The following is a 115,343-nucleotide window of genomic DNA, read 5'->3' as shown; positions in this document are numbered from 1 at the left end:
CCGAACTTCGTCACGACGGCGTCGACCTGCTGCGGAAGCGCGCCTTCGAACAGCAGCTTCTCGGACTGCTTGCCGCGCTGGGCCAGCATGCGGTTGCCGACAAAGCCGTCGCAGACGCCGACCACGGCCGGCACCTTTGCGATTTTGCGCGCGATCGAGACCGCGGTCACAAGGGCATCCGGCGCGGTCTTGTCGGCGCGCACGATCTCGCACAATTTCATGACGTTGGCGGGCGAGAAGAAGTGCATGCCGAGCACGTCCTGCGGCCGCTTGGTCGACTTCGCGATCTCGTCGATGTTCAGGTACGAGGTGTTGGAGGCGAGCACGGCGCCAGGCTTGACGTACTGGTCGAGCTTGCCGAACACTTCCTTCTTCACCGCCATGGTCTCGAACACGGCTTCGATGACAAGGTCAGCATCACCGACGTTCTCGATGCCGACGACGCCGTTGATCAGCGCCATGCGCTTGGCGGGTGCATCCGCCGGGATGCCGCCGCGCGCCGCGGTCGCTTCCCAGTTCTTCTGCATGATGCCCATGCCGCGCTTGAGCTGCTCCTCGCCGGTCTCGATCAGGGTGACGGGAACGCCGGCATTGGCAAAGGACATCGCGATGCCGCCGCCCATCGTGCCGGCGCCGAGGATGGCGACGCGGTTCACGGGCCGCGGCTTGGTCCCCTCAGGAACGCCGGCGATCTTGCTGGCCTCGCGCTCGGCGAAGAAGGCATAACGCTGCGCCTTGGACTGATCGCTGGCGACGAGCTTCAGGAAACCTTCGCGCTCCTTCTTGAGGCCTTCGTCGAACGGCAGGTCGATGGCGTAGCCGACGGCGTCAGCCGCCGCGAACGGAGCTTCCAGACCGCGCGACTTCTTGGTCATGGCGGCGACCGCGTTGGTGAAGATCGAGCGATCGACCTTGGCCGCCGCGATCTTGGAGTCGTCGTCACGCAGACGGCGCAGCGGACGCTTTTCAGCCAGCAGCTTTCGTACGAAGGCTTCACCTCCGGCGGCCGGGCCCTCGACGATCTCCTCGATAAGGCCGTTCTTCAGAGCTTCCGCCGCACCGATCGGATCACCGCCGACGATCATCTTGACCGCGAGCTCCGGTCCGACTGCGCGCGGCAGGCGCTGGGTGCCGCCGGCGCCCGGCAGCAGGCCGAGCTTCACCTCGGGCAGGCCGAGCTTGGCTTCCTTCACCGCGACGCGGAAATGACAGGCGAGCGCGACCTCGAGGCCGCCACCGAGCGCGGTGCCGTGGATCGCGGCCACGACCGGCTTCGGTGAATTCTCGATCTCGGAAAGCACGTCGTTAAGGGCGGGCGGCTTCGGCGGCTTGCCGAATTCGGTGATGTCAGCGCCCGCAATGAAGGTGCGGCCGGCGCAGGTCAGCACGATGCCCTTGATGGCGGGATCGGCGATTGCGGCCTTGATGCACTCCAGAATTCCGCCGCGAACCGCGGCGCTCAGCGCGTTGACCGGAGGGCTGTCGACCGTGACGATCCCGACTTCGTCATGACGCTCAAGCTTGACCACTTCGCTCACGGTGTCCCTCCTTGGTGGGGTAACTTTTGTTCAATTTCGCACTGCGGAATTTAATTCCGCATCTTGACGGCAGGGTTATTTTGAAGCACGTGGCTTGTCAACGACTCCGCGCAAGAAGCAGATCTGGGATGAAGCGTACAGGAAAGAAGACCGCGACCGATCGGAATTTCGTCGTCGCGCTTTCCCGCGGACTAGACGTATTGCGCGCATTCCAGCCCAGCGACGGACTTCTTGGCAATCAGGAAATCGCGGCCCGTACCAACTTGCCCAAGCCGACCGTTTCGCGGCTGACCTATACCTTGACCAAGCTCGGCTATTTGACGCCGGTTCCCCGCTTCGAGAAATATCAGCTTGCGCCGGCCGCGATGGCGCTCGGCTACGCCGCCTTGTCCAATCTCGGCGTTCGGCATTTGTCCGAACCGTTCCGCGAGGAAATGATGCGCGCGACCGGCGGAGCCGTTGCCGTCGGCGGCCGCGACCGTCACAGCATGATCTATTTCGGGCAAAGCCGCGGCAGCGAGACGGTCGGCGTTCAACTTGACGTCGGCTCCCGCGTGCCGATTGCAACCAGCGCGATGGGCCGCGCCTATTTCTGGGCGCTCGAGGAGAACGATCGGGCGGAACTGTCTCGTGTCTTGCGCGAACATTACGGCAGCCGCTGGCCCAAGATGCGCGACGGGCTGGAACGTTCCGGCGAGACGGTCGCGAAATACGGATTTGCGATTTCGGTCGGCGACTGGCACGACGACATCGGCGCCGCCGGCGTCGCACTCAGGCTCAACGACGGAACCGGCCCCTACGCATTCAATTGCGGCGCGCCAGCATTCCGCTTCACGGAAGAGCGTTTGATCAACGACATTGGACCGCGTCTGCTTGCGATGGTAAGGAACATCGAAGCGGCACTTGGGGGTCTGATGCCGCATTCCAAAAAAGACGTCAGCAAAAAGCTGAAATCAGGAGGGAAAGTTGCGCGTGTGGCCGAGGGGATCAGATAGCCTTTGTTGTCATCGAGAGCGGTTCACATCGCTCCGTCGCTCACCGAACAGAGTGGGCGAGACGAGATGACGCAGGCACAGCTCGCGCAGGGGACATCGCCCCTGCTCGCGGTTCGCGACGTCAGCGTCGTGTTCGGCGGCATCGTCGCGCTCAACGGTGTGTCCTTTGACATGCACAAGGGCCAGATCCTCGGCTTGATCGGCCCTAACGGCGCCGGCAAGACCACGCTCTTCAACTGCCTCTCGCGGCTGTACCAGCCGTCGTCCGGCGACATTCTGATGGAGGGCGCGAGCATCCTGACGCGCCCGCCGCACCGGATCGCGGAGATCGGCATCGGCCGCACCTTCCAGAACGTGGCGCTGTTTCCGAATTTGTCGGTGATGGACAATGTCCGCGTCGGCACCCATGCCCGCACCTCCAGCGACATCATCAGCGACTCGCTGCGGCTGGCCTGGGTTCGCCGCAGCGAGAGCGACGTCAACAAGAAGGTGCACGAGATCCTCGCCTATCTCGACCTCGAGGATGTCGCCCACACCGTCGTGTCGGGCCTGCCGTTCGGCACGCAGAAGCGCGTCGAGCTGGCGCGCGCGCTCGCTGCCGATCCGAAGATCCTGCTGCTCGACGAGCCCGCCGGCGGCCTTAACCACGAGGAAGTCTACGTGCTCGGCGACCTCATCCGCCGCATCCGCGACGAACGCCACATGACCGTGCTGCTGGTCGAGCATCACATGGGCCTCGTGATGTCGATCGCCGACCACGTCGTCGCGCTGAATTTCGGCAAGAAGCTCGCGGAAGGCACGCCGGCCCAGGTGCAGGCGGATCCCGACGTCATCAAGGCCTATCTCGGGAGCAAGGACCAATGACGACACTGCTCAACGTCAAGGACCTGCGCGCCTATTACGGCCAGGTCCAGGCGCTCCACGGCCTCTCCTTCTCGCTCAGCGAGGGATCGCTGACCACGCTGCTCGGGGCCAACGGCGCCGGCAAGACCACCACGCTGCGCGCGATCTGCAACATGGTGCGCTCGACCGGCGGCATCGAGTTCGACGGCAAGCCGCTGAACAACCGCTCCACCGAAAGCATCGTACGGTTCGGCATCGCCCATGTGCCGCAGGGCCGCGGCACCTTCACCACCATGACGGTGGAGGAAAACCTCCAGCTCGGCGCAATCACCCGCAAGGACAGCGCCGGCATCGTCTCCGACATCGAGCGCATGTATGCGCATTTCCCGGTGCTCAAGCAGCGGCATACCCAGCAGGCCGGCACGCTCTCGGGCGGCGAGCAGCAGATGCTCGCGGTCGCCCGCGCGCTGATGCTGCGGCCGCGGCTGATGCTGCTGGACGAGCCTTCGTTCGGCCTGGCGCCGCTGGTGGTGCGCGACCTGTTCGGCATCCTCGGCAAGATCAATCGCGAGGACAAGGTGTCGATCCTGGTGGTCGAGCAGAACGCCCAGCTCGCGCTCGAGCTCGCCGACCAGGCCTATGTGATCGAGACCGGACGCATCGTGATGTCGGGCAACGCCAAGGACATCGCGAACAACGAAGAAATCCGCAAATCCTATCTGGGTTACTGAGGAGCCGGCACGATGGAGCTGTTCACCAACCAAGTGCTGGCCGGCATCGCCACGGGCGCCATCTACGCCTGCATGGCGCTCGCCGTGGTCATGATCTACCAGGCGATCGACCATCTCAACTTCGCGCAGGGCGAGATGGCGATGTTCTCGACCTTCATCTCCTGGCAGCTGATGCAATGGGGCATTCCCTATTGGGCCGCCTTCGTGATCACGCTGGCATTGTCCTTCGTCGGCGGCATCGCGATCGAGCGCATCCTGTTCAAGCCGCTCGCCAAGGCGCCGGTGCTGACCAACGTCGCCGGCTTCATCGCGCTATTCGCGATCATCAACTCCTCGGCCGGCCTGATCTGGGACTTCACCATCAAGCAGTATCCGACCCCGTTCGGCTCCTCGCCGTTCCTCGGCAGCCAGCTGATTTCGACCCACCAGGCCGGCATGATCGGCGTGACTGTGCTGCTGCTGCTCGGCCTCTACTTCTTCTTCCAGTACACCAAGATCGGCCTCGCCATGCGCGCGGCCGCCTCCGTACCTGAATCGGCACGGCTGGTCGGCATCAACACGAGCTGGATGATCGCGCTGGGCTGGGGCATGGCGTCCGCGATCGGTGCGATCGCCGGCATGCTGATCGCACCGGTCGTGTTCCTCGAGCCCAACATGATGGGCGGCGTGCTGATCTACGGCTTCGCCGCGGCGGTGCTCGGCGGACTGACGAGCCCGTTCGGCGCCGTGGTCGGCGGCTTCCTGGTCGGTGTCTTCGAAAACCTCGCCGGCACCTACATTCCCGGCGTCGGCAACGAGTTGAAGCTCCCGATCGCGCTCGCGCTGATCATTTCCGTCCTGGTCGTCAAACCCGCTGGCCTGTTCGGCCGGCAAATCGTCAAGCGAGTTTGATCATGAGCGCTGCAGAAGACGTCGTCACGGAAGCCCCGGCCGTCGAGGCGGTTCCGAAGCGGGCGATGACGCTGGGCACGGGCACCTCCCTGTTAGTGCTGGCGGTGCTGTTGATCGTGCCGGTGTTCGTCAAGAACTTCATCATCTTCCAGATGACGATGCTCCTGATCTACGGGCTCGCGGTGCTGGCCTTGAACATCCTGACGGGCGGCTCCGGCCAGTTCTCGCTCGGCCAGAGCGCCTTCTACGCCGTGGGCGCTTATACGTCGGCGGTGCTGATGGAGTACTTCAACGTAAACTATGCGCTGACAATTCCGATTTCCGCGGCGGTCTGCTTCGCCTTCGGCTACCTGTTCGGCAAGCCGGCGCTGCGGCTATCGGGCGTCTATCTCGCGCTCGCGACCTTTGCGCTTGCCACCGCGATGCCGCAGCTGCTGAAGCTAAACTTCCTCGAGCACTGGACGGGCGGCGTGCAGGGCCTCGTCGTCACCAAGCCCGACGCGCCGTTCGGGCTGCCGATGTCGCAGGACACCTGGCTCTACTACTTCTCGCTCGCCGTCGTGCTCGCGATCTACATCTTCTCGGTAAACCTGCTGCGCTCCCGCTCGGGCCGTGCCTTCATGGCGATCCGCGACAACGAGATCGCTGCCTCCTCGATGGGCGTCAACGTCGCACTGTACAAGACGCTGGCCTTCGGCGTGTCCGCCGGCATCACCGGCGTTGCCGGCTCGCTTGGCGCTATCGCCGTGCAGTTCGTCGCGCCCGACAGCTACACGATCACGCTGGCGATCTCGCTGTTCCTCGGCATGGTCGTCGGTGGCGTCGGCTGGCTGCCCGGCTCGTTCGTCGGCGCAGCTTTCATCATCTTCGTGCCGAACATGGCGGAGGGCATCTCCAAGGGCCTATCCGGCGCCGTATTCGGCGTACTCCTGTTCGCCGTCATCTACCTCGTGCCGCACGGCGCGAGGCAGATCGCGATCATGGGCCAGCAACTCGTCGGCCGGCTCAGAAAGAACTGACAACCCGTTGATTAAGCTAAGGAGACCCGAATTGTTTTTTGAAAGAACACTGCGAACCGCTGCGCTGGTGACGGCAACGGCGGTCATCACTCTCAGCTCCGGCGCCGCATTCGCCCAGAAAAAATACGACACCGGTGCGTCCGATACCGAGATCAAGATCGGCAACATCATGCCGTATAGCGGTCCGGCGTCGGCCTATGGCATCATCGGCAAGACCGAAGAGGCCTATTTCAAGATGATCAACGACAAGGGCGGCATCAACGGCCGCAAGATCAACTTCGTCACCTATGACGACGGCTATTCGCCGCCGAAGGCCGTCGAGCAGGTCCGTAAGCTGGTCGAGAGCGACGAAGTGATCGTCGTGTTCAACCCGCTCGGCACACCTTCGAACAGCGCGATCCAGAAGTATTTGAACGCCAAGAAGATCCCGCAGCTGTTCGTCGCCACGGGCGCCACCAAGTGGAACGACCCGAAGAACTTCCCCTGGACCATGGGCTGGCAGCCCTCCTACCAGAGCGAAGCGCAGATCTACGCGAAATGGCTGTTGAAGGAGAAGCCGGACGCCAAGATCGCGATCCTTTATCAGAACGACGATTTCGGCAAAGACTACCTCAAGGGCACCAAGGACGGCCTAGGCGCCAAGGGCGCGTCCATGATCATCATGGAAGAGAGCTACGAGGTGTCGGAGCCCTCGATCGACGGTCACATCGTCAAGATCAAGGCGGCCAATCCCGACGTCCTGCTGATCTACGCGACACCGAAGTTCGCGGCCCAGACCATCAAGAAGACCGCCGAGCTGAGCTGGAAGCCGCTGCAGATCCTCACCAACGTGTCGATCTCGGTCGGCAGCGTGATGAAGCCGGCCGGCTTCGAGTCCTCGCAGGGCGTGTTGTCGGCAGCCTATGCCAAGGACTCCACGGACCCGCAGTGGGCCAACGACCCCGGCATGAAGAAGTGGAACGAGTTCGTCGACAAGTACATGCCGGGTGCCGACAAGTCCGACACCAGCATGGTCTACGGCTACGGCGCGGCGTCGACGCTGACCAAGGTCCTGGAAATGTGCGGCGACGATCTGACCCGGGCCAACATCATGAAGCAGGCGGCCTCGTTGAAGGATTTTGCACCGGACACCCTGCTGCCCGGCGTCAAGATCAACACCGGCCCCACCGACTTCGCCCCGATCGCACAGCTCCAGATGCAGCGCTTCAAGGGCGAGAAGTGGGAACTCTTCGGCGAGATCATCAGCGGCGACATCGCCACCGAGTGACACTCTGACGCTATAGTCCGACACGTCGAGAAGCCCCCGCGAACGATCGCGGGGGCTTTTTGTTGACGTCGCGCATCAATCTTGTTCAATGCGGCGACGATCCGTTCCGGGTGGAGAAAGATGGCTGCCGTTCGATTTCAGGTTGCGGGCGTTCTGGCCGCATTCGCGTTGTGCACTGCGATGAGCGGCCCGGCCCTGGCGCAAAAGAAATACGACAGCGGCGCTTCCGATACCGAGATCAAGATCGGCAACATTATGCCCTATAGCGGCCCGGCCTCCGCCTATGCGGCGATCGGCAAGGCCGAGGAAGCCTATTTCAACAAGATCAATGCCGAGGGCGGCATCGGCGGCCGCAAGATCAAGTTCATCTCCTACGACGACGGCTATTCGCCGCCGAAGACGGTGGAGCAGGCCCGCAAGCTGGTCGAGAGCGACGGGGTGCTGCTGATCTTCGGCTCGCTCGGCACCTCCACCAACGGCGCCATTCGCAAATACATGAACGAGAAGAAGGTGCCGCAATTGTTCGTGGCGAGCGGCGCTTCGAAGTGGAACGATCCGAAGCAATATCCCTGGACCATGGGCTGGCAGCCGAGCTACGCCAGCGAGGCGCGCATCTACGCCAAGTACATCATGAAGGAGAAGCCGGACGGCAAGATCGGCGTGCTCTATCAGAACGACGATTTCGGCAAGGACTATCTGAAAGGACTGAAGGACGGCCTTGGGCCCAAGGCCTCGATGATCGTGCTGGAAGACAGCTACGACACTTCGGAGCCGGCAATCGACGAGCACGTCGTGAAATTGAAGGCCTCCGGCGCCGACATCTTCGTCAGCATCACCACTCCGAAATTTGCCGCACAGGCTATCAAGAAGGCGGCCGAGATCAACTGGCATCCGGTCCACATCATCTCCAACGTCTCGGCCTCGGTCGGCGGCGTGCTCGAGCCGGCGGGGCTCGAGATCTCGCAAGGGATCCTGTCGGCGAGCTACACCAAGGACGGGTCCGACCCGCAATGGAATGCCGACGACGGCATGAAGAAGTTCTACAACTTCCTCGCCAAATACGATCCCAAGGCCAACAAGCTCGATGCCGGCGTGGTGTTCGGCTACGCCGCAGCCCAAACCATGGTGAAGGTGCTGCAGATGTGCGGCGACGATCTCACCCGCGACAACGTCATGAAGCAGGCGGCTTCCTTGAAGGATTTCGAGCCCGACACCCTGTTGCCCGGCATCAAGATCAACACCGCAGCCGATAATTTCGCCCCGATCGAGCAGCTCCAGATGATGCGATTCAAGGGCCGGAAATGGGAGCTGTTCGGGGACGTCATCTCGAGCGAACTCGGCCACTGAAGCTGCGCAACTCAAACTCGCTCCTGACCGGCTCGTCAACTCAGACGGACGCACCTTCTCGCACTCGCACACGCGCGCGCGCCTGTGCCTGACTACTAAAGAAGCAGCCCCCGCAACCCCGCCGCAGGGGCTTTCTGTTGTAGGCATCAGGTAAATCGTATTGAATTGCGGCCGCGTCACCAAGAACAGGCAACACAAGAAAAGGGACGCACACACACCAAGAAAATAGGGAGATAGGAATGTCCGCTGTCACCGGCAAACTTGCGGCCGCGTCACTGGCGCTTGCACTCATTGCGGCCTCGGCCTCCACTGCATTGGCCCAGAAGAAATACGATACCGGCGCGACCGATACCGAGATCAAGATCGGCAACATCATGCCCTACAGCGGACCGGCCTCCGCCTACGGCATCATCGGGCGAACCGAAGCCGCCTATTTCAAGAAGATCAACGACGAAGGCGGCATCAACGGCCGCAAGATCAACTACATCAGCTACGATGACGCCTACTCGCCGCCGAAGACGGTGGAGCAGGCGCGCAAGCTGGTCGAGAGCGACGAGGTGCTGTTCATCTTCAACTCGCTCGGGACACCGCCGAACTCGGCGATCCACAAATACATGAACTCGAAGAAGGTGCCGCAGCTCTTCGTCGCCACCGGCGCCACCAAGTGGAACGATCCGCAGAACTTCCCCTGGACCATGGGCTGGCAGCCCAACTACCAGAGCGAGACGCAGATCTACGCGAAATGGCTGCTCAAGAACAAGCCGGATGCCAAGATTGCCGTGCTGTTCCAGAACGACGATTACGGCAAGGATTATCTCAAGGGCCTGAAGGACGGCCTCGGCGCCAAGGCTGCGTCGATGATCGTCATGGAAGAGAGCTACGAGACATCCGAGCCAACCATCGACAACCACATCGTCAAGCTGAAGTCGACCGGTGCCGACGTCTTCATGAACATCACGACGCCGAAATTCGCGGCGCAGGCGATCAAGAAGGTGGCCGAGATCGGCTGGAAGCCGCTGCACTTCCTCAACAACGTCTCGGCGTCCGTCGGCAGCGTGATGAAGCCGGCCGGCTTCGAGAACGGTCAGGACATCATCTCCGCCGACTATCTAAAGGACGTGTCCGATCCCGCGTGGAACAACGATCCCGGCATGAAGGAGTTTTTGGCGTTCATGACCAAATACTTCCCCGACGGCGACAAGCTCGATAAGGGCACCCTCGTCGGCTATGCCGTGGCCCAGACGCTGGTTCAGGTCTTGAAGCAGTGCGGCGACGATCTCACGCGCGAGAACGTCATAAAGCAGGCGGCGAGCCTGAAGGACTTCCGCACCGAGGCGCTGCTGCCGGGCATCAAGATCAACACCTCGCCGACCGATTTCGCGCCGATCAGCCAGCTTCAACTCGAGAAGTTCAAGGGCGAGAAGTTTGAGCTGTTCGGCGACGTGATCAGCGCCGACGTCGGCGGCTAGCCGCGCGAGCACCCGCGCCTATTGAAAACCCCCTGCGCTGACCGCGCAGGGGGTTTTTGCTTGCGCGTCGATTATGATCACGCGATTGCACAATCGAATGATGGCAAAGCCGGCTTACGCTTTGGCGCATGATGCGGTAGGCAGGTGAGCGGCGCGTTTGCCGCCAGTCTTTCCTGCCCGCTCAAGGCCCTTCGTCATGACCGACCGACGCCCCCTGCTCCGCGCGCTCTACGACGCAGCCGTTGCCGCCGCTCATCCGAGCACGATACTGGCGCCGCACCTGCGGCCCGCGCCAAGGGGACGCGTAATCTGTCTCGCCGCCGGCAAGGGCGCGGCCGCGATGGCCGCCGCCGCCGAGCGGCATTATCTCGACACGCTCGGGCTCGCACCGGAGCGCCTGGTCGGCATCGCCACCACGCGTCACGGCTACGGCGTGCCGACGCGCCGCATCCGCGTGGTCGAGGCCGGTCATCCCGTGCCTGACGAAGCCGGCCTGAAGGGCGCGGCCGATACGCTCGCGCTCGCAGCCGAGGCCGGGCCGGACGATTTGCTCCTGGTGCTGCTCACCGGCGGCGGCTCGGCGAACTGGATCGCGCCCGTCAACGGCATCAGCTTCGCGCAGAAGCAGGCGGTCAACAAGGCGCTGCTCCGCTCCGGCGCGCCGATCGGCGAGATGAATGTCGTGCGCAAGCATCTGTCGCGGATCAAGGGCGGGCGGCTGGCGCGCGCGGGCAAAAATGCCGCCGAGATCGTGACGCTTGCGATCTCCGACGTGCCGCATGACGATCCCTCCGCGATCGCCTCGGGTCCGACCGTGCCCGATCCGACCACGCTCAATGATGCGCGCGCCATCGTCGCCCGGTACAAGCTCGACATCGACGATGCCGTTCGCCGCGCGCTGGACGACCCCGCCAACGAGAGCTGCAAGCCGGGGGACGCCGCGTTCGCGCACGCGCATTTCGAATTGATCGCACGTCCGAAGCAATCGCTCGACGCTGCGGTGAGGCTCGCGCATGAGGCCGGTTACGAGACGATCGATCTCGGTGCCGACCTTGAGGGCGAGGCCCGCGACGTTGCCGCCGATCACGCCAGGCTGGCGCTTCAGGCCCGCGCGCAGGGCAAGCGCGTCGCGATCCTCTCCGGCGGCGAGCTCACGGTCACCGTGCGGGGCAATGGCCGCGGCGGCCCGAACCAGGAATACGCGCTGGCGCTCGCCGCCCTCTTGAAGGACACGCCTGACATCTCCGCGCTCGCCGGCGACACCGACGGCGCCGATGGCGGTGCCGGCAATCCCACCGACCCCGCCGGCGCGCTGATCGATGCGGCGACGTTCGCGAAGATGGCGGCGCAGGGGCTGCAACCCCAGGTCTATCTCGACAACAACGATGCGACGACGTTCTTCGAGGCGACGGGCGACCTGCTGCTGCCGGGTCCCACGCTGACCAATGTCAACGACATCAGGGTAATCCTGGTCGACTGACACGGCGGCATCGCCATCCCGCCGGCGCCGCGCGCGGTTCGGCGGGACGGCCTGGTTAACGATCTCTGAATTCTCGTCGGCGTCCTCTTTCCAGGGGGCGGGCATCGCCGCCTTTAACCTCGCATTCGCCGCAGTTTCAGGAACATGTCCCGAAACTGGGCGTATTGTTGGGCTGATTCACCACCGCCTGCTCTAATCGCGTCGTCCCGGGGGCAACGCACATGGCGCAAAGTGATCAGGAGGTCGCAAGCATTGATCCGCTCGTGCTCGGCGAGCTGCTCAAGTGCGCCGCCAATAATCTGTGGCTTGGGATCATCCTCTTTGGCAGCGACCGCAGGGTCATTTTCTGCAATCCGCGCTACCGCGAGATGTACGCGCTCTCGCCCGAGCAGGTGCGCCCGGGAACGCCGATCAAGGACCTGATCCAGCATCGGCTCAAACTGGGCCTGAACATCGGCGGAGAAGCCGGCGCCTATGTCCGCGCCCGCACGGAAGGCTCGGTCGTCAGCGAGCAGACGGTCCAGCAGTTCGCCGACGGAAGAATCATCGCCTACACCATCCATCCTCTGCCCGACGGCGGCGGCATGGCGACGCACGAGGACATTACAGAGCGCGAAGAGCTCAGTGCGCGACTACAGGAACGCAATTTTCAGTTCGACATCGCGATCAACAACATGTCGCAGGGACTTTGCTTCTTCAGCGCCGACCATCGGCTGCTGGTCTGCAACACGCACTATATCGAAATGTACGGCCTGCCGCCCGACCGCGTTCGTCCGGGCACGCCGCTCCAGGAGATCCTCGACCTGCGCTTCGAAGCCGGCAGCGTGCCGGCGATGACGCGGGAGGAATACGCCACATGGCGGACCGATGTCGCCACGTCGGCCGAGGCCATGGACAGCATCGTCGAGATGCGGAACGGGCGAACCTTCAAGATCAGGCACCGACCGATGCCCGATCTCGGATGGGTCGCGACGCACGAAGATATCACCGAGCAGCGCAAGGCGGAATTGCAGATCGCGCATATGGCGCACCACGACGCGCTGACGGACCTCGCCAATCGCGCCCTGCTCGGTCAGCGCCTCAAGCAGGCGCTCGAACAGGGCGGGATGTTCGCGATCCACCACATCGATCTCGACAAGTTCAAGGCCGTTAACGACACCCTGGGCCACCAGGCCGGCGACATCCTGCTGCAGGATGTCAGCCGCCGCCTCAAGCAGCTCGCGCGCGACAGCGATACGACCGCGCGCATGGGTGGCGATGAATTCGTCATCCTCCAGTCGCCGATTTCCGATTCGAGCGAAGCGGACACGCTGGCGCGTGATGTTGTCAGCACCCTGAGTGCTCCGTTCGGGCTCGACGGACATCAGGCTATTGTGGGCGCGAGCATCGGGATCGCCATTGCGCCCGGTGACGGCTCGACGCCCGAGCAACTCCTGCACAATGCCGATCTGGCCCTGTATCGCGCGAAAAGCGACGGCCGCGGCATGCACTGCTTCTTCGAGCCGGCCATGGGCGAAGAGGCGCAAAGCCGTCGCGCGCTGGAGCAGGACCTGCGCAACGGCCTTGCCGCCGGCGAGTTCGAACTGCACTACCAGCCGGTCGTGAAGACCGACGGCGGCGAGATCAGCGGCTTCGAAGCCTTGATCCGTTGGCGACATCCAGGGCGCGGACTGGTCGCGCCGAACAGCTTTATCCCGCTTGCGGAAGAGATCGGCCTGATCGTGCCGATCGGCGAATGGGTGATCCGGCAGGCCTGTGCCACTGCAAGCCGATGGTTGGACCATCTGCACGTCGCCGTCAACATCTCGGCGGTGCAATTCCGCCAGCCGGGCCTGACAGAGGTGATCGTCGGCGCGCTCGCGGCCTCCGGCCTCGATCCGCGGCGGCTGGAAATCGAAATCACGGAAAGCGTTCTGCTGCAGGACAGGCATGGGACGCTGACGACGCTGCACCAGCTCCGGGCGCTGGGCATCAAGGTCGCCATGGACGATTTCGGCACCGGCTATTCGTCACTGACCTATCTGCAATGCTTCCCCTTCGACAAGATCAAGATCGACCGGTCTTTCGTCAGCGGCGTGGAAAACAATGCGGCCTCCCTCAGCATCGTGCGGGCGGTGGCGGCACTGGCGCGCGGGATGGGCATGACGACGACGGCGGAGGGCGTGGAGACCGAGGAGCAACGGGACCGGATCGCAGCGGAAGGCTGCACGGAAATGCAGGGCTATCTGTTCAGCCCGCCCTTGCCCGCCGGGGAAATCGAGCGCCGTTTCCTGTCCGCGGAAGCACCTGCCATGCCCGACCGGTTCGCTGCGGCATAACCGCCGCCAGTCCGCCCGCGATTCCGGGTTTGATGCCCGGTCGCCGCGGCAATCAACCGTCAAAACTCGTTGGCGATCTTCGAGAGCATCCCGAGCAGGGCTTCGCGGTTGGACGGCCCGAGCAGCTCGTTCAGCCGGGCCTCGTGCTTGGTCGCGACGAGCTTCTTGGCGCGGGCCAGCACGGCCTTGCCCTTGTCGGTCAGCACCAGGATGTGCGAGCGGCGGTCGTTGGTGGAGCGGATCCGCGCGCAAAGGTCGCGGCTCTCGAGATTGTCGAGCATCGCCACGAAATTCGGCCGCAGGATGCCGAGGGTGGAGGCGATCTCGGTCTGGTTACGGCCGGGGTTTTTCTCGACCAGCAACAGCACGGAAAACTGCGCCGGCGTGAGCTGGAGCGAGGCCATGCAGCGCAGGAAGTTCTCGAACACCTTGAGCTGTGCCCGCTTCAGGACATAGCCGAGCTGCTCCGAGAGCTCGCCGAGCTGGAGGGCTTCGCCAGGCCCGTCGGCCGCATCCTTGCGGCCCTTGGCGGTCTCGGCGGGTTTTTCAGAGGACTTTTCAGCGCTTTTGGAAACGGTCATCGCCTCATGCTCGCAATCCCGTTAAGTTCGGGAGGATCGTTCGCCACCCTTGATGTTATATTTGATAATTGTTATGGACCATATCAAATATCGTCAGCGCTGTTCAATGGCTGTGAGCGGACCGTCCACCACAATCAGGGGACCGGTCCTGAATCTTTGAGGGGGAGCGTCCGGTCTTGAATACCACCATCATGCTGTTCCTGCTGCAGGACGGCATCACCAATGGCGCGATCTATGCGCTGCTCGGCCTGGCGCTGGTGCTGGTGTTCGCCGTCACCCGCGTCATCCTCATTCCCCAAGGCGAATTCGTCACCTATGGCGCGCTGACCTACGCCTCGCTGGCCGCGGGCCAGATGCCGGGCACGGCGAAACTCGCGCTCGCCCTCGGCGTTGGCGCCTTCGCGTTCGACCTGTTCGCCGCGCGCAAGGCGCTGCACGGACGCCTGGTGCTGCGCAGCGCCCTCACCAACATCGTGCTGCCGACCATCGTGCTGGCGCTGACCGTCTACTACGCCGCCCAGAAGCCGCCGGTTGCGGTCTGCATCGCGCTGTCGCTGGTGATCGTGGCGATGATCGGCCTGTTTCTCTACCGCATCGCATTCCAGCCGCTGGCGCACACCTCGGTGCTGGTGCTGCTGATCGCCTCGGTGGGCGTCCACCTCGCGCTTCAGGGTTTGGGCCTTTTGTTCTTCGGCGCCGAAGGCCAGCGCGGACCTGCCGTGCTGTCCGGATCTTTCACCACCGGCGCGCTGCGCTTCACGGGCCAGAGCATCACGGTCTACGGCATCACCATCGCCTTCATCGTCGGGCTGTGGCTGTTCTTCGGGCTGACACTTTACGGCAAGGCGCTGCGCGCGACCGCCGTGAACCGGCTGGGTGCCCGGCTCGTCGGCATCCGCACCACGCTGTCCGGGCAGATCGCCTTCCTGCTGGCGTCCGTCATCGGCGCACTGTCGGGCATCATGATCGTGCCGATCACGACGCTCTATTACGACTCGGGCTTCCTGATCGGCCTGAAGGGCTTTGTCGCCGCCATCATCGGCGGGCTTGTCAGCTATCCCCTCACCGCGGTCGCGGCGCTGGTCGTCGGCATCGTCGAGGCGTTCTCGTCCTTCTATGCCTCCAACTACAAGGAGGTGATCGTTTTCATGCTCTTGATTCCCGTGCTGCTGCTGCGCTCGCTCGCGGCGCCTGCGGTCGAGGAAGAGAAGGACTGACGCCAAGATGCAGAGCCGGCTCCCCATCCTCATCTTCGCGCTGATCATGGCGGCGATCCCGTTCGTTCCTGGCATGCCCCCGTTCTGGATCGTGCTGCTGGACAATGTCGGCCTCACCGCCCTGGTCGCGATGGGCCTCGTGCTGCTGACCGGCGTCGGCGGCCTCACCTCGTTTGGACAAGCGGCCTTCGTCGGCTTCGGCGCCTACACCACCGCGGTGCTGTCGACGACCTACGGCATGTCGCCCTGGCTGACGCTGCCGCTGTCGCTGGTGGTCAGCGGATTGTTAGCGGTGCTGCTCGGCCTCGTCACGGTCCGTCTGTCCGGCCATTATCTGCCGCTCGGCACGTTGGCCTGGGGACTCGGCTTGTTCTATCTCTTCAGCAAGCTGGAGTTTTTGGGAAGAAACGACGGCATCTCGGCGATCCCACCGCTGTCGATCGGCTCGTTCAAAATGCTCTCGCCCGGTTCGATCTACTACGCGATCTGGGTTGCCGTAATCCTCTCGGCGCTGCTCACGATGAACCTGCTGGACTCCCGTACCGGCCGCGCCATCCGCGCGCTCCGGCGCGGCCATGTCGCGGCCGAGGCGTTCGGCGTGCACACGCCGCGGGCGAAAATGCTGGTGTTCATCCATGCCGCCGTGCTTGCCGGCCTCTCCGGCTGGCTCTACGCCCATCTTCAACGCGCGGTGAATCCGACGCCGTTCGGCGCGCAGGCGGGCATCGAATATCTCTTCATCGCCGTGGTCGGCGGCGCCGGCTATGTCTGGGGCGGCGTCCTCGGTGCGGCGCTCGTCGTGGTCCTGAAGGAAGTGCTGCAGAGCTACCTGCCGCTGATCCTGCCCGGCTCCGGCCAGGTCGAGACCATCGTGTTCGGCATCATGCTGGTGGCGCTGCTCCAGCTCGCACCCGGCGGCGTCTGGCCCTGGCTGATGTCGTTCCTGCCCCAGCGTACCAGGGGCAAGAAGCCGGACACTTCGCTGAAACTGGAGCAGCGCGCCCGCTCGCCCGGCCAATCCAGCGTCCTGCTTCAGGTCGAGAAGGCGCGGAAGCAATTCGGCGGCGTGGTCGCGGTGAACAACGTCTCCTTCGACGTTCAGGCTCGCGAGATCGTCGCGCTGATCGGCCCCAACGGCGCAGGCAAGAGCACCACCTTCAACCTGATCACCGGCGTGCTGTCGGCCAGCTCGGGCTCGATCTCCGTGCTCGGCAACAAGGTGGACAGGGCTCCGCCGCAGGAGATCGTCAAGCTCGGCATCTCCCGCACCTTCCAGCACGTCAAGCTGGTGCCTGACATGACCGTGCTGGAAAACGTCGCAATCGGCGCGCATCTGCGCGGCCATTCGGGGCCGATCTCCTCGATGCTGCGGCTCGACCGCACTGATGAGGCAAAGCTGCTCGCCGAGGCCGCCCGCCAGATCGAGCGGGTCGGACTGGGCGAGCAGATGCATCAGCTCGCAGGCTCGCTCTCGCTGGGACAGCAACGGATCGTCGAGATCGCCCGCGCGCTGTGCGTCGATCCGATGCTGCTGCTGCTCGACGAGCCGGCCGCCGGCCTGCGCCACATGGAGAAGCAGCAGCTCGCGACGCTGCTGCGGGAGCTACGCGACGGCGGCATGAGCGTCTTGCTCGTCGAGCACGACATGGGCTTCGTCATGAACCTTGCCGACCGCATCGTGGTGCTCGATTTCGGCACCAAGATCGCGGAAGGAACGCCGGCCACGATCAAGACCAATCCCGAAGTGATCAAGGCCTATCTCGGAGTGGCGGCATGAGCGCGCTGTTGTCCGTCGCCGACGCCCATGTCGCCTATGGCAAGGTCGAGGCCGTGCGTTCGGTCTCGCTCGAAGTCGGCCAGAACCAGATCGTCACCATCGTCGGCGCCAACGGCGCAGGCAAGACCACGCTGCTGTCCGCCATCATCGGCATCTTGCCGCTGAAGGGGCGCGTTTCATTCGCAGGTCAGGACCTGTCGCGGCTCGACATCGAGGACCGCGTCGCCATGGGACTGGGCCTCGTTCCCGAGCACCGCGAATTGTTCGTGACCATGAATGTCGAGGACAATCTCGAGTTAGGGGCCTTCCGCATCGAGAGAAGCAAGGCGAAAGCCTCGATGGAGCGGGTCTACACGCTGTTTCCGCGGCTCAAGGAGCGGCGCAAGCAGCTCGCCGGCACGCTCTCCGGCGGCGAGCAGCAGATGCTCGCAATGGGCCGCGCGCTGATGGGCGAGCCCAAGCTCCTGATGCTGGACGAGCCGAGCCTCGGCCTCGCCCCGATCATCGTTGCCGACATTTTCCGCATCGTCACCGAGTTGCGTGCCGCCGGCGTCTCCGTGCTGCTGGTCGAGCAGAACGCGCAGGCCGCGCTCAAGATCGCGGATCAAGCCTACGTCATGGAGCTCAGCGAGTTCGTGCTCAGCGGCAAGGCCAGCGACATCGCGGCGAATGAACGCGTCGCCGCCAGCTATCTCGGCTTCCAGCACGAAGGCGCGAGTGTGTTGTAAGTGCGCCGTGAACTCCTCTTCCCTTCTCCCCTTGCGGGAGAAGGAGGCGCGAAGCGCCGGATGAGGGGTATCCATCCAAACGGAAAGCGCTTCATTCGCGGAGAGGGACCCCTCATCCCGCGCAAGTCGCTCTAGCTTTCATTGGATGGTGAGTTCGCCTCCCCCTTCAGCGCCGCGACCTCCGCCTCCAGCTCCGCTATCTTCGCATCCCTCGCCGCCAGCGCCGCTGCCACATCGCCAGCGTCGAACTTCTGCGGGATGTGCTGCGGGCAGTTCGTATCCCACGCTTCGATCTTGAACAGGATCACCTGCTCCGGGCGCGCCCGATAGCCTTTCGGCATCAGCGATGTCGTCAGCGCCTCGTCGTCCTCGACCACGCGGGCCTCGCCCCAGATCTTCACCCGGCGGCGATGGGCGTAGTCCATCAGGAAGATGTAAGCCTTGGGATTTTCGGACAGGTTTCCCTGCGTGATGTATTGCCGATTGCCGGCGTAGTCCGCGAACGCCAGCGTCTGCTTGTCCAGCACCTTCAAGAAGCCCTTCGGGCCGCCGCGATGCTGAATGTAGGGCTGGCCATCGGCCGAGGCGGTGGCAAGATAAAAGCTGTTGGCATCGGCCAGGAACGCCGCGAGGTTCTCATCGACCTCGGTGCGCCAGCCGCGCTGCTCGGCATGCGCATAGCCTTCGCGTGATCCCTTTCGGGTCTGGATCGACTTCACCGCCGGCGTGAATGCCACGTCGCTGGCGTAGGTGTGAGTTGCCGTCATCGGACCATCTCCTGAAATCCGACGCATCCCTGCGTCTTCGCCAGCTAAAGTGGACTTTTCGCAGGCTAAAACAATCGGTCCGCTTGACACTTCATCATTGCGGTATATGCAACAATGCCATGGATCGCCTCGAAGCCATGCATGTTTTCGTCGCCGTCGCCGATTTGCGCGGCTTCGCGCCGGCGGCACGAAAGCTGCGGCTGTCCCCCTCGGCGGTGACGCGGCTGATCGCGGCTCTGGAGGAGCATCTCGGGGCGCGGCTGTTGCAGCGGACCACCCGTCAAGTGACCCTGACCGACGTCGGCACGCGCTATCTGGAGCGTGCGCGTCGCATCCTCGCCGATGTCGAGGAGGCCGACGGCTCGGCACGGGAGGAGCGCAGCCGGCCGAGCGGGCGGCTGGTAGTGGCGGCGCCGGTCGGCTTCGGCCGGCTCCATGTCGGCCCTGTCATGATCGCCTACCTCAAGCGCTATCCCGAGGTCGCCTGCGAATTGCGGCTGTCGGACAACCTCGTCAACCTCGTGGAAGATGCCGTCGATGTTGCGGTGCGGATCGGCCATCTCACCGACTCCTCGCTCGTCGCGCGCCAGGTCGGCGAGATGCGGCGGATCGTGGTGGCGACGCCAGGCTATCTGAAGCGGCATGGCGAGCCGAAGACGCCGGAGGCATTGCTCGCGCACCAGACCATCGCCTTCGGTCCATCCGCGAACTGGCGCTTCGTGCAGGACGGCCGCGACATCGAGGTGGCGCCGAATCCACGCTTCGCCAGCAACAGCGCCGACGCCGCCCTGCAATATACCGAGGCCGGCGGCGGCGTGACCCGAGTGCTGGCCTATCAGGCCGACGAAGGCTTGCGGCGCGGGCGGCTCAAGATCGTATTGGCGAACTACGAGCAGCCGGCGCTGCCAATCCACATCGTCTACCCGACCTCGCGCCTGCTCTCCGCCAAGGTGCGCGCCTTCGTCGATCTCGTGGTGGAGACCGCGGAGTGGAAATTTGGGTGACGCCCTCACCCCTTCTTCGGCACGACGCGAAAGGTGCCGCTGGCGCGCGCGATCACGGCGCCGTCGGCCTTCGCGAGGCACTGCGCGAAGCAGATCGTGCTGCCGGTCTTGATCGCCTCACCCTCGACTGCCAGCCATTGGCCGATCTCGCCGGCGCCGACATAGTCGACCGACAGCGAGATCGTGACCAACGAGGTGGTCCAGCCCGTCGCCAGCGCGCAGCTGTAGCCCATGGCGGCATCGGCCAGCGCCGCGATCAGGCCGCCATGGATCAGCCCGCGCGCGTTGGTGTGCGGTGTTGCCAGCCGCAATCCCACGGTGACGCCGTTGTCGGTTTTCCTGGAGTAAAGCGGCTCCCAGGGATCGGTGAGCGGGGCTTTGCGAAAGTGCGGCTCGAAGCCGGCGGGGATGTCGGTGCTGGTCATGTCCATCTCGCGTTGGTGGCTGCCGCCATTGAACGCGAGGGACGTGACGGTTGCATCACCTACAAAGTTTTAAACGACATTTGCGCGGGCGTTTGAAATGGACGGCGCCGTGGCCTCACCAGGACTGTCATCACCCGCGAAAGCGGGTGATCCAGTATTCCAGAGACGGCGACGTGATACGGAGAGGCCGCGGCGTACTGGATGCCCCGCCTTCGCGGGGCATGACAGTGACCGTCCTAAAACGGCAGCCCCACGTAATTCTCCGACAGCGACGTCATCGCGGCCTGCGACTGCGTGACGTAGTCGAGCTCGGCGAGCTGGATGCGCGCGCCGATGGTGCCGGTGTCGGGGAATTTGTGCAGCATCGAGGTCATCCACCAGGAGAAGCGCACGGCCTTCCAGACCCGCGCCAGTGCCTTCGCCGAATAGGCATCAATGCCGGCGCTGGATTTTTCGTCGTAGAACTCGCGAAATGCGCTCGACAGATAATGCGCGTCGCTGGCCGCCAGGTTCAGCCCTTTGGCGCCGGTCGGCGGCACGATATGGGCGGCATCACCGCACAGGAACATCCTGCCGAAGCGCATCGGCTCGGCCACGAAGCTGCGCAGCGGCGCAATGCTCTTCTCGATCGAGGGGCCCGTGACCAGGCTGTCGGCGGCGTCCTGGTCGAGCCGGCGCTTGAGCTCGTCCCAGAAGCGGTCGTCGGGCCATTGGTCGACATGGTCATCGAGCGCGCACTGCACATAGTAGCGGCTGCGTCTGGTCGAACGCATGGTGCACAGCGCAAAGCCGCGGGCGTGGTTGGAATAGATCAGCTCGTGGCTGACCGGTGGCGTCTCGGAGAGGATACCGAGCCAGCCGAACGGGTAGATGCGCTCGAACTCCTCGATCGCCGAAGCCGGAACGCTGGCGCGGCTGACGCCATGAAAGCCGTCACAGCCGGCGATGAAATCGCAATCGATGATGTGGGTGACGCCATCCTTCACGTAGGTTACGCGCGGGTGACTGCCGTCGAAATCGTGCGGTTGCACGTCCCTGGCCTCGTAGACCGAGGTGAGACCGGCGGCCGCGCGCGCATTCATCAGGTCGAGCGTGACCTCGGTCTGGCCGTAGATCATGACCGTCTTGCCGGTCGAAGCCTTCATGTCGATGCGGTGCCGGCGCCCCGAAAAGGCGAGTTCGATCCCTTCATGCACCAGACCTTCGGCATGCGCCCGCGCGCCGGCGCCGATCTGGTCGAGCAGCGCGACGGTCCCCTCTTCCAGGAGACCTGCACGGATGCGGCCGAGCACATAGTCCGGGCTCTGCCGCTCGAGAATGACATTGTCGATGCCGTAACCGTGCAGCAGTTGCCCAAGCAACAATCCCGCCGGCCCTGCCCCGATGATTGCGACTTTTGTCCGCAATACTTGCTCCTCCCGATCCTGTAGGCTTTCGGCGCGGCTCGCTTGTCGCAGCCGTCCGCGCACGATAATTATATCATATAACGGTTGGGCAAAAGGGAGTGCGCGACGGCGCGTCGCGCCAGTTCCGGCTTGAACGCGCCGGCCAATTAGATAACATGTTAATTAACGAGACCGGGCCATCGAAGCCCGCCGTCAAAAGAGGGAGAGACACGTGATGAGGAAAGCCTGTCTGGCGTTGCTGCTGGCAGCAAGCGTGAGCCCTGCGTTCGCGCAGGACAAGACCTTCGATTTGAAGATCTCGCACTGGGTGCCGGCCTCGCATCCGCTGCAGAAATCGCTGGAGGACTGGGCCGCCGCGGTCGAGAAGGATTCCGGCGGCACCATCAAGGGCAAGGTGTTTCCGGCCCAGCAGATGGGCAAGGCCTTCGACCATTACGACATGGCGCGCGACGGCATCGCCGATGTCACTTACGTCAATCCCGGCTACCAGCCCGGCCGTTTCCCGATCATCGGCGCCGGCGAATTGCCGTTCCTGATCTCGGATGCCAAGGGCGGCTCGATGGGGCTCGACGCCTGGTACCGCAAATACGCCGAAAAGGAGATGAAGGACGTCAAATACTGCCTCGCCTTTGTCCACTCGCCCTCCTCGTTCCATTCCAAGACCAAGAAGATCGTGATGCCGGAGGACGTGAAGGGCCTGAAGATCCGGCCCGCCCACGCCACCATGGCGAACTTCGTCACCTCGCTCGGCGGCACCAATGTGCAGTCCTCCGCGCCCGAAGTGCGCGACATCATCGAGCGCGGCGTCGCCGACGGCGTCACCTTCCCCTGGGGCTCTCTCGTGCTGTTCGGCATCGACAAGGTGACAAAGTACGACATGGAGGCGCCGCTCTACACCACGACCTTCGTGTTCGTCATGAACAAGGACAAATACAATGCGATGTCCGACAAGCAGAAGGCCGCGATCGACAAGAATTGCACGGTCGAGATGGCCGGTGTGGTCGGCGAGCACTGGGGCAAGTTCGAGGATGCCGGGATCGACAAGGTCAAGGCGGAGAGCGGTCACGAGGTCTACAAGCTGACGCCCGAGCAGACCGCCGCCTGGAAGAAAGCCGCCGAGCCCCTGGTGAAAACCTGGAGCGACGGCGCGAAGAAGGCCGGCGCCGATCCGGACGCGGCGCTTAGCGAGCTGAAAGCCTCGCTGAAGAAGTACAACGCGCTGGCGGAGTAGCTCTTCGTCGAAACACATGCGGCGGCGGGATGCATCTCGCCGCCGTTATTCTGCAAGCGGGCCGAGAGGCGGGGAGCGCGTCCTCTCCCTCTCCCGCCTGAGGATGACATCTCCTAGGAAGCTCACATGAAGCGCAGCTGGATGGATCGCGTTATCGACTCGATCGAATGGATCGCAGCGGCTTTCGTCGGCATCGTCGCGCTCGACATCTTCCTGTCGGTGTTGCTGCGCAACACGCTGAACTATGCGATCCCCGACAGCTTCGACATCGGTCGCATGCTGCTCGGCATCCTGATCTTCTGGGGCATCGCCGCGACCTCCTATCGCGGCACCCACATCACGGTCGATTTGGTCTGGGGCAATGTCGGGCCGCGCTACCAGCGCTGGATCGACGTGTTCGCGACCCTGGTGCTGCTGTTCGTCGTGACGGTGCAGACCTGGACGCTGTTCGACAAGGTCCGCGGGACCTACAACGACAACGTCCAGACCTTCGACATGCATATGCCGACCTGGCCGTTCTTCGCGATCGCCTGGATCGGCGACGTCTCGGCAGTGCTGTTGATCGCGATCCGCACCTACCGGTTGATCTTTCATCCCGAAGAAATGCACGACCCCAAGCTGAAGGCGACGGAGTAATCATGAGCACCGATGCCGTCGCCGTAATCGGCTTCGTTTCCCTGTTCGCCCTGATGCTGCTGCGCGTGCCGGTCGGCATGGCCATGGGCCTCGTCGGCGTCTCCGGCTTCTCCTATCTCGTCGGCGCCACGCCGGCGCTGAAGCTGGTCGGCCAGACCTCGATGCGCACGGTGACCGACTACACCTTCGGCGTCATTCCGATGTTTTTGCTGATGGGCTCCTTCGTCAGCAATTCCGGCATGAGCCGCGAGCTGTTCCGCGCCGCCAACGGCTTTGTCGGCCATTTGCGCGGCGGGCTCGGCATCGCCACCGTCGGCGCCTGCGGCGGCTTTGCCGCGATCTGCGGCTCCTCGGTCGCGACCGCCGCGACCTTCTCCGCGGTCGCTTATCCCGAGATGCGCCGCTTCGGCTATCCGCAATCGTTTGCCACCGGCGTGATCGCGGCCGGCGGCACGCTGGGCGCGATGCTGCCGCCCTCCACCGTGCTCGCCGTCTACGGCATCATCACCGAGCAGGACATCGGCAAGCTCTTCATCGCCGGCATCATTCCGGGCATCCTGGCGATGACCATGTACATGATCACGATCTTCCTGATCGGCTATTTCCGGCCGGACTTTCTGCCCAAGGGCAAGGTGCTGCCGTGGCGCGAGCGCTTCGCCGGCCTGAAGGACATCTGGGCGCCGGTGCTGCTGTTCGTGTTCGTGATCGGCGGCCTCTACGGCCTGCCCTATTTGCCGCGCTTCACGCCGACGGAAGCCGGCGGCGTCGGCGCTGCCGGCGCCTTCATCATCGGCGTGGCGACCGGCCGGCTCGACCGCGAGAAGATTCTGGCCTCGCTGCTGCAGGCGACGCGCACGGCGGCCGCCGTGTTCACCGTGCTGATCGGCGCCTTGATCTTCGGGTACTTCCTCACGGTGACGCAGACCCCCCAGAAGGTGACGGAATTCCTCACCGGCCTAGGCCTCGGCCCCTACGGCGTGCTGGCGCTGATCATGGTGATGTATCTCGTGCTCGGCTGCCTGATGGACGCCATGGCGATGATCATCCTCACCGTGCCGATCATCTTCCCCGTGATCATGCATCTCGGTTTCGACCCGATCTGGTTCGGCGTCATCATCGTCATGACGGTCGAGCTCGGCCTGATCCATCCGCCGGTGGGCATGAACGTCTTTGTCATCAAAAGCGTGGTGAAGGACGTCTCCTTCTCCACGATCTTCAGGGGCGTGATCCCGTTCGTTGCAACAGACCTCGTGCGCCTGGTGATCCTGATCGCCTTCCCGCTGCTGGCGACGTGGCTGCCGACGCGGATGATGGCCCATTGAGGGGTGAATCGATGACCACGCCGACGCTGGAAACCAAATACGTCTTCACCGTCACCGCACGCATCGGCGACGTCGTCACCGCCGGCGAGACCGGCATCGGAATTCGCCGCATCATTCCGATCATCGGCGGCGAGGTGACGGGCGCGATCACCGGCAAGGTGCTGCCGTTCGGCGCGGACTTCCAGACCATCCGCCCGAATGAGCTGATCGATCTCGAAGCGAAGTATGCGTTTGAAACCGACGACGGCGCCATCGTCTATGTCGAGAACAAGGGCATGCGCTTCGGCCCGGTCGAGCTGTTGCAAAAGCTCAAGCGCGGCGAGCCGGTCGACCCGAAGCATATCTATTTCCGCACCGTGCCGAAGTTCGAGACCGGGCATGAGAAATACCGCTGGCTGATGGAGCACATTTTTGTCGGTTCAGCAGCGCGGCATGCGGATCGCGTGGTGATCGACGTGCATCAGGTGATGTGAACGCGTCGCGCCGCAAGGGCCGGCTAGTCCATTGACATGTCGGTATCTGTAGCGTATACGCTACAGATACCGACAATCAAGAGAACCGACGAATTCTCTGACTGGCTTAGAAACCAGCGAGACCGGAGAGCGAAGGCAAAAATCCTCGCCCGGATCGATCGGCTGGCGCTCGGCAATCCCGGAGACGTTGCTGCGGTCGGAGGCGGCATCAGCGAAATGAGAGTCCATGAGGGCGCCGGATACCGGATCTACTACGTTGCCCGAGGCGAGGAGATCATCGTCCTTCTTTGCGGTGGCGATAAAGGCTCTCAGCCGGGGGACATAGCGTTGGCAAAGAAGATCGCGAGCGAATTGGAGGTCTGAGCGATGGCAAAAGTGAAATCATTTGATGCTGCGGAGTACCTCGACAGCCCGGAGATGGTTGCGGCCTATCTCACCGAAGCCTTTGAATCGGACGATCCGTCCGCAATAACGATGGCAATCGGTGCCGTAGCCCGTTCTCAGGGCATGGGCGCCATTGCCGAAAAGGCCGGTCTATCCCGTGAGAACTTGTATCGCTCGCTTGGCGGCGAGGCCAAACCCGAATTCGGCACTGTGATAAAAGTTCTCCACGCCATGGGTATCAATCTTGTGGCGCAACCCCAAAGTGGAACGAAGGCGGCGTAGCGACCGGATCGCATCGGCGTCCGTAATATCGATCCCAATCTTGCGCATCGGGCATTCGGGTACGGGCGCTGCACCCGGACTGTCGTCCCTTTTCCGGACTATGCATCGGCTTCCGCGCTGTCAGCCGTATTGACTCCCCCTGAATTCGTTATACAACATAACTATTCTGACAAGGACGCAAATGACACAGGGAAACGCCGAGACCGCTGACGCGGGCGCCTCCGGGCTTTTGAGGATCGAGCGGGCAGACCGGGTTTTGACGGTCGGTCTGAATCGGCCGGCCAAGCGCAATGCGCTCAACGACGGCATCATCCTGGAAATCGGCGAGTGTTTTGCGTCCCTGCCCGAGGATATCGGCGCGGTCGTCATCCACGGCATCGGCGACCATTTCTCCAGCGGTCTCGACCTCTCCGAACTGACCGACCATGATGCCACCGGCGGCCTTCTTCATTCCCAGATGTGGCACCGGGTGTTCGACCGCATCCAGTACAGCCGGGTGCCCGTGATCGCGGCACTCAGGGGGGCCGTGATCGGCGGCGGGCTGGAGCTCGCATGTGCGGCGCATATCCGCGTCGCCGAACCCTCGACCTATTTCGCGCTGCCGGAGGGGCAGCGCGGCATCTTCGTCGGTGGCGGCGGTTCGGTGCGCCTGCCGCGCCTGATCGGCGTCGCCAGGATGATGGACATGATGCTGACCGGCCGCGTCTATTCCGCGACCGAAGGCACCTCCTACGGCTTTGCGCAATATGTCACGGAAGCCGGCAACGGGCTCGGCAAGGCGATGGAGCTTGCGACCAAGGTCGCCTCCAACGCGCCGCTGACCAACTTCGCCGTGCTCCAGGCACTCCCGATGATCGCGGAGGCCAATCCGCAGACCGGCCTGTTGATGGAATCGCTGATGGCGACGGTGGCGCAGAGCGACAAGGAAGCCAAGCGCAGGATCCGCGAGTTCCTCGAACACAAGACCGCAAAGGTGAAGCCGAAATCATGAGCGCGCAGCCGTCGTCCTCTTCCAGCATGGAGCGCGGCGCGAGCACTTCCCCGCTGCGGCCCATTTCGTTCGGCGATCCGGTCGTGAATATCGAGCGGCGCGACGACGGCACGATTTACCTGCGGCCCAAACAGCCGCTCGGAGACTATCCGGCCCGCATCACCGACCGCCTGCATCACTGGGCGAGCGCGACCCCCGATCGCGTGTTCATGGCCGAGCGCGAAGGCGGCCGCGGCTGGCGCAAGATCAGCTACGCCGAGTTGCTCGCCGCGAGCCGGCACATTGCCTCAGGACTCATTGCGCGCGGGTTGTCGGCGGAGCGGCCGGTCGTCATCCTCTCCGGCAATTCGATCGACCATGCATTGCTGGCGTTCGGAGCGTTCTATGCCGGCATTCCGTTCTGCCCGGTGTCGCCGGCCTATTCGCTGGTGTCGAAGGATTACGGCAAGCTCTCCTACTTGATGAAGCTGCTGACGCCCGGCCTCGTCTTCGCCGAGGACGCCGACAAGTTCGCCGGCGCCCTCGCAGCCAACGTCTCGCTCGGCACCGAGATCGCCGCGTCCTACGGCCATGTGCCGGGCCGCGACGTCACCTTGCTCGCCGACCTCATGGCAACGCCGATCCGCGGCGATCTGGACGAGGTCCACGGCAGGATCGGCCCCGACACCATCGCGAAATTCCTGCTGACGTCGGGCTCGACCGGCAACCCCAAGGCAGTCGTCAACACCCAGCGCATGATCTGCGCCAACCAGGTGATGCTGCGCGAGACGCTCGCCTTCCTCAAGGACGAGCCGCCCGTCATCATCGACTGGCTGCCCTGGAATCACACTTTTGGCGGCAACCACAATATCGGGTTGACGCTCTACAATGGCGGCTCGATGTATCTCGACGCCGGCAAGCCGGTGCCTGGAGGCATCGAGGAGACCGTGCGCAATCTCCAGGAGATATCGCCGACGGTCTATTTCAACGTCCCCAAGGGCTACGAGTCGCTGCTGCCTTATCTGCGCGACGACCAGGGCCTGCGCGCAAAATTCTTCGACCGGCTGCACGCAATGTTCTTCTCGGGCGCGGCCCTGTCGCCGTTCGTCTGGAACAGCCTCGACGAGCTCGCGGTGAAGGAAAAAGGCTACCGCGTGCCGATGCTGACCGGCCTCGGTGCAACCGAGACCGCGCCGTTCTTCATGTCGGTCAACCCGCGCACCAGCCGCTCCGGCCATGTCGGGCTTCCCGTATCCGGCAACGACGCCAAGCTGGTGCCGAACAACGGCAAGATGGAAGTTCGTTGCAAGGGGCCGAACGTGATGCCCGGCTACTGGCGCCAGCCCGACATCACCGCAAGTTCGTTCGACGAAGAAGGCTTCTACAAGCTCGGCGATGCACTCAAGCCCGTCGATCCCGATGATCTCAATGCCGGCTTCGATTTCGACGGCCGCATCGGCGAGGATTTCAAGCTCGGCAGCGGCACCTGGGTCAGTGTCGGCCCGTTGCGCGCGCGCTTCGTTGCGGCCTGCGCACCGCTGGTGCGCGACGTCGTTATCGCCGGCATCAACCGTGACGAGGTCTCCGCGCTCGTCGTGCTCGATCTCGACGGCTGCCGGCTGATCAACCCGACGCTGCCGACCGACGATCTCGTCGTCGCGACCCGCGACCGCTTGGTGCGCGAGGCATTTCGCGAACGGCTGACCCGCTTTCTCGGCGCGGCCACGGGATCCTCGACGCGGATCACGCGCGCGATCCTCATGGACACGCCGCTCTCGATCGACAAGGGCGAAGTCACCGACAAGGGCTCGATCAACCAGCGCGCGGTGCTCGAGCATCGCAGCCTGCTGATCGAGGAGCTCTACGCTGCCAATCCATCGGACCGTGTGATATCGGTCGGCTAAGAAATATCGCACCAGGGAGAACGCCATGTTGTTGAAGGATCAGGCTGTCATCGTCACCGGCGGCGCGTCGGGACTTGGTGCGGCGACCGCGCGAAAGCTGGCTGGCCAGGGCGCCAAGGTCGCGGTGTTTGATCTCAATGCCAAGCTCGCCGAGACTGTCGCCGCCGAGATCAAGGGCGTGGCTGTGGCTTGCGACGTCTCCGATGCCGCGTCCGCGGAAGCTGCGATCGCGCAGGCGACCAAAGCCCATGGACCCGCGCGCGTGCTGGTCAATTGCGCTGGCATCGGCGTTGCCAAGCGCGTCGTCGGCCGCGACGGCCCGATGGCGCTCGCCGATTTCGACAAGGTGATCAAGGTCAACCTGATCGGCACCTTCAACATGCTGCGTCTCGCCGCAAACGAGATGTCCAAGCTCGAGCCGCAGGCCACCGGCGAGCGCGGCGTCATCATCAACACGGCGTCCGTTGCCGCTTATGACGGCCAGATCGGGCAATCGGCCTATTCGGCCTCGAAGGGCGGCATCGTCGGCATGACGCTGCCGATCGCGCGCGAGCTGGCGCAGTTCGGCGTCCGCGTGCTGACGATTGCGCCCGGCCTGTTCCTCACGCCGCTGCTCGCCAACCTGCCGCAGGAAGCCCAGGACTCACTCGCCGCCGCAATCCCGTTCCCGCGCCGGCTCGGCCACGCCGACGAGTTCGCGGCGCTCGCCCTGCACATGGTCGAGAATTCCTACCTCAACGGCGAAGTGGTACGCCTCGACGGCTCGCTGCGCATGGCGCCGAAATAGGGCGCGGCATATGTTCGTGAACCGGCGCGACGTCCAGATCCAGTGGGGTGACTGCGACCCCGCCAACATCGTCTATTACCCGCGCTATTTCGCGATGTTCGACGATTCGACGTCGACCCTGTTCGAAGTCGCCGGCTTCTCCAAGCAGGACCTGGTCAAGAAATACGGCCTGGTCGGCATTCCCATGGTCGATACGCGCGCCAAGTTCTACATCCCCTCGACTTATGGCGACTGGATCACCATCGAAACGAAGGTCGAGAGCATCAAGCGCTCGAGTTTCGAGGTAAAGCACAGCGTCTTCAAGGGCGAGGCGCTTGCGATCGAGGGTTTCGAGACCCGTGTCCTGGTCGGGCGCGACCCCGTTAACCCCGACAAACTGAAATCGGCACCGTTTCCTGCGGAAATGGTAGCCAAATTCACGGGGAGCGAGACCCGGAGCTAAATCGCCACATCACCAAAAGAGGGGGCTGAATTACCCCCCGATTTCTGCTTTCAAAGAAACACATAAAGGGAGGAATAGATGAAACGCTTTTACCTGACCGCCGCCGTCACCGCGGCCGCGCTTGCGCTGCCGGCCGTGCCCGCGCTGGCTCAGACCGCCGAGGTCACCATCGGCATCACCACCACCACGACCGGCCCGGGCGCAGCGCTGGGCATTCCCGAGCGCAATGCGCTGGAGTTCGTGCCGAAGGAGATCGGCGGCGTGCCGCTGAAGGTGATCGTGCTCGACGACGGTGGCGATCCCACCACCGCGACCACCAACGCACGCCGCTTCGTGACCGAATCCAAGGCCGACATCATCATGGGCTCGGCGCTGACGCCGCCGACCATCGCCGTGTCCAACGTCGCCAACGAAGCCGGCATTCCGCATTTCGGCCTGGCGCCCTTCCCGATCACGCCGGAGCGCATGAAGTGGTCGGTGGCGATGCCGCAGCCGATCCCGATCGTGGGCAAGGTGCTGTACGACCACATGAAGGCCAAGGGCGTGAAGACCGTCGGCTACATCGGCTATTCCGACTCCTATGGCGACCTCTGGTTCAACGATTTGAAGGCGCAGGCCGTGCCGATGGGCATAACCATCGCCGACGAGGAGCGCTTCGCTCGCCCCGACACGTCGGTGACCGGACAGGTGCTGAAGCTCGTGGCAGCGAATCCCGATGCCATTCTGGTCGGCGCTTCCGGCACCGCGGCCGCGCTGCCGCAGACTGAGCTGCGCGAGCGTGGCTATCAGGGCCTGATCTACCAGACCCATGGCGCCGCCAGCATGGACTTCATCCGCATCGCCGGCAAAGCGGCGGAAGGCGTGCTGATGGCCTCTGGCCCCGTCATGGATCCCGAGGACCAGCCGGACGAAGCTGCCACCAAGAAGCCGGGCCTCGCGCTCAACTCGGCCTATGAAGCCAAGTACGGCCCGAACAGCCGCAGCCAGTTCGCCGGTCATTCCTACGACGCCTTCGAGATTCTCAAGCGCATCATCCCGGCGGCACTCAAGACGGCGAAGCCCGGCACGCCGGAATTCCGCGAAGCGATCCGCCAGGCGCTGCTGTCGGAGAAGGAGCTTGCGGCGAGCCAGGGTGTCTACAATTTCACCGAGAAGGACCGCTACGGCCTCGACGAGCGCTCGCGCATCCTGCTCACGGTGAAGAACGGCAAGTACTCGCTGGTGAAGTAGACGCGGCGAAAATTAGAGACGACAGAGCCGGCCCGACGGGCCGGCTCTTTTGTTTTGGCTGTATGAGCGAGCCGCACCTCCGGTGTCGCTGCGCCTCCTCTCCCGCTTGCGGGAGAGGGCCGGGGAGAGGGTGCCTCCGCAGAGGGATTGTCTGACGTCTACCGGCAAAGCCCCCAGAGGAGATAGCCCTCACCCGCCACGCTCTGCGGACGCGCTGTCGTCAAGCTGCCTGCCGCAGCGGGGTCCAGGCGAACTCCGGATAGTAAGTGTCCATCATCCGGTCGACATAAGCGGTGAGGTTCAAAAATCCTTCGGCGCGACGGCGCAGGGCGGATTCGAAGAACGGCGTCAGGATCCCGGCGAGTGCACCGAAGGCGGTGGCATCGACGCCGCAGGGTTTGTTGCCCATCAGATAGGACTTGTCACCGAGTTGCACCGAGAGCGCAAACAGCGAGCGCACGGCGAGATCGACGTCGTCATCGGGCGCGTGCCGTCCGAGCCCGGAGAGCAAATAGTTCTCGGCGACACGGAATTGCGCGTCCTCGCGCAACTTCTCGCGGTTGTGCTCCGGCGCGCCGTCGAAGAAATGCGCAGGCCCCTTGGCGAAGTTGACGGGGTCGACCCAGCGCGCCCCGACCAGCGCAAAATAAACGTGATGCTCGATCATGCGCTCGAACGCCCAAGCCTGTGCGCGCTCGGCAAGAGACAGCCCGGCGTCGAAATCGAAGCCGTAGCGGCGCTCGATATGGGCGCGGATGAAGGTGGAATCGGCCACCGCCTCGCCGCCATCGTCGATGAAAGGCAGCTGCCCCTTGGGAGAGGCGGGCGGCATCGCCCGCTCCTTGCGGTAAGGCAATCCCGCCATCTTGAGCTGCACCTCCGTCTTGGTGACGAAGGGGCTGATTTCCGGCAGGCCGAAGCCGGTGCCAAAGCCGTAAAGCGTGATCATGAAGGCTCTCCTGAAACCACCGAAAGAGTTGAGGGAACTTAACCGCGGGCTGCTGCCACCATGGTGGCAGCAGCCGTGATATCTTCTGCGAAACGGGCCCCTCGCCAGGCGCGGCCGATGACATGACGGACCAGCGCGTCCGCGGCCTGGACCAGGAAGCGAGCCACCATGGTCGCGAGCGCAAGGCGGAGGTCGACGACCATGAGATCAAGGAATACGAGGAGGCGGCCGAACGCCCATACGTACCAAGCCCGGAGTTGCAAACGCAGGACTTGCAAAGGCTGGACCTGTAGAGGCTGGGTCCGCCACAGCGCAGCGGCCGGGCCGAAATGAGTTGGAATGATCATGGACAAATCCTCTTCAGTCGACGTGTTGACCCGGTATAGAACTCCCCTGCTGCCAACATCCTGTCAGCAGCCGCGCGCCACCATCTGAAAAACCACCGACAAGAGACCCGTCATGAGACGCGCCGACCGGCTGTTTCAAATCATCCAGGTGCTGAGGCGCACGCGTAAGCCGCTGACGGCGGACGCCATCGCGGCCGAGCTCGAGACCTCGAAGCGCACGATCTATCGCGACATCGCCACGCTGATCGGCCAGCGCGTGCCCATCCGCGGTGAAGCCGGCATGGGCTACATCCTGGAAAAGGGTTTTGACCTGCCGCCTTTGATGCTGACACCCGACGAGATCGAGGCGGCGGTGCTGGGCGCGCAATGGGTCGCCGGCCATGCCGATCCCGCGCTGGCGCGCGCGGCTGAAGATCTGATGGCCAAGATCGCCGACACTGTCCCGGAGCGCCTGCGTCCCTTCGTGCTGGAGCCGGCAAGCCGGGCCCGGCCGAGCTGGAACAGGGAGCCCGACCGCCTGGACATGGCGCGCACACGCACCCAGATCCACGAAGGCAAGAAGATCATGCTGCGCTATCGCGACGAGCAGGGCCGCGCCAGCGAGCGCATGATCTGGCCGATTTCGATCGGCTATCTCGAAGCCGTGCGCCTGCTCGCGGCCTGGTGCGAGCTGCGCGGAGACTTCCGCAGCTTCCGCACCGACCGCGTGGTCGACGCGACCTATCCCGATGAGAGATATCCTGAAAGGCGCGACGTGCTGCGCGCAAAATGGCGGCAGAGCCTGGTCTGGGGCCCGCCCAAGGATACGTGAAGGACACGTGACGATGGACGAGAACGCCCCCAGCGACCTGTCGAGCTGCTGCCAGAGTTGCGGCGCCTGCTGCGGCTATTCGGCGAACTGGCCGCGCTTCTCGATCGAGAGCGACGAGGAGCTCGCCGCGATTCCCGAAGCGCTCGTCAACGACCGTCAATCCGGCATGCGCTGCGAAGGCGATCGCTGTTCGGCGTTGCAGGGAGAGATCGGACAAGCGACCGCGTGCGGCATCTACGCAGTGCGGCCGGACGTGTGCCGCACGTGCATGCCGGGCGACGCCGAATGCGCGATGGCGCGACGGAAATTCGGGCTGCCAATGATCGCGAGCGTTTAGGCCGGGACGGCTTCGCTGATCTCGTCGTCGATCTCGTCGTCCAGCGGCGCGAGCACCGAGAGCGGCTTGGTCGACAGCGTGATCGGCTTGCGCCCACCGGACAGCGACGGCGAGGATTTCGCCGCGCCTTCGCGCGCAAGCGCGTAGAGCGTCGAACCGACACGGCCGCCGTTCTCGATCAGGTCGCGCTCGTTGCAGCTGCCTGCGATCGCGACCGCCAGCGAATGCAGATGGCTTCGGCGATAGCAGAACAGCGCTAGCCTGGCGCGCGCGTCAGGGGAAACACTTTCAACCAGCCTCGGCAGGCCACTCTCGCTGGCGCGGTACATCTCGCCAAGGAGTTCGTCGCGGACCGGGCACGAATCGCCTTCAAAGGTATCGCGGCTTGAAAACATTGCAGTTCTCCCTCGTCTGGGAAGATGCAGTGCAATTCTCTAATGAAAGGTTAACCACGCTGCCCGGTAGTCACCCGGGGTCCTTGCGCGTGGGCCGCGAATCAATGGGCTGGAAAGGGTTTTCTCTGTGGCCATCCTTCGAGACACCCGCCTTCGGCGGGCCCTCAGGATGAGGTCTGCTTCTGCTGAAAGATTCTCAGCCCTCGTGACGAGGAGGCGCGAAGCGCCGTCTCGAACCACGCAGGCCCGCCAGCCACTCCAGACGGCCGCCAGCGCTCAGTTCGCCGCCATGAAGATGGAGAGGCCGAAGCCGGTCAGATGGTGCAGGGCTTGGTCGACACCGATCAGGGTCCAGAACCAGGGATGCGCAAGATCGACACCGAAATTGGCCGAGACGAGGCCCTTGGCGCGGTCGATCGTGATGTGGATCACGAAGTCGATCAGCGCCACAAACCAGAATTTCGGCGCCACGATCAGGATGAGCGGCAGCGCAACCGCAAGGTGAACCAGGCAGTGCACCAGGAGCGGCAGGGCCCAGCCGTGCTTCTGGTCCTTGCCATGCGCCATCCAGGCGGTCTGGAGGACGAAATCAGCGATGATGTGCTTGAACGTCAGCAGCAACATCCAACCAATGAGGGCTTCGACCGGAACCGCCGATGACAGGGGTGGAAACGACAAGGCGCCCTCGTTGACGTGACAGGAAGAATTGGAGCGTTCAGCGCAATCTCTTCCTGGGCCGGTCAAATCGCCGGGACCTGCGATTTATGACACCTCCCGCGGCGGAATGCAGCCGGGGGGAACCGGAAAATCGCCAACTGTGGCTAACTGGTGATAGGATGACCAATCGCCGCGGCCGGGTTGAGTAAGGTTACCTTCGGCTCGGAATTTGCATTCCGCGGCCTGCGCGCTATCATTGCCGGCAGAGAATATCGTTCTTTTTTCAGACGTTTACGAATTACAGGGCGACCGCAGCGATCGCATCCGCGATGCCGCCCGCCACCGGAAGCATAAGGCCAGAGTGCTGCCATGAGTACTGAGGGCCCGACCTCATCGCCGATCGAGCCACCGCCCCGGCGACCCAAGGTGATCAAGACCAATCAGCAGCAGGTCTTCCTCTACGTCGTGCTGACCCTGCTGTTGTCGCTTGCCACCGTCTGGGGCGGCCGCATGCTGGTGCACAGTTCGGAGACGCTGACCTTTGCCGTCGGCGCCCCTAACAGCGACGAGGCGCTGTTCGCAGCCAAGCTCGCCGCCGTCCTGAAGAACAACGCCTCGCGCTTCCGGATCAAGATCGTCAACAACGCCGACAACGCCAAGGCGATCGCCCAGTTCGATCGCAAGCAGGCTGACCTCGCGGTGCTGCGCACCGACGCCAAGGTGCCGCTGCGGGCACGCACACTCGCGATCCTCGAGCACGATCTCGTGCTGCTGCTCGGGCCCGGAAACAAGAAGATCAGGTCGCTCGCCGAGCTGAAGAAGAAGAAGGTCGCCGTCCTCGCCGACAACGAATCATCGCTCGCCTTTGTCCGCGGCATCCTCGACATTCCCGACGGCGCGGACGCGGCGAGGATCCAGATGGCGCCGCCGGGCGCAACGCTCGACAAGCTGTTCGCGCCGGCAAGCGGCTTTGGCGCGGTCGTCGCCATCGTCCACGCCTCGAGGGCGGTCCGGGACAAGGCGTATGAGCAGGTCGCCCGGCGCGGCGGCTTCACGCTGAACGCCATCGACGAGGCAAAAGCGCTGGCGCGCAGGATCCCCGGCATTTCCAGCGAGACGCTGACGGCGGGCACGCTGTCTGCATCACCGGAAATTCCCGACGACGATCTCGACACGATCGGGCTCGAATGGTTGCTGGTCGCCCAATCCCGGATGTCGCCGACGGCGGCCGGGGAGCTCGCGCGCAGCGTCTACGAGAACAAGTCCGCGCTCGGGCTCGACAGTGGCTTTGCCAGCAGAATCGAACCCGCCTCCGTCGAGAAGGACGCCTTCGTGATGGCGCATCAAGGGGCGGCCGACTACATCAACGACGACACCAAGTCGTTCATGGATAAGTACAGCGACCTGATGTATCTGGCCGCTGCCGCGCTCAGCGTCATCGGCTCGATCTTCGCCGCGATCTACGCCAAGATCACCCGGATCGCGCCGGAGAAGGCCAGCGAGCTTTCCACCGCCATCCTCGACATCGGCGAGCGGATTGAACACGCGCATTCGCTCGACCAGCTCGAATGTCTCCAGGACGAGCTGGAAGGCATCTTGCGCGGCGCGGTCATCGGCTTGCGAGACGGCACGATCAGTACCGACGGGCTCGATACCTTCAAGCTCGGCTACGAATTCGTCCGCGACGAGATCGGCATGCGCCGCGACTACCTCAAGCGCCATGCGGGCGAGGGCGAGAAGGCCGCTCAGGATGCGGCCCCTCCCCATCACGACGAGAGCAATGTCGTGGTGGTGAAGACAGCTCAGAGTGCCTGACCTATCGATTTGAGGATCTGCGGTGACGCCTTGCCGGCACGTCCGCGAAGGACCGGGGGACCTCGTCCGGGAACCGTCCCTGTCCACAACCGTTTGTTCTCGGATCAACCGGAGACCGCGCCATGCGTGCACTCCTCATCATCTTCCTGCTGGGAATGTTGGCCGCGGTTGGCTATTTCGCTTACTCCGCGATGGCGGTCGAGGGCGAACCGATTCCGACGGAAGGCTATGTGGCGTTGGCGCTGGGGGCCGGGTTTTCCGTTCTTGTCGGCATCGGCTTGATGGTGCTGCTGTTCTTCAGCAGCCGTCGCGGCTACGACGAACCGCCGCATTTCAAGTAGCGGCACGTGGCCCGCGGCCGCGCCCGTCGTTGACGGCCTCGACCCGGGCAGGCACTTTGGCACCGAGGTTCCAGCCGGGGACCGCAAAGACAAAACCGAGCCGCCTTCCCGCATGTCCAAGCCGCTGATCTCCGCTCTGGCCCAGTTCGCGGCCGCCACGGCCGGCCGCAACATGACCAGGGCGGCCTATGTGGCCGTCGGCGTCGGCGTGCTCGGCATGGTGCTGCTGACGGTCAACCCGGCCTATGAGGCGGCACATCGCTGGGTCGATGCCCTGCTTTGGACCTGCCTCGTCTACTTCGTGTTCGAATGGGTGGTCCGGCTGCGCCATATGGCGCGACAGGGGCGCCTCGCACTCTACATGTCCTCCTCCGCCGGGCTGGTCGACGCGGTCGGTGCGTTGGCCGTGCCGGCCGCGCTGATTCTCGGAATCGAGCCCAGGACGGCGTGGCTGCTCAGCGTGCTCTGGGTGCTGAAGGTGGTACCGGGCATTCCCGGCCTGCGGCAGCTCCGCCGCGTGCTGGTGCTCGAATCGGGGCCGCTGCTCAGCGTGCTCGTGATCTTCCTGATGGTGGTCTTCCTGGCCTCGGTCGCCGAATATTTCCTGGAGCGGGACGTGCAGCCGCAGACGTTCGGCAGCGTCCCCGCCGCGCTGTGGTGGGCCGTCGCAACCCTGACGACGACGGGTTATGGCGACGTCGTGCCGGTGACGCCGCTGGGCCGCATGGTGGCCGCGCTGGTGATGATCTCCGGCCTCGGTGTGTTCGGCCTCTGGACCGGTATTTTGGCGACCGGCTTTGCCGCGGAGACCCGGCGCGACAATTTCCTCAAGACCTGGGAATCCGTCAGCAAAGTGCCGTTCTTCGCGGCGCTCGGACCGGCGGCCATCGCCGACGTCACCCACATGCTGCGAACCATGGAGCTGCCGGCGCGCACCATGATCATCCGCAAGGGTGCACAGGGCGATTGCATGTATTTCATCGCCGCGGGCGAGGTCGAGGTCGACCTGCCCGGCAAGAAGGTGCAGCTCGGCGATGGCGCGTTCTTCGGCGAGATGGCCTTGCTCGGCAACAATTTGCGCGGCGCCAATGTCTCGACCACCAAGGTGTCGCGGCTGCTCGTGCTCGACCTCGTCGACTTCCGCGTGCTGATGGCGCGGCATCCCGATCTCGCCGAGACCATCGATGCCGAGGCGAAGCGGCGCACGCTCGAAAACAAATAAATGGCGACAAGCAAATAAATGGAGACAAGAATGTCGGACATCACCGACGCAGCCACTGGCCCGCTGCTCGAACTCGTTGGTGCACGCGCCACCATCCGCCTCAATCGTCCCAAACACCTCAACCGGCTCCAGGCCGAGGATCTCGGCGAGCTGGTCAAACTGTTCGATCGGGTCGAGGCCGATCCTGCTATCCGCGTGCTGGTGTTGACCGGCACCGGGCGCGCCTTCTCCGCGGGCTATGATCTCAACTCGGTTGCCGAGCGCGCGGTCAATGCGAACGAGCAGCAGAGCGCGGGCTCCGCCTTTGAGGTAGTCGTCAACCGGCTGGAGGATCTCGGCGTCCCCACGATCTGCCGGCTCAACGGCGGCGTCTATGGCGGCGCGACCGATCTCGCGCTCGCCTGCGACTTCCGCATCGGCGTGGATACCGCCGAGATGTTCATGCCCGCGGCACGCCTCGGGCTGCATTACTACAGCAGCGGCATCAAGCGTTACGTGACACGGCTCGGCGTCGACAATGCGAAGAAGCTGTTCCTGACCGCGCAAAAGATCAGCGCGCCGGAGATGCTGCGGATCGGCTATCTCACCGATATGGTGGCGGTCGAGTTTCTGGACGAGGAGGTCGATAGGCTCGCCAGCATCCTCGCCGGCAACGCGCCGCAGGCGATGCGCGGCATGAAGCGCGCGATCAACGAATTCGCCCGCGGCGAACTCGACGAGCAAGGCGCCGACCAGCGCCACCGTGACAGCATGCGCGGCGACGAGATCAAGGAAGGCATCAAGGCCTTCGCGGAGAAGCGGCCGCCAATTTTCTGATCACGCCCGCTTCGACCGCATCGCCCGCACCTGCGTGAGCTTCGGATCGCGGGCAAGCGCTTGGTAGCGTTTGCTCTCGATGGGATAGAGCGCGATCCGGCCCTTGCTATCGGCATGAACGCCCCAGCCGAAGCGCTTGCCCAGGCTCGACGCCCTCATGCACGCCTGCCCTCGGGAGAAGAACGCTTCACGGGCCGCCCGCTTCTCTGTTTCCATCGCCTTCACGGCGAGTTCGCGTCCTGGCGCAGACGTCGCGAAGATCACGTCGTCGGACGTGTATTTGTAAGGCGCCTTCGCGATCATCCCGTATTGCAGGCACGCCACCGTCGGCTTTCCCGCGCGCAGCGGCGGTTCTTCGCCTGTGCGCGCAGGACAATCTTCAGCAACCTGGATGAAGGTGTTGAAGCAGTTGGTCGTGTGCATCGGCTTCGTCATCTTCAACCTTGGATCACTCAGCCCTGAAGCGCCGCAGCATGCTGCGCCGCCATCTCGGCATCGGCCGCGTTGACGCGCTGGAACGCCGGCCGCGAGGTCATCCGTCCGGCATAGCGGACGAACACGTCCTTTTTCGGCACAATGCCGAACATCATGGTCCAGCTGAACGCGATGCCCCACAGCACATCCGCGGCCGTCATACGCTCGCCGAGCAAATACGGTCCCTTCGACAGCTGCGCCTCGAGCGCGCCGAGCATGGTGTCATAGTCGGCATAAGGCGATTGCGTGATCGGTGCCGGCTCGCGCTGCATGAACTTGTCGATCAGGGCCGGCTCGAACGAGGCGCCGTAATAGGCGATCCAGCGCAGATAGGGGCCGCGCAGCGGATCGTTCAGCGCGGGCGTCAGCCCTGCCTGCGGAAACAAATCGGCGAGGTAGATGGTGATCGCGACCTGCTCGGTCACAAGCTGCCCGCTGTGGTGGATCGCCGGCACCTTGCCGAGCGGGTTGACGGCGAGATAGGCCGGCTGGCGCTGCTCGCCGGCCTTCATGTTGAGGACATGAAGATCATAGGGCGCCCCCAGTTCCTCAAGCAGCACCCGCGTGCCGGTGGCGCGGCTTTGCGGCGAATAATACAGCGTGATGCGGTTCGGATCGGTCATGGCGGTCTCCATCTGGCCGGCTGGCAAATGGCATTGTAGCGGAACATACCTGACATCCTGTGTCAGGTATGGTTTAAGGGACCATGCGCGCGAGCCGGATGCTGTCGATCCTCACCACCCTGCAGGCCAAGGGGCAGGTCACCGCGCCTGAGCTCGCGGAGGCCTGCGAAGTCTCGGTGCGCACGATCTACCGCGACATCGACGCGCTCGCGGCGTCCGGCGTCCCTGTCTATGCCGACCGCGGCGCGGAGGGCGGCTATCGCCTGCTCGATGGCTATCGCGTGCGGCTGAACGGTCTGTCGCAAAGCGAAGCGGAAGCGCTGTTCCTGGCGGGATTGCCGGGCCCGGCGGCAGCGTTCGGGCTGGATGCGGCGATGATCGCCGCACAGAACAAGCTGATGGCCGCGCTGCCCGCCAATTTGCGCGAAGACGCCGGACGGATGCAGGACCGTTTTCACCTCGACGCGCCGGGCTGGTTCGGCGAGGCGGAAGAACCCAAGCATCTGCGCACCATCGCTGCCGCGACCCTGCGCGGCACACTGATCAAGATCCGCTACCAGAGCTGGCGCGCCGAGAAGCAGCGCCGCGTCGCGCCGCTCGGTCTCGTGCTGAAAGCTGGCAGCTGGTATCTGGCAGGTCTGGTCGACGGCAGCGTGCGGACGTATCGCGTCGCGCGCGTGCTCGACTGCACGGCGCTCGAAGATCGCTGTGAGCGGCCCGCCGGTTTCGATCTCGCCGCCTATTGGCGGGACGCAACGCTGCGTCTCGAGGCCGAGATGCATCCCAATGTCGCGATCGTTCGGCTGTCGTCCTTCGGCGTGAAACTGCTCGACGCGCTGAGCCAGCCTTACGTCAGGGCGCGTACGCAGCTCGAAGAGACCGCGGATGCAGACGGCTGGCGCATTGCCAGAGTGCCGACCGGCAAGACGTCATGGCATGCCGCCGCCGAATTGTTGCGGCTCGGGCCCGAGGCCGAAGTACTGGAGCCGGCCGATCTGCGCGAGAAGATGGCCGAGCTGACAGAAGCGATGGCCGTGCGCTATCACGCGGCGCGGAAAACAGGACGGCGGCGCAACGCGCCGCGACCGACGAAACACTCCTGAAACACGATTCTCCCCTGCCTGCATGAACGCATCCGCGTTTCGGCTCGACCGAGATGCAGGGACACAACAACGGCCCCTGCGCCACACTGGAGAATGAAGATGTTTCGTAAGCTTGCACTTGGTCTGATCGCCGCCGGCTCGCTCGGCGTTGCCGCTCTCGCCCCCACCGCCGCGTCGGCCCACGGCTTCCACCATCACTGGGGTCCCGGCTGGGGCTTTGGCGGGGTCTACGTCAACAGCGGCGTCAACAATTGCTATCAGGAGCGCGTCGTCCAGACCCGCCACGGCCTGCGCGTCCGCGTCGTGAACGTCTGCGCGTACGGGGTCTACTGATATCTCGCATTCACGACAAAGCCCCGATCGCACCGCGATCGGGGCTTTGCACGTCAAATTTCGTCGGCTAGCCGGCCTGTCTATGTCGGCGAAACCAGGCCCAGGTCTCGCGCGTCGTCCTGATGTAGCCGCGGCCGCGGTGGACGATCTCGCCGTCGACGATCCCGTTCAGCTTCGGCAGCGCGTGGAACGGGATCGTGGGATAAGCGTGGTGCTCGACATGGTAAGGCATATTCCACGCAACCCATTTGACGATTGCGCCGGTGTAGGTGGTGCGGGTGTTCTGGAATGCGCTGCGGGTGCGCTCGCAGCCGGTGTGCTCGGCGTAGAGATAGGGCCGCAGGAAGAACTGCCCAATGATCAGCGGCACGATCCAGACCCAGAGCAGCAGCGCCGACGAGAACCACAGCGAGAGCACGAGCAGCAGCGCATAAAGTGCGACGTAAGCGCGCGCCTCGGTGACGATGATGGTGCGTCTGTTCTCGGGGATCCAGGGCACGACGACCTTGCCGGTGACGGCATGGTCGAGCATCAACCGCAAGCGTCCGGCGACCTGAAGCAGGCCGCTATAGGCGATCGCGAGCTGCGTGTCCGATGTGGGCTTCACGCCGACGATCAGTTCGGGGTCCTTGTCAGGATCCTGGGTGTAGCGATGATGGTCCCAGTGAAACAGGCAATAATATTCGTAGGGCAATCCGATGATGAAGCCTGAGAGATAGCCGACCACGAGGTTGAGACCGCGGCTTTTGAACGCGGTCTTGTGTGCGGTCTCGTGCACAGCCATGAACAGGAAGGCGACGAGATAGCCTTGCACCGCCATCAGCGGCAGCGCCCAGAGCACGCCATGGCGTGAGGCGACCATCCAGATCAGCCCGCCGATCAGCAGGATCACGCCGTAATGGCCGAGGCTCTGCACGGCACCCCTGAGGTTGGACGGCACCGACAGTTCACGCAGCATCGCCGGCGCCAGCGGCTTCAGCCGATGGCCGGACTCTGAAACGGTTGCGTCGATCATGATCGGATGCCTGCCCTACTTGCCGAGAAGCTCTGCGATCTCGGCCTTGATGAAGGCCCGATCGCGCGCATTGTTGACGGGGTTGCCGGCGCGATGGCCGTGCAGCGACGGGATCGGATGCAGCACCGCGGAGCGCGCATTGACCAGCCGGCCGAGTTCGTCCTCGTTGTCGCGGAGGTCGAAATAGCGGTCGGTCGCACCGGGCATCAGCAACATGTGCGCGTTGATCGCACCGAGCGCGCGATCGAAATCGCCATCGAAGGTCGTGCAGCGGCTGACATCGCCGTTCTGCCAGATGCCGATCTGCGCCAGGAGATCGTTAGCATCGCGCCGGGCAAACGCCGCGTCCCAGGTGCGGACGAGATAGTCGTCCAGCGAGGTGAAGCCTGCTTCGCGCCAGATATCGTCGCGATAGAAACCGTGCGACATCGCCCAACCTGCGTAGACGCGCCCCATGGCGCGATAGCCCGCGACAGGCTTCTCGACGAAGCGACCGTCGCGGAAGGCGGGATCGGCGGTCAGCGCGGCCTTCACGCTTTCCAGGAAGACGTAATTATAGGGCGCGCAGCGGGCACTGCCGCAGACAACGGCCGCCCGCTCGACCATATCGGGATGCAGCGCCGCCCAGTGATAGGCCTGCATGCCGCCCATCGACCAGCCATAGACCAGGGCAAGCTTCGAGATGCCGAACCGCTCGGTGAGCAGCCGGTGCTGGACCGCGATGGCATCGTGATAGGTCAGGATCGGGAACGGCGCGGCGGTATTCGACGGCGAGGACGACAGCCCGTTACCGAACAGATTCGGGATCACGATGAAGTAGCGTGTTGCGTCGAGCACCCCGTCGGGGCCAATCAGCCACTCGGTGTCGGCGTGCTGCGCGCTGAACGAGGTCGGATAGAGAACCACGTTGTCCTTGTCCGGACTGAGCGTGCCGTAGGTCTTGTAGGCGAGCTTGAGCGAAGGGACGGCGGTCCCGGACCGGAGCGCGACGTCGCCGGCCTCGAAAATCTCGTAGTCCCGCCCTGCCGTCATCGACCGAACTCCCGCTCACGCGGCAAGCGCGCCTCGGAAACGGCGATGCATCGATCATGCCGGTCCCGCAGACGCATCGTCGCGTCTAATAACTGTACTTATAGTCCATTTATTATGGATCAGCAAGATAAATCCGGTCGCGCCAGCTCAGGCGATGGCGGCCAGATAGCGCGCGACAGAGGCCGCGAATGCGGCCTTGGCGCCTGCGGCGATGTTGCGGTCCCACCAGGCGCCGTAGATGCGATCGAAGGCCAGCGGCTCGACGGCAGCCGCAATCCGCCGCACCGCGGCGGCATTGAGCGGCGTGTAGTTCGGATAGGAGTACATGAAGCTGACGAAGCGGCGATCCATCGTGACCTGCGCGATATCGCCGGTGAGCAGCGCACCCCTGCCGCTCGCCTGGTGCAGCATGGTGGCGCCGGCGAAATGACCGCCGGTGCGCAGCAGCAGCACATCGTCGGAGATGCGATGGCTGTCGCCGGTCCAGTGCACGATCGAAGCATGCGGACGCGTCACCCATTGGCGATCATCGGCGTGCAAATAGACCGGCACCCCGCCAAACGCCTCGCTCCAATCGGCGAGCGCGCCATAGTAATGCGGATGCGAGATCGCGATCGCCTTCAGGCCGCCGAGTGAACGCACATCCGCGATCGCCTCCGGCGTCGCCAGCGGGATACAGTCCCACATCAGCCAGCCGTCCGCGAGCGGCACCAGCAGCGCGCGCTGACCGATCGCAAAGCTTGGCTCGAGCGCAAGGCCGGTCAGGCCGAGATCGTCGCGCCAGACCATGCGGTGACGTTCCGAGAGCGCCTCGCGCGTGAGGAAAGTCTGTCCGTTCCAGCCGACGTATTGCCGTTCGTCCTCGCAAATCGGACAGGACGTTGGCGGATTTTCGCCATCCGGAAATTGCGCGCCGCAGGTTTCGCAGGTCCAGAGGGGCATGCCGTACTCCCGACAGAAACGATCCAACGTCAATAGGGAATTGCCGGCGGTGACCGCAAGCCCCACCGACCGGGCGAACCTGGAACCAACCCGATCAGCGCTCGTTAAACTCTCGTCCGCGCCAGATCGATTGGCTGAAAGGATCATGTCCCACCCGCCGTATCCCGGCTGAGACCACGTTTTTGGTATCGATGACATCGCGGTCCCCCTCCTCGTCTCGTATCTGGCCCCTGTTCGCTCTCAACTTCTTCATGGCCGACATGCAGTCGGGCATCGGCCCTTTCGTCGGCGTCTTCCTCCAGGAGCGCGGCTGGGCGAGCGGATTGATCGGCACCGCGATGACGATCGGCAATGTCGCGGGCATGCTGATCACGACGCCGATCGGCGGCTTCATCGACGCCAGCCGCAACAAGCGCATGTGGGTCGTCATTCCCGGCATCTGCGTGGTGCTCGCCTCCGCGATCATCCTGATCTCGCAGAATTTCTGGGCGGTGACATTCTCGCAGGTCGCACAATCGCTGGCGAGCGCTGCGATCGTGCCGGCGGTAACCGGCATCACGCTCGGCATCGCCAAGCAGAAGGGCTTCAACGCGCTCAACGGCCGTAACCAGGCGTTCAACCACGCCGGCAACATGGTCGGCGCCGCGCTGTCGGGCTATCTCGGTTACAGGTTCGGCTATGTCTCCGTGTTCGTGCTGGCGGCAATCTTCGGTGCCATCGCGATCGCTTGCGTGATGATGATCCCGGCCAAGGCGATCGACGATCGCGCCGCGCGCGGCAGCAAGGAGGACGATCCCGACAGCGCGCCGGACGCGCTCACGATGCTGCTCAAGCACCGCGCGCTGCTCGTGCTGGCACTGGCGCTCGCGCTATTCCATCTCGGCAACGCCGCCATCGTGCCGCTCTATAGCCTGGCGGCGGTCGCCGAAGGCCAGGCCAACGGCCCGAGCTTCGTCGCGACCACCGTGGTGATCGCACAAGGCGTCATGGTCATCACCTCGCTGATCGCCATGAAGGCGGCGAGCAAGCGCAACTACTGGCCTATCATCCTCGTCTCCTTCATGTTCCTGCCCATCCGCGGCGTGCTCGCCTTCTTCGTCACGGGATGGTGGGGCGTCGTGCCGATGCAGGTGCTCGACGGCATCGGCACCGGGCTCCAGACGGTTGCCGTCCCGGGCATGGTCGCGCGCTCGCTCAACGGTACCGGCCGCATCAATCTCGGCCAGGGCGCCGTGATCACCGTGCAGGGCATCGGCGCGAGCCTCAGCCCCGCGCTGGGCGGCTGGATCGCGCAATGGATCGGCTACGGCCCGACCTTCCTGCTGCTCGGCGGTTTTGGCCTCGCGTCCATGGCACTGTGGTTCGCGTTCGGCGCGGCTGTAAAAAAGTATTGAGGCGAGCCTTCTCAGCCGTCATTGCGAGGAGGGAAGCGACGAAGCAATCCAGGCTGTCTCTGCGGAAAGATTCTGGATTGCTTCGCTGCGCTCGCAATGACGATGTAGGACGAGTTGCGCGCTGCAGCTCTCGCCGAATTCCGCTCAACCAAACTCCACCACGATCTTGCCGAAATGACCGCCTTGCTGCATCAACCGCAACGCATCAGGCACGGCGTCGAAGTGGAACACGCGGTCGATCACCGGTTTGATCCCATTTCGCCCGATCGCGGCGGTCATGCCTTCGAACATGCGGCGGCTACCGACAGAGAGGCCGATGACGTGCAAATTCTTGGAGAACAGGCTTGGAATCGCGATCTGCTGCGAGAAGCCGGAGAGCACGCCAATCACCAGAATGGTACCGCCGATCCGCGCCGCCTCGAGTGACTGCGAGAACGTATCCTTGCCGCCGACCTCGACGACGTGGTCGACGCCGCCGCCGGTCCACTCTGCCGCGGCCTTGCCCCACTCAGGAACCGAGCGATAGTTGATCGTGTGATCGGCGCCGAGCGCACGAGCGCGTTCGAGCTTCTCGTCACTCGATGACGTTACGATCACGCTCCCGCCTGCAAGTTTGGCAAATTGCAATGCGAAGATCGACACGCCGCCGGTACCCTGCACCAGAACGGTGTCGCCGGGCTTCACCTTGGCTTCCTCGAACAGTGCGCGCCAGGCGGTTAGCCCGGCGCAAGGCAGCGTCGCCGCTTCCTGGAAAGAGAGATGCGACGGAATGCGGCCGACACCCTCCGCGTCCAGCAACATGACTTCCTGCAACACACCCGGACGCGTGCCACCGAGCGCGTAGCGCCGGCTCGCGGCTGAAACCGCTCCGTCGATCCACGATTGGAAGAACATCGGGCAGACGCGGTCCCCGACTGCTACGCGGGAAACGCCGTCGCCGGCGGCGATCACCTCGCCGGCGCCATCGGAGAACGGGATCAGCGGCAATCTGGTGACGCCACCCTTGCCCTGCACCGTGAGCAGATCGCGATAATTCAGCGATGCCGCCCGCATGCGCACCGCGACCTGCCCCGGACCGGGCTTGGGCTCGGGTAGATCGGCGAGCTCCATTCCCTCGATCGACCAGTCCCGCGCGATTTGCCAGACTTTCATGGTCGGGCGCTCCGCGTCAGGTCCCAAAATTCTTCTGGATCGCCTTGTCGAGCGTTTCGCCGCCGACGAAGCGCTGGCGGAGCTCGCGCTTGAGCAGCTTGCCGCTCGGGTTCTTGGGCAGGGCATCGACGAAGATGACGCGCTTGGGCACCTTGAAATGCGCCATCTGGCCGGCGCAATACTTGATGACGGATTCCTCGTCGAGCTTCTCGCCGCTCTTGACCACGACAATCGCAGTCACTGCCTCGATCCAGCGCGGATCGGGCAGGCCTACCACCGCTACCTCGGACACTGCTGGGATGCGGTAGACCATCTCCTCGACCTCGCGGCTCGCGACGTTCTCGCCACCGGTCTTGATCATGTCCTTGACTCGATCGACCACGGTGATGTGGCCCTCGTCATCGACGGTGGCGAGATCGCCGGAGTGAAACCAGCCGCCGGAGAACGCCGCCGCCGTCTTGATGGGATCGTTGTAATAGCCGGAGAGCAGATGCGGCGAGCGGTGCACGATCTCGCCGACTTCGCCGACCTTCACATCTTGCATCGAAGTGTTGACCACGCGGGTCTCGACATTGAGCACGGGCTTGCCTGCCGAGCCGGCCTTGCGCAGCTGGTCCGCAGGACCCAGCACGGTCGCGAGCGGCGCGATCTCGGTCTGGCCGTAGAAATTCCAGAATTTCACGCTGGGCAGGCGGCGCTGAAGCTCGAGCAACACCTCCACCGGCATGATCGAGGCGCCGTAATAACCCTTCTGCAAGGTCGACAAATCCGTGTTGTCGAAATTGGGCGAGCGCAGCATCGCGATCCAGATCGTCGGCGGCGCGAAGAACGACGTGATCCTGTGCGTCTGGATCAATGACAGAATGTTGTCGGCGGTCGGCTTGCCCGTGATCACGCCGGAGGCGCCGAGATAGATTTGCGGCCCCAGGAACACATCGAGCTGCGCGCAATGATAGAGCGGAAGCGCGTGCAGGAATTTGTCGTCCACGGTCATGCCGCCGTCGATGATGCAGCTGACATACTGCCACATCACCGCTTCATGGGTCAGCATCGCGCCCTTGGGCAGCGACTCCGTGCCGCTGGTGTAGACGATCTGTGCGAGATCGCGGCTGTCGACCGACGCCTCGAGGTACGAGCCGTCTGGGCTGAGGAGATCGTCGAAGCTGGTGAGGCCCGCGGGCGCCGTGGCAGGATCCTCACCCGGCAGCCAGATCATCTTCTCGACCGCGCAATCCCTGGCGCTGGCCGCGCGCGCGGACTCGACGAAATCAGGGCCGGCCGCGAGCAGCTTTGCGCCGGAGCTCTTCAGGATGAAATTGATCTCGTCCGGATTGAGCATGAAGTTGATCGGCACCAGCACCGCGCCGATCCGGGCCAATGCGAACCGGAGCGCCGCAAAGGCGTGCGAATTGCGCGAGAGCACGGCGAAGCGGTCACCCTTTTTCACGCCGAGGCCAAGCAGGCCGCGGCCGAGCCGATTGCAGATCGCGTCCATCTCGGCAAAGGTCCAGCTCACATTGCCGCAGCTCACCGCGAGCTTGCCAGGATCGCGACCCGCTGCGCGGCGCAGAAGGTCGCCGATGGAATGCTCGCGGGCCTTCGAGATGGTGGCTGCGATATCGCCGGTCATTTCCGTTCCCCTGGATTTTTTCTCTTCGTGAGGGCCGCCTGAGCACAGGTCAGGCCACCGCATTCACCCGCTTCTTGTTCTCTGCAAAAGCGTAGTCGGGGCAACCGGCCGCGTCAAATCAGCCAGCGAGCGCGGCGCCGTTACGCAAGAGTTGACGCTTCAGGGGGGCAAATCTAGCCTCGTGCACCAACGATAGAGTTTGGGGAAATGCCATGTGCCGAATTATGCGTGCCGCCCTAGCGGCCGGATTGACTGCGTTTCTGATCAGCCCGTCTCTCGCCCAGCAGGCGCCGCTCAAGATCGGCGTGCTCTCCGACTTCTCCTCGGTCTATTCCGACATCGGAGGCCAGGGGAATGTCGAGGCCACCAAAATGGCGATCGAGGATTTCGGCGGGCAGATGTTCGGCAAGCCTATCGACATGGTCAGCGCCGATGTGCTGAACAAGCCCGATGTCGCCTCGACCATCGCGCGAAAGTGGTGGGAGACCGAAGGCGTCGATATGATCATCGACCTGCCGACATCCGCCACCGCGCTCGCGGTGATGGAGCTGTCGAAGCAGTACGAGAAGATCATGATCGTGACGGATGCGGCGAGCTCCGACATTACCGGAAAGTCCTGCTCGCCCTACACCGCGCACTGGACCTACGACACTTATTCCAACGCGCACACGGTTGGCAGCGCCATCGTCAAGAACGGCGGCGACAGCTGGTTTTTCCTCACCGCGGATTATGTGTTCGGCCATTCGATCGAACGCGACACCGGCGACGTCGTGAGGGCCGCGGGCGGCAAGGTGCTCGGCAGCGTCAAGCATCCGCTAAACACCGCGGACTTCTCCTCCTTCCTGCTCCAGGCCCAAGCCTCCAAGGCCAAGATCATCGGGCTTGCGAACGGCGGCGGCGACACCATCAACGCAATCAAGCAGGCCGGTGAGTTCGGCATCGTCGCCGGCGGCCAGAACCTGACTGCGATCGTGATGTTCATCTCCGACGTGCACAGCTTAGGGCTGAAGCTCGCGCAGGGACTGATCATCACCGAGGCCTATTACTGGGACCTCAACGACAAGACCCGCGCTTTCGGCAAGCGTTTCATGGAGCGCGTCAAGCGCATGCCGACGATGAACCAGGCGGCGACCTACAGCGCGACGCTGCACTACCTGAAGGCGGTGCAGGCCGCCGGCACAAGGGACACCAAAACCGTCATGGCCAAGATGCGCGAGTTGCCGGTGAAGGATGCCTTCACCGACAACGGCAGCTTACGCGAAGACGGCCGCATGGTGCACAGCATGTATCTGTTCCAGGTGAAGAAGCCCGAGGAGTCCAAGGGCCCGTGGGACTACTACAAGCTGCTCGCCGAAGTCGCTGCCGACCAGGCCTTCCGGCCCCTGAAGGACGGCGGCTGCCCTCTTGTGAAGTGAGCCAGCAGGACGGACAAGGTATAGGGTCGCGAGCCCTGTCGGTATAAGCTCAAAGCTTGTGCCCCTTCTGGCGCAGCGCCTCGATCAGGCGCTGCTTCAACTCGTCGGCCGTCTTCTGGCCGACGTCCTGGCCGATCTGCGCGCTTGCCTGCGCCAGCGCATCCGACTTCTCCAGAAGCTTCTTCCCGGCCGGCTGGACATAGAAAGCCTCGATCTGACGCAGCTCGTCGATGCTGAAGCTCTGGGCATAGAGGGCTGAGACCTGATCGACCATCGAGTTGAGGGCCGGGGTGTAGATCTCGGAGCCGGGTGCCGTCACCGCGTCATAGTCGCGCTCGATCTCCGGCCTGTCCTGCGCGACCACGGGCCTCAGCTTGAGCAGGAGCTGCGGCAACAGCGCGCGATACTGGTCCGCGATCTTCAAGGTGACCACGAGCTTGCGCGCCGCGCTCATCGCCTCCGGCGACGGTGCTTGCGCCGACGCACCACAAATCAGGAGCAGGAGGGCGCCGGCGATCATCAACACAAGTCTGGACATGAACTTCTCCGTTGGATCTCTCCGCCAAAATACAGGCCGGCGAACCTCAATGACCCGCGGGCGCCACGGCAGACCTGTCCGCGGGCGCGCTTTCCAGGACGGTGTCGGCCTCCTCGATCTCCGTCACCTTCACGAACAGGTTCGGCACCCGTCCGGCCCGGTCGAGCAGCCAGGCGGCTGCGATCATGATGACGATGCCGACGACGGAGACCGCGAGCTGCTCCCAGACCCCCTTGGTGTATTGCGTCAGGATCCAGTGCGCCGAGAACGACAGGAAGACGCCGAGGCAGAAGATCGGCAGCGAATGCTGGCCGCAGAGGATCACGGGTCGCAGCCAGGCCCCGTGCAGGGTCCGCCACTTGCGCGAGATGAGGTGAGTCACCCAGATCGCCAGCGCCAGGAAATGCGTGAAGCGCAGCATGTCGAGATCGGTCTTGTCGATCGGGTAGATCGCCTTGATCATCCATTTCGGGATCAGGGCTTCGAGCACGGGGACGTGCCAGGTCATCACGATCAGCAGCGCGAAGGCGAGCCAGGTCGCGGCCAGCGCCATCGCCGCCTTCGACCACACCCATCTCGCGACCTTGTCGATCTGGCCGATGCCGCACCAGGCCGCGAACACGAACATCAGCTGCCAGCAGAACGGGTTGAAGTACCAGTGCGTGCCGGGCGGATAGGAGGCGACGTTCCAGTTTAACCAGCGCGCCAGCACGTAGAGCACCACGGATACGGCGAGCGTCAGGTTCGGCCGCCGCACCAGGCACCACACGATGAAAGGCGAGGCGAACACCAGCGTGATGTAGAGCGGCAGCACGTCGAGATTGACCGGCTTGTACTTCAGGAGGATCGCCTGCCCGATCAGCTCGTCCGGATGCGACAGGAAATTGAACACGTTGAACTCGTGCTCGTACATCGGATTGTCGAAGCGCCGCGCAGTGCGGGCGATCTGCGCCGTGAACAGCAGGAACAGCATGATGTGGGCGACATACATCTCGATCGCGCGCCGCCACAGCCGCTTCAGCGCGGCGGCAAACCAGCCGCCCGCGACGATCGGGCCGTAGATCCAGCCGACCAGATAACCGGAGATGAAGACGAAGAATTCGGCGGCGTCGCTGAAGCCGTAATTGCGCAAGGTCAGCCAGGCCACGACGTCGTGCGGGATGTGGTCGAGGAAGATCATCCACAGACCGATGCCGCGGAAGAGATCGAGCCGCAGGTCGCGCTCGACCGGCGCGAGCAGCGCTGACTGGTCCCGTGTGATCATGGCCCCGCCTCGTTTCGGTGGGCGTCGCGCCGTCGCGGCGCCGGAAAATCGAATGCTAAAAAATTGAAATCAAAAGTCGCCTGGCCGTGTGGCCAGGGCCGACGGTAGCCGACCTTGCTGCGCGTGCAAGGGCATAGTCATCGGAGCGGGCCGCACCAGCGTGCCGTCCTCTGCGCCGCGCCATGAAGGGCCCTTCAAGATAAAAGGGCGAAAACAATCCCATGCACAGTAGCTAACCCATTGCGACGCCTGCTGAATTTATTTGACGCGTCGGGCAGATTTCGGCCGCGATGGCAGCCCGGCCGCCGCTACCGTCAGCTGAGCTCGTCACCCGCCGCCTGCATCTCGTTGAGCATCGCCTCGGCTTTGTGCCGCAGCGGCAGCGCGCCGCTCTCGGCGGCGATCGCGATGGTCGCGCGCAGGGCGCCAAGGATCGCCGCCTTGGCCTCCGCATCCGACGGCGGCGTCACCACGGCCTCGCCGAACAGCGCCTCCGCCTCCAGGCCGGAGAACCCCTGTTGCCGCGCGGTGTTGCGCGCCTCGCGCAGCATGTTCTGCGCGGTCTGGACGTCGCCGAGCCGGTGGGTGGCGAGCGCCAGGTAGATCGAGCTGCGTAGCACCGCCGAGGTATAGCCGACGGCCTTGGCCTCCTCACGCGCCTCCGTCAGCATGCCGCGCGCCCGGTCGAACCGCCCCTGCTCCAGATAGGCCATGCCGAGATGGCAGGCGAGCACCGGCACGAACAGCCGAATGCCGTGCTTCTGCGCCAGGACAAAACCATCCTCGAGAATGGCCGCGGCCGCCGCCGGCTCGCCGCGGCCGAGCTTCAGCCAGCCGCCGCTGTAGGCGGCGGCGACGCGGTCATAGGGCCGGCCCGTCTCCTCCGCGATCGCGGCGGCTTGTTGCTGGAGTTGTTCGGCGGCATCGAGCTCGCCCATGACGGTGTGGGTAATGCTGCTCATCATGCAGCAGAGCAACAATGCGTATTTCGGTGTCGAGCCGAAAGGCGCGCTGGGCTCCGGCCCCATCAGCTGAGCGCAGCTCCGGGCGAAAAATCGATCAGCTTCACGGTAGCGCCCGGCAAGAAAATACACCTGTCCGAGCCCGTAGTGCGCGGCATTGAGCCATCCAGGATTACCCCACTCCTCCGCGAGGTGCGCGACTTGCTCACCGAGGGTGATCGCTTCGATGGGCGTGCCGTAGAAGTTTTGTGCAGCCGCCATGACCGTCATGGCCGCCACCTTCCGTCCGATGTCGTTGATCGCATCGGCGCGACGCTCAGCCTCCTTGCCGAGGTTGAGCCATTCGGCAATCTGGCCAGACGCAATGAATGCCGCACGCGCCTCGATACGAACATCCACGGCGCTCGCCTCCCTCAAGGGATTCGCCGGCATCATGTCCAAAGACCTCATGGCTACCTCGAAATAGTCAGCCGCATCGGCAAATGCCGACCGCGCCAGACATCTTCTCGCCGAAGCCCTGCCATAGCTGAACGACTTGTCCCAATCCTTCGCCCGCGTGGCGTGGTAGCAGAGCTTGTCGGGATCGTCGGCACTGCCTTCGCTGTCCTCCAGGGCCGAAAGAACGCGCGCATGGATGTCTTCGCGTACCTTTTCGACCATCGAGTCATAGGTGACCTGCCGGACCATCTCATGCCGGAATTCCAGGGAATTCTCCAATTCGCTATCGATCCTGACAAGCAACTCAGCGCGATCGAGCGCCGCGAGGCACCCCTGGAGAACGTCACGAGACAGGGCTGCGATCTTTTCAAGCAAGGCTTCGTTCGATCTCGGCCCCAAAGTGGCGGCGATCTGCAGAATGGACCGTTCTTGCTTCGATACCCGATCGAGGCGCGCTGCAATCACGCCCTGGATGCTGCTGGGAATGCCGAGTTCGTCGATCGGACGCACGAGCGCAAGATCGCCCCATTGGCCACGCAGCGTGCCGCTATCCTTCAACCCGCGGCAGACCTCCTCGATGAACAGGGGAACGTTGGCAGTATGAGAAATGATCCGGCTCTTCAAATCGGCGTTGGTCTCCGAGGAGCCAAGCATGTCTGCCAGCATGGCCAACCCCGAATCGTCGTCGAGGGGCCGCATCGCGACGATCTCGGCGTGACAGCGCGCGATCCAGACCGGCATGCCATTCGGCCGGGAGGTGAACAGCACGAGAAGACCGGGCGCCTGTAGCGACGCAACGGCGGCTACGACGATATCGCTCGCACGGTCAATCCAGTGCAGATCCTCGAGCAAGACTACCGTTGGCTGGCGATGGGCCAGGCTTCCAACGAGGGCACAGCTTGCGTCTGCGATCGCTTGTCCCCGTGCGTGAGGCTCCAGCTCGTCCCAGTACGGATTCGATATCGGTAGGTCGAGCACTGCGTCGAGGGCGCACTGTTGTATCGCCGGCAGATCGTCCCGAGGATCGCTTGGACTGCCGGGATGTCTCGCTGTCCCCTCCAGGATCGAGAGCAAGATCCGCTTGAGCGTGCTGAAGGGCGCGCCTTGGAGGTTCGGGCTACATTCCGCATCGATCAACCGCCAGCCATCCGCTCTCAGCTGCTGGGCAAACTCGTGCGCGAGCCGCGATTTTCCGATACCCGCATCGCCCAGCAGCAGGACGCTCTGCCGGGTTGTCCTGGCGTTTCCGGAGGTGCGCTCCAGCAGAGCCCGCTCAATCGTGCGATCGACGAAGCGAGAAACGCTACGCGCCCGCCGTACCCGCCAGCTCGACAGGTCGCTCGCGCCCACGATCCGGTAGACCGGCACGGGCTGATTGAAGCCGCGCAGGGACTTGTCGCCCAATGATTCGAACCGGACATGTCCCTCGGCGAGCTTTTGACAGGCCTCCGAGACGTAGATCTGATTCGCCTCTGCCGCCGCCTCCAACCGCGCGGCCAGATGCTGGGCGGCGCCCCCGATCTCGTAAACCTTGGAGAACTCGCTGGCGACCATGTAGGCCACGACATGGCCAGAGTGGAGACCGACCCGCACCTGAAGTCCGGGGTCACCCAGGCTTGCGACGCGGCGGACGAGCTCGATCGCGGCGTGGCAGGCCATCGGGGCATGATTGTCATCCGCGATCGGGGCGCCGAACACCGCGGCAAGCCCATCGCCCAGCTCCTTGCTGACGATGCCGCCGAACTGCCGAACCGCGCCTCTCATGGACGCCAGGGCCGGCTCCAGGCGCGAGACCGCCTCCTCCGGATCCAGTTCGGCAACAAGCCCGGTGGAATCAATAACATCGGCCCGTAAAATCGTGACAAACCGTCGTTCGCTGTCGGGATCGGAACGTTGCACGCCTGCACCGCAATTGGGACACCGGCTGTCGCCAGGGTCGATCGTCGACTGACATGCCGCGCAATGCATTCCCGTGCTTTCAAGGCCTTGCAGCGGCATCGTCGGTCGGCCTCTGCGAACGAAGCAATAAGATCGCTTATGGAAACCTGGTTAGCAACGGGGCATGCGGCTCATCTTGGGCAAACATCCTCGAGCCGGTTGCTGATCTGGACGATTCACAGTCCCAGGTGGTAGCTTGCCGAAAGCTGCGCGAAAAACAGGCTGCGTATGACGAGCCGCCAGGCTCGTGTTGTGGTCGTCAAGCTTCGCGGAGCTGCACATTTCCCGGGGAAGCCAAGTACTCATTGAGGGGCAAAATACATGGGCATGAGAGTATATACGGGTAAGCCATTTAAGGACCTGATGAATGGTAACTACTACCCATTGGAGAACATGAAGAAGAGCGTAAAGAAGCTCAAGGCCTCGGAAAATATCCACCTCCCGACATTGGAATACGGCCAATATCACCTAGTTTTGACGCCGAAGAGCAAGTGGCCGCAGGGAAGCGCGAAGCACTGGCAGAAGGAGAAGGGCCGCGCTCGCGTCGATCTCACGTTCCAACCGAATACCACACCGCTGTCGAAGGACGAGCCGGACGTGATTCCCCTGACGCGATGCGCGTTGCTCGATGCCTGTGTCCGGAAGTGCTTCAACTCGGAGCCTCCGATTCCCATGAAGACCAACATCATCACGCATGCGCCGGCCGATCGCGACGCTGACCGGCATGAGATTCGGCTGGAGTGGGAGTACGAGGCAGACAGCAAGACGCCCACGCTGCTCAATCTGACGATGGTTTGTCCGCACAGACCCTGAGCTTCGGATAGTACGCACGAACGCATTACGCCTGCGCATTAGCGCGGGCTTAATGTTTGCTTCCGATCGCCGCCCGCCCCAAGGGGCAGCCCTCGCGCTCGCCAAGAGCTGTCGAAGGAAGCAGCACGGCCAAGCCGCTGGTCCTATCCGCCGCTTCCGAAAAACCGGTTCAGCTCGTACCCTGTCTGCTGCGGAAGCTCCTCCGGGAAGAAGTGCCCGCCATCAAGCGGCTTTCCGTCCAAATCATCGGCCCAGCTCCGCCAGAGCCCCAACGGGCCGCCCTCGCTCGCATACCACGCGTTCAGAGGGCCGCGACCGCTCCAGAGCACGAGCACAGGGCAGTCAATTCGGCGGCCGAAACGACGGTCCGCCAGATCGTGCGCGTGATCGAGTGTCGCGGCCGCACGATATTCCTCGCAGATCGCATGAACATGCGCCTCATCGCTCAACGCGTCGATATAGGCTGCCCGCACGGCCGGACTGAAGCTGCCAGCTGAAGACCCCCAGCCATGCAGCGCATTGTCGATGATGGCATCGGGGGCTGCCGACAACAGCCGCTCGGGAAGAGGTTCAGGCTGCGCAAGCAACGACCACGGCCAATAGCCGACCGTCAGGTTCTTGTCGGCGCGCTCCCAGGCATCGGCGATCGGAACGATGTCCAGGACGGCAAGCCGCTGCACGCGTTCGCGGTGATCAAGCGCGAGCCGATAGGCGACACGGCCACCGCGATCATGGCCCGCGACCGAAAAACGGTCGAAGCCGAGTTTCGTCATGACGGACACCATGTCCTTTGCCATCGCTCGTTTTGCATATGGCGTATGGTCCGGACTGGAGGGAGGACAATCGCTTTGGCCATATCCGCGAAGATCGGCGCAGACCACCGTGAAGTTCTGCGCGAGCACCGGCGCAACGTCGCGCCACATCAGATGCGTCTGCGGAAATCCGTGCAACAGGAGAACGGCCGGCCCCGAACCGGCGCGACGGATGAAGATACGTGTCTCATCCGCCCGAACATCGGCGGCCTCGAAATCTTCGAACTGCATTGGCCCTCTCCTTCCGAACGACGGCAAGCCAACAAGTGAGCACCGGACGCGCCGGTGACTCGTGTTGACGCCCGGCGGCATCCTGGGTTCCTTCCCCGGACGGCATGCTCTGGACTGATCGCGCTTACGTTCGGGACCTCCACCAATGGCGACGAGACGCGCTTTGGCCCGAACGAACCAAGGCTCAGCCAAAGCAGGACATGCATGATCGAGGACGCCCCAAAACAAAAATGGCCCGCGTTATGCGGGCCATTTTCGGATCGGGACCGGTAAGGTCCGAACTTGGTTGCGGGGATAGGATTTGAACCTATGACCTTCAGGTTATGAGCCTGACGAGCTACCGGGCTGCTCCACCCCGCGTTAACCGTTGCTTTGCCTTCGTGAAAGTGCCGGGGACGGTGAATGAAGGGCCGGCGCTGTTCGCGTGGCTTGCTTCGTCCGTCCCGAAGGCTTCCTTGGAAGGCAACCCCGGGCAAAGCCCGTTGGGTGCGGGCGGTATGTACCAACCCGGGGTGCCTTTGGAAAGGGCTGCGGGGACGTTTTTTTCGACTTTATGACAGCGCGGTGGACGAATTTGCGGCCTGTTTGGCCCGCCCTTGCCAGAAGTTCCACAAGGGGCCAGCTTGGCGGCCACAAAACCAGGCGGAAACGCCACTTCAAGGGGGAGAATGCCATGGACCACGCCTTGGATCGCCCCTTGGACCGCCCCCCGCCGAGCGCCCCGCTTCGGGCCGTTGAGGAAACCTTCCGTGCCATGATCGCGCGGTCGCGGGCCGAGCCGGCGCCCGGCCTTGCCGAGCGGCTCGACCGGCTGGCGCGGCTGCGCACTGTCGTCGCCGACAACGAGGAGCGCTTCCGGCAGGCGATCTCGGCCGATTTCGGCCACCGATGCACGGTCGAGACCACCATCGCCGAGACCATGATGGTGTTCTCCGAGATCCGTCATGCCACGAAACACCTCAAGAGCTGGATGGCGCCGCAGCGCGTTTCGACGGCGCTGCAATTCCTGCCCGCGCGCAACCGGCTGATGCCGCAGCCGCTCGGCGTCGTCGGCATCATCGCGCCGTGGAATTACCCGCTGCAGCTGACGCTCGCGCCCGCCATCGGCGCACTCGCCGCCGGCAACCGCGTCATCATCAAGCCGAGCGAGCTCGTGCCGCATTTCTCAGCGCTGCTGAAGGAGACGGTCGCCGCGCGGTTCGACGCTGCGGAGTTGCTCGTCACCGGCATTGAGGACGAAATCGCGAAGGCCTTCGCATCGCTGCCGTTCGATCATCTGGTGTTCACCGGCTCGACCCGGGTGGGACGGCTGGTGGCGGAGGCCGCGGGGCGCAATCTGACGCCGGTCACGCTCGAGCTCGGCGGCAAGTCGCCTGTCATCATCGACGCCTCGGCCGATCTCGAAGAGGCCGCCGAACGCATCGCGTATGGCAAGCTGCTCAATGCCGGGCAGACCTGCATCGCGCCCGACTATGTGCTGGTGCCCGAGCGCTCGCTGCAGGCCTTCGCCGAAAAACTGCGCGCGCAGATGCGGCGCATGTTCGGCACCGACCCCTCCAACAAGGACTACACCTCCGTGATCTCCGACCGGCATTATGCGCGGCTGGAAAATCTCGTCGCTGATGCGGCAAGCCGCGGCGCAAAGATCCTGCAGCCGGCGAAGGCGGACGATCCGAACTGGAAGGCGCACCGCAAATTCCCGCCGACGCTGATCGCGGGCGCGACCGCAGACATGGCGGTGATGCAGGAGGAGATTTTCGGTCCTGTGCTTCCCGTGCTCAGCTATCGCGAGCCGGCCGACGCCATCGCCTTCGTCAACGCCCGCGACCGGCCGCTGGCGCTGTACTGGTTCGGCAAGGACCACGTTGCGCGCGACGAGGTGCTGGCGCGGACCGTCTCCGGGGGCGTCACCATCAATGACTGCCTCTTTCATTTCGCGCAAATCAACCAGCCGATGGGCGGCGTCGGCGCATCCGGCACCGGCGCCTATCACGGCGAATGGGGCTTTCGCACGTTCAGCAAGCTGAAGCCGGTGTTCTATCGTTCGAAATTCAACCGCCTCGCCGACCTCTATCCGCCCTACGGCGGCAAGATTGCGCGGCTGGAGAAGATGATGCGGTTCATGTCGTAGGTTTCAACACCCGTCGTTGCGAGCGCAGCGAAGCAATCCAGAATCCCTCCGCGGCAAAAGTCTGGATTGCTTCGCTTGCGCTCGCAAGGACGGAAAGAAGGAATGCAGGGGGAAACATCAGTGACGGACACATTCGATTTCGTCGTTGTGGGCGCGGGCTCCGGCGGCTGCGCGGTGGCGGGGCGGCTGTCGGAGGATGCGGGGACATCCGTGGCGCTGCTCGATGCCGGCGGACGGAACGACAATTGGCGGATCACCACGCCGTTCGGACTCGCTTTGCCATACAAGGTCGCCAACTGGGGCTTCGATACCGTGCCGCAGAAGGGATTGAACGGCCGTATCGGCTATCAACCGCGCGGCAAGGGGCTCGGCGGATCTTCGGCGATCAACGCCATGGTCTATATCCGCGGCAATAAATGGGACTACGACCACTGGGCTTCGCTCGGCAATGCCGGTTGGTCGTACGCGGACGTGCTGCCCTATTTCAAGCGCTCGGAGAACAACGCCGATTTCGACGGCGCGTATCATGGCAAGGGCGGCCCGCTGCATGTCAACAGGCTGCGCTCGGACAATCCGATCCACGAAATCTTCCATCAGGCCGCCCGCGAGGCGCAGTTCCGCATCCGCGAGGACTTCAATGCGGAGGACCACGAAGGGCTCGGCAGCTACCAGGTGACGCAGCATAATGGCGAGCGCTGGAGCGCGGCGCGAGCCTATGTGAATCCGCACATGGGCAAGCGCGCCAATCTGCGTGTCGAGACGCAGGCGCATGCCACGCGCATCCTGTTCGAAGGTGGGCGCGCGGTCGGCATCGAATATGTACAGGGCAAGCAGACAAAGCAGCTGCGCGCCCGCCGCGAGGTGATCCTCGCCTCCGGCGCCTTCCAGTCGCCGCAATTGCTGATGCTGTCAGGCATCGGCGACGGCGATGCGCTTGCCGCGCACGGTATCGACGTCGTGCGTCATTTGCCGGGCGTCGGACGCAATCTGCAGGATCATCCGGATTTCGTGTTCGTCTACGCCTCCGACTACCCGCACTTCGTCCACTCATCGCTCGGTCGGCTGCCATCCCTGCTCCGCGCCATCCAGCGATATCGCCGGGACCGGCGCGGACTGATGACCACCAATTTCGCCGAGTGTGGCGGCTTCCTGAAAACCCGAGCCGATCTCGATGTGCCCGACATCCAGCTGCACTTCATCATCGCGATGCTCGACGACCACGGCCGCAAGAAGCACAAGGAGGCGGGCTTCTCGTGCCACGTCTGCCTGTTGCGGCCGAAGAGCCGTGGCAGCGTCTGGCTGAAAAGCGCCGATCCGCTGGCGGCGCCGATGATCGATCCGAATTTTCTGGGCGAGGCTGAGGATCTCGAGACGATGGTCGCGGGCTTCAAGACCACGCGACGGCTGATGGAGACGCCCGCGATGCGCGCTTTGCAGAAGAAGGACATGTTCACGTCCGATGTGAGAACGGACGACGACATCCGCGCCATCCTGCGCGCGCGTGTCGACACCGTCTATCACCCCGTCGGCACCTGCAAGATGGGCACCGACGCCATGGCCGTGGTCGATCCGGCGCTGAAGGTGCACGGCGTCGAAGGCCTGCGCGTCGTCGATGCCTCGATCATGCCGACATTGATCGGCGGCAACACCAATGCGCCGACCATCATGATCGGGGAGAAGGCGGCGGATATGATCAGGGCGGAGATGCGGTGACTCTACCTCGTCGTCCCGGCCTAGTGCGCAATTGCGCACTAGGCCGGGACGACAGCGGTGCGCTCAATTCAACAAGAACCCACCGTCCACCGTCACCACGCTGCCCGTCATGTACCGCGAGGCCTTCGACGCGAGCAGCAGGATCGCGCCGTCGAGATCGGACTCGGCGCCGATGCGGCGCTGTGGGATGCGTTTGGTCAGGCGCTCGCCCGGCGGCGTCGACCAGAACGCGTGGTTCATCTCGGTGTCGATGTAGCCGGGCGCCAGCGCGTTGACGCGGATACTCTGCCCCGCAAGCTCCAGCGCCATCGCCTTGGTCGCCTGGATGATGCCGGCCTTGGAGATCGCGTAAGGCGACAGCGCCTTCAGCACGCCGGTGCCGAGCACGGAGGCGATGTTGACGATGTTGCCTGCCTGCTTGCGCGCGATCATGCGGCGCGCGATCTCGGTCGCGAGAAAATAGGCGCCCTTGAGATTGGCGCCGATCACCGCGTCCCAATCGGCCTCGGTCTGCTCGGTCGCGAGCTTTTCGATGGCGATGCCGGCATTGTTGATCAGCACCGTGACCGGGCCGAGCGCGGCTTCCGTGGCATCGACGGCCCTGGCGATCGATGCGGTGTCGGTGACGTCGAGTGCGACGGTGGCGGCACGGCCGCCTTTGCCGCGGATCTCGTCTTCCAGGCTTTTCAGCTTGTCGGTCTGCCGCGCCGCGAGCGCGACGGCCGCGCCATGTGCCCCCAACACCCGGGCAAATTGCCGCCCCAGCCCCTGGCTCGCACCTGTGACGAGGATGGTTTCCTGACTGACGTCGAATAGGTCTGACATGACGCTTTCCTTGACGCTTTCCTTAGGGCGATCCCTGAGCTTTTGGCCATCAATACAGACGATTTTAACGATCTGAAACCGGAATGATCGGTTCTGCGTTCACTCGTTCCATGGCAGGCTTCCGCGCATGAACAGTTTCGATCTCGCCGTCTATGCGGCGTTCGCCATCGCGATCGGCTTCGGTTTCAGGACCGGCCTGCTCGGCAGCGCCATGACGATCCTGGCCTATCTCCTCGCCGCCCCCATCGCCGTCGCGCTGATGCCGCTGATCGTCCCGCAGGTCGCGAGCAATCCGAACGCGCCGCTGCTGCAGAACTGGATCTGGTTCTTCGGTATCTTCGTGGTGGTCGGCATGCTGTTTGGATATCTCGGCCGGCTGGCGCTGAGCGATACGATACGGCAGGCCGGCATCGGCGACCGGCTTGGCGGCGCAGCGCTCGGCGCCATCAGGGTCGGCCTCGTCGCCACGACGCTGGTGCTGGTGTTCGACCAGATCGTGCCGGCCAACCGCCAGCCGCCGTTTCTCGCCGGCTCGCACCTGCGGCCGCTGTTCTCGACGGCCGGCCGGATGGGCTTCAAGTCGCTGCCGCCGGAGGCAGCCTCCGCGATCGACCGCCTCAAGCAGGAGCGGCGCATCTGATGAGGCGCATTTGCATCGCCGGGCAAGCGCGCATGCATTTTGATGCGAGCCAATCCCTTATCAGCGGCGCCAAGGTTGGCTAGAATAGCGGCTCTAAAAACCTGCATGACATTACGGGAGTGAAACAGTGGATCTTGGGATCAAAGGTCGCCGCGCCATCGTCTGCGCATCCAGCAAAGGCCTCGGACGCGCCTGCGCCATCTCGCTGGCCGAGGCCGGCGTTCACGTCACGCTGACCGCGCGCGGCGCCGAGGCCCTGAAGAAGACGGCCGACGACATCCGCAAGGCCTATCCTGATGTGACCGTCACGGAGATTGTCGGCGACATCACGACGCCGGCGGGCCGCGAGGCCGTGCTGAAGGCCTGCCCCGAGCCGGATATCCTGATCAACAATGCCGGCGGACCGCCGCCCGGCGATTTCCGCAACTGGACCCGCGACGACTGGATCAAGGCGATCGACGCCAACATGCTGACCCCGATCGAGCTGATCAAATCGACCGTGGACGGCATGATGGCGCGCAAGTTCGGCCGCATTGTCAACATCACCTCGGCCGCGGTGAAGGCGCCGATCGACATTCTCGGTCTCTCCAACGGCGCGCGCGCCGGCCTCACCGGCTTCATCGCCGGCCTGTCGCGCAAGACCGTGATCAACAACGTCACCATCAACGGCCTGCTGCCGGGCCCGTTCGAGACCGATCGGCTGCGCAGCACCGCGAAGGGGGAATCCGAGAAGCGCGGCATCACGCCGGACCAGGTTCTAGCCGAGCGCGCCAAGCTCAATCCCGCGGGCCGCTTCGGCGATCCCGACGAGTTCGGCTACGCCTGCGCCTTCCTGTGCGGCAGCAGGGCCGGCTTCATCACCGGTCAGAACCTTCTGCTCGATGGCGGTGCCTTCCCGGGAACGCTGTGAGGGCGGTCTGGTACGAGGAGACAGGACCGGCGGCGGACGTCCTCACCTATGGTGAGATGGCGACGCCGGTCGCAGGTCCAGGCGAAGTTCGTATTCGCCTGGAAGCCTCCGGCGTCAATCCGGCCGACGTCGGCCGGCGCGGGGGCAGCTATCGCGCGAAGGAATTTTCGCGCGTCATTCCGAACAGCGATGGCGCGGGGTTTATCGACCAGACCGGCGATGGCGCGACGCGGTTCAAGATCAGCGACAGGGTCTGGCTGTTCAACGGCCAGCGCAACGGCCGCGCCTTTGGCACCGCGGCCGAACATATCGCGCTTGCCGAGCATCTGGTGACGCCGCTGCCGGACAACCTCTCTTTTGCGGAAGGCGCGACGCTGGGCATTCCCGCTATGACGGCGTGGTGCTCGCTATTTGCGGACGGACCGATCGTCGGCAAGACCGTGCTGGTCACCGGCGGCGCGGGTGCAGTCGGGCATTACGCCGTGCAACTCGCGAAATGGGGCGGCGCGCAGGTGATCGCGACCGTCAGCTCGGCGATGAAAGGCGAGCAGGCGCGACAAGCTGGTGCCGATCTCGTGGTCAATTACAGGGACGAAGACGTCGTTGCCAAGGCGATGGCCTTCACCGGCGGACGCGGGGTCGACCAATTGGTCGATGTCGATTTCGGCGGCAACATCGCGACGACCCTGAAGTTGATGGCAATGAATTCGACAATCGCGGTCTACGCCACCAACGGCAACCGCACGCCGACCATGCCGATGCGCGAGCTGATGGAGAAGTGCATCACGCTCCGCTCGCTCGTCTTGTTCGCGCTGCCGCCGGCGCTGCTCGCGGCGGCGCAGGCCGACATCTCGAAATGGCTGGCAGCGGGGCCGCGAATCCACAATGTCGCGGCGCAGTTTGCGCTGTCGGAGACGGCGCAAGCCCATGTCGCCGTCGAGAAAGGCGACAAGCTCGGCACCGTGGTCGTTGACTGCGCGCGCTGATATCGGCCGGAATCACCGCTGTTGCTTGGTGGGCTCGTCTTCGTCCCGCTGGCTCGGACTGGATGAATCGGCGACTGGGTTTCCGTCGGTCCAGTCGACGCCGAATTCGTCGAGCCCGTCGGCGAGCAGATCGCCCAGCATCGGCTCACCGAGCAGATAGTGTGCCGTCTCGCGCCGGGGACTGCGATACTCCGCGCGCGCCTCCACCGCGCGTGCGCGCAGATCGTCCCAGTCGTCGATCGTGCCGTCGCCGCGGCCGAGCCAGGTCAGCGCAACGAGATCGATCTGCTCGTCCTCGTTCATGGCCACGATGAAACTTCCGAGTTCGTTGACCACCGGATCGGAGCCGTCATCCTCGAGGACGTCGACCGCGTCATCATCCGTCGCATTCGAGCCGGAATCCGGATCGGAATCCGCCTGCTTGACGTCGAATTCACGCGCCTTTTCGATGATGAAGGCGACCTTCTCCGCGGAAATCGCAAGCTCTGGCATGGCTGGCCCTTTGTCTTTCCCTGGTTCCCGCGATAACGCCGCACCGCGTCAGATGATCCATTGCGCCTGCCCGCGAAACTGCGCATGTTCCCCGCCAAAGCAAGAACATGAGGATGCGCCGGATGCAGTGGAAGGTCGGCAGGGTCAAAATCACCAAAGTCGTGGAATTGGAGACGGTCGGCTCGACCCGCTTCATTCTGCCCTTGGCGAGCAATGCAGAAATCCAGAAGCTGCCTTGGCTGATCCCGCATTTCGCCACGGAAGAAGGCCGGCTGAAGATGTCGATCCATTCGCTGGTGGTGGAGACGCCTTCGCGCCGCATCGTGGTCGATACCGGGCTCGGCAATGACAAGCAGGGCCGCAACGTCCCGACCTGGAACAATCGCACCACACCGTTCCTGGAGACGATGATTGCGGCGGGCTTTCCCCCTGACAGCATCGATACCGTGCTGTGCACGCACCTTCACGTCGACCATGTCGGCTGGAACACGAAATGGGTCGACGGCAAATGGGTGCCGACCTTCCCCAACGCGCGCTATGTCTTCGGCAAGACCGAGTATGAGCATTGGCGCGACCATTCCACCGAGCCGGACAAGCAGGCCGTGTTTGGCGATTCCGTGGAGCCGATTGTCGATGCAGAGCGGGCGGAGTTGGTCGCGAGCGACCACCGGCTCAGCGACGAGATCAGCATGATCCCAACCCCCGGCCACAGCCCCGCGCATATGAGCATTCTGATCCAGTCGGACGGCGAGCAGGGACTGCTGACGGGCGACGTCGCCCATCATCCCTGCCAGATGGCGCATCTCGGCTGGTCCTCGACCGCGGATTCCGATCAGAGCCAATCTGCCGCGACGCGGCGCGAATTGTTCGGCCGGTTTGCCGAGACCCCGACGGTGGTGATCGGCGGGCATTTTTCGGCCGGCCATATCAGGCGGGACGGGGACGCGTTCAGGTTCGAGGCGCTGGCCTAAGTCTCGTGCCCCGGACGAACCTCCCGAATCGAGAGGGCTGCAATGCGCCCCTCTTTGAGCGGTTGAATTTCCCGCCGCCCTGTTCCATGAAGCTGTTCAACCGATCGGTCCAGTCCAGGGAGAAACGAGAATGAAGCTTGTTCGTTATGGCGAGAAGGGTGCGGAAAAGCCCGGCCTGATCGACAAATCCGGCCAGTTGCGGGACCTGTCGGCGCATGTGAAGGACCTGACCGGCGAGGTCTATGCGCCCGAGAGCCTGAAGAAGCTGGCGGCGCTCGATCCCGCCTCGCTGCCCGCCGTCTCCGGCAAGCCGCGGTTCGGCGCCCCCGTCACCGGCATGTCGAAATTCGTGGCGATCGGCCTCAACTACAGCGACCACGCCAAGGAGACCGGCGCGGAGATCCCGAGCGAGCCGATCATTTTCATGAAGGCCAACACCTCGCTGTCCGGCCCGAACGATCCCGTCGAGAAGCCGCGCGGCTCGACCAAGCTCGACTGGGAGGTCGAGATCGCCGCGATCATCGGCACGCGCGCAAAATACGTCTCGGAAGCCGACGCGCTCAACCACGTCGCCGGTTATTGCGTCTGCAACGACGTCTCCGAGCGCGCCTTCCAGATCGAGCGCCTGGGTCAGTGGACCAAGGGCAAGTCGCACGACACGTTCGGCCCGCTCGGCCCCTGGCTCGCCACCAAGGACGAAATCAAGGACGTGCAGAACCTGCCGATGTGGCTGGACGTCAACGGTCAGCGCCGCCAGACCGGCTCGACCAAGACCATGATCTTCTCGATGGCCAAGTGCATCTCCTACGTCTCGCAGTTCATGACGCTGCTGCCGGGCGACATCATCACGACGGGCACCCCGCCCGGCGTCGGCCTCGGCATGAAGCCGCCGACCTTCCTCAATGTCGGCGACGTCATCACGCTCGGCATCGAGGGCCTCGGCGAGCAGCGCCAGGAGATCGTCGCGGCGTAAGCCGCGATCATCACTGCCGCCACACCGTCATTGCGAGCGAAGCGAAGCAATCCAGTAATCCATCCGCGGAGACAGTCTGGATTGCTTCGTCGCAAGTGCTCCTCGCAATGACGAAGCATAACTTTTATTTTTGGATACTCGCCATGAAGCTCACCTTCTCCCCCGCCTCGCCCTTCGCCCGCAAGGTGCGCATCGCCGCGATCGAGCTCGGGCTGATCGACAAGATCGAGTTCACGCCGGCAGCGGTGGCACCGGGGCAGGCCAACGAGGACTATTCGCGCATCACGCCGCTGAAGAAGCTGCCAGTGCTGATCACCAATGACGGCGATGTCATCCTGGACTCCTACGTCATCGTCGAATACCTCAACGAGATGGCCGGCGGCAGCCTGATCCCGGACTACGGTCCGCGGCGCTGGAAGGCCAAGACCAATCACGCCCTGATCAACGGCATGCTCGATTCCATGCTGCTGTGCCGCTACGAGAAGATGGTGCGGCCGCAGGGCCTGCAATGGCAGGCGTGGTCGGACGACCATTGGAATCGGGCCTGGACCGGCATGGCGCGCTTCGAGAACATGCCCGAAGTGCTGAACGGCCCGTTCGACATCTCGCAGATCGGCCTCGTCTGCGTGCTCGGCTATGCCGACTTCCGCTTCGCCGATTGCGGCTGGCGTAAGGCCTATCCGAAGCTCGACGCCTTCCACCAGAAGATGCTGGAGCGGCCCTCCGTGAAGATCTCGGTGCCGCCCGCGGCGTAGTATCGCGACGGCGGAGAGGATGATGCAGGATCGCTTCCCCCGCCTCGGCATTCTCGGCGCGAGCCTCATGCTCGCGTTGACCGTCTCAACCACTTCCGTGCAAGCCGACGGCATGGTGCCTGGACAGCGAAACCTCGCCTGCGAACCGCCATCGTCAACCGACGACGGCTGGACGGCTGCGTCGCCCGACAGCGTCGGCATGGACGGCGCGCAACTCTGTGGCATCGCTGCACGACTCGGGCAACGCGCGACTTCGGTCCATTCGGTTGTCGTCGCGCGCCACGGCAAGCTCGTCTTCGAGCAATACTTCGCCGGCTACGACCAACCCTGGGGACAACCGGAAGGCCAGCGCGAATTCACCGCGACGACAAAGCACGACATGCGCTCGGCATCGAAGAGCGTCGTTTCGCTGCTCGTCGGCATCGCGATCGATCGCAAGCTGATCGAAGGCGTCGACGAGCCTGTGCTCAAGTTCTTCACCGACCATCAGGCGGTGGAGCAGGCGGGCTGGGAGGCTATTACGCTGCGCCATCTGCTGACGATGTCCTCGGGAATGAAATGGGACGAGGCGCGGGCCTGGACCGATCCGAACAACGACGAGCCGCATCTCGGCTTTGAAGCCGATCCAATCGGCTATGTGCTCGCAAGGCCGGTCGCCGCGCCGCCGGATGTGCTCTGGGCCTATAATGGCGGCGGGACTGAACTGCTCGGCAACATCCTCGAACGCGTCTCCGGCAAGCCGCTGGAGACGTTTGCGCGCGAGGTGCTGTTCCAGCCGCTCGGAATCACCGATTTCGAGTGGAAGGCCTACCCGAAGAACGGCAAGATCGCTGCGGCCGCCGGCCTGCGCTTGCGTCCGCGAGATGCCGCCAAGCTTGGCCAGCTCGTGCTCGATCGCGGCCAGTGGAATGGCCAACAGATCGTCTCGGCCGATTGGATTGCACAATCGATCGCACCGCGCTTCCAGGCGATCGGCTATTTCGGCGGCACGCTGTTCTACGGCTATCAATGGTGGATGGGCCGCTCGTTGGCCAGCGGGAGGGAAATCAAATGGGTTGGCGCCTTCGGCTGGGGCGGACAACGCATTTTCATCGTGCCCGAGCTCGATCTCGTCATGATGACCACCGCTGCCCAATACGGCCAGCCGAAGGAAGGGCTGGCCGCGATCGACGTCCTCTCCAACATCGTCATTCCGTCCGTGCGTGATGCACGGTGAGTGCAAGGAAGCGAGCATGAGCCTGAAATACGCGATCGGCGATCTCACCATCCATCGCATCATCGAGCAGGAAACCTCGTTCGTGCCGGCACTGGAGATGTTGCCGGGGCTGACACCGGAGCTGCTGGCCGAGAACCGCGCGTGGATGAGGGAGGCGAAAGCCCTGGATGACAGCGACACATTGATGCTGTGCTTCCAGTCCTACGTGATCAAGACGCCTCACCACACCATTCTGGTCGACAGCTGCATCGGCAACGACAAGCCCCGGCCGCAGCGTCCGAAGTGGGACATGAAGACCGACGACACCTATCTGCGCGGACTCAACGCTGCCGGATTCTCGCCTGACGACATCGACTTCGTGATGTGCACGCATCTGCATGTCGATCACGTCGGCTGGAACACGCGGCTGGAGAACGGCCGCTGGGTGCCGACCTTCCCGAAAGCGCGCTACGTCTTCGCCAAGCAGGAGTTCGATCACTGGAGCGAGCAGAACGCGAAGGCGGAGGTGCCGCCCTTCGCCGACAGCGTGCTGCCGGTGGTCGAGGCCAAACGCCACGAGCTCGTCGGCAACGATCACCAGATCGGCGATCACGTCCGCATCCTGCCGACGCCGGGCCATACGCCGGGCCATATCGCCATCACGATGGGCCGCGGCAAGGACGAGGCCGTGTTCTCCGGCGACCTCATGCACTCGCCGTTGCAGGCGCTCTATCCGGAGCTGTCGATCAAGTTCGACCTCGATCAGGCCAGGGCGGCAACGACGCGCCGCAGCTTCCTGGAACGCTATTGCGACACCGACACGCTGTGCTGCACCGCGCATTTCCCATCGCCGTCGGTGGGAAAGATCCGGCGCAAGGGCAGCGGGTTCGTCTGCGCGGCGGTGTGATCTAGCCGAGATGCCGTAGGGTGGGCAAAGCGAAGCGTGCCCACCATGCCAAACGCGTTATAGAATGATGGTGGGCACGGCGCGCGAAGCGCGCCTTTGCCCACCCTACCATTCCACCCGTGTGGAGAAAGCAATGACCGACCTCCCCGACATCCCGCTGCCCGCCGGCATCCGCTCACGCTATGTCGACGACATCAACGGCCTACGCATGCACGTGCTGGAGGCCGGCTTCGAGACCAAGGGCCGGCCCTGCATCCTGCTGCTGCACGGCTTTCCGGAGCTCGCCTTCTCCTGGCGCAAGGTGATGCCGGCGCTTAGCTCGGCCGGCTATCACGTGATCGCGCCGGACCAGCGCGGCTATGGCCGGACGACGGGATGGAGCGCGGAGTACGACGGCGACCTCGCGCCGTTTTCGCTCTTCAACCTGGTGCGGGATGCGCTCGGGCTGGTGTCGGCGTTCGGGTACAGGCAGGTCGATTTGGTCGGACATGATTTCGGCAGTCCAGTCGCGGCCTGGTGCGCGCTGATGCGGCCCGACGTATTTCGTTCGGTGGCGATGATGAGCGCGCCGTTCGGCGGAGCGCCGCCGCTGCCGTTCAACACGGTCGACACGCCGGCAAAGCCACCGGCCGAAGACCCCGTGCATCGCGAGCTCGCCGCCTTGCCGCGTCCGCGCAAGCATTATCAATGGTACTATGCGACACGTCCGGCCAATGCCGACATCCACCGCGCGCCGCAGGGCGTGCATGATTTCCTGCGCGCCTACTATCATCACAAGAGCGCGGACTGGACCGACAACAAGCCGTGTCCGCTGAAATCCTGGTCGGCGAACGAGCTTGCGAAGCTGCCTACCTATTATGTGATGGACCTGAACCAGACCATGGCCGAGACGGTCGCGAAGGAGATGCCCTCGCCGGCCGCGATCGCCGCCAATCAATGGCTACCCGACCGCGAGCTCGCTTACTACAGCGCCGAATATGGCCGCACCGGATTCCAGGGCGGCCTGCAATGGTATCGCTGCGGCACATCGGGTGCATTCAACAGCCAGCTCCAATTGTTGGCCGGCCGCAACATCGACGTCCCCTCCTGCTTCATCTCGGGCAAGCAGGATTGGGGCACCTACCAGCGTCCCGGCGTGTTCGAGGCCATGCAGGCGCGTACCTGCACGAAGCTGCTCGGCTGCCACCTCGTCGACGGCGCCGGCCACTGGGTGCAGCAGGAGCAACCGGCCGAGGTGAGCCGTCTGCTGCTCGATTTCCTGGCGAAGAGCCGCGGCGTGGTTTGACCCGGGAACTTCGGCGTCCTATATAGTTTAGAACTATTCTAAACTATATAGACAGGGTGGCCGTGAAGAATTTTGCCGATCTGACCGAACGCGAAGTGCTTGCTGTCGCGATCTCCTCCGAGGAGGAGGACAGCCGCATCTATATGAGCTTCGCCGAGGACCTGAAGGAGCGCTATCCGGACTCGGCCAAGATCTTCGAGCAGATGGCCGAGGAAGAGCGCGGCCATCGTCACATGCTGCTGGAAATGTACGAGCAGCGCTTCGGTCCGCATTTGCCCCCGATCCGCCGCGAGGACGTCAAAGGCTTTCTGCGCCGTCGTCCGGTCTGGCTCACCAAAAACCTGCCGCTCGACACCGTCCGCAGGGAAGTCGAGACGATGGAATTGCAGGCCGAGCGCTTTTACGTGAAGGCCGCCGAACAGGCGCAGGATGTCGGCGTGCGCCGCCTGCTCGGCGATCTGGCCGAAGCCGAGAAAGGCCACGAAGAGGTGGCCGCCAAGCTGACGGACCAGATCCTGAGCTCAGACGTGCGCGCCGAAGAAGACCGCACCAACCGGCGCATGTTCGTGCTGCAATATGTGCAGCCAGGTCTCGCCGGCCTGATGGACGGTTCCGTCTCGACGCTGGCGCCGCTGTTCGCGGCTGCGTTCGCCACGCATCAGAACTGGCAGACATTTCTGGTCGGCCTCGCCGCCTCGATCGGCGCCGGCATCAGCATGGGTTTTGCGGAAGCGCTGTCCGACGACGGCTCGCTGACGGGTCGAGGTTCACCCTGGCTGCGAGGTCTCACCTGCGGCTTGATGACGACGCTCGGCGGGCTTGGGCACACCTTGCCCTATCTCGTGCCCGATACCTGGTCCAACGCATTCTGGATCGCGACCGGAATTGCCGGAATTGTCGTGTTCTTCGAATTGTGGGCGATCGCCTTCATCCGCGCGCGCTACATGGACACGCCGTTTCTCCAGGCCGTGTTCCAGATCGTGCTCGGCGGCGCGATCGTGCTGGCGGTGGGGATTTTGATCGGAGCGGCGTAGGAGGTTGTCATGCCCCGGCTTGACGGGGCATCCAGTACGCCGCGACCTCTCCGTATCCGATCTGCGCCGGTGGAATACTGTATCGCCCGGTCAAGCCGGGCGATGACTGCGAGTGGTTGCGGCTCACCGCGTTTCGTCTTGCTCACATGTCAATCGCGATCAAACGGCGGTTGCGGTGCTGGGCCAAACTGCGCATCATCGTTCCACAATAAGAACAGGAGATGCGCCATGGCCAAATCCGAATGGAGCTTCAAGAGCGCGGTCGCGCTGTCGGCCGCGTTGACCGCGAAGAAGGTCTCGTCGGTCGAGCTCACCCGCGATGCGATCGACCGCATCGAACGGCACGACGGCAAGGTCAACGCGATCTGCGTGCGGGATTTCGACCGTGCGTTGGACGCCGCACGCGAGGCGGACGCCGCATTGGCCCGCGGCGAGCGCAAGCCGCTGCTCGGCCTGCCGATGACGATCAAGGAATCCTTCAACATCGCCGGCCTGCCCACGACCTGGGGCTGGACGCCGCAGAAAGATTTCAAGCCGGCGGGGGACGCGCTGTCGATCGCCAGGGTGAAGGGTGCCGGCGGCGTCATCCTCGGCAAGACCAACGTGCCCGTGGGATTGGCGGATTGGCAGAGCTACAACGAGATCTACGGCACGACGAACAATCCATTCGATCTCGGCCGCACGCCGGGTGGCTCGTCGGGCGGCTCGTCTGCGGCGCTGGCGGCAGGCTACGGATCACTCTCGCTCGGGTCCGACATCGGCGGCTCGCTGCGCGTGCCCGCCTTCCATTGCGGGGTTTATGCGCACAAGCCGACCTACAATCTCTGTCCAACGCGTGGCCACACGCCGCCGCCGTTTCCAGCCATCCCGATGGAGCGCGATATGGCGGTGATCGGTCCGATGGCGCGCAGCGCCGTCGACCTGCCCCTGCTCCTGGATGTGATGGCAGGCCCCGATCCGTTGGACCTGGGCATCGGATACAAGCTCGCGCTGCCGGAGGCGCGACACCGTGCGTTGAAGGATTTCCGTGTGCTGGTGATCGACAGCCACCCGCTGCTGCCTGCGAATGCCGACATTCGCACCGCGATCGAGAAGCTGACGAAACAATTGGCGGGCGCAGGTGCGAGCATCACACGTGAAAGCCCGATGTTTCCTGACTTCACGGAAGCCTCCCGCCTCTACATGCGCATGCTGATGGGTTTTCTCGGCGCCTTCTTTCCGCCGGACATTCTCGCCGGCGCGCGTGCCGGGGCAGCGCAGCTCTCACCAGAAGACAAGAGCCTTGCTGCCGAGCGGCTGCGCGGCATGACCAGCACACATCAGGCCTGGGTGTTCGACGAGGGCGCTCGCGCCGGCCTGCGCGCGCAATGGCGGCAATTGTTCAGGACATTCGATGCGGTGATCTGCCCGATCATGCCGACCCCGGCCTATCCGCATGATCATTCGCCGGAGCAGGAAAAGCGCCGAATCAATATCGATGGCAAGGACCACGCCTATCCGGACCAGCTTGCGTGGCCCGGCATCGCCACGCTGACAGGACTGCCGGCAACGGCCATTCCGCTCGGTCTGTCGAAGGATGGCCTGCCGGTCGGCGTGCAAATCATCGGGCCCTTCCTCGAGGACCGCACACCGCTGAAGCTCGCCGAGCTGATCGAACGCGAGTTCGGCGGGTTCGTGCCGCCGCCCTTGTTCAATGACTGAGAGAAATCTCATGAACAACGACCTCGAACAGCTCACCGCGCTCAACCGCGACTATGTCGCCTCGGTGCAGAATTGCGACGTCAAGCGCTTCGACGAAATATTGGCGCCGGAGTTCTACTGCTCTAATCCCGACAAGACGCTGGTCGATCGCGAGGCCTTCCTGAAGCAGACGGCGCGGCCGATTGCGATCCGTGACCTCAGGGCACACGAGGTTATCATCCGTATCATGGGCGATTTCGCCATCATCCATGCGGCGACGAGCTACACCAATGCGGACGGCCAGCAGGCCACCGGCCGCTATACCGATTGCTGGGCGAAAAGAGACGAGACGTGGCTGGCTGTGTCGGCGCACGTGTCGCGGTAGGGAGCGCGTCAGACTGCACATTCTCCGGGACAGCCGGATATCCGGGAGGCCGCGAGGTCACCGCCCCAGATTCTTCAGCAGCAATTTCAGCGCTGTCGCTGCAAATATCTGCATATTGGCGAAGCGGTCATTGTCGCCCGTCTCCAGCGTTGTCACCTCGACTGCGGGCCCGGCGACCGCCATGCAGCTGTGGCCTGCCGCATCGCCGTAGCGATTGCCGGTGGGACCGGACGCGCCGGTCTCGGACAGGCCCCAATCGCAGTTGAAACGGCTGCGCATCCGCTCGGCCAGCAGCTGCGCGTAGGGCTCCGACGAGGAACGAAAGCCCTTCATTCCTTCGTCCGAAATATCCATCAGCACGCGCCGGGCATCGCGGGTGTAGACCACGGCGCCGCCGAGGAAATAGGCGGACGCGCCGGGGACCGCGAGAAGGCTGGCCGAGATCAGGCCGCCGGTCGAGGATTCCGCCACGGCAATGGTCTGTTTGCGCGCGATCAGTTTTGCGGCGACCTGTTCCGCAATGCTAACGAGCTCTTTCATTCCCTGACCCCTTATGCCTTCGCAACCGAGCTCGGCCTTTCTAGCATATGACAGCGCCGTTGGCCGAGTTGCAGCCAACGGGCAGGCCTGCTTGAATGGCGGCCAAAGGCGGAGCGGCCAAGCGCCGCCCGCGAGACGACGCGACGAGGAAACGTGAAGGACACGTCATGGCGTCCCTGATCGCCGGCGGGGTGGATTGCGATGTGCATCCGGCCGTGCCGCATCTGACCAGCCTGCTGCCCTACCTGAACGACTATTGGCGCGATCAGGTGACGACGCGCGGCATGGTCGATCTCATCTCGCAATCCTACCCGCAAAACTCGCCGATCACGGCGCGGCCCGACTGGCGCCCCGAAAGCGGCAAGCCGGGCGAGAGCCTAGCGGACATGCAGCGCCATGTGCTCGATCCCTTCCGGCTCTCGCATGCTATCTGCAATCCGCTTTATGGCGTGCAGATGGTGTTTTCAGAGGATCTGCAGGCCGCCTTCTGCCGCGCACTGAACGACTGGCTCGCGAAGGAATGGCTCGATCGCGATCCGCGGCTGCGCGGCTCGATCGTGATTCCCACCCAAAGCGTCGAGAAGGCTGTCGCCGAGATCGAGCGCTGTGCGACGGATCGCCGCTTCGTGCAGGTGCTGATGCTGGTGATGGGCGACACGCCGCTCGGCAAGCGCGCGCTCTGGCCGATCTACGAGGCGGCAGAACGGCTGGAACTTCCGATCGGCATTCATGCCGGTTCCGCCTATCACAATCCGCCGACGGCCGTGGGCTGGGGGTCCTACCACATCGAGGATTATGCCGGTCAGGCCCAGGCGTTCCAGACCCAGCTCACCAGCCTGATCGTCGAGGGCGTGTTCGCCAAATATCCACGCCTGAAGATGGTGATGCTGGAATCCGGGGTGTCCTGGATCTCCCCATTTCTGTGGCGCCTGCACAAGTTCTGGCGTGGGGTGCGGATGGAGACGCCGTGGGTCGATCGCGCGCCGCTGGACATTGTGCGCAGCAACATCCGCTTCTCGTTGCAGCCATTCGACGCGCCGCCGGATGAGGCAACATTAATTCGCCTGTTTGATCATATGCAGTCGGACGAATTGGTCGTATTCTCCACGGACTATCCGCACTGGCAGTTCGACGGCCAGGAGGCGCTGCCCGCAGGTCTCACCCCCGATCTCGTGCGCAAGATCATGATCGATAATCCGCACGCGACCTATCCCCGCCTGACTTAGCCGCTGCCAAAGGAGGCAAGGCGATGAATATTCAGTTCCGCGAAAGCTCCGAAGCCGCTTCCCCACTGGCCGTCAAAACCGCGATCGCGGACTGCGACATCCATCCGGCACGCGCGACCCGTGCCGAGCTCTATCCCTATCTGGCCAAACGCTGGCAGCATCATCTCGAAGTCTACGGCGTCCATGCCTATCAGGGCATGATGGAAGGTCCGCCCTATCCGAAGGCCCAGCCCAACGCCTCGCGCCGCGACGCCTATCCGCCGGAAGGCGGGCCACAGGGCTCCTCGCTGTCCTTCATGCAGAAGCAGCTGCTCGATCCCAACAACGTGCAGCTCGGCGTGCTCAATCCGCTCAACACCGGCCAGGGCATCCGCAATCACGAGCTCTCGGCCGCTTTGTGCTCGGCGATCAACGATTGGCAGATCGACAAATGGACCAGCAAGGACAAGCGGCTGAAGGCCTCCATCGTCGTCGGCAATGAGGACGGGCTATCGGCCGCAGCCGAAATCCGCGAGCGCGCCGGCGACAAGAATTTCGTGCAGGTGCTGCTGCTCAGCCGCAACGTCGAGCCGCTCGGCCAGCGCCGCTACTGGCCGATCTACCAGGCTGCGGAAGAGGCCGGCCTTCCCGTCGGCGTCCACGCCTTCGGCTTCGGCGGCAACCCGATCACGCCGTCGGGCTGGCCTTCCTATTACATCGAGGAAATGGTCGGACATTCGCAGTGCCAGCAATCGGCGCTCGCGAGCCTGGTGCTGGAGGGCGTGTTCGAGCGTTTCCCGAAATTGAAGATGGTGATGATCGAGGCCGGCTTCGGCTGGGCGCCGTCGCTGGCGTGGCGACTCGACAAGGTCTGGCAGCGCCTGCGCAGCGAGGTGCCGCATGTCAAACGGCCGCCGTCCGAATATATCCGCGAGCAGGTGTGGTGGACGACGCAGCCGATGGAGGATCCGGAGCGGCGCGAGGATCTGTTCGACGTCATCAAGTGGATCGGCTGGGACCGGCTGCTGTTCGCCACCGACTATCCGCACTGGGATTACGACGAGCCCTCGCGCGTGCTGCCCGCAGGCGTCAACGACGATGATCGCGAGGCCTTCTATCTGGGCAATGCGAAGAAGCTGTACGGGATCGCTTGATGGCGCGGCATGTGATTGCCGCGGCCGATGAGCTTCCGCCCGGCACGCGAAAATTTTTGGAGATCGACGGACGGCCGATCGCAATCTTCAACATCAAGGGTGAATATTTCGGCCTGATGAACCGCTGCCCGCATCAGGGCGCGGCGCTGTGCGAGGGACCCTTGATCGGACTCGCGCAATCGACCGATCCGGGCGAGATCGAATACACCAAGCTCGGCGAGATCCTCCGCTGCCCCTGGCACGGCTGGGAGTTCGACATCCGCACCGGCCAGTCCTATTGCGACCCCCGCCGCTTCCGCGTCAAGGCGTACCCGGCCCATGTCGAGCCGGGTGCGAGCGTGGTGAAGGGGCCGTATGTCGCCGAGACGATACCGGTGAAAGTCGAGAGCGACTACGTCGTGGTGGACCTGTAGCGAAGCAGACGGCGCGGAATTGCGCCGGCGATCTCAAGCTTTATTCTGCGTTGCCGCGATCATCCAGTCGCGGAATGCGGCGAGCTTCGGCGCCTCGCGGCGGCCCTCCGGCGCGACCAGGTAGAAGCCGGCATCGGCCGGCAGCGCGATCTTGAACGGGACCACTAGTCGCCCCTTGGCAATGTCGTCCTGAACGTAGGAGGTCCGCCCCATCGCCACGCCGATGCCGTCGATCGCGGCCTGAATGGTCATGAAGATCATGTCGAAGGTGATGCCGGGCTGCCTGGCGATGTCGGCCGGCTGACCCGCCGCCGTCAACCACAGCCGCCAGTCGTCGCTGTTGGCATTGGAGGTGTGCAGCAGCATGTGGCTCTTGAGGTCCTCGGGACAGCGCAACGGCTTGTCACCGCGCAGCAGAGACGGGCTGCACACCGGAAACAGCTCGTCCGCCATCAGCCAGTCGGCGCGCAAGCCCGCCCACTGGCCGCGCCCGTAACGGATCGCGGCATCGACATTGTCGCGCTGGAAGTCGACGAGGCTGGTGGAGGTGGTGATGCGGACGTCGATGCCGGGATGGTGCTCCTGGAAATCGGTCAGCCGCGGCAGCAGCCATTTTGCGGCCAGCGAAGCCAGCGTCGAGACCGTCAGCACCTTGTCATCGTCCTTGCGCAGCAGCCGGTCGGTGGCGAGACGTAGGTCGTTGAAGGCGGCGCGGACGCCCGGCAGATAGTCGCGCGCCTCCGGCGTCAGCGTCAGCGCGCGGTTCTGCCGGACGAACAGGCGGATGCCGAGCTCCTCCTCGAGCCTGCGGATCTGATGGCTGATCGCGGTCTGGGTCACGTTCAGCTCGGATGCCGCCAGCGTGAAGCTGAGATGGCGCGCGGCGGCCTCAAAGGCCCGCAATCCGTTCAGGGAGGGCAATCTGGCAGTCATATGGCAGCAGGATACATGACGTTATTTCATGCGAAAGAGTACAAATTGTCGTTTGTCGCAGTGCACCCGCAAGCAGATATTAGCGGTCAACTTAGCTCCAGGAGCTGACAATGTCTACTTTGACCCAGAATTCGATGACAAATCATCATGCGCCAGGGCTGATCCACCAGATCGGCGAGACCATTCACATCTGGCACGAGCGCTACCGGACCCGGCGGGAGCTCACCAACTGGTCCGCGCGCGACCTTCAGGACGTCGGGCTGTCCTGGAGCGATGTGGCCTACGAGGCCGACAAACCCTTCTGGCGGGCCTGATTGGCCGCCAGGCCGGCGCCGCCTGACTGTGGGGGCGCCGGCGGTCCCTTTTCCCTTTGGTCCCCTTGGGGGCGCGTGTCATGAGCACCCTTCGCCTGGAAGATCTGAAGCAATATTCGGACACGCTGCGCACGCGACACGGCGAGGCGCTGCGCGTTCGCTTCGTCGAGCCGCGCGACACCGAGGAGCTCCAGCACTATTTTCGCTCGCTCTCGACGCGGTCCCGCTACAACCGCTTCTTCGGCGCGATCAGCGAACTGCCGCAGGGCCTGCTGCACGAATTCCTTCAAATCGGCGAACGCGAACGTTTCACCGTGGTGGCGACCATGATGGTCGACGGCTTCGAGACCATCGTCGCCGAAGCGCGCTATGCGCTGCATGCCGAAACCGCGACGCTTGAATTCGGCCTGTCGGTTGCCGACCGCTGGCAGGGCCACGGTATCGCCACCGTGCTGATGAAGAATCTTGAATGCCGCGCCGCCGCGCTTGGCGCCGACCACATGTTCGGCGACACGTTGCGCTCCAACGCGGCCATGATCTCGCTCGCACGCAAATCGAGCTTCGCCTTCGTCAAACATCCTGACGACTGGAAGCTGGTGCGCTTCGACAAGGAGATCTCCGTCGCACCGAAAGACATTCCTTGCGCGAGCTGGCGTCTCGTCGCCCTTTCCCGTCAGGCCGATAGCCCCTCAGCCTCGGCCTGACTCCACTCGTGCCCGGCCTGGCGAAACCAGTGCCGGGCATTTTTTTCGCCCCTACTTCCCCGTGAACACCGCCTTGCGTTTGTCGATGAAGGCCTGCACCGCCTCCTTGTGGTCGGCGGTCGTGGTCAGGCGGACCAGACGCTCGGCTTCGTGGTCGCGCGCGGTCTCGAAGTCGAACAGCAGGGCCTCGTCGAGATTGTCCTTCATGTAGCGCAACGCGAGGCGCGGACCTCCGGCAAGGGATTTCGCCAACGCAAGGGCCTCTGCCTGCAATTTATCGTCGGGCACCACGCGGTTGACGAGACCGATGGCCTCGCACCTGACGGCATCGACCCGATCGCCGGTGAACAGCAGCTCGCGCGCCCGCGCGGTGCCGACGAGGCGCGTCAACAGCCACGCGATGCCATAGTCGCCGCTGAGCGCAATGCGCGCATAGCCGGTGGCCACGAAGGCCGATTGCGCGGCAATGCGGATGTCGCAGGCCATGGCGATGGCGAGCCCCGCGCCGATCGCCGGCCCCGGCAGCGCCGCGATCGTCGGCTTGCGCACCGACACCAGCGCGCCGGTGAGCAGGCGCTGCCGCTCCTGGAGATCGGCGACCTTATCGTCAAAGGACATTTCAAGCTTCTTCGGGTCGCGATGCGCGCCCATGCCCTTGACGTTGCCGCCCGCGCAGAACGCTTCGCCCGCGCCGGTGATCAGCAGCGCGCCGACATCGGGGTTCTCGCCGCAGGAGCGGATTATCGTGCGCAGCGCCGGAGTCAGTGCGTCCGACAGCGAGTTGCGCGCCTCGGGCCGGTTCAGCGTGATCACAGCGACGCGATCGCGGATCACGCAGAGGAGTTCACTGGTGCCGGTATCGATGGTGGTTTCCGTGGTCATGCCGCTCCCTCTGTTTCGTCATTGCGAGGAGCGAAGCGACGAAGCAATCCTGTTTTCAATGGAGGCATTTCTGGATTGCTTCGCTTCGCTCGCAATGACGGTCGTTGTGAATTTATCGTCTCAAAACTTCTCCACCCACGGCCGCAGCTCCAGCTCCCAGCTCCAGGCGCTACGCGGCTGCTGCAACACGTTCCAGTAGCTCGCCGCGATGGCATCGGGATCGAGCATCGAATCCGGCTTCTCCGGCGCTTCCGCGCGCGTTGCGCTCCTGATGCCGCCATCGATCACGAAATGCGCGACATGGATGCCTTGCGGCGACAATTCGCGCGCCATGCTCTGCGCCAGCCCGCGCAGTGCGAATTTGCCCATCGCGAACGGTGCGGACTGCGCATAGCCCTTGACGCTGGCCGAAGCGCCGGTGAACAGGATCGCGCCGTGCTGGTTCGGCAGCATGCGCCTGGCCGCCTGCTGCGCCACCAGGAAGCCGCCATAGGCACTGACCGCAATGGCGTTCGCCACGTCGGCCGGAACGAGATCGACGAACGGCCCGCGCGCGCGGCCGCTGGCGTTGTAGACGACCAGGTCGGGCGTGCCGATCTCGCGTTCGACCAGGCCGAACAGGCGCTCGACCTCATCAGGGTCTGTGGCGTTGCAGGCATATGCCTTGGCGCCAGTCTCGCTGCAGAGCGCGCCGAGCTTCTCGATTTTTCGAGCGGCCAGTGCGACGCGGATGCCCTGGGCGGACAGCAGCCGCGCCAGCGATGCGCTCAGACCTTCGCCGGCGCCGACGATGAGGGCGATCTTGTATTTGGGGTGTTCCATGACGTGATCTCTCGAAGACGGGAAGCCGCTGATCTATGCACGGTCCGCGCGGACAACCAGCCAGGACGATCACAATTCCGCAGAGCGAATTGCTCCCACGCGGCGATCATGCCTCCCTGACAATTTGCGGCTTTATCCGCTTTCGCGACTGGAGCATGATCGACATCATCCCAAGCGGCAAGCGCCAAATCAGCGCAAAGTGACCGCAAGGCGGAAACGAAGAGGACGATCATGCACAAGCCGGCTCCCGCGCAGGCAAAACAGGTCGCGGCCGCGCCATCCGGACTGCTGGCTCCCGATACCACCGGCATGAATTTCTACCGCGCCGATCAGGCGCTCACCGATCTCCTGCGCATTCATCTGCCGGACACGCTATTCCGTCACATCGAGCCGCATCTCGATCGCCTGGGTGAACTCGCCGGCGGCGTGCTCGATGAATGCGCGCGGCTCGCCGACCGGCACACGCCGGTGCTGCACCAGCGCGACAAGTTCGGCCGCGACGTCCAGTGGATCGAATACCACCCGGCCTATCGCGAGCTGGAGAAGGCAGCCTTCGGCGAGTTCGGCATCCACGCGCTCTCGATCCGCAAGGGCATCATGGGCTGGCCGGACAAATATCCCGTCGTCGCCAAGCACGCCTTCACCTTCCTGTTCAACCAGACCGAATTCGGCATGGGCTGCCCGATCAACGTCACCGACGGCTGCGCCAAGCTGCTCGCGAACTTCGGCAGCGACGCGCTGAAGGCGAAATATCTCGACGGTCTGACCCAGACCGACATGAGCAAGCTGACCCAGGGCGGCCAGTTCATGACCGAGAAGGAAGGCGGCTCCGACGTCGGGACGCTGACCACGACGGCGGTGCAGGAAGGCGACCATTGGCGCCTCACCGGCGAAAAATGGTTCTGCTCGAACGCCGACGCAAAAGTCGTGATGCTGCTGGCGCGCCCCGAAGGCGCCGGCCCCGGCACGCGCGGAGTCGGCCTGTTCCTGATGCCGCGCTTCCTGGACGACGGTTCGCAGAACCACTACCGGATCGTGCGTCTGAAGGACAAGCTCGGCACGCGCTCGATGGCTTCGGGTGAGATCAAGCTCGAAGGCGCGATCGCCTACGCGGTCGGAAAGCTCGATCGCGGCTTCGTGCAGATGGCCGAGATGGTGAACTCGTCGCGGCTTTCAAACGGCGTCAAATCCACCGCGCTGATGCGGCGGGCCTACCATGACTCGATGACGGTCGCCAAGAACCGAGTGGTGTTCGGCAACCGCATCATCGACCTGCCGCTGGGCCGGCGCCAGATGCTGAAGATCATGCTGCCGGTCGAGCAGGCGTTGTCGATGAGCTTTCTCACCGCGGACGCGCTCGACCGCGCCGAGGCCGGCAGCCAGGATGCAGCCGCACTGCTGCGCATCCTGACGCCGACCTTGAAATTCCGCGCGACCCGCGATGCGCGAAAGGTCTGTGGCGACGCGCTCGAGATGCGCGGCGGCATCGGCTATATCGAGGAATTCGCGACCGCCCGCCTGCTCCGCGACGCGCATCTCGGCTCGGTCTGGGAAGGCACCGGCAACATCGTCGCGATCGATGCGCTCCGGCGTGCGGTCGGCCGCCACGGCGCCGAATCCGCGCTCGCCGCCGATCTGCACGCCCGCCTTGATGACAGCCCCTCGGTGCCACAGGCCTGGCGCGACCGGCTCCGCGGCCTCACCGATCGCGCGGTCGGTTTTGCGCGCGAGGTCGCGGCCAAATCCGAAAACGAAGCCGATGCGCGCCGCGCCACCAGCCTGCTCTATCATGTCGCCAGCGCCGTGGCGCTCGCCTGGGAGGCACATCGTATTCACGCCATGCGCGGCGATGCGCGAAGGCTGTTGTTGTCGCGGCTGGTGATCGATCACCGGGTGTCGCCGAGCGATCCGTTCCGGCTGACGGAAAATGCCGTGCAGCAGAAGATCGCGGCGCTGCTGCTCGGCGAGCGTGATGCCGGCATGAGCGAGGTTGGCGAACTGGTCTTGGCGGCGTAGGCTGCACCCACGTTCAAAGCAAAAAAAGCGATAGGGAGTGCTCGATGAAGGCCGCCGTCCTCCATGAAGTCAACAAGCCTCTGGTCATCGAGGATGTCAGCCTGCCGAAGCCCGGCCCGCGCGAGGTCCTGATCCGGACGTCGGTCGCAGGTCTCTGCCACTCCGATCTGCACTTCATGGAAGGCCTGTATCCGCATCCGCTGCCTGCGGTGCTCGGGCACGAGTCCGCCGGTATCGTCGAACAGGTCGGCTCCGACGTCACCTATGTGAAACCGGGCGACCATGTCGTCACTTGCCTGTCCGTGTTCTGCGGCACCTGCGACAATTGCACCACAGGCCGCACGGTGCTCTGCACCGACACCACCGTAAAACTGCTGCCGGGCGCCTCTAATCGGATGCAGTGGGCCCGCTCGGAGAAGCTGCATCAGTTTCTCAACCTCTCTTCTTTCGCCGAGCAGATGCTGGTGCACGAGAACGCGATCGTCAAAATCCGCAAGGAGATGCCGCTCGATCTCGCCGCGCTGATCGGCTGCGGCGTCATTACCGGCTACGGCGCGGTCGTGAACACGGCGAAGGTGACGGCCGGCGAGACCGTGGCCGTGATCGGCTGCGGCGGTGTCGGCATGGCTGCGATCAACGGCGCGCAGATCGCAGGCGCCGGCCGCATCATCGCCATCGACACCAATCCGGCCAAGCTCCAGCTCGCGACCAAGCTGGGCGCCACCGACATCATCAACCCGGCAGACGGCGACGTCGTGAAGCAGGTGCGCGATCTCACCAATGGCGGCGTGCATCATTCCTTCGAGGTGCTCGGCCGCAAGGAGACCGCCGAGCAGGCCTTCGGCATGCTCGCCTCGGGCGGCACGGCCACCATCGTCGGCATGATTCCGTTCGGCCAGAAGATCGAGCTGCATGGCTTCGACTTCCTGCGCGAGCGCAGGATCCAGGGCTCCTCGATGGGCTCGAACCATTTTCGCGTCGACATGCCGCGGCTGGTGGATTTCTACCTGCGCGGCCGGCTGCACCTGGAAGACTGGATCTCGGCCAAGCTGAAGCTCTCCGAGATCAACGAAGGCTTTGCAAACATGAAAGCCGGCAAGACGCTGCGCAGCGTGATCATGTTTGACAGCTGATGCAACAGACGCGGTCCTCGGCACGCGAGGCACTTTGCGCGGCGTGCTCACAGCCGGAGTGATAAAGTCAAGCTGACCGGTCAGAACCTTCGGCCGAGGTGGAACGCGACTCTTTGAAGAGCCGCAACGTCATGGCCGTGGCAAGGCCCGTGGCGAGCAGGTACGCGGGCGACATGTTCCAGCCGCTACCTGCGAATACTAAATAGCAGAGCAATCCGGCAGTCGACGCGGCGAATCCAAGCCAGGCAAGTCTCGGAAAGCGAAAGTCACGTTCGCTGCGCCAAAGGTCAAGCACGAGATATGACGCGATAAAGGTGTTGCAGAGCGCCGCCGGCGGCAGCCCCATGACGATCCCGCGATCGAAAGCGAGATAGGATAACACGCCATCGACCTGCGCAATTACCGCGAAGGGCAAATAGCGCAGATTGAGGCAGGCCAGGGCGATGGACGCAAGTTCGAATGCATAGAAGTAGCGCTCGTGCATCTTCGGCAGCAGGTACGGCATGAGCATGAGCGAGACACACGCGACGAGCAGAATAAACTCCGGCCCCCCGCGCTTGGACTGCGTGATGAAGATCGACAAGGCAAGCCCGCTGGCCGTTGCGAGCACCACGCCGATGGCGACTCCGATTACGTACGGCGTGCCTGCAGCGAACACCCAGATGTTCGCCGCACTTATGAAAAGTTGATGAAAGGTGTTAGCTTGGTCGATATAAACCGTGAACACAGAGACCAAGGATCTGCCCGCGATGAGAACCGGAATGGCGAGCACCACATAGACTCCGGGAACAGCGGCGAGCCATGCTACGCGGATCTTGCGGCGCAGAATCATACCCAACACGAAGGGGCCCAAGAATACAGCTTGGGCCTTCACCGCAGATGCCATTGCGAATGGCAAAATGCCATTCCGGTCCCGCATGAACAGCGCCGCAGAAAGCAGCGTGAAGAAGGTCCAGATCGAATCCGCCTGCCCCCACAATGCACCGTTAAAGATCACCGTCGGTGCAAGCCAGACCGCGCAGAAGGCTACAGAGGCGCGCAATGGCACGTTTGTAGCTCGCCAGACCATCTGGGCGACAACGATTGCGCAACCGAACTCGAATATTGCCGAGATCATCTTCACAAGGGAAAGTGGCTGGCCGAGCCAATCAAATCGGGTGGCGATCAGCAGGAGGTAGCTGTAAAACGGGGTGTAGTTGGTGAAGCCCTCGGCCAGCGCGCCAATACCGTGATCTCGAGCAAAGGTATACCAAGGGATCAGGAACTGAAAGGCGTCGACTGTGGCGTGCTCCCGGGTGAGGTAACGGAGGCCAAGGCCTACAAACCCGCACACCATCAGTAGGGTGATCGCGAGCGGCCAACTCGTAGCCAACGCCTGCTCTGGATGGACACGGCCTTCGGGCTCGCGCGGCGTGCCATTCCCACCAGTGTCTTTTGCCGCGCCATTACTCTTTGCTGGATTTGCAAGCGACTCTCGGCGATCACAGGCGGGGCCGGTGAAATCAGGAAGATATGGACTTCCGACTTCAGAACGTTGTTGGTCGTTTTTTGCTCTCCCAAACGCTTGGACACTTAGAGCTTCGCGCGCATCCATGATGATTTCTACCAGATCGAAACAACGACGTTGGGGCAGCCTGTGATCAACCTATACGAGTATTCAATCGCGAGGTGTATAAGAATTGATTGTGCAATTTGCTGATGGCTCGCGAAAAGATCGTTTGGTTAGCGAATACTTAGGGGAACCGACGATCATCGAAATGACTGCCAGCAGGGCGGTAAGCCCGGCAAGACCGGATCTCGACCGAGCGCATGAATGGCTGGATGAAGCCCCGAGTATGACGGCGTAGGCAGGAGCAGACCTACCGCTGCAAATGTCGCGTAAAGATCCGCACCACATGACCCCTGACCCGCGGCGCTTCGTCGTAAAGGTCCGATGCGAGCCGCTCGATGGTCTCGCGCAGCGACAGGAACTGGGCCTGCCGCGCGCTGCTTTCGGTGCCCTGCATGCCCGCAAGCTCGTCCATCGCGGCGTCGCTGATCTGGCACTGCACGACCTCGTCGTCGTTCAGCATGGTGAAGCGAAAGGCGAGCCGTTCGAGATCATGGCCAATGATCCTGTCGCGCATGAGTGGCATCAAATCGTCCCGGTCGACCCCCGCGCCGAAAATGCCGAAAATCCCGCTGCTTGTCAGCAGCAAAGGCAATCCATCGCCTACTGGAACGCAACTTCGGCGAAACTGCGGAGCTTTCGCGAATGCAGCCGTTCGGATTCCTGCTGCTTGAGCCGTTCCAGCGCCTTCAAGCCGATCTCGAGATGCTGGCCGACGCGGCGGCGGTAGAATTCGCTGGCCATGCCTGCGAGCTTGATCTCACCGTGCAGAGGCTTGTCGGAGACGCACAGCAGCGTGCCGTAGGGGACGCGAAAGCGGTAGCCGTTGGCGGCAATCGCGGCCGATTCCATGTCGAGCGCAACCGCGCGCGACTGCGACAAGCGGCGAATGACATCGGGCCCGCTGATCTCCCAATTGCGGTTGTCGACGCTCGCGACGGTGCCGGTGCGCATCAGGCGCTTGAGCTCGAATCCTTCGAGCCCGGTGACGTCCTCCACCGCCTCCTCGAGCGCGACCTGCATCTCCGCGAGCGCCGGGATCGGCACCCACAGCGGCAATTCACGATCGAGCACATGGTCCTCGCGCACGTAGCCATGGGCGAGCACGTAGTCGCCGAGCCGCTGCGTGTTGCGCAGGCCCGCGCAATGGCCGAGCATCAGCCAGGCATGGGGCCGCAGCACGGCAACATGGTCGGTGACGTTGCGCGCGTTGGACGGACCGGTGCCGATGTTGATCAGGGTGATGCCGCGATAGCCGGGCGCGACCAGGTGGAAGGCTGGCATCTGCGGCCCGCGCGCGGGCGCAACGCCCGTCGTCGCGCCGCCGCTGCGCGTGATCACATTGCCTGGCGCGACGAAGGCATCAAGGCCGGCCTCGCCAGCCTGAAGCCGCTGCTGGCAGAGTTGCGCGAAGGCGTCGACGTAGAACTGATAGTTGGTGAAGATCACGAAGTTCTGGAAATATTCGGGGTCCGTGCCTGTGTAATGGTAGAGCCGACGCAGCGAGTAGTCGACGCGGGCCGCCCGAAACAGGGACAGCGGCTCGGGCGCGCCAGGCTGGAGCTCGAAAGTGCCGTCGGCGATGGCATCGTCCATGGTCGCAAGATCAGGCACGTCGAACGCATCGCGCAGCGACCGCGTCACTGGCGAATTCTCGCTGGTGGTGATGGCGGCCTCGATGTTGATATCGCGGCGATAGGCGAAGTGAACGGGGATCGGTTCGTCGGACTCGCCGATTTCGATCGGAACGCCGTGGTTCTGGATCAACAATCCGATCTGCTCGGTCAGATAAGTCCGGAACAGATCCGGACGCGTGACGCTGGTCTCGTGCACGCCGGGCCGGGCGACGAAGCCGTAGGCGAGACGCGAATCCAGCCGCGCATGCGTCGCGGTGGTGACACGGACGAAGGGATAGAAGGCCCGCACCCGCGTCGTGATTGCCTCGCCGTTGACGTAAGCTTCGAACCGGTCTCGCAGGAACTTCGTGTTGCGCTCGTAGATCTCTTCGAGGCGGGCGACGGCGAGGCCGGCGTCGGAAAAGGATTCGGTGGCGACGGAGGGTGGAGATTGGATGGATTGCATTGTTCGACGCCAGGTTGCTGGGACTGAATCGAACTATAGCAAGAAAACTAAAGCAAGAAAGAAGCCGCCCGTCATTGCGAGCGTAGCGAAGCAATCCAGAAATCTCGCCGCGGAGGCAACCTGGATTGCTTCGCTGCGCTCGCAATGATGAAAGGAGGCGATGACGCGCCTTCGCGCGTCACTTCTCCCGGAACGCGCGCATGAACTGGTCGTGCAGCGGCTTCATCAGATAGGACAGCATGGTGCGGTCGCCGGTCTGGACGAAGGCTTCCGCCGGCATGCCGGGGATCAGCCTGGAGTCACCGAGCTTGGCGACCTCTTCCGCGGACAGCGAGACGCGGATGGTGTAGTAGCTCTGGCCGGTGCGCTGATCGGTGGTGACGTCGGGCGAGACGCGGCTGACGACGCCGTTGAGCTCGGGCGTAGTGCGCTGGTTGAAGGCGGAGAGGCGCAGCAGCGTCTTCTGGCCGATCTGGAGCTTGTCGATATCGACCGGATTGACCTTGGCCTCGACCTGGAGATCGTCGGCCTGCGGCACGATCAGCATGAGGGCGTCGCCGGCGGTGATGACGCCACCAACCGTATGCACGGTCGATTGCAGTACCATGCCGTCCTGCGGCGCGCGGATGTCGACGCGGCGAAGCTGGTCCTCGGCGGCGACCTTGCGCTCGATCATTTCGCCGATCTTGTCGTTGGTCTCGCGCAGATCCTTGGAGACCTCGCTGACCATGTCCTTGTCGACCTGGATGATCTGGAGCTCGGTCTCGGTGATCTTGCCTTTGGCCTGCGCGCGCGAGGCGATGTACTGCGCGCGCTCGCCGTTGAGGCGGGCGCTGTCGCGTTCGAGCGTGGTCAGGCGGGAGATCTGCACCAGGTGCTTGTCATAGAGATCCCGGACACCGACGAGCTCCTGCTGCACCAGCGAGATTTCCCTGTCCTTGGCCCGCTCCTGCGCGGAGAGGCCCTCGATCTCCTCGTTGAGCTGCTGGATGCGCTCGCGCAGCTGCGCCTTCTGGCCGGCGCGTCCGTTGACGCGAACGTCGAACAGCTTGGTTTCGGCGGAGAGCAGCGCCTTGACGTCGGGATCGTTGCCGCGATCGAGCAGCGCCTGCGGGTAGTCGATCCTGTCGATCCCGCGCTGCTCGGCCTGGAGCCGCGCGGCACGCGCCTGCGCCGCGTCGAGATTCTTGGTGACGATGGCGAGGTTGGCCTTGGTGACGGTGTCGTCCAGCCGCACCACGATGTCACCGGCCTTGACCACGTCGCCATCGCGAGCGCGCAGCTCGCCGACCACGCCGCCGGTCGGATGCTGCACCTTCTTGACGTTGGATTCGACCACGATCTGGCCGGGCGCGATCAGCGCGCCCGAGATCTGCACGGTCGATCCCCAGCCGCCGAGCCCGACCAGGAGCACCAGCACGATCCCAAGCCCGAGCATCAGGTGAAACCGGATCGACTGCCGTACGGTCCGCTTCGCGGCGGGCTTCGCCCCGCCGAGCGCCATCGTGCTCATGCCTTGGCTCCGCCTTCGCTGACGATCTTGATCGGCGCCGGCGGCGTCACACGCGGCTGGAGCACCTGGGCGAGCACCTGCTCCTTCGGCCCGAAGGCCTGCATGCGGCCGTCGCGCAGCACCAGGATCTGATCGACCGCTTCCACGCCGATCGGGCGATGTGCCACCACGACGACGATGGCGCCGCGCTCGCGCGCCGCGCGGATGGCGCGGGTCAGCGCTTCGTCGCCTTCGGTATCGAGATTGGAATTGGGCTCGTCGAGCACGATCAGGAACGGGTTGCCATAGAGCGCGCGCGCCAGTGCCACGCGCTGCGCCTGGCCCGCGGAGAGCGCCGTGCCCTGCTCGCCGACCTGGGTGTTGTAGCCCTCGCGCATCTTGATGATCATCTCGTGCACGCCGGCTTCCTTGGCGGCGGCGATGATGCCGTCAGACGTGGCCTCGGGATCGAAGCGGCTGATGTTCTGCGCGATGGTGCCGCCGAACAATTCGACGTCCTGCGGCAGATAGCCGATATGGCGGCCAAGCATGTCCGACGACCATTGGTCGAGCGCCGCGCCGTCGAGCCGCACCTTGCCGCGGACCGGTTGCCAGACGCCGACCAGCGCGCGGATCAGCGACGACTTGCCGGAGCCGCTCGGTCCGATCACGCCGAGGCCGTTGCCGGCTTCGAGCGCAAAGGTGACGTCCTGCACGATGAGGCGCTGGTCGCCCGGCGGCACCATGGCGATGCCTTCGACCGAGAGGCGGCTGGTCGGCGCCTGCAGCTGGGTCGGCATCGTCTGCGCCGGCATCTGCTCCAGAAGTCGGGTCAGGCGGTGCCAGCTCTGGCGTGCCGCGACAAAGGATTTCCAGTGCGCGATCGCGAGGTCGACCGGCGCGAGCGCACGGGCCGAGAGGATCGAGCCGGCGATGATGATGCCGGCGGTCGCCTCCTGATGGATGACGAGATAGGCGCCGACGGCGAGCACGGCCGATTGCAGCATCATGCGCAGCACTTTTGCGACCGCGCCGAGACCGCCGGCGACGTCGCTCGCACGCTGGTTGCCGTCGAGATATTTTTCGTTGGCCTCGCTCCAGCGCGCGTTCATCCGGCCGGCCATACCCATCGACACCATGACTTCGGCATTGCGGCGGCTGGCCTGGGCGAGATCGTTGCGCTGGGCGGCAAGGCCCATCGCGTCCTTCGCCGGCTGGCGCGACATGAACTCGGTGACCAGCGTCAACCCGACCAGGATGACGGCGCCGACCAGCGCGGTGACGCCGATCATGACGTGGAAGGCGAAGCAGATGGCGAGATAGAGCGGCAGCCAGGGCAGGTCGAAGAACGCGCTCGGTCCCATGCCCCCGAGGAAGGAGCGGACATTGTCGAGATCGCGCAGCGGCTGAAGCCCCTCGTTGCGGCTGCCGACCAGCAGCGGCAGGCGCACGATGGTGTCGAACACCCGCTTGTTCAGGGCTTCGTCCAGCGCGGTGCCGACCCGGCCCAGGATCCGGTTACGGATCATGTCCAGCACGCCCTGCGCCATGTAGAGGAAACTGGCGAGGACGATCAGGCCGACCAGGGTCGGAATGCTGCGGCTCGGCAGCACCCGGTCGTAGACCTCCAGCATGAAGATCGACCCGGTCAGATAGAGCAGGTTGATCATGCAGCTCATCAAGCCGACGCCGACAAACGCCGTGCGACAGGCGCGCAGCGCATCACCGAGCTCTGAGCGGCGGACGCCGGGAACGGCTGCCATCAGTCTGATCTCTTTCGGGTAGGGGCCAAAGTCCCTGATTTCAAAGGCAAATTCAGGAGTAATTGACCCGGATTAACATCGCGTTTGCGCTCATCGCCCAACGCAGTCGAATACCCGGGACCCCTATGGCCCACATCACCCCCGACCGGCCCTGCACGCAAGTCCGGATTCTCACGATCTTGCGGCTTTTTCTTGCAGACATGTCCCCGGGCGGGGAGAGGTCAAAAGTTCGATCAATTGAACTCGGGCGCCATTAGAACCGGCCACCGCCGCGGACCAACCGCACCACCAGCAGCAGGATGACCGCGCCGATCGCGGAATAGATGATCTCCGATATCAGTCCGGTGCCGATGTGAATGCCAAGCTTCGGAAACAGGAAGCTTGCCACCAGTGCGCCGGCGATGCCGACCACGATATCGCCGATAATGCCGAATCCGGTTCCGCGCACCACCTTGCCGGCCAGCCAACCCGCCACCAGGCCGACGAACAGGATGACAAGCAGGCCTTCATTGGAAATGTACATAAGTGAGGTCCCTCTCCGTGAACGGTTCCAGGGAAGCGGAACCGGGATGAACGAGGTGTGAATGCTGTTCCCCACTTCCCGGTCGCGGTCAAATATCAGGACAGTGCGGTGACCGGCTCCGCCAGCACGCACCGTGCCGCCCGGCCCGGGCCGACCTCCACAGTCCCTGGCAGTTGTTCCAGGCAGCGCGGCTGGGCTACGGCGCAGCGGGGCGCAAAGGAGCAGTTGTGCGGCCTCTCGCCGAGCGACGGCGGGGTGCCGGGGATGGTCTCGAGCCGCTGTCCCCGCTTGGCCCCGTGGACGGTCGAGGCGAGCAGGCCCTTGGCGTAGGGATGCACCGGCGAGCGGACGATGTCGCGAAGCGTGCCCTGCTCCACGATCTGGCCGGCATACATCACCGCGACCCGGTCGCAGATCTCGATGGCGACCCCGATGTCATGGGTGACGAAGATGACGGACATGCCGAACTCGCGCTGCAATTCGCGCAACAGCAGCAGGATCTGGATCTGCACGGTGGCATCGAGCGCGGTGGTCGGCTCGTCGGCGAGCAATATCTTGGGACGACACGCGAGCGCCAGCGCGATCATCGCGCGCTGACGCATGCCGCCGGACATCTCATGCGGATAGGCATCGAGCCGGCGTTTGGCCGAAGGAATGCGCACGACCTCGAGCATTTCGAGCGCCCTCGCCCTGCCCTCCGCGTAAGACTTGCCTTCGTGACGCACCACGCTTTCTGCGATCTGCGCGCCGATGGTGTAGACCGGGTCGAGCGCGAGCGCCGGCTCCTGAAAGATCATCGACACGGTCTGGCCGCGGAACGACGACAGCTGCTCGTCGTTCATGGCGAGCACGTCGCGGCCCATCACGTTGACCTTGCCCGTGATCTGCGTGCGCTTCTTCGGTAACAGCCGCATCAGTGCACGCAAGGTCACGCTCTTGCCCGAACCGGACTCTCCGAGCAGGCCCAGCACCTCGCCGTCGCCGAGCGAGAGGCTGAGATCGTTCACGGCATAGACCGTGCGCTCGCCGGTGAAGCGGATATTGAGGCCTGAGATCTCGACGAGCTTTGTCATGACGGCGGTTTCGGCAGCCGGGCGTGGTAGTCGGTGGCGCGCTGGAATGCGGCGCCGATGGTGAGCAGCGTCGCTTCATCGAACGAGCGGCCGATCAGCTGCATGCCGACCGGGAGACCGCTCTTGGTGAAGCCAGAGGGCACCGTGAGCGAGGGCAGGCCGAGGTAATTCACCGGACGGGTGAATAGCGTCAGCCGCTGCAACAGCGCTGGCGCGTTCGGCCCGCCGCCGACGTCGCTCTCCTCGATCGTCGGCGCCGGCACCGGCGACGCGGGCGCGATGATCGCATCGACACCTGATGTCGCAGCGTTGTGCGCAGCGAGCGCCGGTCCGCGCCAGCGCATCGCCTCCAGATAGGTGATGGCGGGGACCGCGAGCCCGTTCTGAAGCCGCATCAACACCTGCGGACCATAATCCTGCGGCCGCTCGATCATCCAGCGCTTGTGGAAAGCGGCGGCTTCGGCTGCAAGCACGAGCTGGCTTGCCGAGGACAATTGCCGCTGGTCGGGCAGCTCAACCGTGACGATGTCGGCGCCCTCGCGCTTGAGCACCGCAATGGTTTCGTCCAGCACGCGCGCGACCTCGCCGTCGAGATCGTCGACATAGAAGGACGAGGGGACGCCGACTTTGAGGCCCTTCAGCGAGCCCTTGGTCGCGCCGACATAGTCAGACAGCGGCTCATGACTGCAGGTCGAATCCTCAGGATCAGGGCCGGCCATCAGCGCCAGCAGCAGCGCGCAATCCTCGGCGGTGCGGGCGAGCGGGCCGACTGTGTCGAGCGACTGCGACAGCGGCATCGCACCGGCGCGGCTGACCCGGCCGACCGTGGTCTTCAATCCCGTGACGCCGCAGAAATGCGCGGGCATGCGGATCGAGCCGCCGGTGTCGGAGCCGAGCGCGGCATAGGTCAATCGCGCCGCGACCGCAGAGCCCGAGCCTGACGACGAGCCGCCGGTGATGTGCGCGACATTCCAGGGATTGCGAACCGGACCATAATGGGCGTTATGACCGGTCGGGCCATAGGCGAACTCCGCCAGATGCAGCGTGCCGAGCCGAACCTGGCCGGCGTTCTTCAGCCGCTGCAAGGCAGTCGAGGTGACGGTCGGAACGAAATCGCGGCGGATCAGCGAGCCGCAGGTCGCGACGTGACCTGCGTCGTAATACATATCCTTGTGCGCGAGCGGCACGCCATGCAGCGGACCGCGGACTTCCCCCTTGGCGAGTTCGGCGTCGGCGGCATCGGCAGCCTTCAGCGCCGCCTCCGATTCGATCGACATGAAGGCGTTGAGATGCGGCTGCCACTGCGCGATACGATGCAGCAGCGCGCGCGTCACCTCATGCGAGGACACCTGCTTCATCGCGATCGCGCGCGCGACCTCGGTGAGCGTCATCAATTCCGGTTCGGTGCTCATTTCGAGACCTTGCCAGTCTGCGCGATCGGATAGAGCGCGGGCTCGAGATCGAACGGCAGCGTGCCGGCAATGGCCGCAAAGCCCTCGAAGGCCGGTCCGATGGAATTGGAGATGCGCGTCGCGATCTCGTCGTCGACGGGAACGCCGGCGACCTGTGCCGTCGCCTTGATCTCTTTTGTCGTCGGTCTCGTCATACGGTTTCCTCCTTGGGCGCGCGGCTATGGCCGGAACCCGGGATCGCCATGTAGCACGCGGCCTCGTGGCCCATTCTATCGAGCGCGGTGAGTTTTGGTGTCGCATTTGCGCAGAGCGGCTCCGCAAACGGGCAACGGGTGTGGAAGCGGCAGCCCGAGGGCGGATCGATCGGATTGGGCGGGTCGCCCGTGATCGGCGGCGTCTCGGTGCGGCGATCCGGATCCGAGGACGGCATCGCGGCAAGAAGTGCGCGCGTATAGGGATGCGCCGGCTGGTCCCAGACCTGGTCGACCGGGCCGAGCTCGACGACCTCGCCGAGATACATCACCAGCACGCGATCGCTGATGTAGCGCACGACGTTGAGATCGTGGCTGATGAAGAGATAGGTCAGGCCGAACTCGCTCTTGAGGTCGGCAAGCAAATTGAGCACTTGCGCCTCGACCGATTTGTCGAGCGCGGAAACCGCTTCGTCGAGAATCACCAGCCGCGGCGACAACGCCAGCGCACGCGCGATGTTGACGCGCTGGCGCTGACCGCCGGAGATCTCGTGGGGGTAGCGGTTGGCAAAGTTTGCAGGAACCAGGCCCACCTTGCCCAGCAGCTCGCGCGCCAGCGCGCGCGCGGCGGCGTCGGCCATGCCGTGCACCTTGGGGCCGAAGGCGATCGATTCCTCGATGGTCAGGCGCGGATTGAGCGAGGCGTAGGAATCCTGGAACACCATCTGCATGCCGCGGCGCAGCTCTCGCAGGGAGAGCGACTGCCCGATGCTCATGCCATCATAGATGATATCGCCGGTGTCACGCGGTATCAGATGCATCAGCAGCCGCGCGGTGGTCGACTTGCCGCAACCGGACTCGCCAACGATGCCGACGGTCTCGCCCTTGGCAACGGTGAACGAGACATTATCAACCGCCCGCACGGTGCGCTTTGCGGCGAACAGGCCGCCACGCACCGGGAAATGCTTGGTCAGGCCGTTGACCTGGAGCAGCGGTTGGGCGACGCCGCCGAGGTCTTCGATCGGCTCCAGCATTACGACTGACGTGCTGACTTCGCTCATGGCTAGTTCCTGATGTCCATGGCGCTGCGCAGGCCGTCCGAGAGCAGGTTGAAGCAGATCGAGACCGCGAAGATCATCGCACCGGGGAGTGCGGCGACCCAGGGGTTGACATAGATCGCGGTCCGTAAGGTATTCAACATCAGGCCCCATTCCGGCTCCGGTGGTTTGGTGCCGAGGCCAAGGAAGGACAGGCCCGCCGCAAGGATCATCGAGACCGAGATCAGGCTGGTCGCGTAGACGAAGATCGAACCGAGCACATTGCCGAGGATATGAACGCGCATGATGGTGAACGGTCCCGCGCCGGAGGCGCGCGCGGCATCGACGAAGTCCATGTTGCGCACGCCGGTGGTGACGCTTTCGGCGACGCGGGTGATCTGCGGCACGAACACGACGGTCAACGACACGATGGAATTGAGGATGCCCGCGCCCAGCGCGCCCGAGATCGCGATCGCCAGCAGCACGGACGGAAACGCATAGAAAACGTCGATCGTGCGCATGATCGCGGTGTTGAGCTTGCCGCCGACATAGCCGGCAACGAGGCCGAGCGAGGTGCCGATGCAGAAGGCGAGGATCACAGGCAAAATGCCGATGAGAAGCGACAGCCGGCCGCCATAGATCAGGCGCGCCAGCATGTCGCGGCCGAGCTCGTCGGTGCCGAGCGGGTAGCCTGATGTGCCGATGTGGCGCAGGCGGCGGATCATGGAGCCCTTGTACGGATCTTCCAGACCGAGCCACGGCGCAACGATCGCGGACAGGAAGATCAGCAGCAGCACCAGCGCACAGACCATGCTGACCTTGTCGCGCCGGATACGACGGCCGACGGTCGCCCAATAGCCGCCCGCCTTGGTCGCGGGCGCGGACTGAAGCGCGGCGTCGCTTGTGACTGACAACGGAAGCTCGCTCATCGCTAGCCCCGCTTGATGCGCGGGTCGATCGCGGCTTGCGCGATATCGACCATCAGATTGAGAAAGACGAAGAACAGCGCCAGGATCAGGATCGTGCCCTGGAGCAGCGGCAGGTCGCGCTGGAAGATCGCCGAATTGAGCAGGAAGCCCGAGCCCGGCCAGGAGAACACGGTCTCGATCAGGATCGAGCCGCCGAGCATGTAACCGAGCTGAAGTCCCATCACCGCGAGCGCGGTGGGCGCGGCGTTCTTGATGACGTGGCGGAACACGCCGCGCTCATGCAGGCCTTTTGCACGCAGCGCCTCGACGAAGTCCTGGCTGAGGATGTCGCCGGTCAGCGCGCGCACCGTGCGGGTGACGATGCCCATCGGGATCACCGAGGTCGTGATCGCCGGCAGCACGAGATATTGCAAATGCGCCCAGTCCCAGGCCCAGGCGGCCGAGCCGCCGGGTCCGGCGCCGACGGCGGGCAGCCAGTTCAGCTGGACCGAGAAGATGATGACGAGCACCATGCCGAGCCAATAATGCGGCACCGAAACGCCAGCGATGGCAAACGACGTCGCCAGCTTGTCGATCCAGGTCTCGCGGAAATAGCCGGCGATCAGGCCGAGCAGGACGCCCATCGTGAAGCCGATGATCGCCGCCGCGATCGCCAGCGTGACGGTGTTGCTGACCGCGCGCATGACCTCGGCGAGCACCGGGCGGCCCGTGGCGATGGAATTGCCGAGATCGCCATGAAGCGCGCGGAGCAGCCAAAGCCCGAACTGCACCGGCAGCGGGCGGTCGAAACCATAGGCGGTGCGGAGCTGCGCGGCGAGCTCCTGCGAAGCGTCGGCCGGCAGCACGGCGACGAGCGGATCGCCCGGCGTGATGTGCACGAGCAGAAAACACACCAGCGCGACGCTGATGACGATCGGGACGACGTAGACGATGCGTCTGGCGATATAGGCGAGCACGTTGTTTCTTTTCTTCCCTTCTCCCCTTGTGGGAGAAGGTGGCGCGAAGCGCCGGATGAGGGGTTGTATCCCCGGATGCAGTGTTAACGAATAAGAGAGCGTCTCTCGCGGAGAGAGACCCCTCACCCGGCTTCGCTTCGCGAAGCCACCCTCTCCCGCAAGGGGAGAGGGTGCACTGAGCAAGCCGAGAGAATTACTGCAACGACACCAGCGAGAAGTCGATGAACCAGCTCTTCGGCTGCACGACGCCTGTCACCTTCGGGCTGATGGCGCGCGGGCCAACGTCGTGGGCGACGTAGAGGAAAGCTGCGTCGTCGACGGAGGCCGCGTGCAGTTCGGCGAGCGCGGCGTCACGCGCGGCGGGATCGAAGGTCTGCCGCGCCTTCTTCACCAGCTCGTCGAATTTGGGATTGTTGATGAAACCCCAATTGTTCGAGACTGGCGGAGCCATGCCCGATTGCAGGAAGCGCACCAGCGCGAAAAACGGATCCATCGCCGCGTAGGTGACGTTGGTTGCGTTCGAGCCGTTGGCGCTCGGATCCTTGGCGCCGCGGCGCCAATTGGTGAACAGCGTATTCCATTCGATGACGTCGAGCTGCACGTCAAAATAGCATTCGGCCAGCGCCTGCTGCAGATATTCGTTCATCGGCAGCGGCTGCATCTGGCCCGAGCCGGACGCCGAGGTCTGGGTCTTCACCGTCAGCTTCTTGTTCGGGCCGAAGCCTGCCTCCTGCATCAGCTTCTGCGCAGCCACCTTGTCGTACTTGATCTCGAAGGTCGGCTTGCCGCGCCAGGGATGGCCGGCCTCGAAGGTGCCGGTCGCGGGCACCATCAACCCCGCGAGCAGGCCGTCCTTGAGGCCTTCGCGATCGACGCAGAGGTTCGCGGCCTTGCGCACGCGGATATCGTTCCAGGGCGAGCCCTCCACGCGCGAGAACTGCCACGGCCAGACGTGCGGCTGCTCGTTCGCGTAGAGCTTGAAGCCGCGCTGCTTCAATTCAGGCAACGCATCCGGCGCCGGCGCCTCGACCCAATCGACCTGCCCGGAAAGCAGCGCCGCAGTGCGCGCATTCGCTTCCGGCATCGGCAACAGCACCATCTTGTCGACTTTCGGCACGCGGTCCTTGTTCCAGTAGCCCGCATTCTTGACCAGCTCCAGCCGCTCGCGCGGCGTGAACGCGGCCATCTTCCACGGGCCGGTGCCCGCGGTGTCCTTGGCGAACGCGGTCCAAGCCGCCTGCGACTTGGCCTTGGCGTCGGCGCCCTCCGCCTTGTCGTAGAAATGCTGCCACTTCGCCGGGCTCGCCATGAAGAGGTTGGTGAGGTTGATCGGCAAAAAGCTGTCGGGCTCCTTGGTGGTGAGCTCGACCGTCATGTCGTCGACCTTCTTCGCGGATGCCAGCGTCGGCATGCGCGAGGCCGTGACGCCGACCTGGCTGGCGTCGAATTGCGGCGCGTCCTGCTTCAGCACCTTCTCGACATTCCAAACCACGGCGTCCGCATTGAACGGCGAGCCGTCATGGAAGGTGACGCCCGGCCGCAGCTTGAAAGTCCATTTGGTCTTGTCGGCATCGTCGACCTTCCACTCGGTGGCAAGGCCGGGGATCACCACGCTCGCCTTGTCGGCCGAGGACAGGTCCCAGCCGGTGAGCGCGTCATACATGGTGAGGCCGGTGAAGCGGTTGCCTTCAAAACCCTGATCGGGCTGGCCCAGCGTGCGCGGAATATCGGCAGCCGTCATGGCGATGCGCAACACGGTTTCGGCACTTGCGGAGCGCGGCCACGCAGCCGCGCTACTGAGCGCCAGCAACGCGATCAGCGCCGCGCGGGTCTTGTTCTTATTGATAAGCATTGACTCAATCCTTTTCCGGCTTCGATGACTAATTTTGATGCAATCGTATGCAATGCCTATGCCAATGGGGAAACTTATTCTGCAAATTGCCCCTGCGACGACAAGTCCTTGTGATGACGCCTCGGTGAAAGCACCTTGCTGCCTATTCTGGCATCAAGATTGCAGGTTTGGCTCCGATTGTCCTTGAAGCCTTCCCTGGAGCTTTGGCCCATGCGTATCCGACTATCGACCTGTTTCGCCGTGCTTGCACTGGCGTTGTCCGCGATTCCCGCGGGCGCCGAGACGGTGCTGCGCTACGGCATCTCGATGGCGGACATCCCGCTGACGACCGGCCAGCCCGATCGCGGCGCCGGCGCCTATCAGTTCACGGCCTACACCATCTACGATCCGCTCGTGGCGTGGGAGATGGACGTCGCCGACCGCCCGGGAAAGCTGGTGCCGGGACTGGCCACCGAGTGGAAAGTCGATGACGAGAACAAGACCAAATGGCGCTTCACCTTGCGCAAGGGCGTGAAGTTTCACGACGGCAGCGAGTTCGACGCCGATGCCGTGATCTGGAATCTGGACAAGGTGCTCAACGACAAGGCGCCACAATTCGACAAGCGTCAGAGCGCGCAGGTCAAGACCCGCCTGCCTTCGGTCGCGAGCTACGCCAAGATCGACGACTCCACCGTGGAGATCACCACCAAGACGGTCGATTCCTTCTTTCCCTATCAGATGCTGTGGTTCCTGGTGTCGAGCCCGACGCAATACGAAAAGCTCGGCAAGGATTGGGACAAGTTCGCGAGCCAGCCTTCGGGGACGGGCCCGTTCAAATTGACCAAACTGGTGCCGCGCGAGCTCGCCGAGCTGACCAAGAATCCCGATTATTGGAACAAGAAGCGCATTCCCAAGGTCGACAAGCTCGTGCTGGTGCCGATGCCGGAAGCGCTGACGCGCACCAATGCGCTGCTCGCCGGACAAGTCGATCTGATCGAGACGCCGGCGCCGGATGCCGTGCCGCAGCTCAAGGCCGCCGGCATGAAGCTCGTCGACAACGTCACGCCGCATGTCTGGAATTATCATCTGAGCGTGCTGCCGGGTTCGCCGTGGACCGACATCCGCCTGCGCAAGGCGCTGAACCTCGCGATCGATCGTGAAGCCGTGGTGGGCCTGATGAATGGGCTTGCGAAACCCGCCAAGGGACAGGTCGATCCGTCGAGCCCCTGGTTCGGCAAGCCGAGCTTCGAGCTGAAATACGATGTCGCCGCGGCGAAGAAGCTGGTCGAGGAAGCCGGCTACTCCAAGGCGAAGCCGCTGAAGGCGACCTTCATCATCGCACAGGGCGGCACCGGCCAGATGCTGTCGCTGCCAATGAACGAATTTTTGCAGCAGAGCTTCAAGGAGATCGGCATCGACATCGATTTCAAGGTGGTCGAGCTCGAGACACTATATACGCACTGGCGCAAGGGCGCGGCCGACGAGATGAACGCCGGCATCACCGCCAACAACATCGCCTATGTCACCTCGGACCCGCTCTACGCCATCGTCCGCTTCTTTCATTCGAGCCAGATCGCGCCGGTCGGCGTCAACTGGGGTGGCTACAAGAATCCGAAGGTCGACGCGCTGATCGACGAGGCCAAGCAGACCTTCGACAGCACCAAGCAGGACGAGCTGCTGGCGCAGGCGCACGCGCTGATCGTCGACGATGCCACGCTGGTGTGGGTGGTGCACGACACCAACCCGCATGCGCTGTCGCCCAAGGTCAAGCAGTTCGTGCAGGCGCAGCACTGGTTCCAGGACCTCACGACGATCGGGGCGGAGTGAGGCTCAAGGCCGGCGGCACTCAGCTTCCGCAAACACACCGTCGTCCTGGCGAAAGCCAGTACCCATAACCACCGAATTCGTTTGGCGAAGATTGGTGGTTGGCCGCTCGCCGTAACAACTTCTCCCTGGGGCAATGGGTCCTGGCGTTCGCCAGGACGACAGCGAGTGTGTGGTTAGCTTCAAACCACACATCTGCCCCCTACTTCGTCAGCAGCGCATAGGCCCCGGTCCAACCCTCCGGCGGTGGGTTGACCTGGAATTCCTTGATGCGCACTTCGTAGAGCTTGAACAGCTTTTCCAGAGTGTCGGCATCCTCGCTCCTGCGGCCGCGCTCGATCGCGTCCAGCGCGCCCTGCCAGTCGCGGCTGCGATAGCAGGCGAGCATTTCGATGGTGACGTTGCGCAGGCGCTGGAAGGCGCCCGAATGCATCACGTCCGCGCGGCCGGCGATGGCGTAGATCACTTCCGGCTCGGTCTTGCCCTTGACCATGATGAAGTCGAGCTCGAGAATCGCGAACTTGTCCTTGGCGGCGAGCGCGGTGCGGGAGCCAACGATGATCGGAAAGCCGTATTCTTTCGACTGGCCTTCCAGGCGCGAGGCCAGGTTGACGCTGTCGCCGAGCACCGAATAGTTCTTCTTCAGGTCGGAGCCCATGTTGCCGACCACGCCGATGCCGGTGTTGAGACCGATACCGACGTTGAGCGGGATGTAGACGTGGCCGCCATCGACGGCTTCCTGCTCGCGGTCCTTGTTCACCGCGTCGATCTTCTCCAGCATCTGGATCGCGGCCTCGCAGGCGTTGACCTCGTGCTCGGCATCGTCGAGCGGCGCGTTCCAGAACGCCATGATGGCGTCGCCCATATATTTGTCGATATAGCCCTTCTGATCGATGATCACGTCGGTCAGCGGAGTCAGGAAGCGGTTCATCAGCGCGATCAGGCCCTGCGGATCGTGCTTGTAGGTTTCCGAGATGGTGGTGAAGCCGCGCACGTCGGAGAACATGATCGTCATTTCGCGCTCCTCGCCGCCGAGGACGAGCTTTTCCGGTGACTGCGCGAGTTGCTCGACCAGCACCGGCGACATGTATTGCGCGAACATGCCGCGAATCTGCACGCGCTGCCGCTGCTCGCGCACGAAGCTGGCAAAGATCAGCGTCAGATAGATCGCCGTGGTCGAGAGCAGCGGATAGGTGAAATCGATCAGATAGCGGTATTGCACGTAAAAGAACCAGGACACTCCGATCAGGATCGCGGCGAAGGTCGCGCCGGCAAGCACGAGGCGGACCGGTCCGAGGTTCGGCGTGAAGATGATGACGAGCAAGCCGATGATGAGCGCGGCGAGCAGCTCGACGCCGAGCGCGTAGTTCGGCTGGGATATTACCGCGCCGCTCAGCACGCTCTCCAGCACCTGCGCATGGATCTCGACGCCCGGCATGGTCGAGGACACCGGCGTGGTCTTGATGTCATTGAGCCCAACCGCGGAGGTGCCGATCAGCACCAGCTTGCCGGCGATCTTGTTCGGCGGCACGGTATTGTCGAGCACGTCGGCAGCCGAGACGTAGATCGAGGGATCCTGGCGCGCATAATGCACCCACAGCTGACCGTTCCTGTCGGTTGGGATCTCCACGCCCTTGAGACGCACGGCCCGCACGCCGGTCTTGTCGGTCCGAACCAGCAGCGTCGGCGTGCCCGTGACGACGCGCAAAATCTCGAGGCTGAGCGAGGGCATGACCATGCCCTGGGCGCGCATGATCATCGGCACGCGTCGGATCAGGCCGTCGCGCTCGGTCTTGATCGAGAACAGGCCGCGGCCGGCCGCGACCTTCTCGATCTCGGGCACGTTGCGCAACAGCCCGGGAAATTCGAACAGGAAGCGCTCGGCGCCCTCCTCGCCGACCGTTGCGACGCCGGTAAAGGGCAGCGTCTTGTCGACCTCGGACGAAATCGCCCGCTGCCCGGTCTCGCCCAGGATCACGCGCGAGCGCTTGACCGCTTCGGCGAGGATCTGGTCGTTGCTCGGCAGCTCGCGCAGCTTGGCGCGGGTGGCGTCGTCCAGATACCGCATTTGGCTGGCGACCAGATCCGGATTGAGCCGATCGGCTTCCGAGAATACGACGTCGAAGCCGATTGCGACCGCGCCGTGACTGGTGAGGTTCTGGATCAGGTCGGCGATTCGCGTCCGCGGCCACGGCCACTGGCCGAGCTTGGCGAGGCTCTTGTCGTCGATGTCGACGATGGTGACCGGCCGCACCGTCTTGTGACGCGGATCGATCAACTGAAACATGTCGAAGGTGCGCAGCCGCAGTTCCTGGATCGGCGGCGGATCCCAGAGGCGAGCGCCGGCAAACACGACGAGCAGCGCAAGGCACATCAGCCGCGCAAATCCCAACTTCCGCGCAAACCACCGCCGCAGGATCTTGAGACGTTTCATTTCAATAGGACTTCCTGCCTTGCATCACGCCATGCGCACTGATCATGCAGCGCCGGAACGCGATTGGCCATTCCCTGGCGGTGGAGGATTATGGATTTTTGCCGCGGTCAAGGCGCGTGCCGCAGGCGAGCCCCGGCCGAGATTAGGTGATATGGAAGATGAAATCGCTGCCCTTGAGGTTGGCGGCAATCACGTTCGTCAGCAGCAGCGACTCGTGCTCGGTGACCGGCGCCCCCTCCAGAGCGTTTACCTGCTGCTGCCAGGTGACCAGCGTGTCGTCGGTGCCCTGCTGCTGGGCAATCGTGAGACTGCCGATGGAGCTGATATCCGAGAACTGCCGCAGGTCGATCTTGTCGAGACCCTCGGTAAAATCGGTGATGCTGTGCGAGAAATCAGTGACGGGATGCCCGTTATCGTCATACCCGATCGCACCCGGCGCGAACACGAACTGATCCTTGGCGTCGCCGCCGGTCAGCGTGTCGTTGGTGTCAGTCGCGAAGATGACGTCCTTGCCGCTGGTGCCCTGCAGCGTGATGCCATGGCTGGTGTCGCCAGCCTCGTTGAAGATGAAGTTGACGGTGTCGAACAGGCCCGTGGTCTTGTCCGTCACCGTCAGCGTGATCTGGTCGGTTTCGGGCGGGGTGGCTCCTGGAATGTAGGTGACGCCATCGGCGAGGGCCGAGTTGATATCGTCGAGGTTGCCGCAAGCCGTCCCCGGATCAACGCTGCTGTGCGGATCATGCCCGGTTACAGCCGTGATCCTGAAATCATCGGCCGCGGCGCCAGAATCGGTATCGACGACCGAGAGACCGGTGATGGTATCGGTATTGTCTTCGTTGTTGTGCCAGACCTGGAAGCTCTCGGTGTTGATGACCGGGCCGCCGTCGTGGCCGACGTTGAAGGACACCGTCGCGGTCGAAGTCTTGGCGCCGGCAGCGATCGTATAGGTGAAGCTGTCTGCGCCGAAATAGTCCGTGGCCGGCGTATAGGTGATGACGTTGCCATTGAGCGTGACCGTGCCGCCATGGACGCTTTGACCGGAGAGGTCGCCGACCGAAGTGACGGTGATGGGATTGCCCGCGGAATCGGTATCGTTGGCCAACAGTTGCGCCGTGGTCAGCGTGGTCCCAACATTCTCCTTGAATGCGACCTGACCGCCTTGGCCACCCCATTCCTCTATGACGTACCGGCCGCCCGCGTCGCCTGGTGCATCATTCCAGCCACCGTTCGCGGCATCGTCGACGCCTTCAATATGGACGTACTGCGTGCTCGACCCAAAACCGCCGTTCGGCTCGCTGCTATCGAGACGCCAATGCGTGTAGCCGAATGCCGAGCCCGACTCGGGACCGGTCAGCCAGGAGAAATGGGCGCCGGTACCGTCGGTATCGTCAGTGCTTCCGCCGCCAATCCAGGCGCGGTAGCCCAGGGAAAGCCCCTGGACGATATCCTGCTCGCCCTGGCTGGTGATGGTAGCCAGATAGGCTCCGTCGGATTCAGCCTGCGTCTTCGCGCCGCCCCAACTCAGCTCGGTGGTCACGAGCCGGTAGTAGTGACCGTTGTCGGTGTCGAGCATCCAGCCTGCATCGGCCGAAGGCGGCGTCGCGTTGTCCAGCGTGTCGCCGTTCGCAACCAGCACATCCGGCGGAACCGTAACATCGATGCTGACCGAAGCGGCCTGGTCCGACACCGGCGTGGTGCCGCCATGGCCGATGCCGACGCTCGTGATATCGATCGAGACCGGGGAGCCGGCGCTGATCCCACCGGTGTAGGTGTCGTCGAGCGCATGGACGTCGAGCGAGCCGGGCGTGCCGCTGAAGCCGGTGGCCGGGACAAAGCGGACCAGCGTATCGGTGCTCAGCACGAGCGCATTCGTGTCGCTGACGCCGGCAATGTCGACCCACTGGTCGGAGCCGGCGATTTCGTACTGCCAGACTCCCTGATCCGAATTGGCGTTGTCTGCGCTAACCGCGACCGCCTGGAAGCTCGCGCCGTCGTCGGCGTCGTGGAACTTGCCGGCGAAGAGATCGCCGACTGCGGAGCCAGCCGGATCTCTGTTATCTCCACTGACCGAGGCCAGCGTCGCGTCACCCAGAGTCGGTGCATCGTTGCTGCCGGCGATGTTGAAAGTGAGGACGCCGTTGCCGATGCCGGTTGGCGTGTGGCTGTCGTCGGGCGTGATCGTGTACTGCAGCGACAGCGTGTGGCCGGCGGCAAGAAAGTCGAAGGTCTCGCTGCCTGAATTGAAGTCCCACGTAAACGTGGTGTGGGTGGCGGCGCCATCGAGAATGTCCCCGGGCTGCACGGCGAGATAGTTGAGCAGCGTCGCGCTCGAGGGCTCGCCGACATAGCCGGTCTGGAGCACATCGTCCAAATAGATATCGAGATGATCGACCGCGACCGTGACGTGATCGGTGGTGTCGAGATCGGAAACCGTCAGCGTACCATGCTTCACCAGTTGCGTATTCGTCTCGAGCAGGTCCGCGCCGGAATGGTCGTTCGTTTCCGTCGTGATCGCAGGCGCATCGTTCTTGCCGGTGATCGTGATCGTGACGTCGGTTGTGCCGGTCTTGCCCTGGTGGTCATCAAGGGTGACGGTGGAGACTACCTTGGCGCTCTGGTTCTCGCCGAGGAAATCCAGCGCGCCGTCGGCGATCGAATAGCTCCAGGTGGCCGTGCCGTTATTCTTGCCGGTCTGCGGCAGAAGGGTCAGGGCGTGTTCGAGCGCGGCTTCCTGGCCCGTCAGCGTCAACGGAGTCGTGCCGTCGGTATCGAGCCAGGTCACGGATTGACCTGTGATCTCCGCCGTCGGCCGATCGGTGAGATCGACGTCCTTGAAATCGATCGAGCCGGTCGCGGCAGTGGGTGTCGGGTCGAGTGCCGAAGAGCCGGTGGTGTTCTCGCGTTCGGGGACGGTCGCGGTCAACGTTGCCGTTGCCGTATCGAACACCGGCTTGTCGTCGTCCGAATTGATCGTGATCAGCGTGCCGCCATGGCCGTCGTCGCTGCCGGCGAAATGATAATTGCTATAGTCGACGCCGGCGGCGAGTTTCAGCGTAATCGTATGGTTGTGGGCGTCGCTCACCACGAGCTCGCCGGCCGCGGCGTTATAGGTCGCCGACGTGCCGTCATCATAAACAATACTCGACAGATCGATCGTATCGTGCGCGGACAACGCCGCGATCGATCCGCCGAAGGTCGACGCATCGATCCGAAGATGGGCGCCGTCGCCGTCGAGCGTGACCGTTTGCGTGGCCGTCACCGTGCCCTCGAGCTTCAGCCAAGCGCCGGCATCGACGGTAACCGAGCCGGTACCTGACAGCGAGCCGAACAGCGTCAGCGTCCCCTGATGGACCTCGATGCTGCCGGCATTCGCGATGGTGCCCGTGATCGACGCCGTGCCCCAGCTATCGATGGTCGCGTAATTCGCGATGCTCAGCCCGGTCCCGGAAATCGAGGCGCCATGCAGATCGATGTCCCCGTGGTTGACGATCGACGACGCATTGCCGAAGACGCCCGTGCCGGCGAGCGTCCAGGTGCCGCCCAGCTCGTTGTTGAACGTCGCGGTAGCAACCGAGATATTGCCGTTGATGTGGCCGGCATTGTTGATCGTGATGGCGCCGCCGGTCTCGACGATGGCGTAGGTCGCGGCGGTCACAGTCGAGGCGACGGCTGGTCCGATCGTTCCGGTGGCGGAATTGTCGATCTGCGCGATGCCGGTCGTGTTCTCCTGGATGAAGATCGCCGCATGGGCGCTCGGGGCCACGATCGATCCGGTATTGGTGATATGGGTCGAGCCGGTCGCGCCCATTTCGTTCTGCGTCACACTGATGCCGGCGAGGCTCGTGCTGGTGATACCGCCGTGATTGACGATGGTGACGTCGCCGCTGCCGTTGGCGATGGCAGACACGCCGACCGCACCGATGGCGGAGCCATTATTGGTGACGCTGACGGCGCCGCCACCGTGATCGAAGGCGCCGATCGCGGTACCGGCGGCCGTAATCGAGGAGGTCGCGCCGGTCGTGACCGTGAGGTTGCCGGCACCCCAGGTAAACGCCTCAATGCCGTAGCCCGCATCGGCGATAATCGTTGCATCGCTCGTGACGGTGACGTCGCCCTTGACCGCATTCGAGAACGTGCCGGTCCCGCCGGGCTTGTAGCCGGCGATGATCCCGCCGGGAGTGGTGCCGTCGTTATTCGAGGTCGAGCCGGAGTGGATCGTGCCATGGGCCTCGACGGAGATCGTGCTGCCGAGGCCGCCAGCGATCGCAGTGGCGTAGTTGACCGCCACGATGCCGGTGCTGCCGGACGTGATGCTGTCGCCGTTCGCCATGGTAACGCTGACGTCGCCCGCATCGATACTGTAAGCCCTGATGCCGTAGCTCGTCGCACCCGAGATCGTAACATTTTCGCCAAGCGTAACCGTCACGTCGCCAGTGCCGCCGCTCAATGCCGAGGCGTTGATGCCGACGCTTTGGGTACCGGAGACCGAAATCGTGGTCCCGGCGAAGCTGGTCACCCTGACGTCGCCATTGCCGTAATTGTAGGCGTCGATGCCATAGCCCGCCGCGGCGGTGATGTTGGCGTGATTGCTGATGGTGACGGTGCCGTTGACGTTGGTATTGGCGGTCGATCCGGTCGTGGCACCGGTGTAGCCGGCCTGGATGCCCGCCGGCGTGTTACCGCTCTGGTTCAGGCTGCTGCCGGAATTGATCGTGCCGTAGGTCGTGACGGTGATGGTGCTGCCGTCCGACACGTCGATCGAATCTGCTCGATTGACCGCGATGATGGCGGAGCTGCCCGACGTGACGACGCTGCCGGCCTCGGTCGTGACGGTCTCGCTGCCACTGCCATAGCTGCGCGCACGGATACCGTAGACGGAGCTGCCGGTGATGGTACCGCCGGCGTCAATGGCGATGTCGCCGTTGCCCTGCGTGGTCGCGTCGACGCCGTATGCGCCGCCGACAGCGCCGCCGAGCTGGGTGATCGAAATGCCGCCGGCGCTGGCGCTGTTCAAATTCTCGACGAGAACGCCGACCGAATTCGCGCCGGTGCCCGTCGCCTTGCCGGTGAGATTGTTGACAGTGATATCGCCAGCGCCGGTCGCGCTGTCGCGCAGCCAGATGCCGTGGCCGGCGAGGCCCTTGATGTCGCCGGTCGCCGTGAACGAGATATCGCCGGTACCGTTCTGGGTGATTGCGACGCCATTGGCCGCGCCCGTCAGTGCACCGGTGGGCGTGAGAACGATGTCGGCGGGCGCTGCTGATGTGCCGCCCGATGCGGTGAAGTCGAGTGCATCGCCGCTCGATGCCGTGATATCGGCCGCGCCCTTGATCGTGAACGTGCCGGCTTGCGTCGACTGGCCGGTAATGGTGCCGGTGAAGCTCTGGCCCGCCACCTTGTCGAGTTGCAGCGTGTCGACACCGCCGGCAAAGGCAATGGTCTGCGCCGTCGCCCCCGCGAGCTCGAGCGTCGCGCTGTTATCGATGGTCACCGAGCCGACACCGCTGAGGCCCCCGGCAAGGTTGAGCGTGCCGGCTTGGACTTCGATGGCGCCGGTGTTCGTGACCATTGCCGAAACGGTATTGGAGCCGGATACGCTGTAGAGATTGCCGGCATTGCTCAGGCTGCCGCCATTGATCGAAACGTCGGACAGATAGAGCTTCGAACTTCCGTCGACCGCAATCGTCCCGCCGGAATTGGTCACGATGACGCTCGCAAGCTTCAGCGTGCCGCCGTGGACCGCCATGATATCGGCGGAGTTGACGATCAGGTCACCGGAAATATCGAGTTCACCGCCATTCGCCTGAATCAGATTGTGATTGGTGATGGTGTGGAGGATGGCCGGATCAATCGTCAGGGTGCCGCTGGTGACCGTGATCGTGCCGGTGTTGGTGATGTCGGCGTTGTTGATCGCGCTCGTGCCGGTCGATACCAGCGTACCGGCAATCGTCACCGTACCGCCGTCAATGGTCGCGCCCTGGAGATCGAGTATCGAGCCGGACTCGACCGAGACATGACCGCTGCCGGTGTCGGTCACCGTCATCCCGATCAGCTTCAGTGTCCCGTGATTGATCGCCGCCAACGTGCCGGTGTTTGCGACGGCTTCGCCGTTGATGTCGAGCTCGGCGCCATTGGCCCGGAGGATGCCGTCATTCGCGATCGAGCTTGCGGAGGTCGTCGCCAGCAGCGTCAAGGCGCCCAGGGTTGCCTCGATCAGATAGTTGTTCGAGATATTGGCGTCGGTAATCGCAGTTGTGCCGGTCGAATTCAGCGTGCCCGAAACGGTGAGCGCGCCACCTGTCAGGCTCGCACCGTTCAATGTCAGCTTGCTGCTTGCATCGACCTTGACCGTGCCGTGATTGGCGATTGCGGTGCCCGCAACTGTCACGTCATCCAGCGTCAGGATGACGCCGCTCTCAACCGTCACGGCAGTGGTGCTCAGCGTCGCTGATTTATCGATCTTGCTACTGCCAATGACATCGATCGTGCCGGTGCCGTTGACGGCCCCGCCCGAAATCTCCGTGCCGGACAGTGTCAGCGTCTGGCCGCCGTCAACAGTCACCGCGCCGGTATTGGTCACGACGTCGTTGAGCAGCGTCGCAGCGCCGGCGATCTCCAGCAGGCCGGTATTGGCGACCGCGCCACCCTGGATGCTGGCGCCGTCTTTGAGCTTGACGGTGTTGTCGAGCTCGATGCCGCCATTGTCCGTGATCGCCGAGCCCGACACCGTGATGCCGTCCAGCGTTAACTGGGCATTGGCGCTAACTGTGGCCGTGCTCAGCGTCGCGCCGCCGTCGATCTTGCTGGCACCAGTGACATCGATCGTGCCGAGACCGTCGATCGTACCGCCGCTGATCGTGGCGCCATTGATCGTCAGCTTGCCGTTGGCGTCCACCGTGACGTTGCCGGCATTCGCAATCGTCGAGCCCTGGTCGATCGTCAGTGCGCCGTTCGCCAGCACTTCGATCGTGCCAGTGCTCGCATTCGTGATCGTCTCATGGTCCAGCGCGTTGCCGGTGCCGCTGACCTTGAAGACCGCGTTGTTGTTCAGGATGCCGCCGCTCAGCACCGCAGCGCCGGTCAGGTCGATCTCGCCGTTGCCGGTGACCGTGCCGGTGCCGCTGATCGTGGCGCCGTTCACCGTTAACTTGCCGTTGGCATCGACCGTGATGTTGCCGGTATTGGCGACAGTTGAACTCTGGTCAACCGCCAGCGCACCGTTCGCCAGCACTTCGATCGTGCCAGTGCTCGCATTCGTGACCGTCTCATGGTCCAGCGCGTTGCCGGTGCCGCTGACCTTAAAGGCCGCATTGTTGTTCAGGATGCCGCCGCTCAGCACCGCAGCGCCGGTCAGATCAATCTCGCCGTTGCCCGTGACCGTGCCGGTGCCGCTGATCGTGGCGCCGTTCACCGTTAGCTTGCCGTTGCCATCGACCGTGACGTTGCCGGCATTCGCAACCGTCGAGCCCTGGTCGATCGTTAGCCAGCCATTCGCCAGCACCCTGATCGTGCCGCCGGAGGTGTTGGAGACGGTCTCATGGGCGAAATCCGCCGTGCCCTTGACGTTGACGGCTCCTGAATTGTTCAGCGTGCCGTCCTTGAGGACGCTGGTGCCGTCGAGTTCCAGCGTGCCGGCGATGGTGACCGTGCCGCCGCTGATGGTGGCGGTGTCGACGATCAGCGTCGTGCCGGCATCCGCCTTCAGCGTGCCACCGGCATTGTTAATTCCGGCCAAAGTCGTCAGCGTGCCGCCGAACAGCTCGATCGTGCCGGAATTGATGATCGTGGTGCCCTCGGCGAAATCGCCGCCGCCCTTGAGCGTTAGATAGCCGGCGTTGGTGAGCACGCTACTGTCCAGGAACTCGGCCTTGCCACCAACCGAGATCGTGCTTGCCGTGAAATTGGTGAGCTTTGAATCGGCCTTGAGGCTGACCTCGCCCGCAATCGTCAACGCACTCTTGTTGATGACTTCCGGTGCCGTGTGGCCGACCGTGGTGTCGTAGTCGTTCATCGTGATCGACTTGGCATAGGCAGCCGCGTCGATCGTCACCGGATAGGACGGCGTCAGCCCGTGCAATTGATCCGTGATGACGATGACGTCGTCATTGATGGTGGGGACCGTGCCGGTTTCCCAGTTGGCCGCGTCCTTCCAGAAGCCGCCGGAGGGAGCGCCGGCATGGTCGGTGGCGATCCACACCACGGCGGGAGCGTCGGTGCCGGTGATCGTGACGGTGATGGTCTGCTGCGAAGTGGCGCCTTGCGCGTCCTTGAGCGTCACGGTGTAGACCAGCGTCAGCACTTCACCCTTGGGGATGAAGTCGGCGAGATAGACCGGCAGGTCAGCCAGCGACCAATTGATGGTGCCGGTGCCGCTGCCCTTGCTGTCGGCGCCCGCCGCGATCGCGACCGACATCGCGCTCTGGAACGCCGCGAGCGGGCCCGGCGGAACGCTACCGTCAGGCAGGGTCGCGCTGGTCAGCTTGACCGCGACCGTGTGGGTGTCGGTGAGGTCGACATCCTTGAAGGTCAGCGTGCCCGAAGTCGGCACCTCGCTGGTGAGCGGGCCACCCGGCACGCTGGTGCCGCCTTCGAAGATGATGACCGGAACGCTGGTGGTGATCACCGGCTTGTCGTTGGTGCCGGTGATCGTGATGGTGATGTCGATGGTCGACGCTTCGGGATTGACCGAGAAATTATTGTTGACGCGGACCTTGTAGGTCAGCGTCAGCGTCTCACCCGCCGCGAGAAAGTCGAAGACGTGGTCGGGAATCGTGTAGGTCCAGACCGCCGAGCCGTGGTTGGTGTTGCCGCCATTGGCGACCACGTCGATGTTGATCAGCGTCGCAGCAATGTCCTGCTTCTGGAGCGCGGTGAGCGATCCGGTGACATCGTGCAGCCCGGCGTCCTTGTAGACGTAGTTGGGCGCGTCGGCGACGCTCATGCTCACAGTCGGCCGGTCGCCCAGGTTCTGGTCGTCGAAGGTGATCAGGCCGGAGATGGTATCGTAATGGGTTGTGTCGCCGGTCGTGTCCGCGCGCTCGGTCAGCGGGAACGCCTTCTGCACATTGCCATTGAGATCGAGGCTGCGCGCAAGGGGCGGGCCGGGAATGCGGGTGCTGGTCGCCGGATCATGGCCCGTCCCCGGCGATGTCGGCTCAGCGAGATGCGTGAAGGTCGCGGTCGCGGTGGCACCGGTATCCGTCTTGATGAAGACAATGTTGCCGGTCTGCGTGATCGAGTCGGTGAAGTTCTGGGTCAGCTTGGTGTTGCTGTTGTTGTCCGTGAACTTCAGCGTGAACACGTCTGTGATCAGCTTCTGGATGTCCGGCGACATCAGCGCATTGGAGATCGAGACGTTGCCGCCGCTGATCTGGATCATCTGGCCGGCCTGGTTGACCGTCGCGATCGGCAGCAGCGTGACCTTGTCGAACAGGATGTAGGAGCCCGTCGTGCCGTTCGGCTCGACCAGCACCTGGAAGCTCGCCTGCGGCTGCGGATCGCCGCCGCCGGCGGGAACGACGAAATTGATCTGGCTCAGCACCGCCGTGCCACGGATGCCCATGGTGGCGACCGGCGTGTCGACCTTCATGTCGCCGTGCTTGGCGGTCTCGCCGGCAACGAAAGTGATGGTGCCCGCGACCAGACTCAGCAGCGAGGAATTGTTCGACCCGTTGGGGTCGTAGACCATCTCGTTCAGCACCATCCGCGCATTGGAGGACAGGCCGAACACCGTGCCGTCGATGAACGTGATGCCGAGCGTCGAGTCGCCACCGGTCGAGACCACGTCGCCCTTCTCGACGTTGTCGCCGTTGTTCAGGATGACGGAGACGCCGTTACGGACCGCGGTCGCGCTGCCGGAGAGCTTGGTGACGTGGCCGATGACCTGCGCGGCGGCAATTCCGGAGGCGGCCTGCGCATATTGCACATGGCCGGTGAGTGCGTTGATGACGTCGCCGGTGAGGTGCGCGCCGTCGGGCGAGGCGATCGCCGCGCGCTTGTCGCCCCTGAAATAATCGTGAACGACGAAATCGTGCCCATCATGGGACAGCACGAGGTCGAGGCCGGCGCGCTTGAAATCGCCGTTGAAGATCAGGTTCGGGTCGGGAACGACGAACGCGCCATCAGGCACGTGACCGTGCGCCTTGGCGGTAAAGGAATCGACGTGGCCATCGGCGGGCGATCGGGAACCCAAGCCGTCCAAGGAAATCGCGGCGTCAAATTTGCCAGCGTAATTCAATCCGGGCACCAAAAAAGGAGTTAAAATCTAAGTAAGTATCGCTCGCCTAAACTTGCATATCATTACCAAGTCCTTAGCGAAACCACCTATTGCTTGTGTGATTTGGCATCACCAAGCGGTCGATGCGCTCAGGCGGCTGGGCGCCTGCAGAGAAGCCAAAGTAATTTTTGAAATACTCATAAGTAAAGTAGCGCTTATTTTCGCTCATTTCCAGTAACCCCATGTATTCCGTTGTAGAAATCCAGCAATTGATACTTCTGTCATCTTTTGTTCGTGGATCCCCGCACCACCCTGCGGCAAATACGGGGCCAAATCTGTGATCCAACTAACAGAAGCCGTGAAATAGCGAGCCGTTAGCCATAAGGCGCAGAATCAGTTCCACAACAACTTGTGCCTGCAATTGGTCCTTCTTCGCGGCAACTGCCGCCCTCCTAGCCGGCGAATCGTAAAATTTTACGCAATTTGAGCAGGCCCATTTCAGCCTGTTGCCCGGTTTTGGGACCCCAGCCGGGCGCGTTAAGCAGAACAAAACCGGCGGCCTCGCACTATCTCCGCGAAAGCAACAAAGCCCGGCACGTGCAGGTCGAGGGGGACCTGGCGAAGCCGGAAGGGGATGTCAGATGGAGACTGCTGCTCGCTCGCGCGCTTGGCGCGCAATCGTTGTGCTGTGCGGATTGATCCTGCTCGGATCGGCCGCCGAGCTTCGCGCTGGAACACTACTGTCGCCGGGGGCCGGCGTCCTCGTGCGCAAATCCGCCGAGCCGTTCGGCGTGTTCGCCTTCGCTATCTCCGCCGGCAGCCTGCAACAGAAATGGCTCGCGCTGAGGTCCAGGCTAGACGATGACATGGTGCAGCTCGCGCTGTGCGACGGCGACCGGGACAATTGCGCGTCGCCCGCTGCGCTGAAACTGCTCGCCATCGTCGACCAGGCCCGCAGCCGTGACGGCCGCGCTCTGCTGGGCGAAACCAATCGCGCCATCAACCTCGCCATCCGTGCCGCCGATGACGGTTCCGAGGACGTCTGGAGCTCACCGCTCGCGACCTTCGCGCGCGGCGCCGGGGATTGCGAGGATTACGCCATTGCCAAGATCGCCGCCCTGCGGCTCGCGGGCGTCGCCGCCGAAGATCTCCGCATCGTCGTCGTGCGTGACGTCAGGGCCGGCGAAGAGCATGCGGTTGCCGCTGCACGGCTCGACGGCCACTGGCTGATGCTCGACAACCGCCGCATGGCAATGGTCGAGGACGACGCTGCGCGGAGCTATCAGCCGTTGTTCGTCCTCTACCAGTCGGCCGTGCTGAAATATGTCGACGAACCCGTGCGGTTCTCGATGGTCGCCGCCGAGGCGCGTTGATTTTCTTGTAGGCCGGGATGGAGCGAAGCGAAATCCGGGGCCGCTGCCGCCTGTCGCACGAATCCCGGATTGCGCTTCGCTCCATCCGGGCTACCAGCACAAAGTACGCTTACCCACAAACCCATTCCACAGTGCGATCCGGGACGCTAGCATGGCCGCGGCTATGCGGGGGCGACTGGAATGCGGTTCATCGTGCTGACTATGCTTGCGCTGCTGGCCTTGCCGGCGGCTCCAGGCTTCGCGCAATCCAGCCCGTCCGCCCGCTCCGTCGCCGACAGGCTGCCGCTGTTCGCCAGGAACAACTGCCAGCAGATCCGAGATCCCGGCAATCAATTGT

General features: G+C 63.9%; 101 protein-coding genes and 1 tRNA gene (2 of these 102 running past the window's edge). 60 read left to right on the top strand and 42 right to left on the bottom strand.

Going from position 1 to position 115,343, the window contains the following annotated elements; translation table 11 throughout:
• Positions 1-1,538, bottom strand: partial view of a 3-hydroxyacyl-CoA dehydrogenase NAD-binding domain-containing protein gene (locus IVA75_RS19255; RefSeq protein WP_247283530.1) — the 5' portion only. It extends 559 nt beyond the left edge of the window; 1,538 of the gene's 2,097 nt are visible here — the first part of the coding sequence; the start codon lies at positions 1,536-1,538; its stop codon lies beyond the left edge, outside the window.
• Positions 1,539-1,666: 128 nt separating this feature from the next.
• Between IVA75_RS19255 and IVA75_RS19250 the strand changes: the two genes are divergently transcribed.
• The 10 genes from IVA75_RS19250 (at position 1,667) to IVA75_RS19205 (ending at position 13,898) form a co-directional block, all read left to right on the top strand.
• Complete coding sequence (locus tag IVA75_RS19250; protein WP_007599713.1) at positions 1,667-2,533, top strand: IclR family transcriptional regulator; 867 nt, start codon at positions 1,667-1,669, stop codon at positions 2,531-2,533.
• A 66-nt stretch (positions 2,534-2,599) separates the two neighbouring features.
• On the top strand, positions 2,600-3,397 hold the full coding sequence (locus IVA75_RS19245; protein WP_007599710.1) for an ABC transporter ATP-binding protein: 798 nt from the start codon (positions 2,600-2,602) through the stop codon (positions 3,395-3,397).
• Entirely contained in the window at positions 3,394-4,107 is a 714-nt protein-coding gene (locus tag IVA75_RS19240; RefSeq protein WP_007599709.1) for an ABC transporter ATP-binding protein, read from the top strand. The genes IVA75_RS19245 and IVA75_RS19240 overlap by 4 nt, the downstream gene beginning before the upstream one ends.
• Positions 4,108-4,119: 12 nt before the next feature.
• On the top strand, positions 4,120-4,998 hold the full coding sequence (locus tag IVA75_RS19235; RefSeq protein WP_007599708.1) for a branched-chain amino acid ABC transporter permease: 879 nt from the start codon (positions 4,120-4,122) through the stop codon (positions 4,996-4,998).
• A gap of 2 nt (positions 4,999-5,000) precedes the next feature.
• A complete protein-coding gene (locus IVA75_RS19230; RefSeq protein WP_026233593.1) occupies positions 5,001-6,017 on the top strand; it encodes a branched-chain amino acid ABC transporter permease in 1,017 nt (338 codons plus the stop codon).
• A 31-nt stretch (positions 6,018-6,048) separates the two neighbouring features.
• Complete coding sequence (locus tag IVA75_RS19225) at positions 6,049-7,284, top strand: ABC transporter substrate-binding protein (RefSeq protein WP_247283528.1); 1,236 nt, start codon at positions 6,049-6,051, stop codon at positions 7,282-7,284.
• A 120-nt stretch (positions 7,285-7,404) separates the two neighbouring features.
• Positions 7,405-8,631, top strand: coding sequence for an ABC transporter substrate-binding protein (locus IVA75_RS19220; RefSeq protein WP_247283526.1), 1,227 nt, complete (start codon positions 7,405-7,407; stop codon positions 8,629-8,631).
• 239 nt (positions 8,632-8,870) lie between these two features.
• Complete coding sequence (locus tag IVA75_RS19215) at positions 8,871-10,100, top strand: ABC transporter substrate-binding protein (protein WP_247283524.1); 1,230 nt, start codon at positions 8,871-8,873, stop codon at positions 10,098-10,100.
• Between the two features lie 196 nt (positions 10,101-10,296).
• Positions 10,297-11,580 (top strand): glycerate kinase, encoded by a 1,284-nt coding sequence (locus IVA75_RS19210; protein ID WP_247283522.1) that lies wholly within the window; start codon positions 10,297-10,299, stop codon positions 11,578-11,580.
• A gap of 221 nt (positions 11,581-11,801) precedes the next feature.
• Entirely contained in the window at positions 11,802-13,898 is a 2,097-nt protein-coding gene (locus tag IVA75_RS19205; protein WP_247283520.1) for an EAL domain-containing protein, read from the top strand.
• Positions 13,899-13,957: 59 nt separating this feature from the next.
• Here the strand turns inward: IVA75_RS19205 and IVA75_RS19200 are convergent, their stop codons facing one another.
• A complete protein-coding gene (locus IVA75_RS19200) occupies positions 13,958-14,479 on the bottom strand; it encodes a MarR family transcriptional regulator (protein WP_027570162.1) in 522 nt (173 codons plus the stop codon).
• Between the two features lie 176 nt (positions 14,480-14,655).
• On the opposite strand from IVA75_RS19200, the gene IVA75_RS19195 reads away from it, so the two are divergent.
• Genes IVA75_RS19195 through IVA75_RS19185 form a run of 3 tightly spaced genes read left to right on the top strand, consistent with a single transcriptional unit; the run spans position 14,656 to position 18,201 of the window.
• Complete coding sequence (locus tag IVA75_RS19195) at positions 14,656-15,696, top strand: branched-chain amino acid ABC transporter permease (RefSeq protein WP_247283509.1); 1,041 nt, start codon at positions 14,656-14,658, stop codon at positions 15,694-15,696.
• A 7-nt stretch (positions 15,697-15,703) separates the two neighbouring features.
• Entirely contained in the window at positions 15,704-17,473 is a 1,770-nt protein-coding gene (locus tag IVA75_RS19190) for a branched-chain amino acid ABC transporter ATP-binding protein/permease (protein WP_247283506.1), read from the top strand.
• On the top strand, positions 17,470-18,201 hold the full coding sequence (locus IVA75_RS19185) for an ABC transporter ATP-binding protein (protein WP_247283504.1): 732 nt from the start codon (positions 17,470-17,472) through the stop codon (positions 18,199-18,201). Before IVA75_RS19190 ends, IVA75_RS19185 begins: the two co-directional genes overlap by 4 nt.
• A gap of 131 nt (positions 18,202-18,332) precedes the next feature.
• On the opposite strand, the gene IVA75_RS19180 is transcribed toward IVA75_RS19185, so the two are convergent.
• Positions 18,333-18,968, bottom strand: coding sequence for a pyridoxamine 5'-phosphate oxidase family protein (locus IVA75_RS19180; RefSeq protein ID WP_247283502.1), 636 nt, complete (start codon positions 18,966-18,968; stop codon positions 18,333-18,335).
• 119 nt (positions 18,969-19,087) lie between these two features.
• On the opposite strand from IVA75_RS19180, the gene IVA75_RS19175 reads away from it, so the two are divergent.
• On the top strand, positions 19,088-19,972 hold the full coding sequence (locus IVA75_RS19175) for a LysR family transcriptional regulator (protein WP_247283489.1): 885 nt from the start codon (positions 19,088-19,090) through the stop codon (positions 19,970-19,972).
• Between the two features lie 5 nt (positions 19,973-19,977).
• On the opposite strand, the gene IVA75_RS19170 is transcribed toward IVA75_RS19175, so the two are convergent.
• Positions 19,978-20,397 carry a PaaI family thioesterase gene (locus IVA75_RS19170; RefSeq protein ID WP_247283478.1) on the bottom strand — a complete coding sequence of 140 codons (420 nt, stop codon included), beginning with the start codon at positions 20,395-20,397 and terminating at the stop codon, positions 19,978-19,980.
• A 236-nt stretch (positions 20,398-20,633) separates the two neighbouring features.
• Entirely contained in the window at positions 20,634-21,803 is a 1,170-nt protein-coding gene (pobA, locus tag IVA75_RS19165; protein ID WP_247283476.1) for a 4-hydroxybenzoate 3-monooxygenase, read from the bottom strand.
• Positions 21,804-22,017: 214 nt separating this feature from the next.
• On the opposite strand from pobA, the gene IVA75_RS19160 reads away from it, so the two are divergent.
• The 11 genes from IVA75_RS19160 (at position 22,018) to IVA75_RS19110 (ending at position 31,464) form a co-directional block, all read left to right on the top strand.
• Positions 22,018-23,034 (top strand): TRAP transporter substrate-binding protein, encoded by a 1,017-nt coding sequence (locus IVA75_RS19160; RefSeq protein WP_027570155.1) that lies wholly within the window; start codon positions 22,018-22,020, stop codon positions 23,032-23,034.
• Between the two features lie 126 nt (positions 23,035-23,160).
• Entirely contained in the window at positions 23,161-23,670 is a 510-nt protein-coding gene (locus IVA75_RS19155; RefSeq protein ID WP_007599673.1) for a TRAP transporter small permease, read from the top strand.
• 2 nt (positions 23,671-23,672) lie between these two features.
• Positions 23,673-24,992, top strand: a complete 1,320-nt coding sequence (locus IVA75_RS19150; protein ID WP_027515392.1) for a TRAP transporter permease — start codon at positions 23,673-23,675, stop codon at positions 24,990-24,992.
• Between the two features lie 11 nt (positions 24,993-25,003).
• Positions 25,004-25,465, top strand: a complete 462-nt coding sequence (locus IVA75_RS19145) for a DUF3237 domain-containing protein (RefSeq protein ID WP_247283474.1) — start codon at positions 25,004-25,006, stop codon at positions 25,463-25,465.
• Positions 25,466-25,531: 66 nt separating this feature from the next.
• A complete protein-coding gene (locus IVA75_RS19140; protein ID WP_247284100.1) occupies positions 25,532-25,828 on the top strand; it encodes a type II toxin-antitoxin system RelE/ParE family toxin in 297 nt (98 codons plus the stop codon).
• A 3-nt stretch (positions 25,829-25,831) separates the two neighbouring features.
• The gene (locus tag IVA75_RS19135) at positions 25,832-26,131 is read left to right on the top strand and encodes an addiction module antidote protein (RefSeq protein ID WP_247283472.1); all 300 of its coding nucleotides are present in this window, start codon (positions 25,832-25,834) and stop codon (positions 26,129-26,131) included.
• 181 nt (positions 26,132-26,312) lie between these two features.
• Positions 26,313-27,122: a crotonase/enoyl-CoA hydratase family protein gene (locus tag IVA75_RS19130; RefSeq protein WP_247283469.1), complete on the top strand. Its 810-nt coding sequence runs from the start codon at positions 26,313-26,315 to the stop codon at positions 27,120-27,122.
• Positions 27,119-29,005, top strand: coding sequence for a feruloyl-CoA synthase (locus IVA75_RS19125; RefSeq protein WP_247283467.1), 1,887 nt, complete (start codon positions 27,119-27,121; stop codon positions 29,003-29,005). Before IVA75_RS19130 ends, IVA75_RS19125 begins: the two co-directional genes overlap by 4 nt.
• A 25-nt stretch (positions 29,006-29,030) precedes the next feature.
• Positions 29,031-29,792 (top strand): SDR family NAD(P)-dependent oxidoreductase, encoded by a 762-nt coding sequence (locus IVA75_RS19120; protein WP_027570150.1) that lies wholly within the window; start codon positions 29,031-29,033, stop codon positions 29,790-29,792.
• A 10-nt stretch (positions 29,793-29,802) separates the two neighbouring features.
• On the top strand, positions 29,803-30,234 hold the full coding sequence (locus IVA75_RS19115; RefSeq protein ID WP_247283456.1) for a thioesterase family protein: 432 nt from the start codon (positions 29,803-29,805) through the stop codon (positions 30,232-30,234).
• Positions 30,235-30,312: 78 nt separating this feature from the next.
• Positions 30,313-31,464 (top strand): ABC transporter substrate-binding protein, encoded by a 1,152-nt coding sequence (locus tag IVA75_RS19110; protein WP_027570148.1) that lies wholly within the window; start codon positions 30,313-30,315, stop codon positions 31,462-31,464.
• 220 nt (positions 31,465-31,684) lie between these two features.
• Here the strand turns inward: IVA75_RS19110 and IVA75_RS19105 are convergent, their stop codons facing one another.
• Positions 31,685-32,413 carry a glutathione S-transferase family protein gene (locus tag IVA75_RS19105; protein ID WP_247283454.1) on the bottom strand — a complete coding sequence of 243 codons (729 nt, stop codon included), beginning with the start codon at positions 32,411-32,413 and terminating at the stop codon, positions 31,685-31,687.
• A 38-nt stretch (positions 32,414-32,451) separates the two neighbouring features.
• Positions 32,452-32,760: a hypothetical protein gene (locus IVA75_RS19100; protein WP_247283452.1), complete on the bottom strand. Its 309-nt coding sequence runs from the start codon at positions 32,758-32,760 to the stop codon at positions 32,452-32,454.
• A gap of 112 nt (positions 32,761-32,872) precedes the next feature.
• Between IVA75_RS19100 and IVA75_RS19095 the strand changes: the two genes are divergently transcribed.
• A complete protein-coding gene (locus tag IVA75_RS19095) occupies positions 32,873-33,571 on the top strand; it encodes a YafY family protein (RefSeq protein ID WP_027570145.1) in 699 nt (232 codons plus the stop codon).
• 13 nt (positions 33,572-33,584) lie between these two features.
• Positions 33,585-33,908, top strand: coding sequence for a YkgJ family cysteine cluster protein (locus IVA75_RS19090; RefSeq protein WP_247283448.1), 324 nt, complete (start codon positions 33,585-33,587; stop codon positions 33,906-33,908).
• On the opposite strand, the gene IVA75_RS19085 is transcribed toward IVA75_RS19090, so the two are convergent.
• Positions 33,905-34,303, bottom strand: a complete 399-nt coding sequence (locus IVA75_RS19085) for a hypothetical protein (protein WP_007599645.1) — start codon at positions 34,301-34,303, stop codon at positions 33,905-33,907. The genes IVA75_RS19090 and IVA75_RS19085 overlap by 4 nt on opposite strands.
• Positions 34,304-34,579: 276 nt before the next feature.
• The gene (locus IVA75_RS19080; protein WP_018458457.1) at positions 34,580-34,927 is read right to left on the bottom strand and encodes a DUF3307 domain-containing protein; all 348 of its coding nucleotides are present in this window, start codon (positions 34,925-34,927) and stop codon (positions 34,580-34,582) included.
• A gap of 402 nt (positions 34,928-35,329) precedes the next feature.
• Here IVA75_RS19080 and IVA75_RS19075 point away from each other — a divergent pair, with 402 nt between their 5' ends.
• From IVA75_RS19075 to IVA75_RS19060, 4 genes are all read left to right on the top strand, one after another.
• A complete protein-coding gene (locus IVA75_RS19075) occupies positions 35,330-36,775 on the top strand; it encodes a TAXI family TRAP transporter solute-binding subunit (RefSeq protein WP_247283445.1) in 1,446 nt (481 codons plus the stop codon).
• Positions 36,776-36,897: 122 nt separating this feature from the next.
• Positions 36,898-37,116 carry a hypothetical protein gene (locus IVA75_RS19070; protein ID WP_007605264.1) on the top strand — a complete coding sequence of 73 codons (219 nt, stop codon included), beginning with the start codon at positions 36,898-36,900 and terminating at the stop codon, positions 37,114-37,116.
• Positions 37,117-37,228: 112 nt separating this feature from the next.
• Positions 37,229-38,338 carry a cyclic nucleotide-gated ion channel gene (locus tag IVA75_RS19065; RefSeq protein ID WP_027570141.1) on the top strand — a complete coding sequence of 370 codons (1,110 nt, stop codon included), beginning with the start codon at positions 37,229-37,231 and terminating at the stop codon, positions 38,336-38,338.
• A gap of 30 nt (positions 38,339-38,368) precedes the next feature.
• The gene (locus IVA75_RS19060) at positions 38,369-39,154 is read left to right on the top strand and encodes an enoyl-CoA hydratase/isomerase family protein (RefSeq protein ID WP_247283443.1); all 786 of its coding nucleotides are present in this window, start codon (positions 38,369-38,371) and stop codon (positions 39,152-39,154) included.
• On the opposite strand, the gene IVA75_RS19055 is transcribed toward IVA75_RS19060, so the two are convergent.
• Together IVA75_RS19055 and IVA75_RS19050 are read right to left on the bottom strand one after the other, a co-directional pair.
• A complete protein-coding gene (locus IVA75_RS19055) occupies positions 39,155-39,589 on the bottom strand; it encodes a DUF6157 family protein (RefSeq protein WP_247284094.1) in 435 nt (144 codons plus the stop codon).
• A 17-nt stretch (positions 39,590-39,606) separates the two neighbouring features.
• On the bottom strand, positions 39,607-40,251 hold the full coding sequence (locus IVA75_RS19050; protein WP_247283441.1) for a glutathione S-transferase family protein: 645 nt from the start codon (positions 40,249-40,251) through the stop codon (positions 39,607-39,609).
• A gap of 83 nt (positions 40,252-40,334) precedes the next feature.
• On the opposite strand from IVA75_RS19050, the gene IVA75_RS19045 reads away from it, so the two are divergent.
• Positions 40,335-41,354 carry a YafY family protein gene (locus IVA75_RS19045; protein ID WP_247283439.1) on the top strand — a complete coding sequence of 340 codons (1,020 nt, stop codon included), beginning with the start codon at positions 40,335-40,337 and terminating at the stop codon, positions 41,352-41,354.
• 99 nt (positions 41,355-41,453) lie between these two features.
• On the top strand, positions 41,454-41,687 hold the full coding sequence (locus IVA75_RS19040) for a hypothetical protein (protein WP_247283437.1): 234 nt from the start codon (positions 41,454-41,456) through the stop codon (positions 41,685-41,687).
• Positions 41,688-41,754: 67 nt separating this feature from the next.
• Here the strand turns inward: IVA75_RS19040 and IVA75_RS19035 are convergent, their stop codons facing one another.
• The 3 genes from IVA75_RS19035 to IVA75_RS19025 form a co-directional block, all read right to left on the bottom strand.
• Positions 41,755-42,702, bottom strand: a complete 948-nt coding sequence (locus IVA75_RS19035) for a fatty acid desaturase (protein ID WP_247283426.1) — start codon at positions 42,700-42,702, stop codon at positions 41,755-41,757.
• A 15-nt stretch (positions 42,703-42,717) separates the two neighbouring features.
• Positions 42,718-43,734: an alpha/beta fold hydrolase gene (locus IVA75_RS19030; RefSeq protein ID WP_247283416.1), complete on the bottom strand. Its 1,017-nt coding sequence runs from the start codon at positions 43,732-43,734 to the stop codon at positions 42,718-42,720.
• A gap of 147 nt (positions 43,735-43,881) precedes the next feature.
• Entirely contained in the window at positions 43,882-44,676 is a 795-nt protein-coding gene (locus tag IVA75_RS19025) for an MBL fold metallo-hydrolase (protein WP_247283396.1), read from the bottom strand.
• A 191-nt stretch (positions 44,677-44,867) separates the two neighbouring features.
• On the opposite strand from IVA75_RS19025, the gene IVA75_RS19020 reads away from it, so the two are divergent.
• Positions 44,868-46,070, top strand: coding sequence for an MFS transporter (locus tag IVA75_RS19020; RefSeq protein ID WP_247283394.1), 1,203 nt, complete (start codon positions 44,868-44,870; stop codon positions 46,068-46,070).
• Between the two features lie 144 nt (positions 46,071-46,214).
• On the opposite strand, the gene IVA75_RS19015 is transcribed toward IVA75_RS19020, so the two are convergent.
• Together IVA75_RS19015 and IVA75_RS19010 are read right to left on the bottom strand one after the other, a co-directional pair.
• Positions 46,215-47,222 (bottom strand): NAD(P)-dependent alcohol dehydrogenase, encoded by a 1,008-nt coding sequence (locus tag IVA75_RS19015; protein WP_247283392.1) that lies wholly within the window; start codon positions 47,220-47,222, stop codon positions 46,215-46,217.
• Between the two features lie 16 nt (positions 47,223-47,238).
• Entirely contained in the window at positions 47,239-48,852 is a 1,614-nt protein-coding gene (locus IVA75_RS19010; protein ID WP_247283390.1) for an acyl-CoA synthetase, read from the bottom strand.
• A 212-nt stretch (positions 48,853-49,064) separates the two neighbouring features.
• Between IVA75_RS19010 and IVA75_RS19005 the strand changes: the two genes are divergently transcribed.
• A complete protein-coding gene (locus tag IVA75_RS19005) occupies positions 49,065-50,267 on the top strand; it encodes an ABC transporter substrate-binding protein (protein ID WP_247283388.1) in 1,203 nt (400 codons plus the stop codon).
• Between the two features lie 49 nt (positions 50,268-50,316).
• Here the strand turns inward: IVA75_RS19005 and IVA75_RS19000 are convergent, their stop codons facing one another.
• From IVA75_RS19000 to IVA75_RS18990, 3 genes are all read right to left on the bottom strand, one after another.
• The gene (locus IVA75_RS19000) at positions 50,317-50,805 is read right to left on the bottom strand and encodes a DUF2059 domain-containing protein (RefSeq protein WP_247283386.1); all 489 of its coding nucleotides are present in this window, start codon (positions 50,803-50,805) and stop codon (positions 50,317-50,319) included.
• 46 nt (positions 50,806-50,851) lie between these two features.
• A complete protein-coding gene (locus tag IVA75_RS18995) occupies positions 50,852-52,069 on the bottom strand; it encodes an OpgC domain-containing protein (protein ID WP_247283384.1) in 1,218 nt (405 codons plus the stop codon).
• 314 nt (positions 52,070-52,383) lie between these two features.
• The gene (locus tag IVA75_RS18990; RefSeq protein ID WP_247284090.1) at positions 52,384-55,437 is read right to left on the bottom strand and encodes an adenylate/guanylate cyclase domain-containing protein; all 3,054 of its coding nucleotides are present in this window, start codon (positions 55,435-55,437) and stop codon (positions 52,384-52,386) included.
• Positions 55,438-55,728: 291 nt separating this feature from the next.
• Between IVA75_RS18990 and IVA75_RS18985 the strand changes: the two genes are divergently transcribed.
• Positions 55,729-56,220 (top strand): hypothetical protein, encoded by a 492-nt coding sequence (locus IVA75_RS18985; protein WP_027570125.1) that lies wholly within the window; start codon positions 55,729-55,731, stop codon positions 56,218-56,220.
• A gap of 143 nt (positions 56,221-56,363) precedes the next feature.
• Here IVA75_RS18985 and IVA75_RS18980 read toward each other — a convergent pair whose 3' ends face one another.
• Positions 56,364-57,263, bottom strand: a complete 900-nt coding sequence (locus IVA75_RS18980) for an alpha/beta hydrolase (protein WP_247284087.1) — start codon at positions 57,261-57,263, stop codon at positions 56,364-56,366.
• A gap of 283 nt (positions 57,264-57,546) precedes the next feature.
• Positions 57,547-57,623 (bottom strand) — tRNA-Met (locus IVA75_RS18975).
• Positions 57,624-57,936: 313 nt separating this feature from the next.
• On the opposite strand from IVA75_RS18975, the gene IVA75_RS18970 reads away from it, so the two are divergent.
• Entirely contained in the window at positions 57,937-59,394 is a 1,458-nt protein-coding gene (locus tag IVA75_RS18970; protein WP_247283382.1) for a coniferyl aldehyde dehydrogenase, read from the top strand.
• 120 nt (positions 59,395-59,514) lie between these two features.
• Complete coding sequence (locus IVA75_RS18965; protein ID WP_247283372.1) at positions 59,515-61,107, top strand: choline dehydrogenase; 1,593 nt, start codon at positions 59,515-59,517, stop codon at positions 61,105-61,107.
• A gap of 63 nt (positions 61,108-61,170) precedes the next feature.
• Here IVA75_RS18965 and IVA75_RS18960 read toward each other — a convergent pair whose 3' ends face one another.
• Positions 61,171-61,932 carry an SDR family oxidoreductase gene (locus IVA75_RS18960; protein WP_247283369.1) on the bottom strand — a complete coding sequence of 254 codons (762 nt, stop codon included), beginning with the start codon at positions 61,930-61,932 and terminating at the stop codon, positions 61,171-61,173.
• Between the two features lie 127 nt (positions 61,933-62,059).
• On the opposite strand from IVA75_RS18960, the gene IVA75_RS18955 reads away from it, so the two are divergent.
• The 3 genes from IVA75_RS18955 to IVA75_RS18945 all read left to right on the top strand — a co-directional run bounded on the left by IVA75_RS18955 (position 62,060) and on the right by IVA75_RS18945 (position 64,468).
• Positions 62,060-62,572, top strand: a complete 513-nt coding sequence (locus tag IVA75_RS18955) for a CvpA family protein (RefSeq protein ID WP_027515361.1) — start codon at positions 62,060-62,062, stop codon at positions 62,570-62,572.
• A 127-nt stretch (positions 62,573-62,699) separates the two neighbouring features.
• The gene (locus tag IVA75_RS18950) at positions 62,700-63,482 is read left to right on the top strand and encodes an SDR family oxidoreductase (RefSeq protein WP_027570121.1); all 783 of its coding nucleotides are present in this window, start codon (positions 62,700-62,702) and stop codon (positions 63,480-63,482) included.
• Complete coding sequence (locus IVA75_RS18945; protein WP_247283367.1) at positions 63,479-64,468, top strand: NADPH:quinone reductase; 990 nt, start codon at positions 63,479-63,481, stop codon at positions 64,466-64,468. The genes IVA75_RS18950 and IVA75_RS18945 overlap by 4 nt, the downstream gene beginning before the upstream one ends.
• Before the next feature lie 12 nt (positions 64,469-64,480).
• Here IVA75_RS18945 and IVA75_RS18940 read toward each other — a convergent pair whose 3' ends face one another.
• Positions 64,481-64,960, bottom strand: coding sequence for a DUF3775 domain-containing protein (locus tag IVA75_RS18940; RefSeq protein WP_027515358.1), 480 nt, complete (start codon positions 64,958-64,960; stop codon positions 64,481-64,483).
• Between the two features lie 122 nt (positions 64,961-65,082).
• Between IVA75_RS18940 and IVA75_RS18935 the strand changes: the two genes are divergently transcribed.
• The 9 genes from IVA75_RS18935 (at position 65,083) to IVA75_RS18895 (ending at position 74,145) form a co-directional block, all read left to right on the top strand.
• The gene (locus tag IVA75_RS18935; RefSeq protein WP_247283365.1) at positions 65,083-65,931 is read left to right on the top strand and encodes an MBL fold metallo-hydrolase; all 849 of its coding nucleotides are present in this window, start codon (positions 65,083-65,085) and stop codon (positions 65,929-65,931) included.
• Between the two features lie 130 nt (positions 65,932-66,061).
• Positions 66,062-66,904 carry a fumarylacetoacetate hydrolase family protein gene (locus IVA75_RS18930; RefSeq protein ID WP_247283363.1) on the top strand — a complete coding sequence of 281 codons (843 nt, stop codon included), beginning with the start codon at positions 66,062-66,064 and terminating at the stop codon, positions 66,902-66,904.
• A gap of 143 nt (positions 66,905-67,047) precedes the next feature.
• On the top strand, positions 67,048-67,659 hold the full coding sequence (locus tag IVA75_RS18925) for a glutathione S-transferase family protein (RefSeq protein WP_106941743.1): 612 nt from the start codon (positions 67,048-67,050) through the stop codon (positions 67,657-67,659).
• 22 nt (positions 67,660-67,681) lie between these two features.
• Positions 67,682-68,875, top strand: a complete 1,194-nt coding sequence (locus IVA75_RS18920; RefSeq protein ID WP_247283360.1) for a serine hydrolase — start codon at positions 67,682-67,684, stop codon at positions 68,873-68,875.
• Between the two features lie 16 nt (positions 68,876-68,891).
• Positions 68,892-69,761: an MBL fold metallo-hydrolase gene (locus IVA75_RS18915; RefSeq protein WP_247283358.1), complete on the top strand. Its 870-nt coding sequence runs from the start codon at positions 68,892-68,894 to the stop codon at positions 69,759-69,761.
• Between the two features lie 133 nt (positions 69,762-69,894).
• Entirely contained in the window at positions 69,895-71,046 is a 1,152-nt protein-coding gene (locus IVA75_RS18910; RefSeq protein ID WP_247283347.1) for an alpha/beta hydrolase, read from the top strand.
• Positions 71,047-71,108: 62 nt separating this feature from the next.
• Positions 71,109-72,080: an iron exporter MbfA gene (gene mbfA, locus IVA75_RS18905; protein ID WP_027570114.1), complete on the top strand. Its 972-nt coding sequence runs from the start codon at positions 71,109-71,111 to the stop codon at positions 72,078-72,080.
• A 228-nt stretch (positions 72,081-72,308) separates the two neighbouring features.
• Entirely contained in the window at positions 72,309-73,781 is a 1,473-nt protein-coding gene (locus IVA75_RS18900) for an amidase (RefSeq protein ID WP_247283345.1), read from the top strand.
• A gap of 10 nt (positions 73,782-73,791) precedes the next feature.
• Positions 73,792-74,145, top strand: a complete 354-nt coding sequence (locus IVA75_RS18895; protein ID WP_247283343.1) for a nuclear transport factor 2 family protein — start codon at positions 73,792-73,794, stop codon at positions 74,143-74,145.
• A gap of 57 nt (positions 74,146-74,202) precedes the next feature.
• Here IVA75_RS18895 and IVA75_RS18890 read toward each other — a convergent pair whose 3' ends face one another.
• Positions 74,203-74,685 carry a CinA family protein gene (locus tag IVA75_RS18890; protein WP_247283341.1) on the bottom strand — a complete coding sequence of 161 codons (483 nt, stop codon included), beginning with the start codon at positions 74,683-74,685 and terminating at the stop codon, positions 74,203-74,205.
• 167 nt (positions 74,686-74,852) lie between these two features.
• On the opposite strand from IVA75_RS18890, the gene IVA75_RS18885 reads away from it, so the two are divergent.
• Genes IVA75_RS18885 through IVA75_RS18875 form a run of 3 tightly spaced genes read left to right on the top strand, consistent with a single transcriptional unit; the run spans position 74,853 to position 77,457 of the window.
• Positions 74,853-75,911, top strand: coding sequence for an amidohydrolase family protein (locus tag IVA75_RS18885; RefSeq protein ID WP_247283339.1), 1,059 nt, complete (start codon positions 74,853-74,855; stop codon positions 75,909-75,911).
• 23 nt (positions 75,912-75,934) lie between these two features.
• A complete protein-coding gene (locus IVA75_RS18880) occupies positions 75,935-77,044 on the top strand; it encodes an amidohydrolase family protein (RefSeq protein ID WP_027570109.1) in 1,110 nt (369 codons plus the stop codon).
• A complete protein-coding gene (locus IVA75_RS18875; RefSeq protein ID WP_027570108.1) occupies positions 77,044-77,457 on the top strand; it encodes a Rieske (2Fe-2S) protein in 414 nt (137 codons plus the stop codon). The genes IVA75_RS18880 and IVA75_RS18875 overlap by 1 nt, the downstream gene beginning before the upstream one ends.
• A gap of 33 nt (positions 77,458-77,490) precedes the next feature.
• On the opposite strand, the gene IVA75_RS18870 is transcribed toward IVA75_RS18875, so the two are convergent.
• Entirely contained in the window at positions 77,491-78,390 is a 900-nt protein-coding gene (locus IVA75_RS18870; protein ID WP_027515345.1) for a transcriptional regulator GcvA, read from the bottom strand.
• 110 nt (positions 78,391-78,500) lie between these two features.
• Between IVA75_RS18870 and IVA75_RS18865 the strand changes: the two genes are divergently transcribed.
• On the top strand, positions 78,501-78,704 hold the full coding sequence (locus IVA75_RS18865; RefSeq protein ID WP_027570106.1) for a DUF1127 domain-containing protein: 204 nt from the start codon (positions 78,501-78,503) through the stop codon (positions 78,702-78,704).
• Positions 78,705-78,784: 80 nt separating this feature from the next.
• On the top strand, positions 78,785-79,408 hold the full coding sequence (locus tag IVA75_RS18860; protein WP_247283337.1) for a GNAT family N-acetyltransferase: 624 nt from the start codon (positions 78,785-78,787) through the stop codon (positions 79,406-79,408).
• 51 nt (positions 79,409-79,459) lie between these two features.
• Here the strand turns inward: IVA75_RS18860 and IVA75_RS18855 are convergent, their stop codons facing one another.
• Entirely contained in the window at positions 79,460-80,290 is an 831-nt protein-coding gene (locus tag IVA75_RS18855; RefSeq protein ID WP_247283325.1) for an enoyl-CoA hydratase, read from the bottom strand.
• A gap of 120 nt (positions 80,291-80,410) precedes the next feature.
• Entirely contained in the window at positions 80,411-81,112 is a 702-nt protein-coding gene (locus tag IVA75_RS18850) for an SDR family NAD(P)-dependent oxidoreductase (RefSeq protein WP_247283324.1), read from the bottom strand.
• 231 nt (positions 81,113-81,343) lie between these two features.
• On the opposite strand from IVA75_RS18850, the gene IVA75_RS18845 reads away from it, so the two are divergent.
• On the top strand, positions 81,344-83,128 hold the full coding sequence (locus tag IVA75_RS18845; RefSeq protein ID WP_247283321.1) for an acyl-CoA dehydrogenase family protein: 1,785 nt from the start codon (positions 81,344-81,346) through the stop codon (positions 83,126-83,128).
• Positions 83,129-83,172: 44 nt separating this feature from the next.
• On the top strand, positions 83,173-84,261 hold the full coding sequence (locus IVA75_RS18840; RefSeq protein ID WP_219682968.1) for a Zn-dependent alcohol dehydrogenase: 1,089 nt from the start codon (positions 83,173-83,175) through the stop codon (positions 84,259-84,261).
• Between the two features lie 67 nt (positions 84,262-84,328).
• Here the strand turns inward: IVA75_RS18840 and IVA75_RS18835 are convergent, their stop codons facing one another.
• The 13 genes from IVA75_RS18835 to IVA75_RS18775 all read right to left on the bottom strand — a co-directional run bounded on the left by IVA75_RS18835 (position 84,329) and on the right by IVA75_RS18775 (position 99,180).
• Positions 84,329-85,855: a hypothetical protein gene (locus IVA75_RS18835; protein ID WP_247283319.1), complete on the bottom strand. Its 1,527-nt coding sequence runs from the start codon at positions 85,853-85,855 to the stop codon at positions 84,329-84,331.
• Positions 85,856-86,120: 265 nt separating this feature from the next.
• Positions 86,121-86,396: a DUF1488 family protein gene (locus tag IVA75_RS18830; protein WP_027570099.1), complete on the bottom strand. Its 276-nt coding sequence runs from the start codon at positions 86,394-86,396 to the stop codon at positions 86,121-86,123.
• Positions 86,397-86,473: 77 nt separating this feature from the next.
• Complete coding sequence (locus IVA75_RS18825; RefSeq protein ID WP_247283317.1) at positions 86,474-87,952, bottom strand: AMP nucleosidase; 1,479 nt, start codon at positions 87,950-87,952, stop codon at positions 86,474-86,476.
• 178 nt (positions 87,953-88,130) lie between these two features.
• Entirely contained in the window at positions 88,131-89,465 is a 1,335-nt protein-coding gene (locus tag IVA75_RS18820) for an HlyD family type I secretion periplasmic adaptor subunit (protein ID WP_247283315.1), read from the bottom strand.
• Complete coding sequence (locus IVA75_RS18815; RefSeq protein WP_247283305.1) at positions 89,462-91,207, bottom strand: type I secretion system permease/ATPase; 1,746 nt, start codon at positions 91,205-91,207, stop codon at positions 89,462-89,464. The genes IVA75_RS18820 and IVA75_RS18815 overlap by 4 nt, the downstream gene beginning before the upstream one ends.
• Positions 91,208-91,460: 253 nt before the next feature.
• Positions 91,461-91,730: a GlsB/YeaQ/YmgE family stress response membrane protein gene (locus IVA75_RS18810; RefSeq protein WP_007605178.1), complete on the bottom strand. Its 270-nt coding sequence runs from the start codon at positions 91,728-91,730 to the stop codon at positions 91,461-91,463.
• A gap of 95 nt (positions 91,731-91,825) precedes the next feature.
• Positions 91,826-92,803: an ABC transporter ATP-binding protein gene (locus IVA75_RS18805; protein WP_027570095.1), complete on the bottom strand. Its 978-nt coding sequence runs from the start codon at positions 92,801-92,803 to the stop codon at positions 91,826-91,828.
• Positions 92,800-94,215: an amidase gene (locus IVA75_RS18800; protein ID WP_247283303.1), complete on the bottom strand. Its 1,416-nt coding sequence runs from the start codon at positions 94,213-94,215 to the stop codon at positions 92,800-92,802. The genes IVA75_RS18805 and IVA75_RS18800 overlap by 4 nt, the downstream gene beginning before the upstream one ends.
• Entirely contained in the window at positions 94,212-94,409 is a 198-nt protein-coding gene (locus IVA75_RS18795; protein ID WP_247283301.1) for a hypothetical protein, read from the bottom strand. Before IVA75_RS18795 ends, IVA75_RS18800 begins: the two co-directional genes overlap by 4 nt.
• On the bottom strand, positions 94,406-95,467 hold the full coding sequence (locus IVA75_RS18790; RefSeq protein WP_247283290.1) for an ABC transporter ATP-binding protein: 1,062 nt from the start codon (positions 95,465-95,467) through the stop codon (positions 94,406-94,408). Before IVA75_RS18790 ends, IVA75_RS18795 begins: the two co-directional genes overlap by 4 nt.
• Positions 95,468-95,469: 2 nt before the next feature.
• Positions 95,470-96,372, bottom strand: a complete 903-nt coding sequence (locus IVA75_RS18785) for an ABC transporter permease (protein WP_247283280.1) — start codon at positions 96,370-96,372, stop codon at positions 95,470-95,472.
• A gap of 2 nt (positions 96,373-96,374) precedes the next feature.
• The gene (locus tag IVA75_RS18780; RefSeq protein ID WP_247283278.1) at positions 96,375-97,328 is read right to left on the bottom strand and encodes an ABC transporter permease; all 954 of its coding nucleotides are present in this window, start codon (positions 97,326-97,328) and stop codon (positions 96,375-96,377) included.
• A gap of 193 nt (positions 97,329-97,521) precedes the next feature.
• Positions 97,522-99,180, bottom strand: coding sequence for an ABC transporter substrate-binding protein (locus IVA75_RS18775; protein WP_247283276.1), 1,659 nt, complete (start codon positions 99,178-99,180; stop codon positions 97,522-97,524).
• 210 nt (positions 99,181-99,390) lie between these two features.
• On the opposite strand from IVA75_RS18775, the gene IVA75_RS18770 reads away from it, so the two are divergent.
• Complete coding sequence (locus tag IVA75_RS18770; RefSeq protein ID WP_027570088.1) at positions 99,391-100,986, top strand: ABC transporter substrate-binding protein; 1,596 nt, start codon at positions 99,391-99,393, stop codon at positions 100,984-100,986.
• 199 nt (positions 100,987-101,185) lie between these two features.
• Here the strand turns inward: IVA75_RS18770 and IVA75_RS18765 are convergent, their stop codons facing one another.
• Together IVA75_RS18765 and IVA75_RS18760 are read right to left on the bottom strand one after the other, a co-directional pair.
• The gene (locus tag IVA75_RS18765) at positions 101,186-103,417 is read right to left on the bottom strand and encodes an adenylate/guanylate cyclase domain-containing protein (protein WP_247283275.1); all 2,232 of its coding nucleotides are present in this window, start codon (positions 103,415-103,417) and stop codon (positions 101,186-101,188) included.
• 142 nt (positions 103,418-103,559) lie between these two features.
• Positions 103,560-113,609 (bottom strand): Ig-like domain-containing protein, encoded by a 10,050-nt coding sequence (locus IVA75_RS18760; protein WP_247283273.1) that lies wholly within the window; start codon positions 113,607-113,609, stop codon positions 103,560-103,562.
• Between the two features lie 665 nt (positions 113,610-114,274).
• On the opposite strand from IVA75_RS18760, the gene IVA75_RS18755 reads away from it, so the two are divergent.
• Both IVA75_RS18755 and IVA75_RS18750 read left to right on the top strand, forming a co-directional pair.
• Positions 114,275-115,006 carry a transglutaminase-like cysteine peptidase gene (locus tag IVA75_RS18755; RefSeq protein ID WP_247283270.1) on the top strand — a complete coding sequence of 244 codons (732 nt, stop codon included), beginning with the start codon at positions 114,275-114,277 and terminating at the stop codon, positions 115,004-115,006.
• Between the two features lie 180 nt (positions 115,007-115,186).
• Positions 115,187-115,343 carry the beginning of a lysozyme inhibitor LprI family protein gene (locus tag IVA75_RS18750; protein WP_247283268.1) on the top strand. The gene runs 968 nt beyond the window's last position, so only the first 157 of its 1,125 coding nucleotides appear in the window; the start codon lies at positions 115,187-115,189; its stop codon lies beyond the right edge, outside the window.

The organism is Bradyrhizobium sp. 134 (assembly GCF_023074155.1).
In the GTDB taxonomy this organism is placed as follows: domain Bacteria; phylum Pseudomonadota; class Alphaproteobacteria; order Rhizobiales; family Xanthobacteraceae; genus Bradyrhizobium.
This window is presented reverse-complemented; position numbering and strand designations above follow the sequence as displayed.

Excerpts from the sequence above, each read along its gene's own strand:
- IVA75_RS18810 (WP_007605178.1), bottom strand. The coding sequence starts at position 91,730 with ATGTACATTTCCAATGAAGGCCTGCTTGTCATCCTGTTCGTCGGCCTG.
- IVA75_RS18940 (WP_027515358.1), bottom strand. The coding sequence starts at position 64,960 with ATGCCAGAGCTTGCGATTTCCGCGGAGAAGGTCGCCTTCATCATCGAA.
- IVA75_RS19075 (WP_247283445.1), top strand. The coding sequence starts at position 35,330 with ATGAGTACTGAGGGCCCGACCTCATCGCCGATCGAGCCACCGCCCCGG.
- IVA75_RS19145 (WP_247283474.1), top strand. The coding sequence starts at position 25,004 with ATGACCACGCCGACGCTGGAAACCAAATACGTCTTCACCGTCACCGCA.
- IVA75_RS19105 (WP_247283454.1), bottom strand. The coding sequence starts at position 32,413 with ATGATCACGCTTTACGGCTTTGGCACCGGCTTCGGCCTGCCGGAAATC.
- IVA75_RS18765 (WP_247283275.1), bottom strand. The coding sequence starts at position 103,417 with ATGAAACGTCTCAAGATCCTGCGGCGGTGGTTTGCGCGGAAGTTGGGA.
- IVA75_RS19080 (WP_018458457.1), bottom strand. The coding sequence starts at position 34,927 with ATGTTGCTGCTGACGTTCAAGCACATCATCGCTGATTTCGTCCTCCAG.
- IVA75_RS19200 (WP_027570162.1), bottom strand. The coding sequence starts at position 14,479 with ATGACCGTTTCCAAAAGCGCTGAAAAGTCCTCTGAAAAACCCGCCGAG.
- IVA75_RS18920 (WP_247283360.1), top strand. The coding sequence starts at position 67,682 with ATGCAGGATCGCTTCCCCCGCCTCGGCATTCTCGGCGCGAGCCTCATG.
- IVA75_RS18820 (WP_247283315.1), bottom strand. The coding sequence starts at position 89,465 with ATGAGCACGATGGCGCTCGGCGGGGCGAAGCCCGCCGCGAAGCGGACC.
- IVA75_RS18930 (WP_247283363.1), top strand. The coding sequence starts at position 66,062 with ATGAAGCTTGTTCGTTATGGCGAGAAGGGTGCGGAAAAGCCCGGCCTG.
- IVA75_RS18770 (WP_027570088.1), top strand. The coding sequence starts at position 99,391 with ATGCGTATCCGACTATCGACCTGTTTCGCCGTGCTTGCACTGGCGTTG.
- IVA75_RS19235 (WP_007599708.1), top strand. The coding sequence starts at position 4,120 with ATGGAGCTGTTCACCAACCAAGTGCTGGCCGGCATCGCCACGGGCGCC.
- IVA75_RS19000 (WP_247283386.1), bottom strand. The coding sequence starts at position 50,805 with ATGTCCAGACTTGTGTTGATGATCGCCGGCGCCCTCCTGCTCCTGATT.
- IVA75_RS19090 (WP_247283448.1), top strand. The coding sequence starts at position 33,585 with ATGGACGAGAACGCCCCCAGCGACCTGTCGAGCTGCTGCCAGAGTTGC.
- IVA75_RS19030 (WP_247283416.1), bottom strand. The coding sequence starts at position 43,734 with ATGACGGCAGGGCGGGACTACGAGATTTTCGAGGCCGGCGACGTCGCG.
- IVA75_RS19025 (WP_247283396.1), bottom strand. The coding sequence starts at position 44,676 with ATGCCCCTCTGGACCTGCGAAACCTGCGGCGCGCAATTTCCGGATGGC.
- IVA75_RS18775 (WP_247283276.1), bottom strand. The coding sequence starts at position 99,180 with ATGCTTATCAATAAGAACAAGACCCGCGCGGCGCTGATCGCGTTGCTG.
- IVA75_RS19215 (WP_247283524.1), top strand. The coding sequence starts at position 8,871 with ATGTCCGCTGTCACCGGCAAACTTGCGGCCGCGTCACTGGCGCTTGCA.
- IVA75_RS19060 (WP_247283443.1), top strand. The coding sequence starts at position 38,369 with ATGTCGGACATCACCGACGCAGCCACTGGCCCGCTGCTCGAACTCGTT.
- IVA75_RS19155 (WP_007599673.1), top strand. The coding sequence starts at position 23,161 with ATGAAGCGCAGCTGGATGGATCGCGTTATCGACTCGATCGAATGGATC.
- IVA75_RS19240 (WP_007599709.1), top strand. The coding sequence starts at position 3,394 with ATGACGACACTGCTCAACGTCAAGGACCTGCGCGCCTATTACGGCCAG.
- IVA75_RS18980 (WP_247284087.1), bottom strand. The coding sequence starts at position 57,263 with ATGCAGTTCGAAGATTTCGAGGCCGCCGATGTTCGGGCGGATGAGACA.
- IVA75_RS19110 (WP_027570148.1), top strand. The coding sequence starts at position 30,313 with ATGAAACGCTTTTACCTGACCGCCGCCGTCACCGCGGCCGCGCTTGCG.
- IVA75_RS19085 (WP_007599645.1), bottom strand. The coding sequence starts at position 34,303 with ATGTTTTCAAGCCGCGATACCTTTGAAGGCGATTCGTGCCCGGTCCGC.
- IVA75_RS19135 (WP_247283472.1), top strand. The coding sequence starts at position 25,832 with ATGGCAAAAGTGAAATCATTTGATGCTGCGGAGTACCTCGACAGCCCG.
- IVA75_RS18830 (WP_027570099.1), bottom strand. The coding sequence starts at position 86,396 with ATGCCACTCATGCGCGACAGGATCATTGGCCATGATCTCGAACGGCTC.
- IVA75_RS19175 (WP_247283489.1), top strand. The coding sequence starts at position 19,088 with ATGGATCGCCTCGAAGCCATGCATGTTTTCGTCGCCGTCGCCGATTTG.
- IVA75_RS19005 (WP_247283388.1), top strand. The coding sequence starts at position 49,065 with ATGTGCCGAATTATGCGTGCCGCCCTAGCGGCCGGATTGACTGCGTTT.
- IVA75_RS19055 (WP_247284094.1), bottom strand. The coding sequence starts at position 39,589 with ATGACGAAGCCGATGCACACGACCAACTGCTTCAACACCTTCATCCAG.
- IVA75_RS18925 (WP_106941743.1), top strand. The coding sequence starts at position 67,048 with ATGAAGCTCACCTTCTCCCCCGCCTCGCCCTTCGCCCGCAAGGTGCGC.
- IVA75_RS19180 (WP_247283502.1), bottom strand. The coding sequence starts at position 18,968 with ATGACGGCAACTCACACCTACGCCAGCGACGTGGCATTCACGCCGGCG.
- IVA75_RS18885 (WP_247283339.1), top strand. The coding sequence starts at position 74,853 with ATGGCGTCCCTGATCGCCGGCGGGGTGGATTGCGATGTGCATCCGGCC.
- IVA75_RS18935 (WP_247283365.1), top strand. The coding sequence starts at position 65,083 with ATGCAGTGGAAGGTCGGCAGGGTCAAAATCACCAAAGTCGTGGAATTG.
- IVA75_RS18895 (WP_247283343.1), top strand. The coding sequence starts at position 73,792 with ATGAACAACGACCTCGAACAGCTCACCGCGCTCAACCGCGACTATGTC.
- IVA75_RS19125 (WP_247283467.1), top strand. The coding sequence starts at position 27,119 with ATGAGCGCGCAGCCGTCGTCCTCTTCCAGCATGGAGCGCGGCGCGAGC.
- IVA75_RS19115 (WP_247283456.1), top strand. The coding sequence starts at position 29,803 with ATGTTCGTGAACCGGCGCGACGTCCAGATCCAGTGGGGTGACTGCGAC.
- IVA75_RS19205 (WP_247283520.1), top strand. The coding sequence starts at position 11,802 with ATGGCGCAAAGTGATCAGGAGGTCGCAAGCATTGATCCGCTCGTGCTC.
- IVA75_RS18805 (WP_027570095.1), bottom strand. The coding sequence starts at position 92,803 with ATGACAAAGCTCGTCGAGATCTCAGGCCTCAATATCCGCTTCACCGGC.
- IVA75_RS19100 (WP_247283452.1), bottom strand. The coding sequence starts at position 32,760 with ATGATCATTCCAACTCATTTCGGCCCGGCCGCTGCGCTGTGGCGGACC.
- IVA75_RS19230 (WP_026233593.1), top strand. The coding sequence starts at position 5,001 with ATGAGCGCTGCAGAAGACGTCGTCACGGAAGCCCCGGCCGTCGAGGCG.
- IVA75_RS19050 (WP_247283441.1), bottom strand. The coding sequence starts at position 40,251 with ATGACCGATCCGAACCGCATCACGCTGTATTATTCGCCGCAAAGCCGC.
- IVA75_RS18815 (WP_247283305.1), bottom strand. The coding sequence starts at position 91,207 with ATGGCAGCCGTTCCCGGCGTCCGCCGCTCAGAGCTCGGTGATGCGCTG.
- IVA75_RS18865 (WP_027570106.1), top strand. The coding sequence starts at position 78,501 with ATGTCTACTTTGACCCAGAATTCGATGACAAATCATCATGCGCCAGGG.
- IVA75_RS18985 (WP_027570125.1), top strand. The coding sequence starts at position 55,729 with ATGGGCATGAGAGTATATACGGGTAAGCCATTTAAGGACCTGATGAAT.
- IVA75_RS18915 (WP_247283358.1), top strand. The coding sequence starts at position 68,892 with ATGAGCCTGAAATACGCGATCGGCGATCTCACCATCCATCGCATCATC.
- IVA75_RS19130 (WP_247283469.1), top strand. The coding sequence starts at position 26,313 with ATGACACAGGGAAACGCCGAGACCGCTGACGCGGGCGCCTCCGGGCTT.
- IVA75_RS19015 (WP_247283392.1), bottom strand. The coding sequence starts at position 47,222 with ATGAAAGTCTGGCAAATCGCGCGGGACTGGTCGATCGAGGGAATGGAG.
- IVA75_RS19185 (WP_247283504.1), top strand. The coding sequence starts at position 17,470 with ATGAGCGCGCTGTTGTCCGTCGCCGACGCCCATGTCGCCTATGGCAAG.
- IVA75_RS18835 (WP_247283319.1), bottom strand. The coding sequence starts at position 85,855 with ATGGATGCGCGCGAAGCTCTAAGTGTCCAAGCGTTTGGGAGAGCAAAA.
- IVA75_RS19245 (WP_007599710.1), top strand. The coding sequence starts at position 2,600 with ATGACGCAGGCACAGCTCGCGCAGGGGACATCGCCCCTGCTCGCGGTT.
- IVA75_RS19035 (WP_247283426.1), bottom strand. The coding sequence starts at position 42,702 with ATGATCGACGCAACCGTTTCAGAGTCCGGCCATCGGCTGAAGCCGCTG.
- IVA75_RS18785 (WP_247283280.1), bottom strand. The coding sequence starts at position 96,372 with ATGAGCGAGCTTCCGTTGTCAGTCACAAGCGACGCCGCGCTTCAGTCC.
- IVA75_RS19160 (WP_027570155.1), top strand. The coding sequence starts at position 22,018 with ATGAGGAAAGCCTGTCTGGCGTTGCTGCTGGCAGCAAGCGTGAGCCCT.
- IVA75_RS18890 (WP_247283341.1), bottom strand. The coding sequence starts at position 74,685 with ATGAAAGAGCTCGTTAGCATTGCGGAACAGGTCGCCGCAAAACTGATC.
- IVA75_RS19150 (WP_027515392.1), top strand. The coding sequence starts at position 23,673 with ATGAGCACCGATGCCGTCGCCGTAATCGGCTTCGTTTCCCTGTTCGCC.
- IVA75_RS19120 (WP_027570150.1), top strand. The coding sequence starts at position 29,031 with ATGTTGTTGAAGGATCAGGCTGTCATCGTCACCGGCGGCGCGTCGGGA.
- IVA75_RS19190 (WP_247283506.1), top strand. The coding sequence starts at position 15,704 with ATGCAGAGCCGGCTCCCCATCCTCATCTTCGCGCTGATCATGGCGGCG.
- IVA75_RS19210 (WP_247283522.1), top strand. The coding sequence starts at position 10,297 with ATGACCGACCGACGCCCCCTGCTCCGCGCGCTCTACGACGCAGCCGTT.
- IVA75_RS18910 (WP_247283347.1), top strand. The coding sequence starts at position 69,895 with ATGACCGACCTCCCCGACATCCCGCTGCCCGCCGGCATCCGCTCACGC.
- IVA75_RS19010 (WP_247283390.1), bottom strand. The coding sequence starts at position 48,852 with ATGACCGGCGATATCGCAGCCACCATCTCGAAGGCCCGCGAGCATTCC.
- IVA75_RS19045 (WP_247283439.1), top strand. The coding sequence starts at position 40,335 with ATGCGCGCGAGCCGGATGCTGTCGATCCTCACCACCCTGCAGGCCAAG.
- IVA75_RS19095 (WP_027570145.1), top strand. The coding sequence starts at position 32,873 with ATGAGACGCGCCGACCGGCTGTTTCAAATCATCCAGGTGCTGAGGCGC.
- IVA75_RS18855 (WP_247283325.1), bottom strand. The coding sequence starts at position 80,290 with ATGACCACGGAAACCACCATCGATACCGGCACCAGTGAACTCCTCTGC.
- IVA75_RS19065 (WP_027570141.1), top strand. The coding sequence starts at position 37,229 with ATGTCCAAGCCGCTGATCTCCGCTCTGGCCCAGTTCGCGGCCGCCACG.
- IVA75_RS18900 (WP_247283345.1), top strand. The coding sequence starts at position 72,309 with ATGGCCAAATCCGAATGGAGCTTCAAGAGCGCGGTCGCGCTGTCGGCC.
- IVA75_RS18825 (WP_247283317.1), bottom strand. The coding sequence starts at position 87,952 with ATGCAATCCATCCAATCTCCACCCTCCGTCGCCACCGAATCCTTTTCC.
- IVA75_RS18790 (WP_247283290.1), bottom strand. The coding sequence starts at position 95,467 with ATGAGCGAAGTCAGCACGTCAGTCGTAATGCTGGAGCCGATCGAAGAC.
- IVA75_RS18840 (WP_219682968.1), top strand. The coding sequence starts at position 83,173 with ATGAAGGCCGCCGTCCTCCATGAAGTCAACAAGCCTCTGGTCATCGAG.
- IVA75_RS19170 (WP_247283478.1), bottom strand. The coding sequence starts at position 20,397 with ATGACCAGCACCGACATCCCCGCCGGCTTCGAGCCGCACTTTCGCAAA.
- IVA75_RS18800 (WP_247283303.1), bottom strand. The coding sequence starts at position 94,215 with ATGAGCACCGAACCGGAATTGATGACGCTCACCGAGGTCGCGCGCGCG.
- IVA75_RS18870 (WP_027515345.1), bottom strand. The coding sequence starts at position 78,390 with ATGACTGCCAGATTGCCCTCCCTGAACGGATTGCGGGCCTTTGAGGCC.
- IVA75_RS18990 (WP_247284090.1), bottom strand. The coding sequence starts at position 55,437 with ATGCATTGCGCGGCATGTCAGTCGACGATCGACCCTGGCGACAGCCGG.
- IVA75_RS18795 (WP_247283301.1), bottom strand. The coding sequence starts at position 94,409 with ATGACGAGACCGACGACAAAAGAGATCAAGGCGACGGCACAGGTCGCC.
- IVA75_RS18995 (WP_247283384.1), bottom strand. The coding sequence starts at position 52,069 with ATGATCACACGGGACCAGTCAGCGCTGCTCGCGCCGGTCGAGCGCGAC.
- IVA75_RS18960 (WP_247283369.1), bottom strand. The coding sequence starts at position 61,932 with ATGTCAGACCTATTCGACGTCAGTCAGGAAACCATCCTCGTCACAGGT.
- IVA75_RS18850 (WP_247283324.1), bottom strand. The coding sequence starts at position 81,112 with ATGGAACACCCCAAATACAAGATCGCCCTCATCGTCGGCGCCGGCGAA.
- IVA75_RS18755 (WP_247283270.1), top strand. The coding sequence starts at position 114,275 with ATGGAGACTGCTGCTCGCTCGCGCGCTTGGCGCGCAATCGTTGTGCTG.
- IVA75_RS19040 (WP_247283437.1), top strand. The coding sequence starts at position 41,454 with ATGTTTCGTAAGCTTGCACTTGGTCTGATCGCCGCCGGCTCGCTCGGC.
- IVA75_RS18845 (WP_247283321.1), top strand. The coding sequence starts at position 81,344 with ATGCACAAGCCGGCTCCCGCGCAGGCAAAACAGGTCGCGGCCGCGCCA.
- IVA75_RS19250 (WP_007599713.1), top strand. The coding sequence starts at position 1,667 with ATGAAGCGTACAGGAAAGAAGACCGCGACCGATCGGAATTTCGTCGTC.
- IVA75_RS18880 (WP_027570109.1), top strand. The coding sequence starts at position 75,935 with ATGAATATTCAGTTCCGCGAAAGCTCCGAAGCCGCTTCCCCACTGGCC.
- IVA75_RS18955 (WP_027515361.1), top strand. The coding sequence starts at position 62,060 with ATGAACAGTTTCGATCTCGCCGTCTATGCGGCGTTCGCCATCGCGATC.
- IVA75_RS19220 (WP_247283526.1), top strand. The coding sequence starts at position 7,405 with ATGGCTGCCGTTCGATTTCAGGTTGCGGGCGTTCTGGCCGCATTCGCG.
- IVA75_RS18875 (WP_027570108.1), top strand. The coding sequence starts at position 77,044 with ATGGCGCGGCATGTGATTGCCGCGGCCGATGAGCTTCCGCCCGGCACG.
- IVA75_RS18860 (WP_247283337.1), top strand. The coding sequence starts at position 78,785 with ATGAGCACCCTTCGCCTGGAAGATCTGAAGCAATATTCGGACACGCTG.
- IVA75_RS19070 (WP_007605264.1), top strand. The coding sequence starts at position 36,898 with ATGCGTGCACTCCTCATCATCTTCCTGCTGGGAATGTTGGCCGCGGTT.
- IVA75_RS19020 (WP_247283394.1), top strand. The coding sequence starts at position 44,868 with ATGACATCGCGGTCCCCCTCCTCGTCTCGTATCTGGCCCCTGTTCGCT.
- IVA75_RS18970 (WP_247283382.1), top strand. The coding sequence starts at position 57,937 with ATGGACCACGCCTTGGATCGCCCCTTGGACCGCCCCCCGCCGAGCGCC.